The organism is Binatus soli (SeqCode), assembly GCF_050015535.1.
GTDB lineage: Bacteria > Desulfobacterota > Binatia > Binatales > Binataceae > Binatus > Binatus soli.
Genome location: NZ_JBEKBF010000016.1, coordinates 1 through 115,343 on the forward strand (window position 1 = coordinate 1; position 115,343 = coordinate 115,343).

General features: G+C 61.2%; 102 protein-coding genes and 2 tRNA genes (1 of these 104 running past the window's edge). 19 read left to right on the forward strand and 85 right to left on the reverse strand.

Annotated elements, in window-relative coordinates:
* Positions 1 to 146 precede the first annotated feature (146 nt).
* The 5 genes from ABR989_RS13095 to ABR989_RS13115 form a co-directional block, all read right to left on the reverse strand.
* Positions 147 to 1,058, reverse strand: coding sequence for a CPBP family glutamic-type intramembrane protease (locus ABR989_RS13095; RefSeq protein WP_428129262.1), 912 nt, complete (start codon positions 1,056 to 1,058; stop codon positions 147 to 149).
* Positions 1,004 to 1,828: an enoyl-CoA hydratase-related protein gene (locus tag ABR989_RS13100; protein ID WP_428129265.1), complete on the reverse strand. Its 825-nt coding sequence runs from the start codon at positions 1,826 to 1,828 to the stop codon at positions 1,004 to 1,006. The genes ABR989_RS13095 and ABR989_RS13100 overlap by 55 nt, the downstream gene beginning before the upstream one ends.
* Positions 1,829 to 1,904: 76 nt before the next feature.
* On the reverse strand, positions 1,905 to 2,702 hold the full coding sequence (locus tag ABR989_RS13105; RefSeq protein ID WP_428129266.1) for a methyltransferase domain-containing protein: 798 nt from the start codon (positions 2,700 to 2,702) through the stop codon (positions 1,905 to 1,907).
* A gap of 729 nt (positions 2,703 to 3,431) precedes the next feature.
* Positions 3,432 to 3,668 carry an Lcl C-terminal domain-containing protein gene (locus ABR989_RS13110; RefSeq protein WP_428129268.1) on the reverse strand — a complete coding sequence of 79 codons (237 nt, stop codon included), beginning with the start codon at positions 3,666 to 3,668 and terminating at the stop codon, positions 3,432 to 3,434.
* A 16-nt stretch (positions 3,669 to 3,684) separates the two neighbouring features.
* On the reverse strand, positions 3,685 to 4,143 hold the full coding sequence (locus tag ABR989_RS13115) for a hypothetical protein (protein WP_428129270.1): 459 nt from the start codon (positions 4,141 to 4,143) through the stop codon (positions 3,685 to 3,687).
* A 361-nt stretch (positions 4,144 to 4,504) separates the two neighbouring features.
* On the opposite strand from ABR989_RS13115, the gene ABR989_RS13120 reads away from it, so the two are divergent.
* From ABR989_RS13120 to ABR989_RS13135, 4 genes are all read left to right on the forward strand, one after another.
* A complete protein-coding gene (locus ABR989_RS13120; RefSeq protein WP_428129273.1) occupies positions 4,505 to 4,852 on the forward strand; it encodes a carboxymuconolactone decarboxylase family protein in 348 nt (115 codons plus the stop codon).
* Positions 4,853 to 5,008: 156 nt separating this feature from the next.
* Positions 5,009 to 6,202, forward strand: a complete 1,194-nt coding sequence (locus ABR989_RS13125; RefSeq protein WP_428129276.1) for an acyl-CoA dehydrogenase family protein — start codon at positions 5,009 to 5,011, stop codon at positions 6,200 to 6,202.
* Positions 6,199 to 7,005, forward strand: a complete 807-nt coding sequence (locus ABR989_RS13130) for an SDR family NAD(P)-dependent oxidoreductase (protein ID WP_428129279.1) — start codon at positions 6,199 to 6,201, stop codon at positions 7,003 to 7,005. Before ABR989_RS13125 ends, ABR989_RS13130 begins: the two co-directional genes overlap by 4 nt.
* A gap of 29 nt (positions 7,006 to 7,034) precedes the next feature.
* Positions 7,035 to 7,376 (forward strand): hypothetical protein, encoded by a 342-nt coding sequence (locus ABR989_RS13135; protein ID WP_428129281.1) that lies wholly within the window; start codon positions 7,035 to 7,037, stop codon positions 7,374 to 7,376.
* Between the two features lie 84 nt (positions 7,377 to 7,460).
* On the opposite strand, the gene ABR989_RS13140 is transcribed toward ABR989_RS13135, so the two are convergent.
* From ABR989_RS13140 to ABR989_RS13155, 4 genes are all read right to left on the reverse strand, one after another.
* Positions 7,461 to 8,243, reverse strand: coding sequence for a nitroreductase family protein (locus tag ABR989_RS13140; RefSeq protein WP_428129284.1), 783 nt, complete (start codon positions 8,241 to 8,243; stop codon positions 7,461 to 7,463).
* 59 nt (positions 8,244 to 8,302) lie between these two features.
* Entirely contained in the window at positions 8,303 to 9,874 is a 1,572-nt protein-coding gene (locus ABR989_RS13145) for an AMP-binding protein (RefSeq protein ID WP_428129286.1), read from the reverse strand.
* A gap of 41 nt (positions 9,875 to 9,915) precedes the next feature.
* A complete protein-coding gene (locus ABR989_RS13150; RefSeq protein ID WP_428129289.1) occupies positions 9,916 to 11,187 on the reverse strand; it encodes an acyl-CoA dehydrogenase family protein in 1,272 nt (423 codons plus the stop codon).
* A 301-nt stretch (positions 11,188 to 11,488) separates the two neighbouring features.
* Positions 11,489 to 12,394, reverse strand: coding sequence for a class I SAM-dependent methyltransferase (locus ABR989_RS13155; protein WP_428129291.1), 906 nt, complete (start codon positions 12,392 to 12,394; stop codon positions 11,489 to 11,491).
* Positions 12,395 to 12,840: 446 nt separating this feature from the next.
* Between ABR989_RS13155 and ABR989_RS13160 the strand changes: the two genes are divergently transcribed.
* Positions 12,841 to 13,995: a hypothetical protein gene (locus tag ABR989_RS13160; protein WP_428129293.1), complete on the forward strand. Its 1,155-nt coding sequence runs from the start codon at positions 12,841 to 12,843 to the stop codon at positions 13,993 to 13,995.
* Between the two features lie 171 nt (positions 13,996 to 14,166).
* Entirely contained in the window at positions 14,167 to 16,458 is a 2,292-nt protein-coding gene (locus ABR989_RS13165) for a spermine/spermidine synthase domain-containing protein (protein ID WP_428129295.1), read from the forward strand.
* Between the two features lie 96 nt (positions 16,459 to 16,554).
* Here the strand turns inward: ABR989_RS13165 and ABR989_RS13170 are convergent, their stop codons facing one another.
* The 28 genes from ABR989_RS13170 to ABR989_RS13305 form a co-directional block, all read right to left on the reverse strand.
* Positions 16,555 to 17,283 (reverse strand): class I SAM-dependent methyltransferase, encoded by a 729-nt coding sequence (locus ABR989_RS13170; protein WP_428129297.1) that lies wholly within the window; start codon positions 17,281 to 17,283, stop codon positions 16,555 to 16,557.
* Positions 17,284 to 17,620: 337 nt separating this feature from the next.
* Positions 17,621 to 19,201 (reverse strand): hypothetical protein, encoded by a 1,581-nt coding sequence (locus ABR989_RS13175; RefSeq protein ID WP_428129299.1) that lies wholly within the window; start codon positions 19,199 to 19,201, stop codon positions 17,621 to 17,623.
* A 272-nt stretch (positions 19,202 to 19,473) separates the two neighbouring features.
* The gene (locus tag ABR989_RS13180; protein ID WP_428129301.1) at positions 19,474 to 21,279 is read right to left on the reverse strand and encodes a hypothetical protein; all 1,806 of its coding nucleotides are present in this window, start codon (positions 21,277 to 21,279) and stop codon (positions 19,474 to 19,476) included.
* A gap of 14 nt (positions 21,280 to 21,293) precedes the next feature.
* Positions 21,294 to 21,989 carry a class I SAM-dependent methyltransferase gene (locus ABR989_RS13185; protein WP_428129303.1) on the reverse strand — a complete coding sequence of 232 codons (696 nt, stop codon included), beginning with the start codon at positions 21,987 to 21,989 and terminating at the stop codon, positions 21,294 to 21,296.
* Positions 21,990 to 22,060: 71 nt separating this feature from the next.
* Entirely contained in the window at positions 22,061 to 22,756 is a 696-nt protein-coding gene (locus ABR989_RS13190; protein ID WP_428129306.1) for a methyltransferase domain-containing protein, read from the reverse strand.
* The gene (locus ABR989_RS13195; RefSeq protein ID WP_428129309.1) at positions 22,753 to 23,622 is read right to left on the reverse strand and encodes a DUF3473 domain-containing protein; all 870 of its coding nucleotides are present in this window, start codon (positions 23,620 to 23,622) and stop codon (positions 22,753 to 22,755) included. The genes ABR989_RS13190 and ABR989_RS13195 overlap by 4 nt, the downstream gene beginning before the upstream one ends.
* The gene (locus ABR989_RS13200; protein ID WP_428129311.1) at positions 23,622 to 24,443 is read right to left on the reverse strand and encodes a hypothetical protein; all 822 of its coding nucleotides are present in this window, start codon (positions 24,441 to 24,443) and stop codon (positions 23,622 to 23,624) included. The genes ABR989_RS13195 and ABR989_RS13200 overlap by 1 nt, the downstream gene beginning before the upstream one ends.
* A 206-nt stretch (positions 24,444 to 24,649) precedes the next feature.
* Positions 24,650 to 25,690 (reverse strand): thioredoxin domain-containing protein, encoded by a 1,041-nt coding sequence (locus ABR989_RS13205; protein ID WP_428129313.1) that lies wholly within the window; start codon positions 25,688 to 25,690, stop codon positions 24,650 to 24,652.
* Between the two features lie 134 nt (positions 25,691 to 25,824).
* On the reverse strand, positions 25,825 to 26,568 hold the full coding sequence (locus tag ABR989_RS13210; protein WP_428129316.1) for a hypothetical protein: 744 nt from the start codon (positions 26,566 to 26,568) through the stop codon (positions 25,825 to 25,827).
* A 48-nt stretch (positions 26,569 to 26,616) separates the two neighbouring features.
* Entirely contained in the window at positions 26,617 to 27,351 is a 735-nt protein-coding gene (locus tag ABR989_RS13215; RefSeq protein WP_428129318.1) for a hypothetical protein, read from the reverse strand.
* A gap of 770 nt (positions 27,352 to 28,121) precedes the next feature.
* Complete coding sequence (locus tag ABR989_RS13220) at positions 28,122 to 30,227, reverse strand: polysaccharide biosynthesis protein (RefSeq protein WP_428129321.1); 2,106 nt, start codon at positions 30,225 to 30,227, stop codon at positions 28,122 to 28,124.
* Between the two features lie 385 nt (positions 30,228 to 30,612).
* Entirely contained in the window at positions 30,613 to 31,611 is a 999-nt protein-coding gene (locus tag ABR989_RS13225) for a glycosyltransferase family 9 protein (protein WP_428129324.1), read from the reverse strand.
* A 361-nt stretch (positions 31,612 to 31,972) separates the two neighbouring features.
* On the reverse strand, positions 31,973 to 33,094 hold the full coding sequence (locus tag ABR989_RS13230) for a DegT/DnrJ/EryC1/StrS family aminotransferase (protein ID WP_428129327.1): 1,122 nt from the start codon (positions 33,092 to 33,094) through the stop codon (positions 31,973 to 31,975).
* Position 33,095: 1 nt separating this feature from the next.
* Entirely contained in the window at positions 33,096 to 34,169 is a 1,074-nt protein-coding gene (locus tag ABR989_RS13235; protein ID WP_428129330.1) for a glycosyltransferase family 2 protein, read from the reverse strand.
* A gap of 96 nt (positions 34,170 to 34,265) precedes the next feature.
* Positions 34,266 to 35,738 carry a hypothetical protein gene (locus tag ABR989_RS13240; protein WP_428129332.1) on the reverse strand — a complete coding sequence of 491 codons (1,473 nt, stop codon included), beginning with the start codon at positions 35,736 to 35,738 and terminating at the stop codon, positions 34,266 to 34,268.
* A 203-nt stretch (positions 35,739 to 35,941) separates the two neighbouring features.
* On the reverse strand, positions 35,942 to 37,276 hold the full coding sequence (locus tag ABR989_RS13245; RefSeq protein WP_428129333.1) for a hypothetical protein: 1,335 nt from the start codon (positions 37,274 to 37,276) through the stop codon (positions 35,942 to 35,944).
* A gap of 142 nt (positions 37,277 to 37,418) precedes the next feature.
* Positions 37,419 to 38,435: a hypothetical protein gene (locus ABR989_RS13250; protein ID WP_428129336.1), complete on the reverse strand. Its 1,017-nt coding sequence runs from the start codon at positions 38,433 to 38,435 to the stop codon at positions 37,419 to 37,421.
* Positions 38,417 to 39,790, reverse strand: a complete 1,374-nt coding sequence (locus ABR989_RS13255; protein WP_428129337.1) for an oligosaccharide flippase family protein — start codon at positions 39,788 to 39,790, stop codon at positions 38,417 to 38,419. The genes ABR989_RS13250 and ABR989_RS13255 overlap by 19 nt, the downstream gene beginning before the upstream one ends.
* Positions 39,791 to 40,014: 224 nt before the next feature.
* The gene (locus ABR989_RS13260) at positions 40,015 to 40,812 is read right to left on the reverse strand and encodes a GumC domain-containing protein (protein WP_428129340.1); all 798 of its coding nucleotides are present in this window, start codon (positions 40,810 to 40,812) and stop codon (positions 40,015 to 40,017) included.
* Positions 40,813 to 41,012: 200 nt separating this feature from the next.
* Positions 41,013 to 42,170, reverse strand: a complete 1,158-nt coding sequence (locus ABR989_RS13265; RefSeq protein WP_428129341.1) for a pyridoxal phosphate-dependent aminotransferase — start codon at positions 42,168 to 42,170, stop codon at positions 41,013 to 41,015.
* Between the two features lies 1 nt (position 42,171).
* Positions 42,172 to 43,296, reverse strand: a complete 1,125-nt coding sequence (locus ABR989_RS13270) for a DegT/DnrJ/EryC1/StrS family aminotransferase (RefSeq protein ID WP_428129344.1) — start codon at positions 43,294 to 43,296, stop codon at positions 42,172 to 42,174.
* Between the two features lie 129 nt (positions 43,297 to 43,425).
* Positions 43,426 to 44,340, reverse strand: a complete 915-nt coding sequence (locus tag ABR989_RS13275; protein ID WP_428129345.1) for a transketolase family protein — start codon at positions 44,338 to 44,340, stop codon at positions 43,426 to 43,428.
* A 23-nt stretch (positions 44,341 to 44,363) separates the two neighbouring features.
* Complete coding sequence (locus ABR989_RS13280; RefSeq protein ID WP_428129347.1) at positions 44,364 to 45,206, reverse strand: transketolase; 843 nt, start codon at positions 45,204 to 45,206, stop codon at positions 44,364 to 44,366.
* Between the two features lie 32 nt (positions 45,207 to 45,238).
* Positions 45,239 to 45,973 (reverse strand): TylF/MycF/NovP-related O-methyltransferase, encoded by a 735-nt coding sequence (locus ABR989_RS13285; protein ID WP_428129349.1) that lies wholly within the window; start codon positions 45,971 to 45,973, stop codon positions 45,239 to 45,241.
* Positions 45,970 to 46,617 carry a sugar transferase gene (locus ABR989_RS13290; RefSeq protein WP_428129351.1) on the reverse strand — a complete coding sequence of 216 codons (648 nt, stop codon included), beginning with the start codon at positions 46,615 to 46,617 and terminating at the stop codon, positions 45,970 to 45,972. Before ABR989_RS13290 ends, ABR989_RS13285 begins: the two co-directional genes overlap by 4 nt.
* Positions 46,618 to 46,795: 178 nt before the next feature.
* Positions 46,796 to 48,487 carry a capsule assembly Wzi family protein gene (locus tag ABR989_RS13295; RefSeq protein WP_428129353.1) on the reverse strand — a complete coding sequence of 564 codons (1,692 nt, stop codon included), beginning with the start codon at positions 48,485 to 48,487 and terminating at the stop codon, positions 46,796 to 46,798.
* A 29-nt stretch (positions 48,488 to 48,516) separates the two neighbouring features.
* The gene (locus tag ABR989_RS13300) at positions 48,517 to 49,197 is read right to left on the reverse strand and encodes a lytic transglycosylase domain-containing protein (protein ID WP_428129356.1); all 681 of its coding nucleotides are present in this window, start codon (positions 49,195 to 49,197) and stop codon (positions 48,517 to 48,519) included.
* Positions 49,198 to 49,204: 7 nt separating this feature from the next.
* Positions 49,205 to 51,985, reverse strand: coding sequence for an SLBB domain-containing protein (locus ABR989_RS13305; protein WP_428129358.1), 2,781 nt, complete (start codon positions 51,983 to 51,985; stop codon positions 49,205 to 49,207).
* Between the two features lie 663 nt (positions 51,986 to 52,648).
* On the opposite strand from ABR989_RS13305, the gene ABR989_RS13310 reads away from it, so the two are divergent.
* Positions 52,649 to 53,689 (forward strand): hypothetical protein, encoded by a 1,041-nt coding sequence (locus ABR989_RS13310; protein WP_428129360.1) that lies wholly within the window; start codon positions 52,649 to 52,651, stop codon positions 53,687 to 53,689.
* A gap of 112 nt (positions 53,690 to 53,801) precedes the next feature.
* On the opposite strand, the gene ABR989_RS13315 is transcribed toward ABR989_RS13310, so the two are convergent.
* From ABR989_RS13315 to ABR989_RS13340, 6 genes are all read right to left on the reverse strand, one after another.
* Positions 53,802 to 55,508, reverse strand: a complete 1,707-nt coding sequence (locus tag ABR989_RS13315; RefSeq protein ID WP_428129363.1) for a thiamine pyrophosphate-binding protein — start codon at positions 55,506 to 55,508, stop codon at positions 53,802 to 53,804.
* Positions 55,509 to 55,689: 181 nt separating this feature from the next.
* Entirely contained in the window at positions 55,690 to 56,988 is a 1,299-nt protein-coding gene (locus ABR989_RS13320) for a DUF1329 domain-containing protein (protein WP_428129365.1), read from the reverse strand.
* An 84-nt stretch (positions 56,989 to 57,072) separates the two neighbouring features.
* The gene (locus ABR989_RS13325; RefSeq protein ID WP_428129368.1) at positions 57,073 to 57,798 is read right to left on the reverse strand and encodes a zinc ribbon domain-containing protein; all 726 of its coding nucleotides are present in this window, start codon (positions 57,796 to 57,798) and stop codon (positions 57,073 to 57,075) included.
* Positions 57,799 to 57,905: 107 nt separating this feature from the next.
* Positions 57,906 to 57,981 (reverse strand) — tRNA-Ile (locus ABR989_RS13330).
* Positions 57,982 to 58,080: 99 nt separating this feature from the next.
* The gene (dnaG, locus tag ABR989_RS13335; RefSeq protein WP_428129371.1) at positions 58,081 to 59,922 is read right to left on the reverse strand and encodes a DNA primase; all 1,842 of its coding nucleotides are present in this window, start codon (positions 59,920 to 59,922) and stop codon (positions 58,081 to 58,083) included.
* Entirely contained in the window at positions 59,922 to 60,626 is a 705-nt protein-coding gene (locus ABR989_RS13340) for a glycerophosphodiester phosphodiesterase (protein WP_428129374.1), read from the reverse strand. Before ABR989_RS13340 ends, dnaG begins: the two co-directional genes overlap by 1 nt.
* 233 nt (positions 60,627 to 60,859) lie before the next feature.
* Here ABR989_RS13340 and ABR989_RS13345 point away from each other — a divergent pair, with 233 nt between their 5' ends.
* The 5 genes from ABR989_RS13345 (at position 60,860) to ABR989_RS13365 (ending at position 64,187) form a co-directional block, all read left to right on the forward strand.
* Positions 60,860 to 61,801 carry a 50S ribosomal protein L11 methyltransferase gene (locus ABR989_RS13345; protein WP_428129376.1) on the forward strand — a complete coding sequence of 314 codons (942 nt, stop codon included), beginning with the start codon at positions 60,860 to 60,862 and terminating at the stop codon, positions 61,799 to 61,801.
* Positions 61,765 to 62,568: an RsmE family RNA methyltransferase gene (locus ABR989_RS13350; protein WP_428129379.1), complete on the forward strand. Its 804-nt coding sequence runs from the start codon at positions 61,765 to 61,767 to the stop codon at positions 62,566 to 62,568. Before ABR989_RS13345 ends, ABR989_RS13350 begins: the two co-directional genes overlap by 37 nt.
* The gene (gene gshB, locus ABR989_RS13355; RefSeq protein ID WP_428129381.1) at positions 62,552 to 63,532 is read left to right on the forward strand and encodes a glutathione synthase; all 981 of its coding nucleotides are present in this window, start codon (positions 62,552 to 62,554) and stop codon (positions 63,530 to 63,532) included. Before ABR989_RS13350 ends, gshB begins: the two co-directional genes overlap by 17 nt.
* A gap of 75 nt (positions 63,533 to 63,607) precedes the next feature.
* Positions 63,608 to 63,683: transfer RNA gene (locus ABR989_RS13360), tRNA-Phe, on the forward strand.
* Positions 63,684 to 63,872: 189 nt separating this feature from the next.
* Positions 63,873 to 64,187, forward strand: coding sequence for a hypothetical protein (locus ABR989_RS13365; protein WP_428129384.1), 315 nt, complete (start codon positions 63,873 to 63,875; stop codon positions 64,185 to 64,187).
* 79 nt (positions 64,188 to 64,266) lie between these two features.
* Here ABR989_RS13365 and ABR989_RS13370 read toward each other — a convergent pair whose 3' ends face one another.
* From ABR989_RS13370 to ABR989_RS13445, 16 genes are all read right to left on the reverse strand, one after another.
* Entirely contained in the window at positions 64,267 to 64,698 is a 432-nt protein-coding gene (locus ABR989_RS13370) for a hypothetical protein (protein WP_428129386.1), read from the reverse strand.
* A gap of 116 nt (positions 64,699 to 64,814) precedes the next feature.
* Complete coding sequence (locus ABR989_RS13375; RefSeq protein ID WP_428129388.1) at positions 64,815 to 65,597, reverse strand: RMD1 family protein; 783 nt, start codon at positions 65,595 to 65,597, stop codon at positions 64,815 to 64,817.
* A 93-nt stretch (positions 65,598 to 65,690) separates the two neighbouring features.
* Complete coding sequence (locus ABR989_RS13380) at positions 65,691 to 67,127, reverse strand: heavy metal translocating P-type ATPase (RefSeq protein WP_428129535.1); 1,437 nt, start codon at positions 67,125 to 67,127, stop codon at positions 65,691 to 65,693.
* Entirely contained in the window at positions 67,009 to 68,094 is a 1,086-nt protein-coding gene (locus ABR989_RS13385; RefSeq protein WP_428129391.1) for a P-type ATPase actuator domain-containing protein, read from the reverse strand. The genes ABR989_RS13380 and ABR989_RS13385 overlap by 119 nt, the downstream gene beginning before the upstream one ends.
* A 24-nt stretch (positions 68,095 to 68,118) precedes the next feature.
* Positions 68,119 to 68,721: an ATP-dependent Clp endopeptidase proteolytic subunit ClpP gene (gene clpP, locus ABR989_RS13390; protein WP_428129394.1), complete on the reverse strand. Its 603-nt coding sequence runs from the start codon at positions 68,719 to 68,721 to the stop codon at positions 68,119 to 68,121.
* A gap of 76 nt (positions 68,722 to 68,797) precedes the next feature.
* Positions 68,798 to 70,243 (reverse strand): glutamate--tRNA ligase, encoded by a 1,446-nt coding sequence (gene gltX, locus ABR989_RS13395; protein ID WP_428129397.1) that lies wholly within the window; start codon positions 70,241 to 70,243, stop codon positions 68,798 to 68,800.
* 3 nt (positions 70,244 to 70,246) lie between these two features.
* Positions 70,247 to 71,776 (reverse strand): glutamine-hydrolyzing GMP synthase, encoded by a 1,530-nt coding sequence (guaA, locus tag ABR989_RS13400; RefSeq protein WP_428129400.1) that lies wholly within the window; start codon positions 71,774 to 71,776, stop codon positions 70,247 to 70,249.
* Between the two features lie 114 nt (positions 71,777 to 71,890).
* Positions 71,891 to 73,342, reverse strand: a complete 1,452-nt coding sequence (der, locus tag ABR989_RS13405; protein WP_428129403.1) for a ribosome biogenesis GTPase Der — start codon at positions 73,340 to 73,342, stop codon at positions 71,891 to 71,893.
* A complete protein-coding gene (gene era / locus ABR989_RS13410) occupies positions 73,339 to 74,226 on the reverse strand; it encodes a GTPase Era (protein WP_428129537.1) in 888 nt (295 codons plus the stop codon). The genes der and era overlap by 4 nt, the downstream gene beginning before the upstream one ends.
* Entirely contained in the window at positions 74,219 to 74,881 is a 663-nt protein-coding gene (gene rnc, locus ABR989_RS13415; RefSeq protein WP_428129405.1) for a ribonuclease III, read from the reverse strand. The genes era and rnc overlap by 8 nt, the downstream gene beginning before the upstream one ends.
* A gap of 25 nt (positions 74,882 to 74,906) precedes the next feature.
* The gene (gene mtaB / locus ABR989_RS13420) at positions 74,907 to 76,238 is read right to left on the reverse strand and encodes a tRNA (N(6)-L-threonylcarbamoyladenosine(37)-C(2))-methylthiotransferase MtaB (protein WP_428129408.1); all 1,332 of its coding nucleotides are present in this window, start codon (positions 76,236 to 76,238) and stop codon (positions 74,907 to 74,909) included.
* 2 nt (positions 76,239 to 76,240) lie between these two features.
* On the reverse strand, positions 76,241 to 77,347 hold the full coding sequence (gene mnmA, locus ABR989_RS13425) for a tRNA 2-thiouridine(34) synthase MnmA (RefSeq protein WP_428129411.1): 1,107 nt from the start codon (positions 77,345 to 77,347) through the stop codon (positions 76,241 to 76,243).
* Positions 77,344 to 78,507: a cysteine desulfurase family protein gene (locus ABR989_RS13430; RefSeq protein ID WP_428129413.1), complete on the reverse strand. Its 1,164-nt coding sequence runs from the start codon at positions 78,505 to 78,507 to the stop codon at positions 77,344 to 77,346. The genes mnmA and ABR989_RS13430 overlap by 4 nt, the downstream gene beginning before the upstream one ends.
* A gap of 146 nt (positions 78,508 to 78,653) precedes the next feature.
* Positions 78,654 to 80,321, reverse strand: a complete 1,668-nt coding sequence (cimA, locus tag ABR989_RS13435) for a citramalate synthase (protein ID WP_428129415.1) — start codon at positions 80,319 to 80,321, stop codon at positions 78,654 to 78,656.
* A 5-nt stretch (positions 80,322 to 80,326) separates the two neighbouring features.
* Positions 80,327 to 81,568, reverse strand: coding sequence for an aspartate kinase (locus ABR989_RS13440; RefSeq protein WP_428129417.1), 1,242 nt, complete (start codon positions 81,566 to 81,568; stop codon positions 80,327 to 80,329).
* Positions 81,569 to 81,708: 140 nt separating this feature from the next.
* Entirely contained in the window at positions 81,709 to 82,014 is a 306-nt protein-coding gene (locus tag ABR989_RS13445; protein WP_428129418.1) for a hypothetical protein, read from the reverse strand.
* A 357-nt stretch (positions 82,015 to 82,371) separates the two neighbouring features.
* Here ABR989_RS13445 and ABR989_RS13450 point away from each other — a divergent pair, with 357 nt between their 5' ends.
* Positions 82,372 to 82,572 (forward strand): hypothetical protein, encoded by a 201-nt coding sequence (locus ABR989_RS13450; RefSeq protein WP_428129421.1) that lies wholly within the window; start codon positions 82,372 to 82,374, stop codon positions 82,570 to 82,572.
* Between the two features lie 178 nt (positions 82,573 to 82,750).
* Here ABR989_RS13450 and tsaE read toward each other — a convergent pair whose 3' ends face one another.
* Positions 82,751 to 83,263 carry a tRNA (adenosine(37)-N6)-threonylcarbamoyltransferase complex ATPase subunit type 1 TsaE gene (gene tsaE / locus ABR989_RS13455; protein ID WP_428129424.1) on the reverse strand — a complete coding sequence of 171 codons (513 nt, stop codon included), beginning with the start codon at positions 83,261 to 83,263 and terminating at the stop codon, positions 82,751 to 82,753.
* A 29-nt stretch (positions 83,264 to 83,292) separates the two neighbouring features.
* Positions 83,293 to 84,846 (reverse strand): NAD(P)H-hydrate dehydratase, encoded by a 1,554-nt coding sequence (locus tag ABR989_RS13460; protein WP_428129426.1) that lies wholly within the window; start codon positions 84,844 to 84,846, stop codon positions 83,293 to 83,295.
* A 106-nt stretch (positions 84,847 to 84,952) separates the two neighbouring features.
* On the opposite strand from ABR989_RS13460, the gene ABR989_RS13465 reads away from it, so the two are divergent.
* Positions 84,953 to 85,711, forward strand: coding sequence for a pyridoxine 5'-phosphate synthase (locus tag ABR989_RS13465; RefSeq protein WP_428129429.1), 759 nt, complete (start codon positions 84,953 to 84,955; stop codon positions 85,709 to 85,711).
* Positions 85,712 to 85,715: 4 nt separating this feature from the next.
* Here the strand turns inward: ABR989_RS13465 and glmM are convergent, their stop codons facing one another.
* From glmM to glgB, 20 genes are all read right to left on the reverse strand, one after another.
* Positions 85,716 to 87,083, reverse strand: coding sequence for a phosphoglucosamine mutase (glmM, locus tag ABR989_RS13470; RefSeq protein WP_428129432.1), 1,368 nt, complete (start codon positions 87,081 to 87,083; stop codon positions 85,716 to 85,718).
* Positions 87,067 to 88,050, reverse strand: coding sequence for a CdaR family protein (locus ABR989_RS13475; RefSeq protein WP_428129435.1), 984 nt, complete (start codon positions 88,048 to 88,050; stop codon positions 87,067 to 87,069). Before ABR989_RS13475 ends, glmM begins: the two co-directional genes overlap by 17 nt.
* Positions 88,051 to 88,086: 36 nt before the next feature.
* A complete protein-coding gene (gene cdaA / locus ABR989_RS13480) occupies positions 88,087 to 88,839 on the reverse strand; it encodes a diadenylate cyclase CdaA (protein WP_428129437.1) in 753 nt (250 codons plus the stop codon).
* The gene (gene folP / locus ABR989_RS13485; protein WP_428129439.1) at positions 88,832 to 89,710 is read right to left on the reverse strand and encodes a dihydropteroate synthase; all 879 of its coding nucleotides are present in this window, start codon (positions 89,708 to 89,710) and stop codon (positions 88,832 to 88,834) included. Before folP ends, cdaA begins: the two co-directional genes overlap by 8 nt.
* A 140-nt stretch (positions 89,711 to 89,850) precedes the next feature.
* Complete coding sequence (gene ftsH / locus ABR989_RS13490; protein ID WP_428129441.1) at positions 89,851 to 91,785, reverse strand: ATP-dependent zinc metalloprotease FtsH; 1,935 nt, start codon at positions 91,783 to 91,785, stop codon at positions 89,851 to 89,853.
* Positions 91,786 to 91,836: 51 nt separating this feature from the next.
* Positions 91,837 to 93,273, reverse strand: coding sequence for a tRNA lysidine(34) synthetase TilS (tilS, locus tag ABR989_RS13495; RefSeq protein ID WP_428129444.1), 1,437 nt, complete (start codon positions 93,271 to 93,273; stop codon positions 91,837 to 91,839).
* 123 nt (positions 93,274 to 93,396) lie between these two features.
* Entirely contained in the window at positions 93,397 to 93,672 is a 276-nt protein-coding gene (locus tag ABR989_RS13500) for a chaperone modulator CbpM (protein WP_428129446.1), read from the reverse strand.
* Positions 93,673 to 93,724: 52 nt separating this feature from the next.
* Positions 93,725 to 94,858, reverse strand: coding sequence for a DnaJ C-terminal domain-containing protein (locus tag ABR989_RS13505; RefSeq protein ID WP_428129449.1), 1,134 nt, complete (start codon positions 94,856 to 94,858; stop codon positions 93,725 to 93,727).
* Between the two features lie 90 nt (positions 94,859 to 94,948).
* Positions 94,949 to 95,140 (reverse strand): CcmD family protein, encoded by a 192-nt coding sequence (locus ABR989_RS13510; RefSeq protein ID WP_428129452.1) that lies wholly within the window; start codon positions 95,138 to 95,140, stop codon positions 94,949 to 94,951.
* 13 nt (positions 95,141 to 95,153) lie between these two features.
* The gene (locus ABR989_RS13515; protein WP_428129455.1) at positions 95,154 to 95,867 is read right to left on the reverse strand and encodes a cytochrome c biogenesis protein; all 714 of its coding nucleotides are present in this window, start codon (positions 95,865 to 95,867) and stop codon (positions 95,154 to 95,156) included.
* Between the two features lie 24 nt (positions 95,868 to 95,891).
* Entirely contained in the window at positions 95,892 to 96,563 is a 672-nt protein-coding gene (locus ABR989_RS13520; RefSeq protein WP_428129457.1) for a heme exporter protein CcmB, read from the reverse strand.
* A 5-nt stretch (positions 96,564 to 96,568) separates the two neighbouring features.
* Positions 96,569 to 97,270, reverse strand: coding sequence for a heme ABC exporter ATP-binding protein CcmA (ccmA, locus tag ABR989_RS13525; RefSeq protein WP_428129459.1), 702 nt, complete (start codon positions 97,268 to 97,270; stop codon positions 96,569 to 96,571).
* Positions 97,270 to 97,800, reverse strand: a complete 531-nt coding sequence (ccmI, locus tag ABR989_RS13530) for a c-type cytochrome biogenesis protein CcmI (protein ID WP_428129461.1) — start codon at positions 97,798 to 97,800, stop codon at positions 97,270 to 97,272. The genes ccmA and ccmI overlap by 1 nt, the downstream gene beginning before the upstream one ends.
* A gap of 3 nt (positions 97,801 to 97,803) precedes the next feature.
* The gene (locus tag ABR989_RS13535) at positions 97,804 to 98,340 is read right to left on the reverse strand and encodes a cytochrome c-type biogenesis protein (protein ID WP_428129464.1); all 537 of its coding nucleotides are present in this window, start codon (positions 98,338 to 98,340) and stop codon (positions 97,804 to 97,806) included.
* A complete protein-coding gene (locus ABR989_RS13540) occupies positions 98,333 to 100,357 on the reverse strand; it encodes a heme lyase CcmF/NrfE family subunit (protein ID WP_428129467.1) in 2,025 nt (674 codons plus the stop codon). The genes ABR989_RS13535 and ABR989_RS13540 overlap by 8 nt, the downstream gene beginning before the upstream one ends.
* Before the next feature lie 15 nt (positions 100,358 to 100,372).
* Positions 100,373 to 100,822: a cytochrome c maturation protein CcmE gene (locus ABR989_RS13545; protein ID WP_428129468.1), complete on the reverse strand. Its 450-nt coding sequence runs from the start codon at positions 100,820 to 100,822 to the stop codon at positions 100,373 to 100,375.
* A gap of 81 nt (positions 100,823 to 100,903) precedes the next feature.
* Positions 100,904 to 101,722: an acyl-ACP--UDP-N-acetylglucosamine O-acyltransferase gene (lpxA, locus tag ABR989_RS13550; RefSeq protein ID WP_428129470.1), complete on the reverse strand. Its 819-nt coding sequence runs from the start codon at positions 101,720 to 101,722 to the stop codon at positions 100,904 to 100,906.
* The gene (locus ABR989_RS13555; protein ID WP_428129472.1) at positions 101,719 to 101,907 is read right to left on the reverse strand and encodes a DNA gyrase inhibitor YacG; all 189 of its coding nucleotides are present in this window, start codon (positions 101,905 to 101,907) and stop codon (positions 101,719 to 101,721) included. The genes lpxA and ABR989_RS13555 overlap by 4 nt, the downstream gene beginning before the upstream one ends.
* A 220-nt stretch (positions 101,908 to 102,127) precedes the next feature.
* Positions 102,128 to 102,442, reverse strand: coding sequence for a hypothetical protein (locus ABR989_RS13560; RefSeq protein WP_428129474.1), 315 nt, complete (start codon positions 102,440 to 102,442; stop codon positions 102,128 to 102,130).
* A 216-nt stretch (positions 102,443 to 102,658) separates the two neighbouring features.
* On the reverse strand, positions 102,659 to 104,860 hold the full coding sequence (gene glgB, locus ABR989_RS13565) for a 1,4-alpha-glucan branching protein GlgB (protein WP_428129477.1): 2,202 nt from the start codon (positions 104,858 to 104,860) through the stop codon (positions 102,659 to 102,661).
* 64 nt (positions 104,861 to 104,924) lie between these two features.
* Between glgB and ABR989_RS13570 the strand changes: the two genes are divergently transcribed.
* Positions 104,925 to 106,175, forward strand: coding sequence for an alkyl sulfatase dimerization domain-containing protein (locus tag ABR989_RS13570; RefSeq protein ID WP_428129479.1), 1,251 nt, complete (start codon positions 104,925 to 104,927; stop codon positions 106,173 to 106,175).
* Here the strand turns inward: ABR989_RS13570 and uvrB are convergent.
* On the reverse strand, positions 106,172 to 108,439 hold the full coding sequence (gene uvrB / locus ABR989_RS13575) for an excinuclease ABC subunit UvrB (protein ID WP_428129481.1): 2,268 nt from the start codon (positions 108,437 to 108,439) through the stop codon (positions 106,172 to 106,174). The two genes, ABR989_RS13570 and uvrB, sit on opposite strands and share 4 nt — an antisense overlap.
* Before the next feature lie 450 nt (positions 108,440 to 108,889).
* Here uvrB and ABR989_RS13580 point away from each other — a divergent pair, with 450 nt between their 5' ends.
* From ABR989_RS13580 to ABR989_RS13595, 4 genes are all read left to right on the forward strand, one after another.
* Positions 108,890 to 109,606: an OmpA family protein gene (locus ABR989_RS13580; RefSeq protein ID WP_428129483.1), complete on the forward strand. Its 717-nt coding sequence runs from the start codon at positions 108,890 to 108,892 to the stop codon at positions 109,604 to 109,606.
* A 219-nt stretch (positions 109,607 to 109,825) separates the two neighbouring features.
* Positions 109,826 to 110,506, forward strand: coding sequence for an OmpA family protein (locus ABR989_RS13585; RefSeq protein WP_428129486.1), 681 nt, complete (start codon positions 109,826 to 109,828; stop codon positions 110,504 to 110,506).
* Between the two features lie 229 nt (positions 110,507 to 110,735).
* A complete protein-coding gene (locus tag ABR989_RS13590; protein WP_428129488.1) occupies positions 110,736 to 111,413 on the forward strand; it encodes an OmpA family protein in 678 nt (225 codons plus the stop codon).
* Positions 111,414 to 111,541: 128 nt separating this feature from the next.
* Complete coding sequence (locus ABR989_RS13595) at positions 111,542 to 112,117, forward strand: hypothetical protein (protein ID WP_428129491.1); 576 nt, start codon at positions 111,542 to 111,544, stop codon at positions 112,115 to 112,117.
* Positions 112,118 to 112,215: 98 nt separating this feature from the next.
* Here ABR989_RS13595 and ABR989_RS13600 read toward each other — a convergent pair whose 3' ends face one another.
* The 3 genes in view from ABR989_RS13600 to ABR989_RS13610 are tightly spaced (at most 33 nt apart) and all read right to left on the reverse strand, a layout consistent with a single transcriptional unit that may run on beyond the window.
* Positions 112,216 to 113,451, reverse strand: a complete 1,236-nt coding sequence (locus ABR989_RS13600; protein WP_428129493.1) for an acyl-CoA dehydrogenase family protein — start codon at positions 113,449 to 113,451, stop codon at positions 112,216 to 112,218.
* A gap of 20 nt (positions 113,452 to 113,471) precedes the next feature.
* Positions 113,472 to 114,581, reverse strand: a complete 1,110-nt coding sequence (locus ABR989_RS13605; RefSeq protein ID WP_428129495.1) for an acyl-CoA dehydrogenase family protein — start codon at positions 114,579 to 114,581, stop codon at positions 113,472 to 113,474.
* Between the two features lie 33 nt (positions 114,582 to 114,614).
* On the reverse strand, positions 114,615 to 115,343 hold the 3' portion of the coding sequence (locus ABR989_RS13610) for a Gfo/Idh/MocA family protein (RefSeq protein ID WP_428129497.1). The gene runs 378 nt beyond the window's last position; the window shows 729 of its 1,107 coding nt (coding positions 379-1,107); its start codon lies beyond the right edge, outside the window; it ends in the stop codon at positions 114,615 to 114,617.

Sequence of the window (115,343 nt, forward strand, 5' to 3'; positions counted from 1 at the left end):
GCCTTGGGCATGGAACGACTCCTTGGAAATTGCGCGCTTGGATAATCCGGCGCCGGGGCCAAATATAACTTATTGTCCGGCGCTTTCCGAATTCCCGGACAGGGCATCTCCGCCAACGGTATTCCTTCCTTCGTGAGCGCGCGCGTTCATCCCGCGCCGGGATGAGACCGCAACACTCCGATCGCCGCCAACCCGAACAGCGCGACGTCCATCGACGCGTGCGCGATCATCGAGGCTTCCAGTCCGCGACGCAAGTATAGGCGCCCAAACACGACACCCTCCCACGTCTGCGGCATCACCAATCCGCCGATCAGAAGATTCGACGTACTATGGAACAGCGTCCCGCCCAGCGGCAACAGGTGAATTATTCCGAACAGGTAGCCTTGGGCTATCGTCACCATCCAAAGCGCGCGGCGTCCGGGATAGCCGCTCGAGTCGCGCGATATCAGCCGCGCGATCCATCCGAAGATCGCATACAGCACCAGTCGAAACTGGATCTCCTCGCTAACCGCAGCCGCGATTGCGACCAAAGCTCCTACGATCGCGAGACGGCCCGGCGCCACCGTCAACATCGGCGGTTTCGGGATACTGATGCCGGCGCCGCCGCGCACAATAAGAACCAGCGGCACGATCACAATCGCCAGCACGCCCGCGCCTGCCGCCGCGGCCAGTATCGCGTAGCCGATCGAGATCCTCGCCAGGCTGCGAATTGAGAAATGGATTTTGTCGCCCGCGATCTTTGCCGCGATCAGCGGCGCACCGGGCAACCCGAGCTCGCCGTTGATTCGAAGCGCTACCGGTACCAGCGATGCGAGCACGAAAGTGACGCCGAGGAACGGGAGCGCGCGCCCGATTTCCGATCGGTCGACCGACTTAATCGCCAGCGCGAGCGGATACTCGACCACCGCGCCGGCTATCGCCAGCGCGATCAGCAGCGCCGACTCGCGCCGCCACGCCGCGCGAGGCGCCCGCGCGCCGCCGGAGCCATCTGCGGCCGGCTCGATCACTTGATCGTCGGGATAAATTCGGGGATGTCCTTCGACGGCTTCATCTTCCACTTGGGCTTGCGCTTCTCGACAAACGCGCTGACGCCTTCGTACGCGTCCGGCTGCTTGCCGGACCACACGAACGCCCTCGTATCGACAGCCTGTGCCTTCTCCGCCTCGGGCTCCGCGAGCAGTGCGTAGATCAGCCGCTTGGTTATCGCGACCGACACCGGCGCCGTGTTATGCGCGATATCGAGCGCCATCTCGCGCACCTTGGTCATGAACTCCGCGTCGGGCCATACGTGGCTCACGATTCCGAATTCGAGCGCCTCGCGCGCGCTGATAATCCGCCCGCTCATCAGCAGTTCGTTGGCCTTGGCCAGTCCGATCATTCGCGGGACGGTCCACAGGCTGAGCGCCTCCGGAATTATTCCGCGCCGCACGAACACGAATCCGATTCGCGCGCTCTCGGCCGCGACGCGGATGTCCCATTGCATCGGCAGCGTGATTCCCATTCCAACCGCCGGCCCGTTTATCGCCGCGATGATCGGTTTGCGCACGTTCCACGGCCGAATCGCCGGCGCCGGCCGTTCGCGGCGCTCCGCACGCGCGTCGGCGTCGAACGTGTTGCCGCCGCCCGACAGATCCGCGCCCGCGCTGAACGCACGGCCCGCGCCGGTGACGACGATCACCCGGACCTCGTCGTTCTTGTCGTATTCGGCAAACGCGCCGTAAAGCTCCGCGGCCATCGTGCCCGAGAATGCGTTCAGTTTCTCCGGGCGATTGAGCGTGACAGTCGCGACGCCGTCTTTGACGTTTGTCAAAATGTGTCCGCTGGCCATGTGATTGCTCCTTGTGCGGGCGATTCTCGATTCACTCATCGGGGTTTATAGCCCGCCCCGCCGCAATCGCAAAACCCTACACCCGCTTGCGCGCGGCGAAGGTCAGGACGGAGCCGTCGAGCTGCGGTCTGAAGCCCTCGAAACCTGCCTGAGTCAGGTATCCTTCGAGCTGCGGCAGTTCGAAGAGCCGCCCGCCATGCTCCTCGATACGCTCGCGGACGCGCTGGAAGCGCAAGATACCCACGTGCGCAGGCGTAAAGGTCGTCACCGCCAGGAGCGCACCCGGTTTCATCACGCGGGCAATCTCGCGCAGGGCGGCGACCGTGTCTGGAAACAGATGGAGTGCGCCGCCGCACAGTGCGACGTTGAAGAACGCGGCGGGGAAAGGCAATGCGTCCACACTTGCGCGCGCGAATTGGACGTTGGCGAGACCCGCTTGAGTTACGTAGGCCGCGGCTTGCCGCAACATGCTCCACGAAATGTCGACTCCGTACACGGTCCTGGTCGGGGACGCGATCCGGCGTCCCAGCGTCCCCGGTCCGCAGGCAACGTCCAGCACCATCCCGCTCTCGGCCCCCACGATAGCCCCGACCTTGTCCATGAGCTGCCCGAAGGACGGGGCTTTGCTCCCGCCGATGACTTTCAGGATCACCGGATACCAGAGCTTGGTCTCATACAATCGCGAAATCAGGGGCACATTCATCACGCGCAGGACCGGGTTGATTCTGGAATCCAGGTCTCGCGCGGTGAGATCCGGGATACGATCGACGATCGGATAGGTGGTCTGACAGACGCCGCAATCGAATGCTTCGGCGCCGCCCGCGAGCGGACCTTTACAGGAAGGGCAAACGTAGATGTCAGCCGGGATTTCCATTTTGAATCCTGATTCAGACTCGCATTTATGATATAGTGTGAGTAACGGGTGAATCGCAATGAAAGCTACCAAATTAATTGCCGCGGCGATGTTTGCAGCTTTGGCGCTTACGATTGCCGGCTCCGCCGGTGCCGGCGGGGGACATGGCGGAGGCGGGGGACATGGCGGAGGCGGGGGACATGGCGGCGGCCACGCGGGCTCTGGGCACGCCGCGAGCCACGCCGCCCGTCACGCTGGCATGGGGAATCGGGCGGGCTTGAGACAGGGCCGATTCCCTGGCTCCTACCGGTACTTCCCTTATTACCCCTACTACGGGAACGGCTACTACGGGAATGGGATCGTCGAGAATTCCGATGAGGCCGACTGGGGCGAACAATGGACGTCGCTGTCCGAGGATAACGATGGCCCTTACGCGAGATCCACCCGGGAAAACCCGCAAGGGGAGGCGCGCATGTGGGAGTTTCCGGAAAAGTAAGGGAGCACGAGCACCGAAGCCTTGGAAGATAGCGGCGGCGCGATCTGAGCGCCCCTTTGAGTGAGTTTCTCGACCAGCTGCTGCTACTGCCGTATCACGCCGCGAGCTGCTCGAAGTAGAGACAGCAATCGTATGCCGCTTTGTAAATTGGCAGATGTTCCGTCTGCGCCATTTCAAAAAAATCGGCGAGTTTGGGGGCTATGCCCCCAAACCCCTAAATCAAATAATCAATAAACCAATGACCAAATGATCGATCACAAGCCGCTACGCACTGCACGCACGTAGTCGCCGTTGAGCTTAAGGAGGTAGCTCACGCTGCCAGTGCTGAAGGACACGTACCACGCGCTGGGCGAATAGTCGGCGTAGGTAGTGGCCGACCAGTAGTAGTTGGCCTGCGTGGGGTCAAATGTGGGGTCGATGCACGGGGCTCCGTGACCACAGCCGGGCGCGCTGAGATCGACAATCCCCTCCAGTTCCACGATCGACGGCAAGCGCCAATCACAGTGATTAGCAAAGCAGCCCACGATGGGGGTGCTGGGCCCACCGTCGGTCGACGCGCCGTTGTTCAGCATCGCCAGAAACGACGGTGAATGCATTCCCGTCCGGGGCTATGCCGGTGCTCGACCACTGGTACTCGGTGTTCACGTCGTGCACGCCTGCTGTTTGTGTCTTCATCTCCCACATCAGGCCGGTGTTCAGATCACTCACCGTGCCGTCGCCGTTGTTGAGGTAGCGGCACGAGCCTGCCTCCGCCAGCTCCGCGGTGAAGACTTCCTGGTACACCGCCGACTCGTCGGGCCCGCCTGCCAGCATAAGAGCGCTGTTCAGCGCCAGGTAATATTCCAGTTCTCCTTGCTCGGTCAGCTTGGCCGCCTCACACCCGATCGACGGGATTCCCGACGCCTGCGCAGTACCCGCGCACAGCAGCATCGCGCACGCGATCACCGTCAGATTTGTTCTTTTCATAGTGCTCCCTTGCTTTTACCTGCGAACGTTATCCTTACGCATCCCTTACGTAGCACCCGTTGGCACGGGAGGCCAGTATTAACCCGTGGGCACGGGAGGAGAGGAAATGGAGAGACGGACCGGTTACGCAGAGCTCCCCTAGCAGGGAGAGGAAAATAAAACGTAAAGCTCGACAAAAGATTCAGAGAAAAAGATCCGGGGTCCCTCCGCTTCGGTCGGGATGACGGAATCGGAGCGGCGGTCAGGCCTCTCCTGGCCGCGGGCGCGAGCCGAACCTTGAGAACTATTTTATTTCCTGCTCATATGCGCGTTGAGGGTCTCGCATCGGCGATGCCACACGGCACGTGGGAGGTATTTCGAGATGAAAGAGTTACCGGGGCGATATCGGGATTTCAGGCGACAATTTCCGGCAATCAGCGGAGCCTACGACGAGCTCGGACGCATGATCGCCGAGACCGGCCCGCTGGACGAAAAGCATAGCCAGCTTATCAAGCTCGGGATGGCGGTCGCCTCCGGACAGGAGGGCGCGGTCCATTCCCATGCCCGGCGCGCGCTGGAGGCAGGAGCCAAGCCCGCAGAGATCCGGCAGGTCGCGCTGCTCGGCATGACCACGGTCGGGTTTCCGCGGATGATGGCGGGTATGTCGTGGATTGAGGACGTGCTCAAGGTGAGAGGCAGAACCCTGAAGCGCGCAGGCAAGGGCGCGTAGTTGCAGGCTGGATCAATCGGCCCGTTGGCACGGGGGGGCAGGGGTGACCCCTGCACCCAATGTTAAGGCCGCGCTCCGTTGTCGCGCGGGTGCAGGGGTGACCCCTGCACCCGGTATTAAGACCCGTTGGCACGGGAGGTCTAACAGGGAGAGGAAATGAAGCCCCGGGCGGGCGAGGCGATTATGGACTTTGAATTGAGCGAAGAGCAGCGGATGTTCCGGGACAGCTTGCGGAAATTCCTCGACGCGGAGGTCCGCCCGCTCGACGATCGGTGGGGCGACCTGGAGATGACCGCGGAGCGCGCCAAGCCGCTGCTCAAGATGCTGATCCCGTGGGGCTACGTGGACAGCGAAGGAATCATGGCCGGCGGCTCCGAACCGATCATCAGATGCGTCCAGAGCGAGGAACTGTCGGCCACTTTCCCGGGCCTGGCCGGGATGTCGGGGATTACAGCCGGCGCGGCCTCGCTGATCGCCGCCAGTGCGCATCCTGAGCTGGCGCGGCGCCTGGTTGGGCCGCTCTCACAAGGCGACCTGATCGGATGTATCGCGACCACTGAGCCCGAAGCGGGTTCCGATCCGTCGGGGATCCGAAGCCGCGCCGAGCGCATCGGCGACCATTGGGTAATCAACGGCGCGAAGACCTGGATCAGCAACGGGAGCGTCGCCGACATCGCGGTGGTGCTGGCGCAGACCGATCCCGCCAAAGGGCCGGCGGGATTCCGCCATTTCGTGATCGACCGGCGGGAGTCTCCGTTCGACAGCCGCGAGATCCAGACGATCGGGCTGCGCTCCTTTCCCACCTCGGAAATGTTCTTCAACGATGTCGAAGTGCCGGAAACGAACGTGCTCGGCGGATGGAAGAGCGAAACCGTGTCGCCGGAACGCGCGTTCCAGCGCACGCTTGCGCTGTTTTCGCATGCACGCGCGGGCACCGGGATGATGGCGGTCGGGATCGCGCGGCGCGCCTACGAGATCGCGCTTAAATACGTGCAGATACGAAAACAGTTCGGCAAGGAAATCATCCGCCATCAGCTGGTCGCCGCGATGGTTGCCGAGATGGCGACCGAGATCGACGCGGCGCGCCTGCTATGCCATCGCGCCTATCTCGCGCTCGGACGCGGACGCGCGGATGTGGAAGCCTCGATGGCGAAATGGTATGCGACGGAAGCGGCGGTCAAAGTCGCATCGACCGCGATCCAGTGCATGGGCGCGAACGGACTCGCCACCGAAAACCGCGTCGAGCGATGCATGCGCGACGCACGGATGCTGACGATGCCGGACGGAACAACTCAGATTCAAAAGCTGATCATCGGCCGCGCGTTGACCGGGAGATCGGCGATTCGATGAAGGAGCATACCATGGCGGGCGGAATACTCGATCTGAAGGGGCGTATCGGTTTCGTGACGGGCGCGGGACAGGGCGTCGGAAGGCAAATCGCGCTGCACCTGGCCTCCAACGGCGCGGGCGGCGTGGTGGTGAATGACTACTACGAGGAACGCGCGAAGGCGGTCGCAGCGGAAGTGGAAAAGCTCGGATGCAAGGGGCTCGCCGCCAGTTGCGACGTGACCGATTTCGCGGGCGTGATGGGCGCGTTCGAGCAGGCGGTGCGGGCGTTGGGACGGGTCGATATCCTGGTCAACAACGCCGGGAATTACGGGCCCGATCCGCGCAACATTTCCGGCAAGCCGTTCTGGGAGCAGTCGCCCAACGAATGGCAGGCGGCGCTGCAGACCAATTTCTTCGGCGTGCTCAACTGCACCCGCGCGGCGCTGCCGGGGATGATCGAGCGCGGTTATGGACGGATCGTCACCGTGATTTCCGACGCGGGCCGGGTCGGCGAGCCGAATCTCGAAATATATTCCGGCGCCAAGGCCGGGGCGGCAGGATTCATCCGCGCGATCGCCAAGGACGTGGGCCGCTATTCAGTGACCGCGAACTGCGTGGCTCTTGGCACTACGCGCACCCCCACGACCGCGCGTATGCTGGAGGTGGAAGAGTACACGAAAAAGGTGCTGCGCCATTACCCGATTCGGCGCCTGGGCGAGCCGGAAGACGCGGCCAACATGGTCCTGTTCCTCGCCTCCGATGCGTCGAGCTGGATGACGGGGCAGACGATTCCCGTAAACGGAGGCTACTCATTCGCGATCTAGATAAATGGCTGACGCGCGCGATAATCGCGGTGGCAGCGGGGTTGATGCTGTGCCTGGCATTCGCGGCCACGCGCGCATTTCGGGATCGCACGGCCGATCGCGCTGCTCAGAGCGGCGGATTGTCGGGGCCGGAGCGCGCCGTGTGCGAGCGGATACGCATACATCCGCAGTGTCCGCGGGCGCATCTGGCGTACGCGCAACTTCTCGCGCAGCTAGGCCGCGACGGCGAGGCCAAGCGCGAACTGGGCGAGGCGGAAAGGCTCGAGCCGGGACTCCCGTTCGCTCCGCGCGCCACAGTGGACGAACTCGCGCGCAAGCTCGGGATGATCGAACAGCTCCCCAAGCGCAGGCAGACCGAGTTTCATTTCTGAAACCGGGCGCTTGATTCCGACGCGAGCGGCACAAGCCGAATCGTCAGGATGCGCTTAGGCATCGCAAGCGTTTGGAACCCGCGATCACTCGGGCAGATTCAGCTGCTTTGCGAGGCGACGGAGTTCCTCCTTGCGGCCCGGAAGCGGCGCCGGCGCTTGCAGCATCTTGGATTTCTTCAGTTCCTCGACGACTTTAGGATCGCGCGGGAACGGATTTCCGTACTTGCCGAGGAAGTACTGCTCCTCGAACGGAGGCCGCGGCCGCTGGCCGCCGGCTTCGCGAGACTCCAGCGAGTAGCCGATGTTGAGCTGGTAGAGCGGGAACCAATCGGCGGGCGGCTTGGTGATCGCGCCGATGAGGGGCGCGGTGAACGAGGTAAGACACGCGCCGAGTCCTTGTTCGAACGCCATCAGCAGGCCCTGGCATGCCGCGACGCCGCAATCGAAAGCGGCCATGGCCGGATAGTACGGCGATTCGGTCATCGGCTTCAGGATCATCGGATATACGATCTCATCGACGAACTTGATACTCCAGCCGTGGGTCGAACCGACGATATTTGCCTCGACCAACTGCTTGAGACGGGCGCCCTTGACCCGATTCACGACGCCGAGGTCAGCATAGAAGTAGATATGGACGGGGGCGAGTTCAATGACGATGGCCTGCACCGGGTTCTTGAGCTTCTCGAGTTCGGCCTTGGGTATGTCGTCGCGCTTGACGACGATTGCGCGAAGCCAATGCGCATTGACGGCGCATGAAGCGATCAGGCAAGCCTCGAGAATTTTCTGAATCTTGTCCTGTTCGACGGGTCGCTTGGGATCGAAGAAGCGAATCGAACGTCGCGTGCCAATTAATTCCTGAAATTCCATTGTCCCTCCTCGGGTCGCGGAAGTTGTACCGCCATTGCGCCGCCTCGACGGCGGCTGGTTCATGCCGGCGTGCGTGTTCGTTCGACCTTGATGCCCGCCTGCTCGCGATCCCAGGCGCCAGCGACGCCCTTCGCCTTCAGGGCAGCATACTGGATGCGATGAGTGCCGGTCTTAGGAAGCTCGTCGATAAACTCGATGAAGCGCGGCACCGCGTAGTAGGCCATCCGGTCGCGGCAAAACTCGATGAGATCTTCGGGGCGAAGTTTCGCGTCGGGCGCCAGCACGACCGCGATCTTGACTTCATCCTCGCCGAGTTCCGACGGCACCGCGTAGGCCGCCGACTCCAACACTGCGGGATGCTGATTGACGACGGTCTCGATCTCCCAGGCGGAAATGTTCTCGCCACGGCGCCGGATCGACGCCTTCTTGCGTCCGCAGAAATAATAGAAACCGTCCTCGTCGGTCCTGGCGAGATCGCCCGAATGAAACCATCCGTTGCGGTATGCCTCCGCGGTCGCATCGGGAAGCTTGTGATAATGACTGAGCCGGCCCTTGGGATGACGGAAGACGAGTTCGCCGATCTTGCCCGCCGGGAGCGGATTGTCGTTGTCGTCGACCACGCGGAACTCTACCTCGCCGACCGGCTTACCCATCGACCCGACGCGGTCAACGTCGTTCATAAGGAACCCGGGCGAATCGACCATTCCGTAAACTTCGATAATTTTGACGCCGAAACGATCCTCGAATTCCTTCCACACCGATGGCGGACATGCTGCCGAGAGCACCACACGCACTTCGTGCTTGCGATCGTCGGGACGGGGCGGCTGCTTGAGCAGAATCGGAATCATGCCGCCCAGGGTGTTGAACTCGACGGCGTGGTACTTGCGGCATTCGTCCCAGAATCGCGACGCGCTGAAGCGCTCGGCGATCGCGAATTTGGCATCGAGAAGCATCGAGCCGAATCCCGAGATCATCAGCGCGTTGCCGTGAAACAGCGGGAGCACGGTGTAGATGGTCTCGCCGGGACGCAGCTTGATGGCGCCCAGCACCGCAGCGAGCGCAGTACTATCCCCGCCGCTGGCGATGACGCCTTTGGGAGGCCCGGTGGTGCCCGAGGTGTACATCATGTTTGCGCCACCGGCGCTTGAGCCGACATCGACGATGGGTTCCCGATCGGGATGCGCCATCAGGGCATCCAGAGTCGTATCGACGCCCTTGCCCGGCTTGCCGTCGGCCACCACAGTAGCTTTCAGGCTCGGGAGCGAGTCCTTTACCGCCATCACCGAATCGCGCAGCAGCTCTTCGAAGATCACCGCCGCGGAGTCGGAGTCCGCGAGCACGTGATGCAATGTCACGCCGCGTTGCGAGGTGTTGACGGGAACGCTCACCGCGCCGATGAAACCGATCGCGAAGTGTATCCACAAAAATTCGGGGCGATTCCCCATCATGATCGCGACGCGGTCGCCAGGCGCGATGCCGAGAGCGAGCAAGCCGTTGGCGGCGCGATGAATGTTACTCAACACTTGCTCCCACGAAAATTCCTGGTCTTTGAACTTGAGCCAGGTTTCGCGTGGATGCTGCTTCACGCGCAGTCTTATCAGCTGCTCAATCGCTCCCTGTGCACGCGCCATCGGCGACCTCCATCGCGATCAGCTGAATGCGACCGTAGCTGCTATGCGTGCCCGTGGCCATCGGCCTCGGCGAGGATGTGTCGCGCGCCGGCCAGGCTCAGGACCTCGTTGGTGCCGTCCTCGATGAGCGAGGCGCGCGCATCGCGGAACAACTTCTCGACCGGATATTCCTTGCTCAGCCCGTTGCCGCCGAAAATCTGCAAGGCGTCGCTGGCCACCTCGAATGAGGCCTGCGTGCAGAAGGTCTTCGCGGCGATGGCATGTTGGAGCGAAGGCATTCCCGACGAGCTGTTGTAAACGGTAACCGCACGCGAGAGGGCGCGGCAAGCCTCGACCTTGGTGAACATTTCAAACAGGCGCTTCTGCACCAGCTGATGCTCACAGATGGGGCGGCCGCCCTGGATGCGTTCCTTCGAATAGTCCAGTGCGGCCTCATATGCGGCGCGGGCGAGGCCGGTAAATGCGGTGGACATGCCGCCGTTGGCCATGGTCAACGTCGCCATCGTGTGCTGCTCATAGGAATCGGAGTTCACCACCATGTAATGGCGCGGGATGCGCACATTCTCGAAAAAGATCTCGCCCTGGTTGAGCGCGCGCTGCCCCATTTTGTTGAGCGGCTTGCCCTTCGACACTCCCGGCAGGTTCAGTGGAACCACTGCGATGCCGCCGCCGGACATTCCTGCTGCTGCATGAGGCGATTCGGAATCGATCCTCAGATAGAGCGCCGCGTGAGTCGCGATGGTGCCGTTGGAAACCCATGCCGCCTTCTGGCCCTTGATGACGTAGGAGTCGCCGTCGGCGCGCGCGACGACTTCGCCCTTCACCTTCGGATCGTGAAACTCGGGCGTGCCTACCATTAGATGATCGGAGCCATGGTTGGGCTCGGTGATAGCCCAGCATCCTATGATCGCGGCTTCGCGGTCCTCTACGTAGGGCTTGACGAAGGTTTCGTACAGATCGGGATTGCCGCTGGTGGCGGCAATCATGGCCGGGAAACCCGCGACTCCGATAGCTATCGACAGGTCAACCGATCCCCACGCCAGTTCCTCATGCAGGATGTGACTGCCGAGCGGATCGAGTCCCAGCCCACCAATCGCGACCGGGAGTCCCGCCACATGATAGCCAAGGCCGTAGGCCTTCTTCAGAACCTGTCTTAGCGGGGAATCCGGCGCGATGACATCCTTGGGATCGGCCATGCGATCGAGTTCGATCGCGGCCGGACGCATCACCTCTTTGGCGAAGCGATGAGCGTTCGCGCGGATCGACTCGTACTCTTTCGGGACCCCGAGACAGAGTTCACGGTAAGTATCCATCGGCCTATTTTCTCCTCGCTCTGCGGCTCGAGAGAGTCGCCATCGCATAGTTAATCGGCGTTTTGACTTCGATAACTGAGCATCTAACGTGCCACGCGTGCGCGCGCCAGACTTTGCGCAAACGCGTTAGATGCATCATCGGGCAATGCAATCGGCGAGTCCAGACGGGATGGAGCGAAAAGACACACGATGGGCGCTTTCGATACAAACGTGTGCAATGGTGTGTGCGATTTCCTAATGTCCTCGACGCGGCACCGTCAGTCTCAGCGGGCGGGAACTTGCGCCGCTCGCCGACCGAGCCTTACAACAGAGCGGAATAAAACTCCGCGGTGCGACGCACCCGTTCCGCTTCGTCCATGAAATGAGGATTTTTGAGCAGCCGCGGTGGCTTGCGCGACTCATTATGGCGCGGCGTCACCACGGAAAAGCAGTCAGGCAGTGATGGACCAAGGTTCCAGTTGACGAGTTCCTGCGACCTGCAATCGAGACCGGCAGCGTCGCATAATTCTATGAGAATTCTGGCGCTCATCGATTCGGCGCGAAGGCCTAAGTTGTTCACCAGAAGACCCCAATCGATCAGCTTCAATTGCAGCCGCCGGCGCCACCACAAGCTCCGCGACAGGGGCGCCGGCTTGCCAGGATTGGCCCCCATCGGTTCGAGCCCGCCAACCGCCTTGGGCAGCCAAGGCGATTTGCGGCCGCCAATCATCTTGGGCAGCCAAATGGATTTCCGGTACGACTCGAGATTCGAGTGGTGGAGGAAGGCGAACCCGCCGGGCTTTAGCTTCTTGCCAAGTTGCTGCAGATAGGCCGCGATTACGTCGGCTTCGACATGCACCAACGAATCAAAGCTAAAAGCGAAGTCAACGCTCCTATCCTCCACCATCGCCAGCGACTTTCCGTCATTCACATAGCAGCGCACATGCCGGTCCGATGCGAAGCGTTCCTTGCACCTCTCAATGCAGGCCGGCGAGGCGTCAACGGCGATAAGCTGGTCGCAAAATCCCTTCAGAAACTGGGTCCAGCGGCCGAAGCCGGGGGCTATCTCAAGAATCGTAGGCGCGGGCAGAAACTTCCGAATGCGGGGGAAGATCGAAACCCACCACTCCAAGTCAGTTCCGCCCCACTTTACCGACCATATGTCGCCGTCATCCTTCCACCCGTCCGATTTGCCCCACAAAAATAAGTTCTGCTCAACAGTTGGCATGATTGTTTACCGAAGCGATTTGGCGCCCTGAGTGTTTACCATTTCTGCACTCAACAGCACAACTCCTAGATCGCATCCATCTGGCAATGACAAAGGTAACTTACAAGGCCAAATCCTCGAGTCAGTGGCTCGATTTTGTGAATGTACTTGAGACTCGGGACAGTGGGATAAGGTCAACTTGACGAAGGAGACCAACAGGTGTAGAAACCAGCCGGAGCAGGGAGACCATTAGGGAGCGTTGGGGCAAATGTTAGTCTAATACGGTCCTATCGAAGATGAATGCAGCACGTTATCGTCTTGCCTTAGGTGGAGTCTTTATTTTGGCTCTGCTGCTAAGGTTAGTCCCTCTGCGAAACCCAGGGATCGATTGGGCAATAGTTCAGGCGGATTCGTGGCACTATGCGGCCCCGGCGGAGGGTCTGAAAGCGGGATGCGGCTACGCTGCGGTGGAAAACGGCAAATGTCAGGCGCCCGAAACGCGAATGCCTCCTGGATACTCCGTCTTTCTCACCTTGATGCCTACTCTAAGGACCGCGGTTGCTTTCCAGGCGTTGATGGGTGCAACAGTATGCGTAATTACAGCTGTCATACTTGCGCGGTTCTTTGATTACTGGAGTGCGCTGTTGGCTGCAGTCTTGATGGCATTTGACCTGGCCTCTGTTGCGACCGGGGCATCGATTATAGCGGAGCAGCTATTTCAGCTGGTTCTGGCAGCCGTCATTCTGCTAGTAGCGAGAATGATCCTAGTCGCAGGCAAGTCTCGAATCATACCTCTTGCGATCGCCACAAGCGTCCTTTTGGCGCTTGCAATCATGATTCGGCCGACTGGCATATTTGTTCCTTTCGCGGTCGGCGCGACAATCCTCGTACTGCCGATTTCGTGGCGGACCAGATTGAGTTTAATTCTAATTGTCTCATTCTTGCCCGCCGCGGCGGTTATCGGCTGGACCGCTCGCAACGTCTCGTGTTGCCACGTTCGTACGATCGCGACCAGCGGAGCTAATGATCTCTATAGATTCAAGGCCGCTGCCGTCGTTGCATTTGCCGAGCATGAGAGCTTTATTGTCGCACAGCATCAATTGGAGCACGCGTTGCCACCTCATGTCAGTCCCGACAACGATCCCGCTGAAGTCGAGCGTCGCGCTATTCAGATTTTTCGCGAGCGGCCGATTGCGCTTGCGGCCGTGACGGCCGAGGGCGTGGGGGTCCTGCTTTTCGCTCCTGCCGGATCAAGCTTAAGCCGAATGCTCGGGCTGCAATGGCGCGCGCCCAATCCTGGTTTCCCGAAAGATGATATCCAGCCAGTCTTGAGCTCTCTCTCTTCGGACCCGAGCATGTTGGCCGTTGTCGTGTTTCAAATAGCACAATGTATACTCGTAGCTGGGGGTATTATTTTTGCGCTCATCAACGTGCGCGCGATGAGCACAGCGAAGAGGGAATTGGTACTGCTATGCGCCCTGATGGCTATGGTATTACTCGCGCCAAACGCCGGTGGCTCCGCAAAATCTCGCATGCGCACTCACGCAGAGCCGGCGATGGTTGTCCTGGCGGCAATTGGATTGCGTCGTGCTTTTGGAGGCTCTCATTTCGAATACAATTAGGGTCCCGTGTTCGTTGGATTGCACTTTGCGCCTCCGTTGGAATAGGGGTTACCTTTCACAAAGACCGACGTGGAGCGCATGAAGTGACGCCCAATCTCATCGAAGCATTTGGAAACAGCTTAATCGTTTCGCTGCGAAAGGCAGGCTAGAGGATACCCTCGAGGGGTGCGTATGGAAGAATTTGCAGTCACATTGCCAGTTGTTTTGACCGGCTCAATCACGGTCCTGATCGCCATTTTGGTAAACTACCACGCTCTTCGCATTTATCGCCCATCAGCGGACGATAGCAGTCCGCGAGGACGATGGCAGTGTTCTCCCGAAATGCTCGGCGGGTTTTCTTACTGGCAGCTCGCCTTGGTAAGCGTGGCCGGCTTGTTTCTCGAACTTCTGATGATTAGATGGATCTCGTCTGAGATCAGGCTCTTTGCGTTCTTCAAAAACTTTGTTTTGGTTGCCTGCTTTCTTGGCTTCGGCCTTGGGTGCTATCTCTCGCGCCGTCCAATTCATCTTTCGGTGATGCTTCTTTCATTGGTCACCCTGGCCTGCGTGTGCAGCCTCCCATTGCCAAGCCTGCACCACCTCGTAAATGGACTACCAATTCTGGTGGGCGCCGTCTCAGAGGTCAACATTGCTGGTGTGCCATCGCTACCTCTGAATGCACACACTCTGTTGCTCCTCCTAGGTGCACTGTTTTTTGTGATACCCATCTTCGGCTTGATCGCTTTTGTCTTTGTTCCGATTGGGCAACTTGTCGGCTGGTTACTTGAACATGCCACGCACGGTATTACGGCTTACACCGTGAATATCCTCGGCAGCCTTTTCGGAATCGCTCTGTATACGCTGCTTTGCTTCCTCTGGCAACCGCCGGCGGTCTGGTTTCTGGTCGCTGCCCTCATGATAGCTTGCCTGTTTTGGACTCTGCCTCTATGGCGTTGGCTTTCGGTTCTAGCATTCCTCGTATGTATTGGACTTGTGAGTGTGGGCGATCCAAGCGGCGGCGCAACCTATTGGACACCCTACCAGAAGCTGATTGTTCGCCCGATAAGTGATCGCGGGGAGGTCGTCGCCTACGAATTTATCGTCAACGGTGGTTGGCTCCAGCGCATTGTAAACCTCTCTCCTGATTTCGCAGCTTCGCATCCTAGGTTGTTTGGAAACACGCCGTTGAACGAAAATCCCTACAATCTGCCCTATCGCTTTTATCCTAGCCCCGCGTCAGTGCTGGTGCTTGGTTCCGGAGCAGGGAACGATGTAGCGGCCGCATTGCGGAATGGGGCAGCTCGGGTGACGGCGGTGGAAATCGACCCATTGATTTTGAAACTTGGCCGCGACCTTCACTTTGAGCATCCTTACAGCTCACAACGGGTGCACGCCGTCGTCGACGACGCGCGCAGCTACATCGAGAACACTACCGAGCGTTTCGATTTGATAGTCTATTCATTGCTGGACTCTCATACGACGAGTTCGTATTACTCAAGCATTCGAATCGACAACTATGTCTACACGGTCGAGGCGCTGCGGGCAGCCAAGAAGCTGCTGCAGCCAGACGGCCTGCTTATCATCAAATTTGGCGTTAAGACTCCGTGGATCGCGGCCAGGCTATCCGGACTAATTCGAGATGTCTTCGGAGACAGTTTTATCCATTTCGGGGCAGCTGGATCTTCGTACTTGGTTGCCGGCGGCACCTTCTTCATCGCTGGATCGCACCAGCGCCTCGACCGAGCCTTGTCTGACCCGCAACTCGCGGCGTACCTGTCCCAGCACGCCTTTTCTCTGGGCACAGTGCCCACACTAACAACTGACGACTGGCCATACTTTTACCAGCATGAACCGGGACTGCCGGCGTCCGTGATCGTCATTTCCTTTGCGCTCATCCTGATCGCTTGGCGTTTTCTGCGGCGGACAGGCGGCGGCCTTCGCTCCATGCGCTGGCACTTCTTCTTTCTGGGAGCGGGATTCCTTCTGCTGGAAGCACAGATCATCAGCAGGATAGCGTTGTTGTTTGGGACAACCTGGGTCGTCAACTCGATCGTAATCGCGGGTCTAATGGTGCTGATTGTCGCCTCCAACGTTCTTGTCGCTTGGAGAAAACACATACCTATTGTTGTGGGCTACGTCGGCATAATCATATCAATTTCAGCAGCGTATTTTATCCCACTCGAGGAGTTTTTCTTCAGTTCCATATGGATCAAAGCACTATCGGCTACGGCGGTGTTGTGCTTGCCGGTGTTTTTCGCCGGCATCGTGTTCATTAGAAGCTTCGCGCAGGAGCGGTTCAGCAGCGAGGCGCTCGGCTCGAACTTACTGGGGGCCCTCGTTGGAGGTTTGCTGGAGTCGCTTTCGATGTGGACCGGAATCCGATCCCTGCTGATTCTTGCAGTACTTCTCTACCTGGCTTCCTGGATCGCCTTGATGGAACACACGGCAGTTGTTGTGACTTCTGAAAGCACCGAACCGGGATGACCTTATCGCAATGGGGATAAGGACAGAGCAATTAGCCGGGACGGCAGTCAAGCATCACGACGAAGAGCGAGGCGCCAGCGTTGGCGCATGAGCACTCTAGCGGCGGGTTGCCACGATTGAAACGCGCGAACCATCTCGGTAATCGCGCAGGTCGCGCCAGTTGCCGATGCCGGCGCGATGCCAGTCATAGTAGGAAAGGCTCCATCCAAAGCTGGTCAGCATCGTTTCGAGCGCATTCCGACTCGGGGTACCGACCAGCGCGTACAAAGGATCGCCCGGTTGGCCCACCAGAGAATTCGCATCCCGATCAACTCCCTCCTTCGTGAGGCGGACTATGCAATCAGTAGTCGACGGATCGATGGCGGTATCCAGGATGAGGTGCTTCGGATTCAGCCGGGCAATCTTCGACAACAACAGCATATGGTGAGGCGTGTGATAGAAAAAGCCGAAGCAGAAAACAGTATCTATACTGTTAGTTTGTAGCAGTGCGATTTGATCAAAGACATCTCCGGCTATGAACTGGTACCGCTCCGCGCCGATTCCGTATTCCCGCGCCGCGGCTATTGCGGATTCCACCAGGTGCGAGCGGACTTCGATACCAGTGACGTGCCGAGCGCCGGCTTTCAGGGCCGCGAAACTCCAGCGTCCGTCATGTGCGGCGAGGTCGAGAATTGTCTTCTCCCGAATCAGCTGTTCATTGGAACTGATCAGGGCGCGGTATCGCTCGTTCAACCGCTCCGGCGTAGCACCGACCACGCTGGAGGAATAGAAGCGCGGATATTGGTCGAAGAATCCCGGCTTCGGAGCGCTGCTAATCAAGCCCATCTTTTCGGGGGCGTGGCGCAGCCACAAAGCGGCACGGCTCAGTACTGAAGCTCTCAGCCTATCTGGTCGCGTAACCTGCAGATTTCCGGCAGCCATCGGTGGAATTTTATCCGGAATTTCCATTTTTAATCGTGATTCGGACTAGCACCAACACCAGGCGATCTGCAAACGGAAAATTCAAGCCCGGTTTTGGGTGCAAAGGGCTTTCCACAGCGCCGGGAGGAGCGGGTTTACGTCTCGCAGCCACGCAACGCCCAGAAATGCCGTTTTCCCGACCGGTCCCGCAGACGCTTCTCCCCTCCCCCCATCTGGCAGGAGTGGAGCGCGCGTGATCCGCTCACTGATCGGTCGCTGGAGCAGATGGCGCCGGGGGTATCGGTGTGGGCAGAGCAACTTCGCCGGTACGCTCCGGGCGCCCGGTTTTGGCTGACCGCACTTCATCTGGATTAGCCGAAACCTGGCGCTTTATTTCCTCCGGCATGGACTTCATGAACTCGGCTCGCGACCGAGCGCCGTTGCCCAAACGCTCTTCCAGTACATGCAGAAGGAAGTGATACCTACGACTCGACGGTTTAAGCCGCAACATCTCCTCCAGTTCATGCTCCGAGCCTTTGAGATCGTTCAGCCGCCGGTATTCCACATACAGATCCTGATGCCACCGTGTCGCTTGCGGAGCCATTATGGTCCTCGCTTTGTACATAGTCAGCGTGTCTTTCCAATAGCACTCTACTTTCCAAAAGCTTAAGGACCACGCAATCAGCATCAGCGCCGCCACACTCGACCAAAGTACCCGATTGCCGGAGCGGCTCCAGCGGACAAGACAGTCGGCCGCGATCACGCACCATCCAAAGGCAGGCAGGTAGAGATAGCGATCCTGTACCAGATCCCAGACACCTCCCAGGTTCATCATTGGTGCGATCGAGACAAAAAACCAAATTGCACAAAAGAGGTAGAGCTTTCGGCGCGGACTGCGGCGAGCTGCCAGCCAGCTACCGATCGCCAGCAACAGAAGGAGTGCCACCGGAACGTAGAAGCGCGGCGAAGAAAAGCTCTTAACCCAGTCCAGCGGATGGGCCGGCCCCGCCAGCCACGGAACGCCCAGCATTGCGATGTAGTACAACATGACCCCGGGCATCGTGGCGAGCAATTCACCGACTCTTTGCGCATATCCCAGCCCCACGCCAGGGCTCGAGTCGACCACCCCGTAAAGACCCATTACCAAGTAGCGTGCTATCAGATACCCAACGCACGCTACCAGGTATCGGGCGCATTTCATCAGTATTTGCCATATCGTCAAGGAACGGCGCTCACTCTCCAGCTCGCCCCGTTCTCCAAACATGAACAAATACGCGCCCAGCAGAACCGGAAATACAATAGCCCCTTCGAAAGACAAAAGCGCCGCGACGAAGCAGGCCACCGAGCCCAGCCGCATGCGGCGGTCCTTTGGACCCTCTACCGCCAGAGAAAACGCCGCTAATTCAAATCCGGCCGCCAAGGGTTCCGGCAGGGCCGAGATCCATGTGACCACTTCGGCATGAGCGGGAAGTACACCGAACAACAACGCGGCCAGCAGCCCCACCGTCACGTCCCCGCTTAAGACAGCGGCGGCACGGAACGCGAGCAATACCACTACCAAGTGCAGCAGAATCTTGGCTGCGTGCCAGGCAATAGGATTGTAGCCAAAGAGATGAAACCCGAGAGCAAACCAAAGGTTTTGCAGTGGCCGATAATAGGATGCCTGCGGAAGGCTGGCAGGATTCTTAAACCAATAGGTGTCACGAAAAAACGACTTCCAGACGAAAGACCACTGGCCAATCAAAGGGTTTCGCTGGATCACGGTCAAGTCATCGAAAACAAACCCGTTGAAGAGGCTCTGGAGCGAGACTAGCGCAACCAGGCAGACAATCACGGCAAGCATCGCGGCGTTTACTCTGGTATCGACGATCCGGCGTCTTTCCGATGCTGGTGTGGAGTCAAATCCGCGGCTCGGACTCGTTATGTCAAAAGGTCTTCTCAGCATCAGTAACCTGCTTATAGTTCTACTACCGCCAAAATGTCCGCAAAGGTCAAGTGAGCTGCCGCTCCTTACCTAACAGTCGCTCGAGGCTACTCCTTTCAAGGGAAGTTCTTCGATAATGAGGCAGGTAAACCGCGATGAAAGCCCGTCAAAAGGCCCGCGAGCGGCGCGGCTCAATATCCGCAGTCATAGGTGATCCGGCCTCCGGCTACGTTTCCGCCGAGCGTGAAGAGCATGTTGAGCGGTCCATTCGTCACGACACAGGTCTCCGGTGCGCTGGCGCCGGTCATCGCGGCGCAGAGGCAATACGGCGACCGCGGCCATTGTACGCCGAAGTTCATAGTGCAACTGGTCACCGTACCGCTTCCAGGCTGGATTATCCCGCGCCGGGGCGAGGAGCCGCTGGCCAAGGCCGGTGAAGTTCCGCACTTGCTGATATTCGTATTGTTCGGACCATATTGCCCAGGCTCGTAGCTCTTGTAATCGACGCCGCCTACGTCTGCTCCGGCGGACGAAATATAGATGTTGTTTACGTAGTCAATTCCCGGCGGAGCCTCGAGCGTGCCCATAGCCAGCGTGCCATCGACGCTATAATCGAGGAGTTTGTTGTTTCTGTCGTCGATGTATGCACCGGTGCCGGCCGCCAAGCTGGTGCCTGACGCACATTGGGCAAGGCCGTAGTCGGGCCAGTCCGTTGAGGAGCTGATGCCGTTGCCGCCCGTCAGGGTGTCTTCCTCGATCAGCCACGGGGTCATATCACCGCCGGGTCCCATGCCAGAGTTGCACGCCGATACATCGGCAATGGTATTAGGCGTTGCCAGCAATCGCAGTGAGTTAGTTCCCTCGACGTGGCTCTCTCTAAATTCGCCGCCGCCATTCAGCACGACTACAGCCGCGCCGGCGACCGGATTTGCCCCTGTAACCTGAATGTTCTCAATGGTCGTGTTGAGTGCGCATCGCACAGCGCCACTGGAACACATGTCTATGTTGATGGCCGGCAGGAGACCCAATCCACCAAAGTATCCCGCGATGTAGCCATCACGGATGACATTCGAGTTCCCCGCCTGAGCGCCCCAGTGAATGCCGCCGTCGCCCCCGGTCAAGTAGAATCGCTCGATGACGTTATTCGTCACTTCACCACCGCCTTTCAGAATGTCGATCCCATAGGTCAGCCCGCCATGAAACCCGTTGCAGACTCCGGTCGCATTCGCACAAGGATTCGGGCTAGTCACTGCCGAAACGGGAAGGTCGATGATGTCGTGAATGTGATTCATCGACCAGCTGTTGCCGCCGCTGGCGACGGTGACCAGGATATCCGCGCCACTCAACGCGTTGCGTTTGAAACCTAGATTGTCGATCTCGTAGTTGTACGCGCGATTGCCCGGGAACACGATGGCGGGCTGTACGGAGCCGGAGGACGGCTCGTTATCGATCCAACACCCCGTTCCCATGTCGTTCCCGTTCCAGTGCGGCTGCGAAGCGCAGGTTACGTGTGTACCGTCGCCCGCGCCGTTTGCCGGGAGCTGAATGCACCCCGAAGGACTACCCGCCGCCGGACACTGGAGATGGCAAAGAGGCATCAGTATCTTCACCGGTCCGGTCAGCACGATCGGCGCTGCCATCCGGGTCGCGCATGACACGCCGGTCGCATCTACGGTCTGACCAGAATAGGTGACCGCGGCCAGCGCATTGTTGATCTTGGCGTTGGGGGTAGAGCCCGAAAAATTCTCCGCATAGATGACATCGTTGGCGGCAGCCACGACGATCTTATCGGCGCCGTTGCCAGAATCAGGGGTGACGCTAACCGCGCCTGTATAACTCGACAAGCTCGCACCGCGTGACTTGGACATCGGCGCGATGATGCAGACCACGCTCAATCCAACCGCTAGGGTCAGTTTCAGCCGCCTCCTGGCCCTGGTGCTGACGCCTTTGTCGCGGCTCAGTTCGATCTCTCCATAGACACTGGCTTGATGGCGCAAGGCTTGAGTCCGACTCAGCTAAAAGATTTGCAGAGCAGGTTAGCCTTGAGACCAACCAACGGCGGACACCATCGATGAATCAAGAAGTACAACGAGGGGCACCACCTGGAGATGGGGCGTCCGACAGGTGGAATGAGAGCGCCGCCCACACTCCGAACGATATCACAATTTGGAAATAGCGAACGTAGGGATCGCCGCGTCATGGCCTGATATCCGCGCCCGCCATAGCGCCAATCGACGATCAGGAGGAATCCGCCTGGCTTGGTGACTCGCGCCATCTCGCGAGCGATGCTCGCCCAGATGCTCGTTTTAGTCACACGGACAAATATGGTTGATCCGATGACCAGATCGAAAGCGGCATCAGCGTAAGGAATATTGCAGGCATCCGCCACAATTAAAGTGCAAGCCGGGAGCCTTCGCCGCCCCTGCTCGACGACGGAAGGACGAATATCGATTCCGTGCATCATTTGAGCCGGGAAGCCCAGTTCCATCAGATGGAGCAGCCTCGCGCCCTGGCCGCAGGCGACATCAAGGACAGCAGCGTTACTATCTGAGCGCAGGCCGGCGACGGGCCTCAAGGCTTCGCAAACAGAGCGCTGGTTGGCCAAATATTGAAAGAGAAGACCCCGGTTGAGCAGCAGGTCGTCGCGGTCATCGCCTTTCTCGACAGTTCTGCGCGAGTAGAATTCTTGAATTTCGGTGACGTTCATCTGCCCTTTTGGCTCAGGCGCGCCCGCGTAGCTGGGTAGTGTCTCAGTTTGTGATGGTCGCTTGAGGATGCTCAGGATTGTTGCCTGGAATAGGCTGTGACAATGTAGGAGCCACCCGAATGGTACAGTCTCAGAATGTCAAGTTTGCCAAACCCCGCTTTGGCGAGCAGACCTCGCACCTGCTCTTCGTCGTAAGTGTACACTTCGCATCTACCCAGCAGCTTATAGCGGTAATAGCGGAGCGGCGCCCGGAACCAATGATGCGCATTGAACGCGATCACCGCGAATTTCCGGACCAGCGGCCGCAGCGCCGACAGGAACGCTGCGGGATCGGCTACGTAGTCCATCACACCCATCACAATGGCGTAGTCGAACGAATCCAGGCGCTTGGTAGAGGAGTCACGGGGAGGAAACGGGGCGCAGATGAACTCGCACGCTGCCAGTCCCAGCCGGCTGCAGTCCTGCCTCGCCAGAGAGATCATTCCCTCGGCCAAATCGATTCCGACTACCCGGTCCGCACCTCGCCGAGCGGCTTCGAAACAATAGATGCCGGAACCGCACCCGATATCGAGAACGGTCTGACCTCGCAGGTCGGGCCCGAGGCGCTCGAATGTCAGTTGGTAGCGTTCCTGAATGTCGCGCCGGAGCCAATTATCGAGCAGTCGCCAAAAGAGATTTCGCTTTCCCCCATAGAGCGAGTCCCACTTGGCGGCAAAACCCGAGAAGAATTCCCCAGCCTTTGCTTCCTGGGCATGGTCAGGAGTCACACCGGTAACTCGCTCACCGGCTTCTGGTCGAGGTAATCGATAACTCGCGCAAACGAGAACGCGCTGAGAAGAGCACGCAATTTGGCGGCGGCGGTCTTTTGCCCGACGTAAGTTCTGAAGCTCTTTAATATTCCGATTCCGCGGACCTTGCGTACCATGCTCCCGACCTCATACGGATGGAGATAAACGACCGTGGCTACCCCTTTGCGGTTCGACCCCCTGAACAGCGCTTTGGTCACAGCCAGCGGATAGAGCCGAAAATATCCTCCGCCGCCGTACGGAATATTACGACCGAATATCCTAACCGTGGACAATGGCACCTCGATCAGTCCGTTGGGAAAGCGAAAGGGAGTGGTCGGAAAATCGCTGATTCCATATACGTCGTGCAGACCGGTTGGATATACACTCGAGTCGTACAGAAACGACTTTTCGCGCAGCAAGTCGAACGCCCAAAGATTCGACCTGGTAATCGAGAAATCGGGCGCGCGAAACCCGTACACGCGACCGCCGGACGCGTCTTCGAGTCGGCTCTTTGCTTCCTCGAGAAACGCGGCGACTTCGTTTCGCTGGAAGTTATACAGCCGTTTGTGGAACAGGCTATGACATCCGATCTCGTGCCCGGCATCGGCAATTCGCCTGACCAGACGGGGCATATCGCGAGCTATTCGGCCCAGGATAAAGAAGGTGGCCTTCTGCCTGAACTCCTCCAGCAGGTCCAGAATCGATCCGGTATTGGCCTCAATTTCCTCCGTTTCCAGCCGCTCCGAAATATATTCCTCCGGGACGCGCATCGATTCGTGGGACGACTCGATGAATCCCTCGATATCGAAGGTCAACAGGTTTGACGACGAGGTCTGATTCGTCACTACAATTTGACAAGTACGGCACGCCGGACGCTGGAGTTGGGCGCTCCCTGGGATATCTCTTTAGCCCGAATTCCGAGCCCCCTGGGAATCGGCTCGCGTTTGAGTCCGGCAGGCGGCCGGAATTCCCCGGCCTCGATTGACCGCGACGCGACGCTCGTGACCACAATTTTCACTCTGAACTCCCTGAACTCCGCCGGCTTCTCCGGTGCGGCCTGCTTCTGATCCGATACCGCAGGGCTCACGGGCTCCTTCGTAGTTATCGTAGTGTCCAGCTCAAGTGGGATTCCCTGCGGAATTTCGTCAGAGGCCGCAGCAGACGCCTTCCCGGATTTCGCCAAGGCGCTTTTCACAAACGCGGCGTAGTCCTGGGCACCCGGAGCATCGGTCGAATAGCACGCTTCTACAGAGTAAGGAGCGCTGTCGATCTCGCCCATTCCTGTGTATTGATCACAGCCATATCCAGCCAGGGTCAGGTGTTTCCCGGTTTTTTTATATTTGACCATCGGCGGCAGAATCCGTCTCATGATGAGTTCGCCAATGGTAGAAGGAGGCGGGAACGGCAGTTGGTAATACGCTCCTCTTCCTTTAGTCAGCACAAGAACCTTGTCGGCAGAGAGATCGATGAAGAGCTGCATAGTTCCGATCACGATCTTCGCTTGCTGCCCCTCAATCATCTTTGTGTACGGCGTGGACGAGGACTTCACACCGGGGAGGGTGCTGCGCGTGGCATCCTCATGCCCCTGAATAACCACACCGGCGCCAGCCACCCCAGCCCAACCCGCTATTATGATAGAGGCAAAAGCAATTGCACTCAGCTTCATGATTTTCCTTTTGGCGGAACGCTCAACAGAAGACTCGCGGGCACCCGCATAAATCAAACAGGAACAGAATTTCAACCAATCCGGCGGGTCAACAGGCTCAGAGCGGCCAAAGATAGCCCGAACCAGGTTGAATTTTGCTCGAGACCGGCAAGCAGCATTTGATGATCCGCGACATTACCCACGGGCCCCAGCCGCGCAACCAGCCGCTACGAGTTGTTCGCGGCCGTCTTCGTCTGGCGAGGCTCGGGGGATGCCAGCTCCTGCTCAATGAGGTCGCGCAAGGTCTCAGAGTCCGTCGCCCCGCTTATGAAGCGGCCGTTGATGACAAAGCTTGGCGTGCCCGTCAGACCCAGTTTTTTACCCTCGGCCAGCGTCTTTGCGATAGCCGGCGCCTGGGCTCCGGAATCCAAACAATGGCCGAATTTTTCCGGATTGAGTTTAAGGGTCCCGGCAAGCGCCTTGAGGTCGCTTACCTCCAGCGCGGTCTGGTGGTCGAACAGCCCATCATGATATTCCCAATACTTACCCTGGTCACCAGCACATCGCGCGGCCTCAGCCGCTTTCTCCGCATTATGATGCATCGGCAGCGGGAAGTCTGCAAAAGTCAGGGATGCTTTGCCGGCGAACGTTCCTTCGACCAGTTGCTTAAGCTCAGCGGCCACCTTCTTGCAGTAGGGGCACTGATAATCGGCAAACTCAATGATCCTGACCGGAGCATCGGAGGGGCCGGTAGTGGGTGCGTCGATTGAGCCGATTGAGACCGCAGGCGGCTCGAGCGCGATATGAACGTCAGCCTTCTTTCGCAGCTCCTTCACATATGCAAGCCCCGCCTTGGTGCGGCGGAGCTGGCGAATGCGGTCCAGAATCTGCGGGCGCATGGCAGAATATGGCTGATCGCTCTGCAGTCCTTCATAGAAGACCTCCAGTTGGTCCTCGGTCGGATCCTTCACCTGCTTGGCGGCATGATTCTCGAGCAGCTGATCCACAGTGACCTTCTCGCGGCGCGCCTCGCTCTCGAGCACTTCCTGATCGATAAGTTTGTCGAGCGCGGCTTTTTCGGTCAGGTAGTACTTGTACCGGGCCTGGAGCAGGTCCGCGGACTCCTTCTGCTCCAACTCGTCACGTGTCAACGGGTGTCCGGCCACCCGAGCAACGACTGACGACGCGTCGTTCGCGAGGGCCTGACCGCTCCCAAAACTGCCAAGCGCACACACGAGTGCAAGCGATATGAATACACGAAGAATCACGACTGCTGACCCTCTTTATTGTTTTGATTCAGATACCGGGACGAGCCGAGGGCACACCGTTGGCGCCCTCGGCTATTGCAGCACAGAAAAAGAGGAACGCACGAGCGGTCGTGCGTTCCTCCGCAAGCGCACAATCAAGGAACCTCAACCGGACAGCCAGCAGCAGCGCAGACACCGGTCCCGTACGAACCACCGCTATTCTGGGTGACGTAGCACTCGGGCGCCAACACTGTCGTATAATCGCTCGCAGGCTCGCCCGTCGACTCGAACACTTGTTCCGCAACGGCCGTTCCGCCCGTAGCGAACCTGTTCAGATCGTGAGTGATCCAGGAGAAAAGCGAAGAACCCGGAGTGGTGAGAGCGTGGAACGCCACATTTCCAGGGAAGCCGTTCGTTCCGTTGGTCGGATCGCACTGCTTTATCAGGGGGTTAACGAGCACACCGTAAAGAGGGTTGGTGTTGGTCTTGACGATCTTGATGGTGCCCGTACTCAGCGGAACTCCGGTTACGGGGGCCGAGGTCAGTAGCGTGTTTACGTTAAAGTCAAGACGTCCCGCGGGCGTGATCGGGCACGCGCAGCATTCCTCCATTTCCTCCGCTGCGTCGAACACGTAAATGTTCGCGCAGGCATCTACGGGTGAGCCGTACGTGTCGGGATCCACGATCCTCAAAGTATCGACTGGACCGCCTGTTTGCGCGTTGGTGAAATAGTTGACTGCGAACGGATCCGTAGCCGTTGAATTTGCAGCCGCTAAAGAAACCGCACCGAAAACCAAACCTGCGGACGCCAACACTCCCAGCGCCGCTTTAATTGCCCCATTTCTCAACATAGCTGACTCTCCTTTTCCCGCCGATTTAGCGGGTAACATAATCGCCATTCGAACAACCGATCAACATCCCGCTCTGGGTGACGCACAACATGAGCCCTAGCGCTTCTTGTGTTTAGCAGTGGCAGTATAACCGACTTGTGCGGCCGGGCAAATGCACGTACCCTGGAGGCTGCCCAACCTAACGACATCGGCGCACGCCAAGCCCAGCCCGGGGTCCGTGATTTCCCCCGTACCCGGAACATCCGCTTGGAAAATCGTCTCGGTAATTTGCGTAGTCTGGATATGGTCTCCCCAAGCTATCAGTTCAGGAGTGGGGGCCAGCGCGAAGCCTTCGGCCGCCGCGGTTGGATCGCAGCAGACGCTGGTGTTGGAGTCGCAACCTGCATATGCGGGCTGCGTATCCCCGTATGGAGCTGGAGTGCTATTTGGCAAGCTCGATATGATACGGACCGAGCCGTCGTGGATGAGGCCCCCTGTCACCGCGTTCACCGCCACTTGGGTTGAGATGTTGAGGGTCAACAGACCATCAGCGGTTAGCGGGCATCCGCAGCAGGCCTGCAGAGATTGCTCGGTATTGAAGACGTAGATCATTGCGCAAAGTTCGCCCTCTCGCGCGTAGGGGGCCGTGGCCGTTGGAGCTCCCTCGAGGGGAGCGGTGATATTGATGTAGGCCGTGCCGGCACCGGCGTTGGCGTTGCTGAAATAATTCTGCAACTCCGTTCCATACTCTTCGGACTCTGCCGCCGCCATGCCTGACCACGCGAACGTCGCGATGACCACGGCCAGCAGAATCGCCGTGCTTGTGCTCAGAACTCTCTTACCTAAAAGCATTTTGTATTCCTCCCTGATCGTTCTAACGCCAAACAAATCCCAAATCGTCACGCGGGACAACTATGTCATAAGTTAAAGCCCTCCCTCCACAGAATCTCCGTTTGGGATGCCCCTACCGACCTGCGGCGGGCTCCGGCACCTGTCTCCCCCCTCGTCGCGCGAATCCGAGCGTCAGAGGTTAAGAGACAGGCCTCAGTTCCCCGCCAGATTTTTTGCACTTCCAGACCTCAGTTTCCGCACTTGCTTCAAGTCCCGTGTTCTATAGCAAAAAGTCTGCGCGCATGGCAAGCGGAAATTCTCTTTACCAGTGGTCTCTATTCGAGCGAAACCCGGCAAATTTTCAGTACTTCCGAACCGCTGTTTCCGCGCCCGTTTCGAGCCATGTGCTCTATAGCAAAAAGTCTAATCGCAACGCAAGAGGAAATGAGCGTTCACCCATTTTAACGATTTGATGGGACATCTCACGCTGTCCACGTGAAACGACCTTCGTACCAGCTCCGCTTGCACACGCAGCCGTCGATCTTCTGAAGCGGCTGTCGGACAGCGCCGGACGCGCCCTGCAAGCTGGTCCGCGCGATGCGCGCGGACCAGCGTTCAGCCGGGCCGAACCAGCGGATGCAACTGCGCACGACACGCATCTTGACCTGTGGCCGGCGCCGCAGCCACGCATTAGCGCAGCGGGAACTTCCAGATCGCATAATCAACTGTAACTTCGACCGTGAATCCCAGGCAGCCAGCGTGAAACGCGCGCCTTGAGCGCACGGCCGCGTCTACTTGGAAGGCAGAGGTTCCATCAACAGAGCCATACCCGGCTCGGTCCCATTGGCAGGCTCGGCCCCATTGGCAGGCTTGGCCCCATTGGCAGGCTTGGCCCCATTGGCAGGCTTGGCCCCATTGGCAGGCTTGGCCCCATTGGCAGGCTTGGCCCCATTGGCAGGATGGTCTTGAGTTCCGCCGGGCGCAGATGGCGCCGCACCCAAGGAAGCACGGTCCTGGTGCTGGCGGCCAAGTCCGTCGAAGGAGGGAACGATCTCGCGGAGCATCCGAACCGTGCCGTCCGCATCTCCGGCAGCCGCGGCCATCTCGAGCATTTCAACTCGCTGGAGCAGCGATCGCCGATGGGGCTGCTTTTCTTCACGAACCCGCAAGATGCCGGGAATGGCGGATGGTTCGATCTTTTCATCGGCCGCAAACATCTCTTCGCAGAGTTTTTCGCCGGGGCGGAGGCCAACGTACTCGACCGCTATGTCTCTGTCGGGGACCAGTCCCGAAAGTTGGATCAGGTGCCTGGCCATCTCGGCGATCCGTGTCGGTTCGCCCATTTCAAGCAGGTAGATCGCGCCGGGTTTCATCAGCGTCGCTGCATGGAGGACGAGCTGGACCGCCTCCGGGATGAGCATAAGAAAACGCCGCATCCCGGGATCCGTCACCGTGACCGGCCCTCCGGCGCGTATCTGTTCGAGAAATCTGGGTACGACGCTGCCGTTGCTGCCCAGCACATTGCCGAAGCGCACCGCTCCCAGCTTCAGGCCGGTTTCCTCCGCGATGGCTTTGACCACAAGCTCCGCCGTTCGCTTTGAGGCGCCCATGATGCTGGTTGGATTGACCGCTTTGTCGGTCGAGACGAGGACCAGCCGATCAACCGCGGCGCGCGCGGCAACCTCGGCCAGCATGCGGGTTCCACGCACATTGTTCTTGATTGCCTCGCATGGGTTGAGTTCCATCAGCGGCACGTGCTTGTGCGCGGCAGCGTGAAACACCAGCTTCACGTCCCATTTCCGAAACGTCTCCTCCAGTCGAGTTCTGTCACATACATCGCCAACGACCGCCGCAAGTTCGCACTGCGGATTCCGATCCCGGAGCTCCTGTTCAATGCTGTACAGGCCGTTCTCATAGCGCTCATACATGACCAACACTCGCGGTTTGAGCGCCGATATCTGGCGGCACAATTCCGAGCCGATGGAACCCCCGGCCCCCGTGACCAGGACACTCTGGCCTTCGATAACGCCGCGCAGCCCCGCCGGGTCCAGTCCCACGGGCCTGCGGCAAAGCAAGTCCTCCAACGCAACGCTGCGCACGTCGCCCATCCCCACCCGCCCGTCCAGCACGCTCGGCAAGCTCGGGAGAATTTTTATCGGCAGGCCAAACGGCTCGAGCACCCTCATGATGCCGCGGATCGTCTCCGCTCCCATCCTCGGCATCGCAATCAGCACCTCCTGGGGGGCGTGCCTGGAGATGATCGCCGTCATTTCGGCCCGCGTACCGAGCACGCGAATGCCACGAATCATCCGCCCGACCTTCATGCGATCGTCATCAACGAACCCGACCGGGCTGTAACCGTAATCCGGATTGTGCATCATGTCGCGGACGATCAACTCTCCGGCGTCGCCGGCGCCAAAGATGAGCACGCGTCTGCCCGGCTCGCGACTGCCCCGGTCATACAAGATCCGCCGAAGCGCGCGCGCCCCACCAAGGAGCGCAATTACCACGATAGTATCGATGGCGTAGACGGTTCTCGGTATCCAGGGACAATCGATCGCAAGCGTCACGAAGGTCGCGAACAGCAGCGTCCCGACGACTGCTGCGGCCGCCAGATTAATCAGATCCCACAGACCGGTGTAGCGCCAGACTCGATGATGCATTCCGAAGGCGAATGCAACCAAAAACCTCGACGCCAGCAACCACGGTACAGTTTGGAGGTACGCAGTTAGTTGATGCGGCGGGATTTTGCCATCGAAACGAAGAGCGAAAGCCGCATAGTACGAGAGTGCAACCAAGCCGCCTTCGATCAAATGGATCAAAATCCACTGGTAATTCAGCAGCCGGCGCAAAACAAACCCCCTCACAATTGGCCGTTCCGTTTGACCGTCGAACAACTTAACTTCCCCTCGTTGCGAACGCAACTCGCGCCATCGCCCATCTTCATCAACCCTTGCACACTTCGGCTGGAGTACCGAGTTTTCTCTTTTGACGGCACGCCTCCTCCAGCGTTCCCTGCAAAGCTCTGCGCCTTCCTTGTAGGGGAAACAGGTTCGGAACGCCAGCGATCATGGCACCCCAAGTGAAGGCGCCGAGAATCATTTGGTGGCTTCGATGAGCATGGTCGCCGAATCAGCCATATTTTTCGGTACCGCTCCGAAACAAGATCCGCGCCACCGCTCCGGGTTTTAGCACCCGGTGGATTTCAGCCACCGCCGTTGGGCGAGGGACTTGCTTCGTGTAGTGCTCGATAGATTTTCGCACCCATCATTAGTCTCCGCTTTAGCCGGCAACAAGGGCCTTCCCCATCGCCCCGAAGCCGGCGCTTCCAACCTGGAGCAGAAGATCCTCAACTGCGCCCAACACCTCGGCTACGGTAATTGAGGTCATGCAGCGCTTGGCGTACACCGTACATTCCGACAACTGGCAACCCGCGCATGGGACATCGTGAAAGATAACTCTGTGCTGATTGCCGTATGGAAACCAAGTGCCCGCCTGGTTCTTTGCGGTATAGATGCCGACGCAGGGAACGCCAGCGGCGGCGGCCAGATGCATCGGCCCGCTGTCGTGGCCCAGGTAAACGTCTGCGTGCTTCATCACGGCAGCGGTTTCCCTTACGGTAAGGCGCCCACAGAGATTCACGCTGGGCCCGCGCCATCGTATCCGCATTGCTTCGGAGCGCTCGTATTCGCTGGCAGCGCCGACGACGGCAAGCCCGTAGCCGTCGGTCGCAACAGTGAGTTTCTCGATCATCGCCAACCAGTTCTCGGCGCCCCAATCCTGGATTTCGAGCGCCGCGCCGATGGAACAGACGATTAAACCTGCCGTTCCCCTTGCCGGCTTTACTGCTTCCAGCGCCCGCTCGCGCTCCGTCGGTGACAGGCGCAAATCCCAACTGGTCGAATCGTCGAGCCGAGCGTCGCCCAAGCTGCGTACCGATCGGGCGAGCCGCTCAGCCTCGTACTCGTAGCGCCTGCGCTCGGGAACCCAGCGATACGGTGCGGTTCGCTCTTCGAGTGACATGTTCGGCATCGCTCGCACACCGCAAAGTTTGAAGAACGCCAGCTCCGAGAAGTGCTGCTTGGAGTCACGGGGCCCCGTCAAAACGATCAGCAAATCCGGCCTCCAGCTGCGGATCCGCCGGCACAGATCCCACTTTGTGCGCAGTCGGTTTCGAACCTCGCCGTGATCGACCTCGAAATAATCATCGACTAATCCGGTACCATCGAGAATTGCCTTGACCGAGACTGAAACCTTCGTCACCGGCGAGTTGGTCAGCACTCGCCGCTCGGCGTTTGGAAACCGGCGCGCAATCAGATGAAAGCAGGGCAGACAGACAATCGTGTCGCCGACACTTCCAGGGCGGAATATCAGTACGCGCGAAGGATCTTCCGAAACCATGGCCTCGAGTGATTTTATTCTTTCTTGAGGCCGAGTCGGCCTCGTTGATTTATCGTCCTCGTCTCCCTCTCAGGACCGGAGGACCTCACCACCATCTGTCAGATTAACTCTTGGCTTCTACAGGCGATGCCAGCAGCTTCTCTTGAAAAGCTTCAAACCCTTCTCTCGCGACCGGCATGCGATAGTGCTCCAGCCAAGCGAGCCGAATCGTGATAGCAGGGGTTGAAGTCAAAACCGGTTCTCACACCGCCCCGGCCGCCACCATTTCGCCCAAAAATGCCAAGTTCCGCTCGACCGCGGCCTCTGTACTATCAGGATCGACGGGGAATGTCACCACGCGGCGAACCAACTCCTCTGCGGTGGGACAACTTCCTTCCTCATAACGAGCTATTCGAGAAAGCTCGGCTCCTCTCAGCGGATGAACCGGAGAACAGTACCAGTCCCCGAGCGCAATCTTCCTCGCTCTCGCGCGGTGCAGCACTCGCGGCTTGTCTTTCGTAACAACTGGATAGCGCAACAGTACCGTCTCGGGACTGATCGGGACACCATCGATTCCCAGCCGACTGCAACCCGTGGCGTATTGTTCGGTGATCGCCCGGCGCCGCGCAGCTCTAGGCAATTCGCGGCCCGATTTCCTCGCCAGGCGCTCCTGAAGAGACGTCGGCATCCGGCGGCAGTAGTCGTCGCTGAGCCGCCCCTGCATTTCGTCTTCATCAAAGCTTCCAACCATTATTCCGCGCGCGGACAACTGCCGATAAATGTCTCGAGCCCACCAGAAAAGTGTGGGATGCCGAAACAACTGATGCAGACGGTATTGTACTCGAACCCGCGCTACGTCTTTGAATGGAGGCAATTTGAATCCGCCATATACGGTGCGTACTCTCTGCAATAGCGCCGCAGAATTCACCACGCCGACACCGCCAAGTCCAATCACCAGCGGCTTGCCCCATTCAAAGGAATAGAACGCCGCGTCGCCGAACTGTCCAATTTGCCTCTTCTGGTAGGTGGATCCGCAGGCGTGGGCACAGTCTTCGATCACCGTTGCTTCATATCGCCGGGCCAGGCGCAGAACCTCTTCCAGTTGTGCCGGAATCCCAAATGTATGCTGTACGATGACTGCCTTGGTCCGCCTGCTCATTTTCCTTTCGAGGTCGACCAGATCAAACGAGTAGGTATCGCGATCCACATCCACATACACCGGACGGGCGCCAAGGCCAACGATCGGAGCGGGCACCGCCAGACAGGTGAAGGCCTGAAGAACGACTTCATCTCCGGGCTGCACTCCCGCCGCTCGGAGCAAGGCATACAGAGCCACCCGGCCGCGATAGAAGTGGAAAACGTTTGGGGAGCTGAAATCGGTCATCTCACGCTTTCTTCCACCCGGCGGCCCTTCGCCAGAAAGCCGGCATAACCGCCAGCTTGAGGCAGCCCCAGAGCGCACCCAGCCCATACATGCTATGAAAAGCCGCGAACACACGCGGTGCTATGAAGGCGTATCTTCCATCCCCCGCTCTTCGCGCGATGTCAATCGATGCGGCTAGATTTGCGACGACATAGCTTCCTAAGATGGCCAGCAGGAGCCACCGCGCCGCCGGCACAAACACACCCGCCAGCGCGGCGCCCACGACGGCGCTGACAAAAGCAAGCGGTACCAGATGCCGCGGCGAAACTGGAAAGTGGCCGGCGTACGCGAAGCCGAAAACTCCCCAGTACCCATCGCTGAAGGCACTCATAAGAAACGAGGTCCAGTCGGTACGTTGATAATAGAAGCATGTGGCGCCGGGCACCAGCAGCATCTTGCCGCCGCTGCGGCGCAAGCGGTTGTTGAAATCCATGTCCTCGTTGCGCGTTATTCGCTCGTTGAAACCGCCCAGTTCGAGCAGCTTTTCCTTCCGGCAGCAGAAGTACGGCACCACATCTGTAGCCTCGGGCTCGGTCAGATTGACGTATCTGTAACGCGACCCTCCAACCCCGAATCGATGCGACATGCATTCTACGATCACCTTACCCCTCAAGCTGTCGTCGCGGGGGATACTGCGCCGCATCCCGCCCACGTCATCGGCATCATAAAGTTTCAGCGACTCGACACACCGGCGAACGTACTCGGCCGAATATACGGCATGCGCATCGATCCGCATCACTATTTCGCCCCGGCTGGCGGCGATTCCGATATTCAGCGCATACGGCGTCAGCCGACGCGGGTTGTCGATAAGCCGGATGAACGGGTATCTCTGCGTGTACTCGGTGACGATCTCCCGAGTGCCGTCCTCGCTCATTCCGTCAACGACAAGAATTTCCAACTCTTCCTTTGGAAAACCATTAGCCAGGACGCTGTCGAGACACATTGCGATGAACTCCCGCTCGTTGCGGCAGGGAATGAGGATCGACACCCTGACGGCCCGGGCTCCCTGCTCCGCCGTGTCGGCAATCCTGCGCAAGTCACTCCCACCTACCATCTGAACCTGGAAACGCAACGCTCTACTCTTCGCTGGATCGGGTAAATGTGCGAATCTCGGTGCTTTCTCAGCATCCTGCTAGGGACTCAGTCGCCATACGATGAAGTAGCGGTCGCTCGAAACGTAATCGGGAGGACCGAGGGTTATAGTGCCGACAGCGCGACAAGTTGGATGCGTGTGCGGATCGCAATATGTGATACTGCGCAAGTCCGCTGACGGGACCAGCCATGAGCCGCCGAGATAAAACAGCCACCGAATCGGCATACCCAACTTGTCGCAATAGTCCTGGAGAAATCGGAGAGAGTTATCGCTGGTCTCCATCTGCTCCACAAATCGACGATTCGCGGTAAGCAGGTCCGCCGCGAGTATTGGATCGTCGGTGTTGAACGCCAGATAGCCCGGATTGTCGGAGACAAGTATCAGCTGGTTGTCGATTCGGTGCGTCTTCACATAGGCGACAATTCTTTCCAGAGGTTCCGTACGCTCCGCATGCTGCGGGAGCAGCATCAGCGCCACCACTCCGGCTACGCCGACGGCCAGCGTGGCTGTGAACAATGCGGGACGATTATGGTTGAGAAGAATACTGGCCGTGAAAGAAAGCAGGATAACCGGCTCCACGTAGTACCAGTACCAGTATGAGCCGTAGCGCACGAATAGCGTGATGTACACGCAAGTTGCCAGACATCCGAATAGGTAAACATAGGCAATACCTAGCGCGGTATTTAGGCGAACCAGGCGTGGCAGCAGGATCAGTCCGGCGATTAGGGGAATGTATCCCCAAAACAGGTTGTACCCGCCGATGCTGGAGGCAAAGATAGTCGGGAAATAAAAGCCCTTTAGTACCACGTGAGGAAAGGAAGACTTTATCCAGCCGTGTATGGGAACGAACCCGCCAAAGAAGACCGCGTTCGATATCAAATATGGAGCGACAATCAACGCGCAAACTCCCGCCGATCGCAGTGCGGGCAACAATCGACGGTCAATGGCGAGGTACCACAGGTACAGCGCTCCGACCAGGAAGATCGAGTCCAGCCGTGAGAGCAAGACCATCGCGGCGGCGAAGCCGATCAGGCCGGAAAGCGGTTTCCGCGCAATCGCGGTCCTGACCGCGAGGAGGGTCAGCCACGAAAGCGCGCAGTAAAACAGGTGCGCCTCCGAGAAGAGGACTGCGAAAACAGACAGAAAGACCATAGGCAAGAGCGTGAATAGAGGACCAAGTCCCAGCAGATCTTCGACTTTGCGAAAGTTCCACGCTCCCAGGCCTAGCAGCGACGCGGCCAGCGGCACTGGATAGCGCGCGTTCCACAGTAAGGACGGGCTGAACCGAGAGACGACGTAGCTATAAGCGCCTAGGACATATAACCAAAGAGGGTGCACGCCATTGGTAGGAACGACTCCGGAAAAGGTCTGACGGCCGGAAAGCACCAGGTTTCGTGCGACCACAAGATAGAAGTACGAATCGTCTCCAGTGAATGAAGTCGGATGCCAGGACCAACTGAAGACTGCCAGCAAGTAGATGACTAAGAGGGGGATTCTTTTGTACGCGATCAAAGTGTGTGAGATTTTCCCCCCTGCGCTATCTATCGGGTGAAAACTGCCCACGCTGGCCGGAATCGCTGGCTTGTTACTCCACATGCCGAAGCCTGAAGTGACTGATGCGACGCACGGTAAGGCCGTAGATCTGCATCTCAAAAGAGTGAAGGCGCCGTGAAGAAATCACGGTACATGCTGCTACGCAGCACCCTGTACCTGATTCAGGACTCAGACAAGTAGCCCCTGAGTTCTGCGCCGGAAACCAACCACAAGTAGCAGGCAAACAAGACCCAAGCCACGTCAGTCACGGTGCTGCGCAAGGCAAACCCAGTCACGTACAGGGCGATTTCGTAGTACAAGACGGTCAGCGGAATATACCCTGCGTTATGCCTGCACACCTTAACATACGCCAGGCTCGCCAGGGCAGACAAAACCAGAAAAAAAATGGACGACCCGGGCAGCGTCCAATCGAGGGCCATGGGGAACAGCATGCTGAACACATTTGTGAGAGCGCCGCTCCTGTTCGGTGAGAGGTCGATCTGCTCAAAATTTCGCACGACCCTATATCCAATCCATCCTGCCGGTCCGTCGAAGCCGTAACGCCCTAGACCTGGCGTTTGCCACACGTCCCAGTTCTCACCGAACCACGTGGAGAACGCGGCTGGGTAACCCACGAACTGCACTCTGGCGGCGCTCAGGCTGTACTTTACTAGTACCTCTTCACGTTGCGTCGACACAGGAGTCGAACTCGGAGCAAAGGTGCCCATGCGTATCAGCAGCACTATCACATAAAAAAACGTCAACGCTACGAGACCCGAACCCAACGTAGTCAACGCCCGCTTCCAGTTTTGCCATAGCCGCCGCTCGCCAATGTACGCGCGCGTCGCGCAATAGCTCGCAATCCAGTTGATAACGAACCCGACCAAAGAGCTTCTCGTGCCGAGTACAAACATTTCGAGAAGAGCCGGCACTACCCCAGTAAACGCGGCCAGCTTCTCGAGGCGAGAGCCCCTACACGCGAAGATCATGCCTCCCATGTAGCCAGCGAGACAGACAAACACGCTCATAACCAGGAACGCGGCCGGCTCCCGGTAATTCGGATCGCCGTATCTCAACCCCGAGAACTGCGATGCGATGGCGCTCAACGCGCTGATCGACAAAAGCGCCGACAACGACCTGCCCGAACTCGAGACGAGATACACCACCCCAGCCGTGCCCAGTATTGCTGAAGCGAGCAGAAGCGGGACTGCCAGCGGCAGAGGCAGCCCTTGCGACGCTACTCCCTCAGAGGCGGACGGCCGATACGAGGAACTCTCGCCGCTCGAAACGAGAAGACCCCCGAGATGCGCGGTACAACTCATGAAAAGTACCCATAGGATCCCCGGCCAGATGCGAAATTCGGGCGCAATCGAAAGACTCAGCACGCCAACCGCGGCCCACATCAGGCCGAAGAAAGCCCCGGGCGCCAGCCAGCTACCAAGTTGATTGCGTGCCAGGTTACTCTGCAGGATGATTAAGCCGACGACCGCTGCAGAAAGTGGCCAAGTGGTGTCCATCGAAGCGCGCCTACTCCCGATCGCTCACCTTTGGAGATGAAATCGCTTCTGAGTAGCCGTTAAGAGTCTTGGAATCGTAGGAAGCCGCTCAACGTTCGCCATTTTGGAGCCGCGAATGTTCGAGGGTGCTCGGCCGTGCAGCTCAGATCGTGTAACCATACCGGCGCATCAGCTGGCTCGTGATCAAGGTAACGGTCCTACGGTCGCGTTCCCTCATCGCCCTACGCCACTCATCATCGATCCGAAGGTCCACACCGCCTGAATTGAATTTCACCGGGTTGCCACTGATCGCGTGATTGACCCCGAGCTTGACGTAGGTCCCGTCAATCATTGAGAGATCGGGTCTGCCAAGCTCGAGCTCATCCAGCGCACGCCCTATTGCCTCTCTCGGATCTCGCACCAGATCTTCATACCGCAACCGGGCATAGGGAATCTTCCGGCGGCGCCTCAAGTGGGGTATCCCCGAAGCCGACGCATTGCGCCAGGTCCACACCAGCGCGCTTGTCACAGCCCCTTGCCGGGGCAGAATCCGCGTGGTGCCATCCTCGTCGAATGCGAGTGTGCTGCTTGCGCTCGAAGTCAACACCGGTTTGCGATGTTGCGAGGCGTTGTCGCCGCGAAATTGAGGTTTACGGCGTGAATTCGAGAACGCGACTGCCCGGCTGTCCCTAACCAGATGGAGCACCCTCAAGTCGATGCCCGGAATTCGAGCCAGCACCAGCGCTTGCGACACTTCGCGGCTTGAGTCCACCACGACGCTCTTGCCCGCCACCTGGCAGATAGCGCGGTATAATCTGCTCAGGGCGTCCTCATAAGCCCGCGGCAGTTTACTCCCGAGCAGTTCCGCCGGGACCCGGTTCAGAAGCATCAGCATCGGTATATACCGCTCCCGAGCCAACGACCTGTGCATATTCAGCATCGCTCTCGCGTCCAACCGCTCGAACGAGCCGAACGCTTTCTCGACCACAGCGCGCCAGAACTCGCAATGCCGGAAGCGCTCGCCGCATCCGCACGGTTCGTTCTGCTCGAAGCCCTCGTGCCAGATGTTCCTGAGCTCGCCAACATAGACCGAGTCACTCAAACCATCCAGTATCTGCCCGAGCAGAGTACCTCCGCTGCGGCCATCGCCCGCAATATAGATTACTCGGCTGGCTTCCATGATGAGGTCGGTCGGAACAAAAGACTCGCGGCCTTGAGGATTCGCCGATCGGTCAACCCCTCAGATAGCCGTATCCCCAAATCTCTGCTTATTAGCCGATTTAACCACAGGTTCCACAAACACATGCTCGCCACCGTTGCAATTGCGGCGCCTACCGACCCGAGCCGCGGCACCAGCAGGATACATAGTGCCAGATCAACGAGAGTCGCCCATGCGAAAATCTTGGCGGCGGCATCCTCCCGCCCGGTTATTATCGCGATAGTAGTGACCGGCCCGGCCGCCGAATTAACCAGATTCCCGACGACCAGAATCGCCAAGGCACTGTACCCGGCCGAGAATCCTGGTCCAAACGTCGCCAGGATGCGCCCCCCTCCCGCCCACAATACGAGCGCAACCAACAGCGATGGCCAGACCGCCACCGCCACGATTGTCCGGGCCAACAAATCGAATCTAGTCAGATCGCCGCGACTCCACGCTTCCGACAAGATCGGCCCGCCCCTCGCGTTGACCACACCTAGGACCAGGCTCCCCAGCCCTGCGGTCCTGGCCGCGGCTGAATACAGACCAGCCTCCCCGGGTGGTCTGAACAGGCCCAGCGTCAGGAGATCGGCGCGAGACAAGACAACGTAACACCCGGTCACCAATAGGAGCGGCAGAGACGCTCTCAGCCACAGAACGGTCTCGAACCTTGGCTTCGATCCCCGCGCTGCCGCCGGAAGCACGATTTGTGAAACAGCAAACTGCAGGACTAGCGTGACGGAGAGAGAAAAATATCTCGCGATCATCAACAGGGTCGCGCTGAGATGCCCGCGCATACCTTTCAGCGCCAGCGCGAATCCCACGCACAACAAAGGATCGGCCAGAACCGGAAACAGATAGGCAAGAGCGACGCGGTTGAGAGAGTGGCTGATCTCGCTTTCCAGATTCGACAGGGCTGCGGCCGGCACGAGCCAGGTGCCGAGTAACAGCACTATAACATCGAGGCTGCCCGGTCGTATGATCGACAAGACAATAGTCAGCAGCGCCGCCAATGCAATGCTGGCCGCGACAGTGAGCTGCCTGCTGCGCCGTACTATTCCCCGTAATCCAGACCAATCATGTCTCGTCACGTAGCCAGGTACAAACCGCATCACTGCCATAGGCAGCCCAAGTCCACTGACGATTGCCAGGATTTGCCCAAGCGCGATCGCGTAGACGTAGTTGCCATAATCGGCCGCTCCCATCCAGCGCGCGAAAAGCACCTGCGAGCCGTACTGCAGGCCCGTGCCCGCAACCCAGACTAGAGCGACCGCCGCAGAACCCGTTAGCAGGGGCGTCATCACGCCGCTTGCTTCAGGCTCGGGAGCGAGCTCCATCCCCGCGCCAGGCGCTTGGGGCGGCTGTGCGGAATCAGTGCTTTCCTTGCGCGACACTCAGGACTCGGTTGTCAGAGGCGGAATGGACCCGGCCGTTCGCCGATTCCGACGATGAGGATCAGGCGATGGTGCACTTTTCAGAACCCAGGGTAGATACATATTGGCCAGCGGGCTGCGTCTGCGCGCGTTTCGCGGCCGGAGGCCGGAGTCAGCTCGCGCTCGCCTTATCCATAGGTCAATTGCTCCCGAGTCAGTATGATGAGGCAGGAAATGAACAACGTCACCACAAACGCAAGACCGCTGACCAGGAGCACGCTTGGAGAATACGGCCTATCCGACGCCCTCGGAGCATCTATTACCTTAAAGGCGAAATTAGCATCCACCATGGCGAGCTTCTGTTGTTGCAACTGTTCGGCGATGAGCTGAAAAAGCTGCTGCTGGAGCAAAGTGTCGGGAGTAGATCCCGCCTCGTCTCTTAGTGATTTTGCAGTCGCGGTGGTGGTGCCGACCTGTTCCTCTCGAAGCTTTGCTCTCAAGTCATCAACGTAGAAGCCGAGTATCGTCTGCGCCATCGCGCGGTCCCGATCCTGGTAGTAAAGCGTCAGGTTCCCGGTGCTGATCGAATAGTCGCAGGAGAAGCGTGCCTGCAGCGTTCGATATATCTCCCAGGCTGGATCGGGGTGTCGATTCCACGGACGCCAATGCCTCGTACTCAGCAACGCCCGTTCGAGATGGTGGTTTTTGACCATCGCCAAGCTGAATTGGAAGCTCTCGACGGTCGTAATGAGCTCTTCAGCCCGAGAGGTAGGCACAACCTGGTCGAGCAAAGAGGAGACGTTGAGCGGACGCTCGCTGACGGCCAACCGGTTTGGCATCAGTTCGGATACCGGGCGCAGCACGGCTTCCGCCCGATACCACTTGGTCATCACGAACATCGCCAGGAAAGCGCAAGCCAACGTAGCAACCGATGTTCCATACGCCAGCAATTTCCAATTGCGAGCCAGCACAACCAGCGCCGGCAAGCGCGGCGGTTGGAAGTGACCGGCTCGACGCTCCCCCGGTTGAGCCCGTACCTCAGGCGCTACGGATGACGCGTGAGCCATCGCGGAATTTTCGCCTCCCACCATGCAATCTCAACTAAGCAGCCCGCGTCCAAATCCCGACGCGCGCTGGAGCGGGTACTGATCCTCGCCGAGCACGTCATTCTATCCTGACCGGCACCTCAGCGCAGCCCCTCAAGGCGCCGACAGGCCATGTCCAACTCGGCGTCATCCTTCGCGTAACATAGCCGCACCAGGTTTTCGCCGCCACCAGCGTGATAAAAAGCTTCTCCCGGAACCGCTGCCACTCCGCAGTCGCGCAGCAGATGCATGGCCTTTTGCTTGCTCGTCGCACCCGGTAATCGCGAGACATCCGCCAGCACGTAGTAGGCGCCCTGGGGAACGCAGGGCGTTAGCCCGGCTGAAGTCAAGGCGCGGCAAATCCGCTCGCGCTTACCCGTGTACTGGACCGCCAGGTCGTCGTAGTAGGAGCGGGGCAGTTCGTTCAAACCGCGGGCCACGCCGGACTGAAGCGGCGCCGGCGCACATACGTAGATCAGATCGTTCATGTGGCCGATTATCTCGGCCCACCGCCGGTGGGCGACGCTGTATCCGACTCGCCAACCGGTAATGCTGTAGGTCTTCGATACGCCCGAAATGGTGATCGTCCGATCGGCCAACCCCAAGATCGAGGCCGGGCTCAGATGTCGGCGGCCGTCGTACACGAAATATTCGTAAATTTCGTCGGTGAATATGAACAGATCGCGGCGGCACGCTATCTCACCGATCGATTCGATTTCGCCGCGGTCGAATACCTTGCCCGAGGGATTGGCCGGAGTGTTGATCATGATCCCCTTGGTACGCGGAGTGATTGCGCGCTCCAAATCGCGCAACTCAAAGCGCCAGTCCGGGGGATGCATCCTGACGTAACTGGCGGTCGCCCCGACCGCTTCGATCGTGTTGAGGTGGTAACCATAGTAGGGCTCGAACAGTATCACCTCGTCCCCTGGATCCAGCAGGGCGAGACAGGTGCAATAGAAGGCGCCTGTTGAACCCGAGCTTACCGTAATTTCAGTTTCGGGATCTGCACAGATACCGTTAAACTCACGCAGCTTCGCCGCGATGGCCTGCCGCAACTCCGCCAGTCCATCGAACCGGGTGTAACTGTTAATTCCCTCATCAATGGCAATTTGCGCGCCGCGCCGCACGGGAGCAGGCACGCCAGTGTCGCATACGCCCTGGGCGAGATTGATGCCGCCAAGCTTCTCGCACTCAAGCGTCATCACCCGGATTTCCGCCTGCGTAATCCGGTCCGCGCGCTGACTCAACCCGAGCGCCACCTTACCTCCGATCCGGCCCGCGCCTGGAAAAGAACTCTCGGATCTGCTGCGTTGTGTAATCTACCTGTTCGAAGGTGGTTTCAGCGCTCATCGGCAGCGAGATAACCTCGCGGCAAATGGCCTCGGTCTCAGGCAGTCCGGGATTTGTCAACCCGAGCCCACGATGCTCCCACATCGGCTTGGGCCAATGGACCAAGGTCTCGATTCCTTCATTGTGCAGATGCGCTCGGAGCGCGTCGCGCCGCGTCGTCCGAACCACGTAATTCTGGGAAATGTCCTTCTGGCGTTCCTGCCGAAAACAGGGCAGCCGCAGATCACCGACACCTTCGAGACCGCGACCGTAATGTTCCGCGATTCTGTGCCGATGTTCGATCCAAGCTGGCAGATGAGGAAACTTGGCGCTCAATACCGCGGCCTGAACGTTGTCCAGCAGCGCCGTCTGGCCATGGTGGTGATATTCTCCTGTGTCGCGATCTTCGCCATTGAAGCGCAACAGGCTCGCCATGCGCGCGATCCCGGCATCGTTCGTGGTCAGCGCCCCGCCGTCGCCAAAGCCCCCAAGCAACTTGAATGGATAGAAGCTGAAACAGCCCGCGGCGCCGAAACTACCCGCTCCGCGGCCGTCGAAAGTCGCGCCCAGCGATTGCGCGGCGTCTTCGATGACTACCAGGTTGTGTTTGGAGGCGATCTCCGTGACTCGTGCCATGTCACAGATCCGGCCGTTGAGGTGAACGACCATAAGGGCTCGAGTGCGTTCCGTGACTGCCTTCTCGATCAGATCAGGATCTATATTGAAGTCGGAGGCCACATCGACCAGCACGGGCTTGGCTCCGCAATGAACGATAGCGGACACCGTGGCCACAAAAGTATGGGCAACCGTGATGACCTCGTCTCCGGGTCCTATACTCGCACCCATCAGCGCAAACAACAGAGCGTGATAACCACTGCCCAAGCCGACAGCATATTTTACGCCAACGAAAGCGGCGAGCATCTCCTCGAAATTGTGCAGTTGCTGCCGATAAATCAGGTCGCCCTTGCTCAGACAGTCGAAGATTGCGGCGTCAATCTCGCCCTTGTAGTTACGATAGTGAGTCCGCGGATCCACGAACGGCACCTTGTATCCCATTCTTCTCTAACCTCAAGCTCATCAAGCTCTCTACCCGGCTCACCGCATAGCGCCATAGCATCCGGCGCTATCAGTCCGTGAACCGGATAAAAACACGGTGCTTCTTCTTCGCACTCCGCTGAAGTTTCGTTAGGCGGTTACGGTCCGCGTGGAGATCAGCGTCGCGCGCACAGTGTCAACGATCGCTGAAGCCGAAAGACCATAGCAGGCCCTCAGATATTCCTGGCTGCCGACGCGAGATGAAAATTCAGAAGGCAAGCCAATCCGGCGGAACGGCACGCGCAACTCTCCGGACTCGGCCAAAACCTCGGCGACCGCCCCACCTAGACCGCCGATCACGCTGTGCTCTTCCAATGTAAAGATCGCACCAGTCTCGCGCGCCGCCGCCAGAACCGAGTCACGATCCAGTGGCTTGATGGTGTGCATACTAAGCACGCGCGCGTGGAGTCCTAGTCTGGCGATTCGCTCAGCCACCTGAACCGCAGTGTCCAGCATCCCTCCCGTAGATATCATGGCCAGATCGCTTCCCTCGCGTACGACGATGGCCTTGCCGAGTTCGAATTCCGGGCGGCTGGTATGTACTGTCGGCTCACCGGCACGGCCCAACCGCAAGTAGCAGGGGCCCGCTTGCGCCACGATCGCGCCAGTGACCAACTCCGTCTCAATCGGATCGCCGGGTGCAACCACCACCATGCCGGGCATGCTTCGTAGGATCGCCAGATCCTCGGTGGCGTGATGCGTCATGCCCAGCGCGCCATAGGCGAACCCGCCGCCGACCGCCACCACCTTGACGTCTGCGTGGTGGTAGCAAACATCATTGCGGATCTGCTCGAGACACCGCAGCGTCGGGAAGTTCGCGATCGAGTACGTAAATACGACCTTTCCGCACATCGCCATGCCGGCCGCAACCCCGGTCATGTTCTGCTCCGCGACTCCGACGTTGACGAACCTGGTGGGAAAGCGCTGTGCGAACGGTTCGACGACACCGAATCCGATATCGCCAACAACCAGGCAAATGCGCGAGTCTTCTTCGGCTAGCGACATCAACGTGCGGAAGAACGCGCTTCTCACTGTGATTTTTCCAACTCTGCAAGCGCTTGCCTGAATTCCTGCTCGTCCGGCGAGCGATAATGCCAGAGCAATTTGTCCTCCATAAAGCTTACGCCCTTGCCCTTAACGGTATGGGCGATCACGCAAGTTGGTTTTCCCCTCTCGGTCGGAAGTGCCGAAAGAACCGATCGGAGCTGGATGATGTCGTGGCCATCGACCTCGACGGCCGACCATCCAAAGCTGCGCCATTTGGCCGCAAAGGGTTCCAAGTCGAGCACTTCTTTAACCGTTCCGAGACTCTGAATCTTGTTGTAGTCGACGATTGCCACTAGGTTGTCGAGCTTGTGATGCGGCGCGAACATCGCTGCTTCCCACGTTGAGCCCTCATCGCACTCGCCGTCACTTAGCAGCGCGAACACCCGCCATGAACGCTCTTCCCGCCTGCCGACCAGCGCCATACCGCACGCCAGGGAGAGGCCATGCCCAAGCGACCCGGTCGAAACCTCAACGCCTGGAATACCGTGATGAGTCGCGTGGCCGGCGAGCCGCGCCCCGTCATGATAGAAGGACTGAAGCCAGTCGATCGGGAAAAAACCGCGCTCGGCTAGGACCGCGTAGAGACCTGCGCATCCGTGCCCTTTGCTCATGATCAGCCGATCGCGCTCGGACCAGTCTGGCCGGGTGGGATCGACGTTCAACACCTGACCATAGAGCACCGCAAGCAACTCGGCCATCGACAGACACGTTCCAACGTGGGAACTTCCGGCGGCATGAACCATTTCGACAACGTGCAGGCGAATTCGTTTCGCAAGCGCCGCCAGTTCCTCGCGCTTCGCCGCCGATCCGTTGGAGTCTTTCATTGCTTCTCGCTTGTCCGCCGACGCGTCGTGATTTACTCGATTAAGGCGTAACCGATATAGGGGTCCCACTCGAGACGGCGAATCCTCAGGTTTCGGATACCGGCGCTATCTAGCAACGCCCGCGTCTCACCCGGCCATATCGGATTGTCTAGCTCGTCGAAAGCGATGACGGCGCCCTTGGGCATGCGCGGCAGCAAATGTTCAACCGCCAGTTTCGTCGGTTCATAGAGATCGCAATCCAGAAACAGCAGACTCACCATGAGATGCGAATGGTCCTTCAAAAACGCCGGAATGGTGTGAGCGATATCACCCTTGATCAGTTCAACCTTGGGTATATGCCCCAGGAACCTGTCAGCGTCATACTCCTTGATGAGCTGATTAATTTCGCCGTAGCTATCCGCCCGCAGCTCACCTTCCCGGTTGCGATTGAACCGGCTCTGGTCATGCTCGCTGATATGGGGGAACCCTTCGAACGTATCGAAGCCGTAAATCCGCCGCGTAAGGTTCTCAGGTTCCAGCATCGCGCTGAGCTTGGCCCATGACATCAGCCCGAAGCCGCGGAACACGCCGCACTCGATGACCGACCCTTTAACCGGGAGTACGAGCTTGAAAATCTCGTAGAGCGCGAGAAAGCGCTTGAGATGCTGACGGCGCACATACTTCGGGAAATTCTCGAGCTTCGTCTCGACGTCGTCAGCAGACGCGTTGAAGATTCGCTCTATATTCTTACCGACTTGCCGCTCGGTTTCCGTTCGAAACTGCTTCACGGTTGTCTCTTTGGCCGTTCGGTGCGATCGCCCGCCAGCCTCTCGCCCAGGTGGCCGCCGGTCAAGCTTAACAGAGTGGCAGCGATAATCCTGAGGTCGACTCCAAGCGAGTGATGCCGGACGTAGCTCAACCCTAGGCGGATTTTCTCTGGGGCGATCTTTTCCAGATACTCACGATCCGGGTCTGCGCTGCCGCGAAGCAACTCGCCCTCATTTCTAAACCGTATTGAGGCATAGTCGGTCATTCCCGGCCGCACCGACAAAAGCGCTTGTTCCCCCGCATCATACAGCGCGACCGCCCATTCCACTTGCGGCCGTGGTCCAACCAAACTCATTTCGCCCCGGAGCACGTTGATGAGCTGCGGCAATTCGTCGAGCTTGTGCCGCCGCAAGAAACGGCCCGCGCGCGTGATGCGTGGATCGTCTTTAGCGGTGGAGGTACCGCCTAGTCGCTCGGCATGCGCCACCATCGTGCGGAACTTCAGCATCCTGAACGGCTTGCCGAACCGCCCAACCCGCTCGCCTCTATAAAAGATCGGTCGCCCGTCCTCCAGCCAAATTCGCAAGGCGATGGCCAGGAACAGGGGCGAGGTAACCAGCAATCCGATTACGGAAAATAGTATATCGGTGGCTCGCTTAATCATTCGGACGCAACCGCCAGCCGCAATCCAAAGTGGAATTCCATCCACCGAGCGGTCGGTGCCGCGACCTTGCGCTAAGCGGCGCCGGTGAGAATCGGTTCGGCGCCCGCGAAATTGCAGTCAAAGGAAAGATTGGGCGCGAACTTGCTGTCTCGCTGCCTGGCTTCTGGTGGGCATCGGACTAATGCCAGGTGTAGGTGTCATGCGTGGGCTGGAGGCCGATCGATAACGAGAGCATCGTGCGGAAAGATGACGCGTTGCCGTAATTCAGATGGTCAACGTACTCGAAGGAGACTCGCGCGTGGGCCGAGCCCAGCGCCGGAACGGATACTCTGCCGACGAACGGAATCGGCGCCGTGGCCAGGGCTGGAATCGTCTTGCTGATCTCCGCCGGGATTTTGAGCACATCGAAGGCGACACCTGCGCTGCGCTCCTTGACCAGGTTCGGGCCGTAGAGGGAAGCCGGGTAGGGACTGTTGGTGCCGATAGTCGGCGCCCGATCGGTCACGAACAGATCGCTGGTCAGCTTTAAGTCGTTGCGTAACCATCGCCCTACAGCGAGGTCAATCTCGCTCGCGTTGGGGCCCAAGGGATCGCCCATCATATAGGAATTGTTGGTCCAATAGAGCGAGTCGCCGTGACTCGCGTAGTTGGGCTCGAGGATTGTGTACTCGAAGCGCAGGTCGGTGCGGCCGTCGCGCGTGAGGTACGGCAGATAGAATCCACCCTGGTAAGAAACCGCTACGAACGGAAGGAAGCGGCCGATGCCCGGAACCTGGCTGGTGAGATTGTCCACGCCCAGCATTTCCTGGTACACGAGCAAGCCGCGCAATTTGGGAAAGCGGATCCTCAGCCAGATGCCGCCGCGCGAGTGGGTTTGTCCCACACTGGGACTGCCGGTATCGAAGCCGGTCGCGCGGCCGAAAAAGCCCGACAGGCCGTAGAAATCGTTGTACCGGCCGCCGAACATGATGACGTGGTCGAGGCCGAACTCGAAGTTCGGCATCGGCTTGAAGGCGAACACCTGGCCGCTGAGCCATGGATGCGCCCAATAGCGGTCGGCGTCGAGCTGGCCGAAGAAGATGTTGTACCGGAACTGGCCGAGGTACTTCAGAAACCAGGGCAGCAGCGAAGGATGGACGTTCTGCAGCCTCAGCGCCGGGAACGGGGCGGCATTATCGCTCTGTGAAAGCGCGGCGAAGTGGCCCGGACCCCACCACATCTCCTGCTGCCCAAACGAAATCGCCTTGTTGCCGAGACTCAGCACGACCTCGGCGCCCAGCGGGCGAAGCCGATCCATGTTGGAGAGATCGCGCGTCACCGGGCCGGCGCCCGCGCCTTCGCCATAGCCGGTCAGAAAACTGCCGAAGCCCGCCCATCCTGACCACCGGACGACCTCGTTGGTGCCGGGCCCCGTCGGCAGGCCGTCGTTGTTCGGCAGCAGCGGCGTGTCTTCGACGGCCTGAAGGTCGGCCGTGCCGCGGCCGGTATTCCAGTGACGCGACCCGCCGCTGGAGAAAATGCCCTGGCCTTCGACGCGCGACACCGGCTGAGCCATCGTGGGCAGGTCGTCCTCGCGATTGGCGCGCAGCCAGCCGATTTCATCGGCGAGTTGCGCATCGAGCGACGAGACCATCTCGCGCGCCAGTGGATCTTTGCGCTCGGAGTCATCCACATTGCGCTCGGCCTCGCGCGTGAGACGGGCCGCCTCGACGCGGCTGATCGGCCGTACTTCGCTCAGGTAATCGTCGAGGTAACCAAGTCCGTCAAGGGTATCGAGCTGATCGTAGATGGGGCTGTCCAGCGGGATGTACACCACGTAGGTGGACGCTCGCGCGTCCGCGACGATCGCGAGTATCAGGCTCGCGAGCAAAGCGGCAGGGACGAATTTGAGGCGACGAGTCAGCGTTGGACGAATGATGTTGCGGGTGGCGCCGATTGAGCCATGGCACGCTCATGACGGAGCTCGGCCAGGCGCGCGCGTGCATCAGCATCGGCATCGCGCTTTACCAGCACATGCGGCGCGACTTTCCTATGCGTGATCTTTGATACTGATACTTTCGGCCCGTCCCGCGGAGGTGGCATGCCCGCCAGATACAGCCACAAGACCCGCCGGACGTATTCGCGGGTCTCGTCATAGGGCGGCACACCGCCGTAGCGCTCGACGGCGCCTTCGCCGGCGTTGTACGCCGCCAGCAGATCGGCGAGGCTGCCGTCGGGCAGAGCTGCAGCCTGACGCAGACGGATGAAGTCGATGAAGCGGGCCGCGCCCAACGCGCTATCGATCGGATCGTAAGGATCGTCGACACGAAATTTCTGTGCGGTTGCGGGCATCAACTGCATAATCCCAATTGCGCCGCGCGGCGAAACCGCGTCGGCGCGTCCGGCCGATTCGGCCACCGCGATGGCCGCGAGCAAGTCGGGATCGATCCGGAACATCGCGCCCACGGCGACCATCAGCGCACGATCGTCGATCGGGCCGTCGCTTCCAGCGACAGTGGTTTGTAAGGCGCCGCAGTAGGCCGTACCGGCCATCGCCATCAGGCCAAACGCCGCAACCAGAATAATCGCAGTGCGACTCATGCTCGCCTTAAAGATTGGTCGCCAGAATTCCAAGCACCGCGAGCGAGGTCGCGGCGTTGACGATGATCTGCGTGATGTCCTTGGCTTCCTGCATCTCGTCAACGTACCGCAGGGTCTCCGGCACATAGATCGTGTCGCCGCGTTCGACCTCGACGCCCATCAGGCCGCCCGAGATCGCCGGCAGCAACGGAAACAACGCCGCTTTCCCGCTATGGCGTATACTCTGGTCGGTGACGATGTCGCCGCTGGCGCGGATCAGCATGATGTGGTCCGTGTCGGCCCACTGCGTCGGTCCGCCCGAGCGCTGCAGGTAGTCGCTCACCGAGCGGCCCCGTTCGTAGACGATCGCACTTGGATTGAAGACCTGGCCCAGGATCGCCACGGTCGAGGGACGCTTGGGAACTATGACTTTGTCCCCCTGCTGGAGAACGATGTCGTCCTGCGAGGAGGGCAGTCGGTCCAGTGACTGCAAGTGCAGAATCACGCGCCCGGTTGCTTGCTGCGACTGGGTCTCTGTGAGCACCCGCTGCACTACCTCAAGGGTCTGCGCCGTATTGTTATTTGCGGACTGCTGCTTCGGCATCATCGCGAGCCGCGCGGCGTCTGCCTGGAGCCGGCGGCGGCTGTCGTCCAGCTCCTTCTGCTCCAAGTCCTGAACCGATTCGCGGACGAATACCGTGGCCTCAAGATAGGCGTCAGCTCTCAGCCCGCCGCAACGTTCCAGCAAGGAGTTCAGCCGCTCACCTTCGCGAATCACGTAGGGCCCGGGCCGCATTACTTCTCCCTCGACCACCGCGGTCCACGGTTGGTGCCAGTTGGACGCTTCGGCGACGAAAAGGTGATCGCCGGTCTCCAGCGCCGGATCCTCGCCCCCTACGCCATCGAGCGCGCTACCGAGCGCAATGTCCTGGTACAGGAACCGCGCAGTGCCATCGACGACTTTAACGCGCGCGAGTTCGGCCTTGTTCAGGTAGGCGCTCTCCTTGATACCCCCAGCCTCATAAACCAGATCACTTACGCGCATCCCCGAGCTCAGCACGTAGCTGCCGGGCTTGCGGACGGAGCCGGTGATGCTCACATGGGGGAGATCGCCAATGTCGGTCTCTGCATAAACCGTCAGTTCGTCGCGCGGCTCAAGGACGAGGTTGACCTGTCCCGAAGCGGGGCTGCGCAGCGCGGCGCTGAGGTCGACCGGCAGATAGTGAACGCGGCGATCGGGACCCTCGATCCGACGGATGAGCGCATAGCCGAAATAGGTATGATCGGCGACGCCCTCGCCTTCGCCGATCAAATCCGACACCCGCATATAAGGCCGCCACTCGTAGACCCCTGGGCGTCGTGCGTTGCCCTTAAGTGTCACGACGTTGTTGCGCTCCGGCAGCACGGTGTAGACCTTGACCAGATCGCCATCGCGCACCGCGAAACTGCTGAACTGCCGGCTCGACAATGCCACGTCGATGTCAACCCGATGTTCGTGGTTGTTGATGCGCTCAACCTGCAGGCGTTGCGAATAGCCGAAGGCGCCGACTCCACCCGCCATACGGAGCACCGCTGCCAAATCTTCCTGGCCGCGCAGCTCGTAAATGGCGGGGTCTTTCACATCCCCGGTCACCCCTACTACGTTGCCGATTACCGGCACGAAGATTACGTCGCCCTGCTCCAGGCGCACGTCAGCCGACGTTTTGCCATGCAGGAGCATGTCATAGAGATCGATCTCGCGGATCAGCTGATTGCCCCGTCGTAGCTCGACCCTTCGCAGCGTGCCGATCTTGCTGATGCCGCCCGACGCGACCAACGCGTTAGACACGTGCGACAGCGCGCTGACCGTGAAAAGCCCCGGATGCTCAACCTTGCCGATCACGAACACCTGAATGGTGCGGATCGAACCCATCGTCACGTCCACTTGCACACCCGTGATCTGTCCGGCACGGCTCTCGATAAGCTTCTTCGCTTGCTCGAAAGTCAGGCCGGACACTTCCACCGGCCCGATCTCCGGAATCAGCACGCTGCCGTCCCGCTCGACCTTGAGACGCGAGGTGCGGTTGACGCGGCCCCACATCAGCAAATTGAGCTCGTCGCCAGGACCCAATACGTAATCCGCACCAACCGGCACGTCACCGAGCGGTGCGAAGGTTGAGACCGGGCCGCTGAACAAGGCGTAGCCGAACTGGCGCAGATTTGAGGGAGTCGGATTGTGCACCTGTTGCGATGGGGCGGCGAGCGAACGAAAGGAGCCTTCGATCGATGACAGACTCTCGCCGTTCGCACTCGCCGCAGTGCCGACCGGACCTCCCGGAGTCTGACTTGAGCTTGAAGAGTTCGCGCGCGGACTCGCCTCCGGCGGCGCCGTGCTCGCAGAGGATGCACAGTTTTTGAGTTCCGCAATTTGCTCGCCCGATAGTCCCAGGGACGCGGCGGTGGAGTCTATCTGGTCGGCAGTCAAGTGCTTGGCCGCCACTCCCGCGCACAGACGCTGTATCGCCTCCGGCGAAGCGGCGCCATTTCCAATCATCGAGCGTGCCTGCTCAATCTGTGCCGGGGAAAGGGATATAGGTGCGCCCGGAGCGGCCCCGCTGTCGACTGTTCCCGAACTGGCCGTGTCGGGCGGAGCGATTACCGGTTCGTCGCTCGTCGAGGATGACCCCGGGGGCGGCGCTGGTGCTGTCGGCAAAAACTGAGCCTCTACAGGTGTGCTTGCGAACCAGACAAGCGCCGCAACCGTTGCTAACGCGCCGAACAGGCTCGCAGTCCGCTTAGTGACCCGGATCGAATGATTGCCCATCTTCATGATCGTATTTCCCGCATACCGAACCGGACGAGAATGGCGCGCCGAGTCTCGGAGACGGGGCTCGGCAAATAGCGACCTTTCGGCCCATCTCCCCAGCCATCGCAAAGTTCGATCGCGCTCCGCGACCGCCGCTATCTCGGGCCCAACTGGACCGCAAGAACCGTGGGGATTGGCGCACACGCGTCCGCCCAGCCATGCAGCTCAGGCATAGCTTTGGTTACGTTTTACCACTCTGGTCGGTGCAAAACTCATCGCCGAACCAGCGGCACCAAGCTTGAGAACGCGGAATCTCTTGTCAGTCTCCCCCGCGTTCGCTGACAGTTCGGGCGCGAACGTAACATCGAAATCAGGAGATTGCAAGCGAGATGCCATTTGGCCACCGCCAGCGACGGTCGGACACTTTTGGACAAATCCGAACTCGTCCGAACCCGGCAAGAACTCGGCGCCAGACTGCTAAACCAGCCGGCACTTTCCCCTACATCTTGGCATCCGTTTGACAGCAATAAGGGTATTCATGATATTCAACCCGAACGCCGCTTGAAAGCCTAGTTGAGGGATGCTAACGGTTACGCCGTTTTCAGCGAGACAGGGAGAAAAAATTCCACCATGAATGGTGTATGGGCCTTAGCGCCTTTAGGTAAGAGAGTCCTGAGCACAAGCACGATGATTCTGCTGGCCGTGGCCCTCGCGACGTTCGCGTTGTCAGGCAGGGCGGCGGCAGAGTCCGAAGAGTACGGGACTGAGTTGCAGAATTATTTCAGCAACGCCAACACCAAGGGGGGACAGGCCTCCGTCAATATCACGGCTCCCCTCGAGGGAGATGCAACGGGCGCCACCCCCGCCTCGCGAGAGGGCGAAATCTGCGCGATGATCTACGTCTTCAATACCGAGCAATCGATGCAGGCCTGCTGCGGATGCCCGCTGACCGCGGATGGTCTGTTGACCCTCAGCATCAGTGGCAGTTTGGCGGGGAACCCGGTGACAGGGGGCCTCCTCCACGACGGCTCGGTCCGTATCATATCGACCTTGCCAAATGGCACTCCAGCTCCATACGGGGATTCGCAGCCCACATATGCAGCTTGCGACCCCAGCACCGGCGTCTGCTGCGATCCAACCGCGGCGGGCACCAGCTTCATACTGGCCACCAATAGCGAACTAATGGCTTGGGCATCTCACGTTCAGAATACCCAGATCACCGAAGACGTGTTCCAAGCCGATGTTCCGGCTGCGGACGAACTCAATGACGGACTGCCGGAAACGTGCGCCGACATCACACGGCTGGGTAGCGGACAAGGCTCCTGCGCCTGCATCTTCGTAGCGCCGACCGCGACCCCGACCCCGACCGTGACGGCAACCCCAACGGCATCCCCAACGGCAACCGCTACCGCGACTGCAACCGCTACCGCGACGGCGACCGCTACCGCGACGGCGACCGCTACCGCGACGGCAACCCGAACGGCAACACCAACCACTACCGCGACCGCGACTCAAACTACGACTCCAACCCCAACGACAACCGCAACCGCGACGGTAACCGTTACCGCGACGGCAACCCGAACGGGAACCCCAACCGCTACCGCGACCGCGACGGCAACTACGACTGCAACCCCAACGGCAACCGCAACCGCGACGGCAACCCGAACGGCAACCGCAACCGCAACCCTGAGCGCGACTCCTACGGCGACCGCGACGCCGGGCGGATGAGCCGCAGAATCCTCCGGTCGGCAATCCGATGCGCGACCATCCGGAGTAACCACGAGTGATTACTCCGGATGGTCAACCGAGTCGAAAAAACTTCGGACGTCGGCCTCAAGCATCATCCCATCGGACCTTGGTACACCTCGGCGAAGCGAAGGCCGAGTTCCATAGGGATCGCGAGGTTGGCGTCGCGATTGGTCTTCAGGCAAACCACTGCCGGTCCGTCCGATCCCTTCGCGCCCTTCAGCGCCGCTTCGAGGTCTTCCATGCGATCGACGTAAAACGCTTGGCAGCCCAGGCCCTCGGCGACCCGGTCCCATCGCACTGTCCCCATCTCGGTGCCGAACGTCCGACCGTAGAGCATCCGTTCATTCGGCTCCTCCATCGTCCATGAACCTTCGGCGAACACGACGGTCCTGACCTTCAGGCCTTCGCGCGCAGCCGATTGCATCTCCATGAAGTTGAACCCCGCAGCTCCGTCGCCGCTCACGCACACCACCTCGCGCGCCGGGTTGCCAAGCTTCGCTCCAATGGCAGAAGGGATTCCCGTGCCGAGCATGCCTAGTTCAAGAATGTTCAGGTACGACCGCGGCTTGGTCGATGGCAGAAACCAGGCTGCCCACAACGAAGTGTTGCCGCCGTCGGCGACATAGATGCTGTCCGAGCCGAAGACCTTGCCGATTGTTTGCATCGCGAGCGCCGGATGGATTCCGGGTCCGCGCCAGGCGGCGACCGGTGCGAATCGCTCCTCCCACCATTTGCGGGCAACCTCTCGATAGCGCTGCGTGTCCTCCCCGCCCTTGGGCCGGGCTCGCTCCGTCTTGAGCATGCGCAACAAGCCCTCGAGCGCGCTTTTCGCGTCGGAAACGATCCCGAGCGCAAGCGGCCGCGTGACGCCCATGTTGCGCTGATCGATATCCACCTGGATGAGCTTCTTATTGGCGGGATCGCCCCAGTACTTGTCGTAAGGAATGTCAAGGTTGCCCATCCTCGAGCCCACGACCAGGATGACGTCTGACTCGCGGCGCGCGAGGTCCGCACCAGGGCCGTAGCCGTTGAGGAAGTTCGGATGATCGAGCGGCACCGATGACCGCCCGGCTATCGTACCGATGACGGGACAGTTGAGCAGCTCGACGACCGCCAGGATCGCTTCGTTCGCTCCGGCGCGATCGACTCCGGCGCCCGAGATCACAATCGGCCGCTTGGCGCCGGCGAGCATCCGCGCCGCCTCCTCGAGCTGAGCTTCCGAGGGCCGCGGACCGGCCGCTCGGTACTCATCCGGCCTCAGCAGCCGGACCTTTGCGTCGTCACCCATCGCGTACATCACGGGCGCCGGTATCTCGATATGAATCGGTCCCGGCCTCCCGATCCACATTTCGCGAAAGGCAATCCTCATCACTTCCGGGATGCGCTCCCACGACAGAATCGGACCGCTCCATTTGACCACGGGCTTGAAGACTTCGAGCTGATCCTGACCCTGGAACGTTGAGGGTGACGACGGATAAACGATCCCCAGGCGGTGCTGCGCGGTGATAACGACAACGGGTACGCCCTCGTGCCGCGCCGTGATCACGCCGGGGATCAGATTCGCAGACCCGGGACCGGGGTTGCCAAGCACCGCCGCCACCTGGCCGGTCGTCTTGTATAGCCCTTCCGCCATGTGGACGGCAGCGGCCTCGTGGCGAACGGGGACGAATCGCACTTCGTACTGCTCCAACTTGGCGAGCAGCGGGTCGACTTCCGGACAGGGAATTCCAAACACGAACCTGACTCCCTCGCCGACGAGACATCGTAGAAGAAGCTCTGCTCCGGTAATTTCACTCATAAAATCCTCCCGTGGGGCTGGTTAGTCGGTATTGAAGCAATCGAAACGAAAAAAAACGCCTGGGACGGCAACCCTATCCTGTCAATGCGGACACTACGCTGGTAGCCGAAGCCCCGGCAAGCCGCGCCTCAGCATTCGAATCTAGTGGGGAAAACCGCCGCGCCCGCGAAAGATCAGGGCTTCAGCGCATCATTTGCGGATTGAACGCGCCTTCCCCGACACTGCCGTTGTTGATTGCCTGCTTGAATTCAATGTGCGCGGGAACGAGCGAGCGGAAGAACGATCCGCGGTTCTGGGGATGATAAAAGCTGCCCGCGAGATCGAACAGACTTCCGCCCTCTGACGACGGCCGCATTCGCCACAGCGGCATCGCCGTCGCAGTCAGACCGCCCGAGTCGTAAAATTCCGCGGCCAGCCAAACGTACACCTCGCTGTCGATATAGATGATAGTGCGCAGTCCCGCCGACGCTTCATCGGGGAATCGCGGCCGCATCTCGAGAATGTATGCGTGGCGAACTGCGAACGGTTCCTCGCCAAGCGTCAATCCTTCGCCGCCGGTCTTGAATCCCGCCGGCTCTTGATCGGCCGCCAAACAACCCAGCAGTGCCGTGCTGCCGAGCAAGCGATACAGATAGTTCTCGGTCTTGGGCAGCGCATAGGCCCAAAACGGCTGATGGCATCCGCGGCAGCCTTCATTGGGATAGTCCAGATTCACAGCGATACGCCGCACGCGGCGCGACGTTTCACTGAACGAGAAAAACTCGTCGGGATGCTTCGGGTCGAGATAACGCACCCAGATGCCGGCGCCTTCGCTCGGGGTGCCGGTGAGATCGCTCATCCATCGATTGCATCTCGCCTTCCACTCGAAGCCCATCGCATTGCCGCCGATCGTCGGGCGTGGATCGACGTCGGTGCGATGGGCAAAGCGCAGGAACTCGAACTGCTCGCAGCCGTAGTCGGAATCGCTGTTCGGAACTATTTTCAGAGCGTTGGCGGGATCGGCGGCGTAGCCGTTGCTGCGCCATGGCGCAATCGAAAAATCGTCCGGCATGAACGGTCCCATATGCCAGTTGTAGGCGATCTTCACCGCAGCCTTCGGGTCGATTGCGTCGATCAGAGGAAACGGCATGCCAGCGACATAGTTCTTGATGTAATCGTCGTTGTCGAGCGTGACTTGCGCGGCGTATTTTTCGGTCGCGTGCTGAAAGCCCTGGGACCATTCGACGCGGCGATCGGGGATAATTCGCATGCGAAAGCCATGCGCGACGGCAAACTTGGCTGCCGAAGGAACATAGCGCAAGTACTGGTCGATATTGTCCGCGCCGATAATCGTCCCGGGCTTCAATGCCGCAGCAGCTTCGGGACTCGACGATGCGGCCCGCGAATCCGGAACAGCAGGTTGCGCGCGCAACTCGACTCGCTCCGTTGCTAACACTGCCGCGGCAATCGAGAAAAAAGCGATTCGACCGACGAGCCGCATGATGCGCAGAATCTTAGCGTAATGCCTTCTGCTGGTCCGAGACCTGCCGCGCCCAAGGCAGGGCGCCGCGGCTGAGGGGGCCTGCTACGAGCTCGGTTTCTCTGCCGCGTCCTCGTAGTACAAAACGCGCTGGCAGTTCGGGCAGAAATGTATCTGCAGATGCTTCTGGATCTCGTTGTACAACTGTGGCGGCAGCCGCATCCTGCATCCCTGGCAGGTTCCGCCCTTCGCCAGCGCAACCGCGACGCCCGCGCGCCGGCTGAAAATCATCTGGTAGCGCGCGAGCAGATTCGCATCGACATGCTCGGCGACCTTCTCGCGTGACTTGCGATGCTTGCTGATGTTGCTCTTGAGCTCTTCGACTTCCGCCGCGATTTCCTTTTCCGCCGCCGCCAGATCGGTGCGTCCCTTTGTGATCGCTTCGGTGAGATCCTTGATTCGCGCGGTCCGCGCGTCCGCGCCTTCCATCGACGTGAGCATCTCGCTTTCGAGCCGCTGATTGGTCTCCTTCAACGACTCGATCTCGTGGGTCAGCGCCTGCAATTCCTTGTCGTTGCGCACCAGCGTCAATCGCATCCGCTTGTTGCGGATTCTGACTTCGCCCTCGGCCAGTTCACGCTCAGCCTTTTTTCGGGCCGCGGTCAGTTCCTTGTCTTGTTCGGTCAGGCGTTCGAGTTCGGCCCGGTTGCTCTGGGTCTCATCGCGAAGTTGGTCAACTCGCCCGGCAATCGACGTCAGCGATTGCTCCAACTCTTGCAATTGCCGGTCGATGACCTGGAGGTCCATCAGCCGGTTTATCTCTTCACGCAATTCTTCCCTCCGTCAGGTTGTGCGCGTTGCGCAAAGTTTTTGTTCGACATCGTCATACGGTGACAAAAGCCGTCGGGCGGCGCCGCGGAAAACGGAAACGAATGGTATGGGCCCACCAGGATTTGAACCTGGGACCAGCCGGTTATGAGCCGGCAGCTCTGAACCTGGCTGAGCTATGGGCCCTCTGAAATGCATCAGGCTGCCCTGATGGTAGCAAGTTCGGGCAGAAGACTTAAGGGCTGACGGTCGGAACATTCGTTCAACTCATGTACACGCGTCCGGTCACGCGCCGCGGCCCTCGCGTCTGTGTGCGATCACGGCCTGCGCAGCCGCCGCCGCCTCGCCAGGTTCGGACTCGCGCGCCGACACTTCGGCTGCGCTCTGGCGCAGTCGCCCCAGTTCGCGCGCACGGCGGCGCCGATCGAGCGCGACGACGTAGTCGTTGACAAGCGCCCGGCATTTTTCCAGGTCATTGGGATTTTTCTGAGTGTCGTCGCCGATGTCATCGGTCAGCGGACCGACCGCAAACTCGCTGATTCGGCTTTGCTCCTCGGCCGACAGCCGCTCCGCGGTCCATTGTTCGAGGGCGGTATATGCTTCGTCGGTCCGGCACAGGTCGGCGAGCACGCCGCCCAGGCGGACCTCCTCGAAATTCGCCGTCGCGCCCGACTGTGCAATCTCGGCGCGCAGTTCCGGATGCAACAGCGCAATCGCGACAAGTCCGATCTCGGCCTTCGAGCCGGCGTCACCGCCGCCCGGCGTGGCGGGCCGGTTCTCGGCGCCAGCCGCGACCCCCGCGCGCGAAAACCGCGACGGCGTCGGTCGTGATTGCGGACCGCGCGCCTCTTTGCGCAGGACTTCCTCGCCGATCGAGAGCAGGTCGGCGGCCTTACGCGCCAGCAAATCGAACTGAAACGGATCACCGACCAGCTTGAGCATCTCGGCGACGCGCTGCGCCGCCCGCGCCCGCTCGGCGATCGATCCGCGCGCCTCGCCGGCCTGTTCGCTGAGAAAATAATCGACCAGCAACTCGGATTTGTCCGCCAACTCCGCGAATGCGGCCGCGCCGCGCTCGCGAATGAACGTGTCGGGATCGAAACCCGTCGGAATAAAAATCCCCCGGCCCAGCAGCCCCGCCTGCAAAAAAATCTCCAGCGCCCGCATCGAGGCTTTGCGCCCCGCCGCGTCGCCGTCGAAGCACGCGATTACATTTTTCGTGTATCGGCTAAGCGCGCGCAACTGCTCGACCGTCAGCGCCGTGCCGCATCCCGCCACCGCTTCCTTAAACCCGGCCTGCCACAGCGCAATCACGTCGAAGTAACCCTCGACGATAATCGCGCGGTCTTTTCCCGCCGGCGCATTCAACGAAAACGAAATCGCCTGGCGCGCTTCGAACAGTCCGTACAGAGTTCGCGCTTTCGAGTACAGCGGCGATTCGGGCGAGTTGATGTACTTGGGCAAGCGCGCATCGAGCACGCGGCCGCCGAATGCGAGCACCCGCCCCTGCGCGTCGCGAATCGGGAACATAACGCGCGCGCGAAACATGTCGTACGCACCATCGCCGTCTTTCCTGACCAGCCCGACTTTCACGCCCGCGTCGCGCAGTCCACGCCGTTCCAGCGCCTTGGCAAGCGACGCCGGCCGGTTCGGCGCAAATCCGATCATGAACGCGCGCGCCGTCTCGACGCTGATGCCGCGCGATTTCAGGTAGTCGCGCGCGAGCGCTCCGTCGGTCGAGTTCCACAGCACGTGGGCGAAGAATTCGGCGGCGACCTCGCCGGCTTTGAGCATCGCTTCGCGCTCGCCTGCCGCCGGTCCGGATTGATCGTGCTCGGGTAAAGTCACGCCGTACTTGCGCGCGAGCGAACGCACCGCTTCGGGAAACGTCAACCCCTCGACGCGCATTATGAAATTGAAAACGCTGCCGCCCGCGCCGCATCCAAAGCAATGAAAGAATCCGCGCTCGGCATTCACCGAGAACGACGGCGTCTTCTCATTGTGGAACGGACACAGCCCGACGAAGTTGCGCCCCGCCCGCCGGATACGCACGTGCGCGCCGACAATCTCGACGATATCGGCGCGCGAACGGACTTCCTCGATCTTGTCGTCGCCGAAACGTCCCATCAGCCGCCCACCACCGTCCTCAACCGCTCGGGATAGTTCGTCATGATGCCGTCAACCCCGCATTCGATGAGCGCCCGCATTAGCACGTCCGCATCCACCGTCCAAGTGTACACCTTGAGGCCGCGCTCGTGCGCCGCCTTGCACAGATCGGATGTCACCATGTCCCAGCGCGGATTGATTGCATGCGCGCGCATCGCAACCGCGTTCATCATCAGGTCAACCGGCTTCTCGTCGGCAAGCAGACCAACGCGAATGTTGAAATGCAGCTGCTGGATTTTTTTCAGATATTCCCACTCGAAGCTCGACACGATGCTATCGCCCAGTGCATTGCGCGCCTGCATAATCTGCGCGACCTGATGCTCGAGGCCGGCCGCTTTGAGCTCGATATTGAGCCCGCACTTGCCGCTCGTGGCGGCGAACACTTCGTCAAGCGTGGGAATTCGCGCGCCCTTGAACGGGCCGCCCTTGAACTTCGCGCCCGCGTCCAATCGCTTGAGCTCCTCGAGCGTCAGCTCCGCGACTTCGCCCTTGCCATCGGTCGTGCGCTCGACGGTATCATCATGAATCACCACTATCGCGCCGTCGCGGCTGAGCTGAACGTCCAGCTCGCACATGTCCGCGCCCGCGTCGATCGCGGCGCGAAACGCGCACACCGTGTTCTCGGGAAAAGTACCGCTCGCCCCGCGATGGGCAATGTTCAGCACAGCCCGCCTCCACCACGTTGGAACAATTGAAGTCTGATAATGATGCGAGTTTACGCGTTCGTCGAGCGCAGGCGCAAACGCGTCCGCTTCATCTTGTCAACAATCTTCGCGCGAATCGGACCTCATCGTGCCGCCTCGCAGAGAGGCAGAACGGTCGGCATCCAAAAACCGTCCCATGAGCAATCCCCATTGTAACCGTGGTATTCCCGGGCCAAAGTCAAAGGCCGGGGAATATGCAACGCGCAGCCGCATCCAGGCAAAGTTACACCAGGGCGATCTTCCGCACCCACGCGCACCTCGCGGATGAAGCCGCGGGAATCCTCGTGGCGGGCGGCGCCATCGGATGCGCCGTCGCCGGGATGAAGTTGCCGCGGGCGCGCGAGGATAAAACCGTCGCGCTCGAAGCGTACTTCGACCGGATCTCCACGACCGAGCTGTTGCGGCTCAAACTCATGATGGAGCAGGCCGGAATGCTGGCTGACGCCGCGCGCGACAGCACCGGCCACGGCGCTCGCGATGGCAGCGTGAGGAGAATCGTCGATCCGGGATGGTCCACGCTTTGGATGAAACGGTTTGGGCCGTTTCGCGTCGGGCGGCGAATGCTGATCGTACCGCCGTGGAAGCGCGAGAACGAGCGCGGCCGAATGACCATTATCGTCCAACCCGCGCGGGCTTTCGGCACCGGGCATCATCCCACGACGGCAGGCGCTCTGCGCGCGATCGAATCGCTGATAGGCGCGCGCGCGCCGAAGTCGATGCTCGATGCCGGCACGGGCTCGGGAGTATTGGCGATCGCGGCGGCACTGCTCGGCAAGCGCCACGGTTTCGAGCGCGAAATAATCGCAATCGATATCGATCCGACGGCGTTGGAAAACGCGCGTGCCAATGCGCGCCTGAACCGCGTGGAAAAATCGATCCGATTCTCATCGGTGCCGCTCGCTTCGATTCATCGCCACTTCGATCTGATCACGGCGAATATTCTGAGCCACACATTGATCGAACTCGCGCCGCATCTGAAGCGACTCGTCGCGCCCGGGGGACGATTGATCCTTGGCGGTTTTCTCGCCGACGAGGCCGACGAAGTGTTGGGTCACTATCGGTCGCCGCTGCGATGTCTCAGCCGCAAGACGCATCGCGGATGGACGACGGCCGTGATGGCGCGGGCGCCACGCTGATGGGCGTTTCGTTGCCGCCGCGTTTTTCGATCGCGCGCGCGCCGGACGCGGCCCGCCTCGCGCACGTCGAGGGCGCGGAGTTGCATCACATGCGCACGGTCCTGCGGCTGGCCGTCGATGCGCGCGTGTCGTTGCTCGATCCTGCGGGCGTCGAGCATCGGGGCACAATCGAGCGCTACGAACGCGACCGCGCCGTAATTCGCGTCGAATCATCGTCATCGCAGTCGCCTTCGCCCGCCCGAGCTCGAATCATTCTGGCCGCCGCAATCGTCAAAGGCCCGCGAATGGATTTCGTGGTCGAGAAGGCGGCCGAGTTGGGCGCATCGGAGCTATGGCCGATCGTCTGTGCGCGCGGATTGGTCCGTTTGCCGGGAGCGGATCGGCTGGCGCGATGGGGCAGGCTCGCGATCGCCGCCGCAAAGCAGAGCCAGTCCCCGGCCGCGATGGAAGTGCGATCGCCGATCGGCGTTGACGGCATGGTTCGCGCCGTGGCGCCCCGGACGCTCGCCGTAATCTGTGCGAAGGGCGGCGAGCCGCTCGCCGGCGTGATTCGACGCTTGCGTCCGCGTGCGATATTGATAGCGGTTGGACCGGAGGGCGATTTCGACGATGAGGAGCGCGCGAAAGCCGCGAACGCCGGATTCGTCGCGGCCGGACTTGGGCCAAATCGCCTCAGGAGCGAGACAGCGGCGGTGGCCGCGGTCAGCATAGCGGCGGGGTTACTTCACGATGCGCAAGGGTCAAGCGAAGATGCCGAAACGGAATAAAAGGGTGGCGCGCAAGTTCGCGTTCGTCATGGACCCGCTGGAACGGGTTCTGGTCGACAAGGACACGACGTTTGTGTTCATTCTCGAGGCGCAATTCCGCGGCCATGAAATCTATGTCCTCGGGATTCGCGACCTTTACGCGCGCGGCCCGAATGTGATCGCGCGGGCGCGGCAATGCGAGGTGACGCGCGGGAGTCCTCATCACCGGTTCCTCGACGAGGGCGCCGAGTATCCGCTGGAGACTTTCGATGCGATCTTCATGCGCAAGGATCCGCCCGCCGATGCGGCTTATCTCTACGCCACGATGCTGCTTAGCCTGGCCGACAGCCGGCGCACGTTTGTAATCAACCATCCGGCCGGCCTTCGCGAAGCCAACGAAAAGCTCTACTCGCTGAATTTTCCCGACGCGATTCCGCCGACGCTCGTCACCTATGAAATTCCCCGCCTGAAGGCTTTTCTTGACGAACAGGGCGGCGAGATGATCGTGAAGCCGCTGGACGGACACGGCGGCGAAGGCGTGTTCCTCGTCACGACCAGGGATCGCAACCTCGGCGCGATTCTCGAGACGGTGACGCAATACGAGTCGCGTCCAATCATGGCGCAGCGCTATATCCCTGAGGCTCGCAACGGCGACAAGCGGCTGATCGTGCTGGACGGAGAACCTCTAGGATGCACGCTGCGGGTGCCGCGCGAGGACGAGCATCGCGGCAACATCCACGTCGGCGGCACTTGCGTCAAGGCGCCGATCACGGCGCGCGATCGCGATATCTGCCGGATGCTGAAGCCGCGCCTCGAGCGCGACGGGCTGTACTTTGTCGGGCTCGACATCATCGGCGACTACCTGACCGAGGTGAATGTGACGAGTCCGACCGGAGTGCAGGAGATCGACAGGCTCGACGGCGTGAATCTGGAAGGCCGGGTGATTGATTTCGTCGAGTCGCGGGTGGCGGGCCTCAAGCGATGAATGGGCCGTTGCAAGGCGCGGCAATCATCGGTACGAATGATGGTTCGCTTCACGGCGGACGTGACCAAACACGGTGGGCAGGTAGCTCAGTCGGTAGAGCAAAGGACTGAAAATCCTTGTGTCGAGTGTTCGATTCACTCCCTGCCCACCAACCGACTCGTATGCCGTCGGCAGCTTGACCGCATTCGCGTTCTTCATTCTGTAGATTTTGCGAGGCAGCCACGAATTGGGGCTAATCGGGCCGAAGCTTGCTGATCCTTGGCGATTTTCTGGCCGCCTTGAAACTGCCACTATCGATCCGTCGTATTATTCTCGTGAGGCTATCCAGGAGGCACCAGGAATGAAACTTCGAACCATATTCGCCGCCGCAGCACTGACAGCCGTCTTCGCCGCTGCGCCGGCGGTTTCACATGCGCGCAACTACGGTGATTGGGACAACCATCACGTATGGCACGACGCGCGCTGGTGGCACGAACACCACCCCGCATGGGTCTGGCACCATCATCCCGAATGGGTCAAGGTGTACCCCCAGTGGCGCGCCGTCGACGGCGACTGGGACGAGCATCACGTATGGCGCGACCGCGGTTGGTGGTTCGACCACCATCCGGAATGGATCCACAAACATCATCCGGACTGGGTGCGATGGCGTGACTAACGAGAGTTAGTCTGGTGAGATCGTAGCCGACACGGCAACTCCTGGCGGTTTGACGGGGACCGACGCTTTTTTCGCGGCGTCACGAGCCGTGGGAGCGGGCCGGGCCGCGCTGACGCGCGCCGTTTGCATGTTGCAGACTCGACAGCGGGCGATGGCGGCGCATCTGGAAACGCCGCGACGGCAGATCGGAGATTGTGAGAATCTGCAGGCGCGCAAGCAGGCAACGCGGCTCGATGCCAAGCGCAGCGCAAAGATTGTCGAAGCTGAAAATATCCGCGCGTCTGGCGACGGCCGCACCGCCCCCGGCTTCGAACCAGTTTCTGACCTCGATGAAGTCGCCGCGGCGCTCGCCGTCCTTCGCGTTCACGTTTCGCAGGTAGCATCGAATCGCGTCTTCCAGAACGGCCAGCAAAAGTTTCAGTTCACCCTCGATGATCTCATTTCGCCTGACCAGATCGACGTACTGTCCGGGTAGGAGGAGTCCGGCGTCGATTCCCTTTTCGTATGACATGACATGTCCCCGATGATGCATGGGGTCGCACCAGCGCGAGGCTAAAGTTCGCGCGGCCAGGAACCTACCAGACCAGTGTTTCGGCAATATGAATTCGGAGGCCGCGAAAACGCCTACTACGTGAAGTGAATGACGCCCAAGATTATTTCCAGCAAAATCAGCAGCGCGACAACGACTTCGAGCAATACCAGGCGGCGGTCGCGGGCGACGTCCAGGACCAGAACCAGCGAGTCCTGGATGCTTTGCAGCTTGCTGGTCAGCGCAGCGTAACGATCGACGAGATCGAATTCATCGCGCAGGTCGTCGTAGATGAGGTCCATCGCGGGGTCTTCCCATGCAGCGTCGGGCTTGTCGAGCAGATGGAGCACGGCGAGAACTTCGGTGCGCGACGAAATCGCTTCGCCGATGAAGCGATGCAAGGGCGTAATCCGATACGGCACGGTGCCGTGCGACGCCATCCGATCGACCAACTGTGCGGTCCGCGCAAAGAGGCTGTCCACGATTCGCTCGTAGTATTCCATCGCCGCGCTCTGAGCGACCGTCAGCGCGACGATTTCTGCGCGTTGGGAAGTGAGCTTGTCGACCCGCAGCATCCCGCCGGAAATTCCGATCGGCGCGGCAGGATCCTCCAGCACGGAGTAATCCTCGCGAATGATCCGGGTGGTGAGTTTTGGCATGGCGCGGGTGAGGCGTGCGAATATGCGTTCGCGCTGTTCGACCGGAACGTCGTGCGAGACGATGGCGCCGAAGGGAAAGACGTAGAGGCCGCCGTCGGGTTCGATCGGCACGAACATTTCGAGCGGCGATATCCTGGCCTCGGGAAAAGCGGGCGCTATCTGGCGGAGCGAAAAGTTTTCCTCGAAAGCTACCGCGTAGAATTGATGAACCCGGCTCGGCATTCGTATCCTCCCGGCTGGAAGCTGGCTCGATGCCCACCCAATTGCCCATAGTCGCAGCCCGATGGGCCCGATGAAAGCGGTCGTGTGTATGTGCTAGGCGGCGTCGCGCATGGGCGCATCGCAATGCTTGGGTACATCGGCGACACCGCAGTCGGGACCCATCCAGCACACCAGCCTGGTTTCGTGGCCGACGCGTTCAGAGTGCATCGGGCGATTGCAATGCGTCGGCATCGCGGTCTCGAAGCCGCATTTTTCGCATTTTAATTTCGTTGCCATTGCGATCTCCTTCTTTTCAGGGACCTCGCTGCGCGCTTGTGGCGGAGTCGAGGAACTCGGTGGAGCAGCGCCCGGCACTGCTTCGATTTCGGCGCGCACTGCCCGCAATTTTCGCGGGCCGGTTAAATTGAGCAGTAGCGCGTTGCTGACGACGCTGACGCTCGACAGCGCCATCGCAAGTCCGGCAAGGGCGGGATTCAGCATGATTCCAAACCGCGGATACAGAACGCCGGCCGCGATCGGAATTCCGAGCGCGTTGTAGAAAAACGCCCAGAAAAGATTTTGCTTCACCTTGTTCAGCGTCACGCGGCCGAGCACGAGTGCGCGGACGATGTCGTACAAGTCGTCGCGGGTGAGCACGACGTCGCCGGTTTCCTTGGCGGCGTCGGTGCCGGAGCCGATCGCGATTCCGATGTCCGCGGCGGCAATTGCGGGCGCGTCGTTGATTCCGTCGCCGACCATCGCGGTGAACAGGCCGGAGTCCTGGTACCGCTTGACGAGCGCAATCTTGTCCGCCGGCATCAGTTGCGCATGGAACTCGTCGACTCCCAATCGAGCAGCGACGGTCTTTACGACTTCAGCGTTGTCGCCGGAAATCATCACCGTGCGGATGCCCATCCGATGCAGCGCCGCGATCGCGCCGCGTGCCTCGGCCTTGACCGGATCGCGGAAAGCAAGCACCGCCGTCACCTTGCGATCGATCGCGAGAAACAGCGGCGTCGCCGCAGATGCTGCTATGCGAGCCGCCTCGTCGCGGGCGCGAGAATCGACAGCGGCGCCGGCCTGCGTCATCAGCCGGTCGTTGCCAAGCGCGATCTGTTTTCCGTGATGCTCGGCTGTAACGCCCAGGCCCGGTATCTCGCGTGAGTTGTCGGGAGTGAATTGCGGCGCGAGGTTTCGCGTTTGCGCGCTGGAGGTGACGGCTCGCGACAGCGGATGAATCGATCCGGCGGCGGCGATCGCCGCAAAGGACAGCGCACTATTCTCGTCGCCGTCGAGCGCGACGACCGACTCGAGTTCCGGCCGGCCGACCGTCAGCGTGCCGGTTTTGTCGAACAGCATGACCCGGATTCTCGTGATCAGTTCGAGGGCGGATGCCCGCTTGAACAAAATCCCCGCGCGCAGGCCGAGCCCGCTACCGACCATAAGCGCAGTCGGCGTCGCCAATCCCATCGCGCACGGGCATGCGATCACCAACACGGCGGTCATCGCAGTCAACGCCATCACGAGACTCGGGCCGAACCACATCCACACAGAAAAGGTGAGCGCCGCGGTCACGATCACCGCCGGCACAAATCGCGCGCCGACGCGTAATCGCAGCGGCGGTGTTCAGCGTGCCGCCGGAGACCTCATCGCCCGCCGACTTGTCCGCCGGCATCGACTCGCCCGTAAGCATCGACTCGTCGATGGCGCTGGCGCCGGTGACGATCACACCGTCAACCGGAATTCTGGAAGCGGGCCTGACCAGCACGATGTCGCCGACGGCCAACTCGGAAACGGGCACGACGCGCTCCTTGCCGTCGCGCACCACAGTGGCAACGTCGGGGACGAGGGTCAGCAAGGATCGCAACGCAGCCATCGCGCGGCCGCGAGCGCGCGCCTCGAGGAATTTGCCAAAGCGAATAAAAAGGATCAGCTCGGCGGCAGTATCGAAGAATCGCGGACCCGCGAAGAAGATAGCGGGAAACGTGGTAAGTATTGAGTAGAAGTAGGCGGCGCTGATGCCAAGCGCGACCAGCGTATCCATGTTTGCGGTGCGATTGCGTGCGGCGCTCCATGCGCCGCGGTAGAAGGTCAGGCCGGCGGTGAACATCAGTGTCGTGGCGGCGACGAGCGTCGCGATGCGCGCGGCGCTGCTCTCGCGATGCTGCAAATACATGACGACTGCCGTGCCAATCGCAGTGCAGACTACCCACTGCAGGTTGCGGCGCGCATCCTGGCGATCGAGAGCGGATTCGCCCGCGCCAATGCTGTTCGACTCGGCGATCGCGCTATAGCCGGCGGCCGCGACCCTCGCCTCGATTTCACCGGCAGCAAGTTTGTCGCTGACGCGCGCGGTGAGCGTTTCGGCGGCGAAATTTACATGGGCGTCGATGACGCCGGGAACCGGCGCGACGGCGTTTTCGATGATGCTCGCGCAATTCGCGCAATGCATCCCGCGAATTCGGAACCGTTCGATCTTTTGGTCAGCCCGGCCTTCGAGGTTATGTTGCGCGTCCATGGCCAAGCGCAGGCCGGGCCTCGGCTAGAGCGAGGCCTTGAGCGGCCGGCCGGAAATCACTTCGTCGATAAGTCCGTATTCGACTGCCTGCGCCGCGGACATGAAGTTGTCGCGGTCGGTATCCTTCTCGACCTTCTTGGCATTTTGGCCGGTATGATGAGCAAGGATGTTGTTGAGGATTTCGCGAAGACGCAACGCCTCGCGCGCGTGAATCTCGATATCGCTCGCCTGTCCCTCGAACCCGCCGGAGACCTGATGAATCAGTATCCGCGAGTGCGGCAGCGCGTATCTTTTGCCCTTGGCTCCTGCGGCCAGCAGCAGAGATCCCATGCTGGCGGCCTGCCCCACGCATAGCGTCGAGACAGGAGGCTTCACGAATTGCATCGTGTCGTAGATAGCCAGGCCGGCGGTGACCGATCCGCCCGGCGAGTTGATGTACATGTTTATTTCGCGCTCCGGATCCTCGGACTCGAGGAACAGGAGCTGCGCGGTGACCAGGTTGGCAACGTCGTCGGTGACGGTCCCGCCCAGGAACACGATCCGGTCCTTGAGCAATCTCGAAAAGATATCGTAAGAACGCTCGCCGCGGCCGGTCTGCTCGACTACGTAGGGCACAAGTACACTCATGCTACAAAGGTACTATGTGGATGAGCAGCGGGAAAGTGCCGGGCAGCGGATCGCAGTGACCAGGCGCGCTGTTGGTTCAGGCAGGCTGCTCAATTAGGCGGACGGCGGCGTTCAGGCGATCGACGGTGCGGCGTTTACCGAGCACCGCGATCACCTCGTAAATCCCGGGGCTGACGGCGCCGCCGGTGAGCGCGACGCGGACCGGTTGCGCGAGTTGCCCGAGCTTGAGGTTGAATCGCGCGAGGACCGATTCGAAAACCGCCTGCACCGACGCCTCGGAGACCTCGCCCTCGATCGATTCGAGCTCCGCAGCCAGCGCCCGGATTGGTTCCGCGATTTCCGGCTTCAGGAATTTCGCCGCCGCTTTCGAATCGATCTCGATCTCGTCCTTCAGGTAGAACGACGCAAAGTCCACCAGCTCGACGAGCGTCTTGGCGCGCTCGTGCAGGGTTGCGACCGCCTTTTCGAGCCACGCGTCGTCGCCCGGAATCGGCCATCCGCGCCTGGCGATGAATGGCTTGATCTCAGCCGCCAGCCGTGGGATCGGCCGCTCCTTCAGGTAATGGAAATTGAGCCAGAGCAATTTCTCGGCGTTGAATACGCCGGCTGATTTTCCGCAGGCCTCGAAGCCAAAATAACTGATCAGTTCGTCCTTGGAGAAAATTTCCTGGTCGCCGTGGGACCATCCAAGGCGCGCCAGATAGTTCAGCATCGCCTCCGGGAAATAGCCGTTCTCGCGATAGGCGATCACCGAAGTCGCGCCGTGGCGCTTTGACAGTGGAGACCCGTCGGGCCCCAGCACTTGCGGCAAATGTGCGAAGGCTGGCGGCGTAAACCCGAGCGCGTACGCCATCTGCATCTGGCGCGGGGTATTCGAGACGTGGTCGTCGCCGCGAACGATGTGCGTGATGCGCATGTCCACGTCGTCGAGAATGCTCGCGAAGTTGTAAATCGGCGAGCCGTCCGAACGAACAATGATAAAGTCGTCGAGCTCGGTGTTCTGAAAGACCATCCGGCCCTTCACGAGATCATCGACGACCGTCTCGCCAGCCAGCGGCATCGCGAACCGGATCGTATAGTTGCGTCCGGCGGATTTGTCGGGCAGCGCCAGATCCGCTGGAAAGCCGAGCCCGCGGCATTTGCGATCGTAAACGGGCCTGCGACGCTCGCGCTCGGCCTGCTTGCGCCTGGCGTCGAGTTCCTCCGCCGAGCAGTAGCACGGATACGCCTTTCGCTCGCGCAGCAATCTAAGCGCCGCTTCACGATGCCGCTCGACTCGATTGGTCTGAAAGTATGCCTCATCGGGCGGACCTTCGTCCCACTCCATCCCGAGCCACTTCAGGTCCGCGAGGATTTCGTCGAGCGACTGCTTCGTCGATCGTTCGCGATCGGTGTCGTCGATGCGCACGATGAACTGCCCGCCGTTGTGCCGCGCGTAGAGGTAGGCGAACAGCCCCGAGCGGACGTTACCGATATGCAGCGAGCCGGTCGGGCTCGGCGCGAAGCGCGTGCGAACCGTCACCTGTCACTCCCACTCGATCGTCGCGGGCGGCTTTGACGTGATGTCGTAAACGACGCGGTTGACGCCCTTGACCTCGTTGGTGATACGGCTGGACACGCGCGCAAGAAACGCGGGATCCAGGCGCGCCCAATCCGCCGTCATGCCGTCCATCGACTCGACCGCGCGAATCGCAATCACGCTTTCGTAGCTGCGCCCGTCGCCCATCACGCCCACGGTCTTGAGCGGCAGCAGCACGGCGAATGCCTGCCATAATTTGAGTCCGAAGCCCGCCGTCGCCGTTTCTTCCATCACGATCGCGTCCGCGCGCCGTAACAGATCGAGCCGCTCGCGCGTGACCTCGCCGACGATTCGCACTGCAAGCCCGGGGCCGGGAAACGGTTCCCGCTCGACGACCTCCGCCGCCAGCCCCAGCCGCCGGCCCACTTCTCGCACTTCATCCTTGAACAACTCGCGCAACGGTTCGACCAGTTCCAGGCGCATCCGCTCCGGCAATCCGCCGACGTTATGATGGCTCTTGATCATCGCCGACGGTCCCTTGAACGAGACCGATTCGATCACGTCCGGGTAGAGCGTTCCCTGGCCGAGAAATTTCGCGCCCTGAACGACTTCCTCGGATTCAAACACGTCGATGAAAGTATGTCCGATGATGCGCCGCTTTTGCTCGGGGTCGAGCACGCCCGCCAGTCGCGACAGAAAAAGATCGGACGCATCTGTAACCTTGAGACCGATCCCGAGCTGGCGCGCGAACGTATTCTCCATCCGCTCGCGCTCGCCCGCGCGCAGCAGGCCGGTATCGACGAACACGCAATGCAGCCGCGAGCCGATCGCGCGATGTATCAGCGCGGCCGCCACGGAAGAATCGACGCCGCCCGACAGTCCCATCAGGACCTTGTCGCTCGGCCCGACCTGCTTGCGAATCTCCGCGAGTTTCGTCTCGACAAAATTCGCCATCGTCCAATCGCCGCGCTCGCCGCAGATCTTCAGCACGAAGTTGCGGAGCACCTGCGTGCCGCACGGTGTGTGCACGACCTCGGGATGAAACTGGATGCCGCGGATGCGCCCGGCGCGCGTCTTGAACGCCGCATAGGGCGAGTTGTCGCTGTGTGCGATCGCGCATAGCGTGCCCGGAATCGTCTCGACCCGGTCGCCGTGACTCATCCAGACGCGATGCTCCCGCCCGCTGAGCCCTTCGAACAGCACGTCGTCGCCGTCGATCACCAGCGTTGCGGGTCCGTATTCGCGCTGTCGCGAGCCCACGCTGCGCGCCCCCATATGCTGCGCGATCACGTACAGGCCGTAGCAGATCCCAAGCACCGGACAGCCAAGATTGAGCACCTCGTCGGCGATATCCGGCGCATTCTGCTCGTAGAGACTGGCCGGTCCGCCGGAAAGAATTATCCCGCGCGGATTCATCGCGCGGATTTTTTCGGGCGCGAAGTTGAACGGATGGATTTCGCAATACACGTTGGCTTCGCGCACGCGGCGCGCGATCAGCTGCGTGTACTGGCTGCCGAAATCGAGAATCAGGATCACTGAATCCGCTCGACCATTGCTTGAAAGATCACGGGAATTGCCTTGACACTGAAATATACCGGACCCGGCGCGGCGTACGAAACGCCATCGCGCCAATGCTCCACAGCCGCAACCCTACGCGCGCGCGGGCTTGGTGCGCGGCGCGGGCCGGTTGCGAGGCTTGCCGCGCGGCCGTCCCGGCGGACTGCCTTGCACCCACGAGCGGCCGGTGCGCCGAAAATCGAGCCGCAGCGGCGTGCCGACAAGTCCCAGGGACTTTCGAAATCGCGTTTCGATGAAGCGTATGTAATGCGCCGGGATGCCGCGTTCGACGTTGGTGAAGAATCGAAGCCGCGGCGGTGCGCTGCCGACCTGCGTCACGTACATCAGGTTCAATCGCCGCCTATCCACCTGCGGCGGATCCATCGCGGCCGTCGCCTCGGCCAGCGTCCGATTCAGCCGCGAAGTCTGAAAGACCGCACGCCACGAATCTCCGGCCTGGGTCGCAGCCGGGATGATCCCGTCCACGCCGTCGCCGGTGACCGCGGACGTGAACACCATCGTCGCATAGTCGAGGAACGGGTAGCGCTCGTGCGCGTCGCGGACGAATGCCGCCACCTTGCGCCCCTGCTTCGCGGCGACATCCCATTTGTTGCACACGATCACCATCGCGCGGTCGCTGCTGTCCACCAATCGCGCCAGCCGCGCGTCCTGGTCGGTGATTCCCTCGCTCGCGTCGATCACCAGCAGCACAACGTTCGCGCGCCTGATCGTTTCGATCGCCCGGCCCACCGAATGATGCTCCAGCTCGCCTTCGACGCGCGGCGGCCTGCGCATTCCTGCCGTGTCGATCAACAGTACATCGCGGCCCTGTGCGCAAAGCCGTACGTCCACCGGATCGCGCGTCGTGCCGGGGGTGTCGTCCACGATCGCGCGCTCGAAACCCGAGAGCCGGTTGAGGATCGACGACTTCCCCACGTTGGGGCGGCCGATAAGCGCAAGCCTCAAGTCAGGGGATGCGGCCACGGCGCCTTCGCGCTCGGGCAGCCGCGCGACGACTTGATCGAGAAGCTCGTCGATTCCGCGTCCGTGCGCCGCCGAGATGAAAAACAACTCCTCGCCGCCGAGCGCGTAGAATTCAGCCGCCTCGGCCTCCTGTCCCGGCCGATCGATCTTGTTGACGGCCATGATCAGCGGGCATCCCGTTTCGCGTACCAGCGCGAGCGCCTCAGCGTCGGCCTCGCTCAGCCCGCCCTTGCCATCGAGGATGAACACCACGACATCGGCCACCCCCACCGCGGCCAGCGCCTCGCCGACGATGCGTTCGGTCATCCGCTCATGCCCGCCAAGCTCCAGGCCGCCGCTATCGACCGCGACGAATTCGCGGTCGCCGTGGATCGCGCGGGCAAAATTGAGGTCGCGCGTAGTGCCGGGAATCGCGCTGGTAATCGCGCGCCCGCCCCTGGTGATTCGATTGAACAGCGTGGACTTGCCCGCGTTCGCGCGGCCAACCAGCACCACCGCCGGCAGACCTTCGGCCGCAATCCGCCGCACCTCCGCGCCCGGCCCTCCGCGTGCGCTCGTCACAGTCCGAACTCCGCGAGCTTGCGCGGATCGCTCGTCCAATCGCGCTCGACTTTGACGATGATTTCCAAAAACACGCGCGCGCCGAGAATTTCTTCGAGCTCGAGGCGCGCCGCCGTGCCGATCTCCTTGAGCGTGCGCCCGCCCGCGCCGATCAGCATGCCCTTGTGCGACTCGCGATCGACAACCACCGTCGCGCTGATCCTCTTGAGCTTGCGCTCCGCGTCCTCTTCGAACTTCTCGACCCTGACGGCGGTCGAGAACGGAATCTCCTGGCGCATCTTGAGAAAAATTTTCTCGCGGATGATTTCCTCCGCGATCATTCGTTCGCTCTGATCGGTGTACTCATCGGGCGGCATCAGCGCCGGGCTCACCGGGAGCATCCGCTTCACAGTCAGCAACAGCTCGTCAATATTCTCGCCGCTCAGTGCGCTGACCGGGACGATCTCGGCGCCGGGAAATCCGCGGTTGATTTCCTCGATTAGCGGCAGCAGTTGAGCGCGCGGGACGCGATCGACCTTGTTGATCGCAACGATCGTCGGACGGCCCAGCGCGCGGATGTCAACCAGCACGGCGCGATCGCCGGGGTTCAGATGATCGCCTGCCTCTACCACGGCCACAATGACTTCGCCCTCCGCGATCGCGCGCCGCGCCACCTGCACCATTCGCTGATTCAGTTGCTTCTTCGCCTCATGAAGTCCGGGCGTGTCGATCAGTAAAATCTGCGCGTCGGCGTCGCTGCGGATACCGAGAATTCGCCGCCGCGTGGTCTGCGGACGCGGTGTGACGATCGCGACCTTGTGCCCCACCAGCCGGTTCACCAGCGTCGATTTGCCGACGTTGGTGCGGCCGGCGACCGCCACGAATCCGGCGCGATGCTCACCCATGGCGCTCACCGCGCTCCTCTTCTATTCGATCCAGCGCGAGGCGCGCCGCCGCCTGCTCGCTTTGCTTCTTGCTGCCGCCCTCGGCCACGCCGAGATCGCGGCCCGCGATTCTGATTCGGGTCGTAAAGCGCCTGGCATGATCGGGCCCTTCCGTCGCGATCAGTTCGTACACCGGCTGCGCGCGAAATTGCCGGTACGCGATTTCCTGCAATTCGGTTTTGTAATCGCGCTCCGCGGCCGGTCCGCCGATATCGCCGGTGAACAGGCGCTCGACCACCTGCTGCGCAGGCGTGAGTCCGCCGTCGGTATAGATCGCGCCGATCACCGCCTCAAACGCGGCCGCAAGAATCGAGGTCTTCTCGCGCCCGCCGCTTTTTTCTTCGCCTTTCCCCAGCCGGATCATTTCGTTCAATTCAATCGCCTGCGCTTTGAGCGCCAGCGTTCGCGCGTTTACGATCGACGCGCGCTGCTTGGACAGCGGGCCTTCCTTCGCGGTCGGAAACTTGCGCATCAGCAGGTCTGCGATCGCAAGATCAAGCACCGCGTCGCCAAGGAACTCCAGCCGCTCGTAATGGACGTCGCTGCCGACCGCAGCGCTCGGATGCGTCAGCGCGGTCTCCAGCAAATCCGCCCGCACGAACGAATAGCCGAGCACGCGCTCGAGTTTGGTGCGGGGACTTTCAGGAGGCCCGGAGGCAGGCGGTCTCGTCCGCCCACGGCCGAACAATCTTCCCAACCAGTTGCGCGCCTTCAACGGTTGCCGCCTCCACCTCGACTTCTCGATTTGTCAGTTCATCGGGCCCCTGCGTCGATACCCGCAGGTAGTTGCGGCTGTAGCCCTGGAGCTCGCCGCTGGGCCCGCGTTCTTCAAGTAATACCTTAAGTTTTGTTCCGACGAATCGCCGGGCAAATTCTGCCCGCTTGCGCTCGCCCAGTGCGCGCATCAGCCCGGCCCGCCGCTTGATCTCCGCCGGCTTCACCATCCCGGAAAACTTCGCCGCCGTGGTCCCGGCCCGGACCGAATACGGAAACACGTGAAAATACGCGATCGGCATCGACTCGACGAAATTGAAGTACGACTCGAAACGGTCCCCTGTCTCACCGGGAAAGCCCACAATCAGGTCGGTGCCAATCGCCGCATCGGGCCACGCGCGTAAAACGCGCTCGACGCGATCGTGAAAATAGCCGCGCTGATAACGCCGCCGCATCCGCGACAAAGTTTCGTCGTCGCCCGACTGCAGCGGCAGATGCAGATGCGGGCAGAATTTTCCGCTGCTCGAGATTATTTCCACGATACGGTCGCTCAATTCTTCGGGATCGAGCGAGCTTATCCGCACCCGCTCGAGCGGGCATCGCTCGGCGATCATCTCGAGCAAATCCGCGAGATCGACCCGCGGCTCGAGGTCCCTGCCGTAGCCGCCGAGATGAACCCCGGCAAGAACGACTTCCTTGAAGCCGCGTGCATAAAGATCGTCGAGCGCCGCCATCACCCGGCGCGGCTCGACGCTCCGAGAGGCGCCGCGCGAAAACGGCACGATGCAGAACGTGCAGAATTGATCGCATCCCTCCTGCAATTTCAGAAACGCACGCGTATGACCGTCCAGCGTGACCGCGGCCAGTTCAATCGGCCCTTTCGCCTTGCGCAGATTCGTGACCATCACACGCTCGCCCGCTCCCGAAGCCGCTGCGCGTTCGAGGTCGTCGAGCATCCCGAGTCCGATCACGGCATCAACCTCCGGCGCTTTCGCGAGCACGTCGGGGCTCGCTTGCGCCAGGCATCCGGTCATGATCACGCGGGCATTCGGATTGAGCCGCCGCGCGCGCCGTGCGATACGCAGGCTCTCCGCGTCCGCGCGATCGGTGATCGTGCAGGTGTTGACGATATAGACGTCGGCTTGCTCGCTGAACTCGCGGCGTTCCATCCCGCGCGCACTCAGGCGCGACTCGATAATCGCCGAATCGTACTGATTGACCTTGCATCCGAGCGTTGCGATCGCGAAGCGCGTTGCCATAGTCAGTTCGCTTGCTCTTCCGTGATCGCCCGTTCGATAAATCCGCCGCCGAGCACTTCCTCGCCGCGGTAAAAAACGCACGCCTGTCCCGGTGTCACTGCAGGACCGCCCGACGCGAAGCGAATCTCCGCGCAGCGCCCTGAATCGACGCGCATCGTTGCCGGGATCGCGCGATGCCGATGGCGAATCTTCACCTCGATGTTCAGCTCGCGCCCCGACGCAATGGAATCATCGACCAGGCTGACTCGATTCGCGATCAGGCCCGGAGAATTGAGTTCCTCGCGCCGCCCGGCCACGACCTCGCCCGACTCGGCCCGAATCTCGCGGACGTATAGGCGTTCTCCGCTGGCGATACCGAGGCCGCGCCGCTGTCCTACCGTGAATCGATGCACGCCGCAGTGAGCGGCCAGGCGTCTTCCGTCGCTGTCGATAATCGATCCGGGGCGGAGTTGCGCGGGATCGCTCTGCCGCTCGACAAAACTCGCGTAATCGCCGTCGGGAACGAAGCAGATTTCCTGGCTCTCAGGCTTGTCCGCGGTGGCAAGGCCCAAAGCGCGCGCGCGGGCGCGAACTTCGGTCTTGGTCATCGCACCAACCGGAAAAATCGTTCGCGAGAGTTCGTCCTGCCCGAGCGTGAATAGAAAATACGACTGATCCTTCGAGTCGTCGGCGGCGCGCAGCAGATGAAATCTGCCGTCTGCCCCCTGCTCTATTCGGGCGTAATGTCCGGTCGCCACATAGTCGGCCTTGAGCGCGCGGGCGCGGCTCCACAAGCGATCGAATTTGATCTCGCGATTGCACATCACGCACGGATTCGGCGTGCACCCGGCCAGATATTCGGAAACGAAGTTATCGACCACGCGCGCGGCGAAGTCGGCGCGCAAATCAATCACGTAGAACGGAAAATCCATCCGCTCCGCCACCCGGCGCGCATCTTCGAAGTCGTCATGCGAGCAGCAGGCGCCGCGGCGGTTCGCCATTGGCGCAGACGGCTCGGGCGCAAGCCGCATCGCCACGCCGACCACGTCGTAACCCTGCTCGCGCACCATCGCCGCCGCCACCGAGCTGTCCACCCCGCCCGACATCGCAACCAGCACTCGCGGCCTCATCGTGCGCTCGCCTCCGACAGAGGTTCGCTGGCGGCGACACGCCGCCACACCTGGGGGATGAGCGCCGCGACGGCTTCGATCTCCTGTGCGGTGTTGTTCCAGCCGAGGCTGATCCTGAGCGAGCTGCGCGCGTCGGCAACGCTGCGGCCCATCGCGCGCAACACGTGCGACGGCTCGACGGCTCCTGCCGCGCACGCCGAGCCCATCGACACTTCGACGCCCTCGAGATCGAGCGCAATCAGCATGCTCTCGCCAAGCACGCCCGGAAACGTGAGGTTGAGCGTATTCGGAAGCCGGCCAACAATCGGGCCGTTCAAGCGAAGACCGGGAATCGCCTCGCGGATACGCGCGAACAGCGACGCGGCAAGTGAACCGATTCGGACCGACTCTGCCGCCATCGCATTCATCGCGGCCTCGGCCGCCGCGCCGAAGGAGACTGCGCCAAGCAGATTCGGCGTGCCCGCCCGCATGCCGCTTTCATGCGGCCCGCCAAAAACGATCGGCGCCACGCGCGTAAAGTCGCGGACGTACAAAGCGCCAACTCCCGAATGCGCGCCAAGCTTGTGGCCGCTCAGTGTCAGCAGATCGCATCCCAGCGCCGCGATATCGACCGGAATTCGGCCGACTGCCTGCGCCGCGTCTATATGAAACAACGCACCGGCCCCGCCGCACATGGATGCGAGCGGAGCGAGATCCTGAATCGTTCCGACTTCGGAGTTCGCCAGTCCGAGCGTGACGAGCGCGGTCTCGCTATCGAGCGCGGCGAGCACGCGCCCGGGATCGACTCGTCCGTCGGAGTCGGGCGCGACTCGCACTACCTCAAAACCGCGGCGCTCGAGTTCTGCAATCGGAGCGAGGATCGATGAATGCTCGATCTGGGATGAAATAATTTTACGGCGTCGGGAGGCCGCGGTGATCCCTCCGAAGATGGCAAGATTGTTCGACTCGGTGCCGCCGCTGGTAAACACGATCTGCCGCGGCTCGGCGCCGACGATCGACGCGACTTGCGCGCGCGCAACCTCGAGCATCCGGCGCGAACGCTGGCCTGAGCGATGCACCGACGAGGGATTCCCACCCATGTCGGCCGGCAGGCGTGAGACCGCGGCGGCAGCCTCGACACGAACAGGAGCGCCTGCATTATGATCGAGATAAATCGGCATGGACGGTTTCGTTCGCCACCAGTGGGCGATTAGCTTATCTTACGCCGATCGGCGGAAAAAGATGGGGGTTCTCCGCGTGACGCAGACGCATCAAGCGCGAACATAATCGTGGTTGGCGCGGGCGTGGTCGGATGCTCGCTCGCGTCCTATCTTGCACGCGCCGGCGCATTCTCCGCGGCCCTGCCAGAGCGCGGACGCGCGCCGTTGTGCTTGCTCGCCGCCTTCGTGCGCGGCTTCACGTTATCCTTGTGCAGCTTGTATTCGACCGAGTCAACCAGCGCCTGCCAGCTCGCCTCGACGACGTTGCTCGACAATCCGACCGTGCCCCATCGGCGTTTGCCGTCGGTCGATTCGATCAGCACGCGAACGCGCGCCTCGGTACCGGCGCCGTTGTCGAGCACGCGGACTTTGTAATCGACCAACTGCATCGCCTCGAGATTGGGATAGTACGGCAGCAACGCTTGACGCAGCGCCGAATCGAGCGCGTTGACGGGGCCGTTGCCGATGGCGGAGTTGCGCGTGCGCACGCCGTCGGGTCCTTCGATCACGACCACCGCCTCGCTGAAAGGCGCACGGTCCTCATGCCACTTGTCGTCGAAGACGCGGAAACTGACGAAGTTGAAATGTTCTTTGGTCAGGCCGAGCGTGCGCAGCATCAGCAGCTCGAACGAAGCGTCCGCCCCGTCGAAGGTGTAGCCCGCGCCCTCGAGCCGCTTGAGTTCGTCGAGCAATACGCCGATCTTGTCGTTCGCCGTTTCGAGCTCGAGTCCGAATTCTTTGGCCTTGTACACGATATTGGCGCGGCCCGAGAGCTCGGAGAGCAGCACGCGGCGGTCGTTGCCGAGCAGGGCGGGATCGACGTGCTCGTAGGTCGCGGTGTTGCGCTGGATTCCCGAGACGTGCAGCCCGCCCTTGTGCGCGAACGCGCTGCGGCCGACGTACGGCTGGCGCGCAAACGGCGTGATGTTGGCGAGTTCGTACACCAGCCGCGAAACCTCGCGCATCGTCTTGAGCTTGGCCGGGGGCACGCAATGGTAGCCCAGCTTGAGCTGCAGGTTGGCGATTATCGAAACCAGGTTCGCGTTGCCGCATCGCTCGCCGAAGCCGTTGATCGTCCCCTGCACCTGCACCGCGCCCGCCTGCACGCCGGCTAGGGTGTTGGCGACCGCGACGTCCGAGTCGTTATGACAGTGAATTCCGATCGGGCAATTGACCGCCGCGCGAGCCGCCGTTACCGCGGCTTCAATTTCACCGGGCAGGCGTCCGCCGTTGGTGTCGCACAGCGCGATCAGCGTGACGCCCGCGTCGTCAACGGCTTTCAGGCACGCAAGCGCGTACTCGGGATTGTGAAAATAGCCGTCGAAGAAATGTTCGGCGTCGAAAATCGCCTCGTCGAAGTTCTTTCTCAGAAACGCGATCGTGTCGTTGAGAATTTCGAGATTTTCGTTCAGCGGGATTCGCAGCGCCTCGCGCACGTGCATGTCCCAGGTCTTGCCGACCACGGTCGCGACTTGAGTCCCGGTGCGCAGCAGCAGCTGCAGATTGCGATCGGCCGCGGCGCGAACTCCGGAGCGCCGAGTCGAGCCGAAGGCTGCGATCTTGGCGTGGCGAATTTTGATCTTCTTGATCTCTTTGAAGAACGCGGCGTCGCGATCGTTCGAGCCCGGCCATCCGCCCTCGATGTAATCGAAACCGAGATCGTCGAGCCGTTGGGCAATCGTGACCTTGTCCTCAACCGTCAGCGAGACGTCTTCGGACTGGCATCCGTCGCGCAAAGTGGTGTCGTAAACCTGGATATGTTTTGCATCCGCCATCGGACTCAAACTGTCTCCCGCGGCGCGGCGTTCGAGCCGCCGTTGACAAACGCGTCGTGCAGCGCACGCATCGCGAGTTCCCCGTATTTCGAATTGACCACGACCGAGACCTTAATCTCCGAGGTCGAAATCATCTCGATATTAATCCGTTCCGCCGCCAGCACCTGGAACATCGTGGCCGCGACGCCCGCATGCGTGCGCATTCCAACTCCGACCACCGAAACCTTGGCGACCTGATCGTTATGCCGCACGCCCGGCGAGCCGATTTCGGCGGCTGTACGCGTAACGATTTCGAGCGCGCGGCCAAGGTCTTCGCGGCCGATGGTAAACGTCATGTCGGTGCGGCCGTCGGCGCTGGCGTTCTGGATGATCATGTCCACGACGATTCCCGCGTCGGCGATCGGGCTGAAAATCTTCGCGGCCAGACCGGGCCGATCCTCGACGCCGGCTATCGTGATCTTGCTTTGATTCTGGTCGAGCGTTACGCCCGAAACGAGCACGTCCTCCATTGACAAATCCTCTTGTCCGACCCACGTCCCCTCGGCTTCACGGAAGCTGGAGCGGACGACGAGCGGCACATTGTAACGGCGGGCTAGTTCAACCGAACGGGTTTGCAGGACCTTCGCCCCGAGTCCCGCCATCTCGAGCATCTCATCGTACGAGATGCGGCCGAGTTTTTTTGCTTTGGGGCAGATGTTGGGATCGGCGGTATAGACGCCGTCCACGTCGGTGTAGATTTCACAAGCGTCGGCTTTGAGAGCCGCTGCCAACGCCACCGCGGTCAGATCCGACGCGCCGCGGCCAAGCGTCGTGATATCGCCGGCGGGGTTGACGCCCTGGTAGCCGGCCACCACGACGATCTGCCCATCGTCGAGAGCGCGCATCACCCGATCGCATTGCACGGACTTGATTCGCGCGCGGCCGTAATTCGAGTCGGTGGTCAGGTTCATTTGAAAAGCCAGGAAAGAAACCGTCGGATGCCCCATCGACTGGAGCCGGATCGCGAGCAGCGCAGCCGAGACCTGCTCTCCGGTGGCGACCAGCACGTCGGTCTCGCGCGGGCTGGGGCGATCACTCAATTCGGAGGCTAGCTTGAACAACCGATTGGTCTCGCCGGCCATCGCCGAGACCACCACGACCATCCGATTGCCGGCGCCGCGCGCCCTGACCACGCGATCGGCGACCGCCTTGATTCGCTCGATCGATCCGACCGAAGTTCCGCCGTATTTTTGAACGACCAATCCCAACGCGATGACCCTATCCGCCCTGGAAAAAGGGGGAATTTAGTATTATGTGCGGAAAATGGGCCTCAAACCAGCCCCTCGCGGGCAGGTACTGTCCTAATTTCAGGCCGAGTGTCCGGATTTCAGGATGGAAGTGTCCTGATTTAAGAAGCGAACCAACCGTGAATGACCGGCCACAGTTTGATGATTGTCGCCACGCCTATGAATGCCGCAACCGAAGCAACAAACTTCGCAATCGCCTTTGCACCAGTGATTTCACCAGAAATCTTTCTTAATTCCTTAGTTTGATCCTGTCCTTGAGCGGAGAGCGTGGCTACTGCGTTTTTTAATTCCCCGACTGCCATACTCAAATCGAATACGGCAGACGTTAACGGATCGCTACTACCGGTGCGGAGTGAGCGACGCGGCTTAGTTGTGAAGCGGAGGGGAGTTTCCTCTTTAGCCGCCATTAGCAGTTAGCCACTCCCATATATTGGCGGACTCGCGGCCCCAGTATCCGGACACACCGAGAACTATTGCAGTTCTGACATCGTCCGGTTTATCCGCTGAAATTCCTAATCGGTCTGAGACTTCTTCAGCCGTTCCGGTACTGGCGACGAACCAGTGTCCCTTGGAGTGGAATTGTATATGTTTGTCCGGGTAAAGCGCCCGTATCCGTTCGTCGAGAATATTTTCATGCCCAGGGCCAGCTATGACAGCGAAGATCATGGCACTTTCATCCTACCATACGAGGGGAAAAGCAAGCACGTCCATTATCTACGTGGCATATTCGTGCCCTTCCCGCCACGTCCGACGATCAATCTGAATTGCCGTGTCCCCGGAAATCAGCCAGTACCGCGGGCAGCGTGGTGGCGCTCTACGCGCTCTGGTACAACTTCATTCGGATTCACAAGACGCTCAGAGTAACGCCTGCGATGGAGTCGGGCGTTGCCGATTATCTTTTTTCGTTCGAGGATTTAGTTGGAATCGTGGACGAATGGGAAGCGAGCCAAAGAGAAACCGCATGAGCGGATGGTTTAAGCGTGAAGTCGAGATGGCGGGTCGTCAACGTGTCATGGCGAGCATAATTCTGTTCTGGGCTCCGATACTTCTGATGGCCATCTTTGGGCTCGTTTTCTGGTTTATTGATCGAATTTCAAACTGAGACACTACCCTCGCGCAGCAGGGTGGTGCAGCTTCCCGCCCTCAGGCGAAGCGGCGCTTCAACTTGGAAATGATTTGCGCATGGCGGGAGTCCGCCGCGCTGAATTCGATTCGGCGGATGTTCGCGCCGGCGTAGCTGATGCGGACCGCCAGGTATTCCATCTCCGCACCGCCGCGCAGACACTCGAACCATTCGACGGCTGCGACACCTTCGGAAAACAAATATTCGCGAAGACCCAGGTCATCCAGTGTCGCCTCTTCGAGGCGATACAGATCTATATGATAGAGCGGGAAGCGCCCGTGATGCTCCTGGATCATCGTGAAGGTGGGGCTCAGGATGTCCTCTTCGCGCAGGCTTAGTCCGCGCGCGAGTCCTTTGATAAAGCAGGTCTTGCCCGCACCGAGATCGCCAATCAGGCCGAGCAGTTCCCCTCCTTCGAGAAGCGAGGCCAGCCGCCGTCCCCACGATTTGGTCTCGTGCGGCGAGCGGCTCTCGATCACCATCGTGACCACGGTCGCGCCCGATTCCTCCGATTCTGCAGCGGCATTAGCCATCGCGATTACTCAGTCGTAATATAGCGCAACTACCGCGTTAGTGCTTCCAGTGCCGCCGGCAACTCGTCAATGAGGTCGCCGGCGATATAGCCAACGCGCCCCATCCGCGCCGCGACGCGATCCGCCGCGTAGCCGTGGAGAAAAACGCCAAGCGCGAGCGCGTCCATCGGGCGCATCTTCTGCCCCAGCAGCGCGCCGACGATTCCCGACAGCGCGTCACCGATGCCGGGCGTGCCCATCCCGGGATTGCCGGTCGAGTTGATATAGAGGTCGCCGTCGGGAGAGGCGATAACGGAACGCGCGCCCTTTATCAGCACGGACGCTCCGGTTCGTTCCGCCAGATTGCGCGCGGCAGACACGCGATCGTCGTTGATGATCGCCGGGGTCACGCCGAGCAGGCGCGCGGCTTCTCCCGGATGAGGCGTCAGCACGACCGGACCGCGCGCACGCCGGGCGGCTTCGCAACCGATCGCGGCCAGCGCGTTGAGTCCGTCGGCATCGATCAGCATCGGACGCTCGCGCTCGGACGCGTCTGAGATCAGCCATTCGACGAGGCGTCTGGTGTCATCGCTGACTCCCATTCCCGGCCCCACGATCAACGCGTTCATCCCTTCGATTATGATCTTTAACGTGTCGGGCGCGTGAGCGCCGTCAAAGTGGCCGTCGCGATCGGCGATCGGCTCGGTCATCAGTTCGGCCTGCCCCGCCGCGACGATTGGCTGGATCGACTCGGGCACCGCCGCCGTAACGAGGCCCGCGCCCGCTCTCAAGGCGGCGCGTGAAGCAAGCAGTACGGCGCCGGACTTGCCGCGGCCGCCGGCGATTACCAGCGGATGTCCATACATTCCCTTGTGCGAATTCGCCGGCCGCGCGCGAATCAAATGCCGCACGTCGTCGCGCTCGAGGAATCGGCCGCGGGGCGCTATCTCCTCAATCGCGCGCGCGGCGAAACCTATATCGACGATCCGCAACTCGCCGGATTGTCCGGCGCCCGGATATGAAACGTGGCCGAACTTCGCGAACCCGAACGTCACCGTGAGAGACGCGCGGATCGCCGCGCCCATGACAGCACCCGTGTCCGAGTTCACTCCCGACGCGATATCGACGGCGATTACGGGCAATCCGAATGAATTAACAATCTCGATCGCGCGCCGCGGCCCGTCTTTGACCTCCGCGTTCAAGCCGGTGCCGAAAATCGCGTCGATAACGGCGCTCGGGCGTTTGCCAAGCGCGGCTTCGAGGCTGGACTCTCCCGATGCCTCGATCGCCTTGCCACCGGATGCGCGAAACTCCGCGTATGCGCGCGCGGCATCGCCCTTCAAGTCCGCCGCGCGACCGAGCAGAACGGCTCGCGCGCCGAAGCCGTCCCGAATCAGCCGTCTTGCAGCGACGAATCCGTCGCCGCCGTTGTTACCCCGGCCCGCCACGACGAGCACATCGGCGGCCGCTTCGGGGAAGCGCTCGACGAGCGCGTCGGCAACAGCCTCACCCGCCCGCGTCATCAGCAGGTAGGACGAAATTCCGTACTTTTCCTGGCTGATGCGATCGAGTTGGCGGCTTTCGGCGGCGTTGAGCAAAATCATCGTCGGCAATCCTGCGGGAAATATTACACCATGCGCGGGAGGCGGGAATGCGGGCGGCAGTGAAAAACTGGACTGGCGCGCTGGCTCTGGTAGCCTCGGTATTGAAATGATTCGGCTCAGCGTCAACGTCAACAAAATCGCGACGCTCCGAAATGCGCGCGGCGGAAATATTCCCGACGTAGTCGAGGCGGCGCGTACCTGCATCGCCGCGGGATGCCACGGGATAACGGTCCATCCGCGCCCCGACGCCCGGCACATCACGTTTCAGGACGTGTTCGATCTCGCCGCGATGCTGACGGTCGAGTTCAATATCGAAGGATACCCGGGCGCGGAGTTTCTTGACCTCGTGATGCGCGTCAAGCCGACGCAGGTGACACTCGTGCCCGACCCGCCGGGCGTGCTGACGTCGAATGCGGGATGGAACCTGACGAGCGGAGCGGAATGGGTTGGCGACGTGCTCGCAAGGCTCGGCAACGCGGGCATCCGCACGAGTCTTTTCCTTGATACCGACGCCCGGCAGATCAGGCGCGCACGAGAACTCGGGGCGGACCGAATCGAGTTGTTCACCGGGCCTTATGCGAATGCGTTCGGCACGCCGGCCGGTCAAGAGATTCTCGCGGCGCATCGCGAGGCCGCGCGGCTGGCGCGGGAAATCGGACTGGGCGTGAATGCGGGCCACGATCTCGATCTCAAGAATATTCCGGCCTATGCGAAAGCGGTCAAAGGCTTGCAGGAGGTCTCCATCGGCCACGCGCTGATCTCCGACGCGCTCTATATGGGCCTGACGCGCGCGGTAAAGGCGTACCTAAAAGCGCTCGGCTCGAAGCCGCTGACCGCGAAGCGCAAGCGCACGAAGCGCAATTAATCGGTCACGCCGTGCCGGCGTACTTGCGGATCGCGGCGCCGATTTCCTGGGCGAGCGCTTTGATCTGAACGCCGTCCTCGCCTTCGACCATCACGCGCGCGAGCATCTCGGTCCCCGAATATCGCACCAGCAGCCGGCCGCTGCCCGCCAGCCGTCGCTCGGCGTCGGCGATGATTCGTTGAACGTCGGGCATCTCGGCTAGCGGCACGCGATTTCGGACGCGCACGTTTTCCAGAACTTGCGGCACGCGGTGCATCGCGCGCAGTTCGCCGAGCGTCCGGCCACTTTCGGCCATCTGCGCAAGCACCATCAACGCGCTGATCAGTCCGTCGCCGGTGGTCGAGTAATCCATGAAGATCACGTGGCCCGACTGCTCGCCGCCCAGGTTGTACGAGTTGAGTCGCATCTCGCGCGCGACCGCGGGGTCGCCGACCTCGGTGCGGATCAGCCGCACGCCCGCGTCGCGAAGCGCGAGCTCGAGTCCGAAGTTGCTCATCACGGTTGCGACCACGGCGTTGTGGCTCAGCCGGCCTTGGGCGGCGAGCTTGCGGCCGAGCAGCGCCATCATGTCGTCGCCGTCGAAGACTTCGCCGCGCTCGTCGATCAGCATCACGCGATCGCCGTCGCCGTCGAGCGCTATGCCGACGTTGGCGTGCTCGCGCAAAACGGTCTCGCGAATCCCGTCGAGATGCGTCGCGCCGCAATTCAGATTGATGTTGGTGCCGTCGGGCTCGGCCGCGATCGCCAAGACCTCGGCGCCCAGTTCCTCCAGCACCTCGGGACCGACCTTGTAGGCCGCGCCGTTGGCGCAATCGATCGCGACCTTCAGCCCGTCGAATGCGACCGAGCGCGGCAGGCACGACTTCAGAAATACCAGGTAACGGCCGAGCGCGTCGTCGATGCGCGCCGCCTTGCCGATATCGTCCGCGCGCGCGCGATGCATCCCGACCTCGCCTTCGTCGAACACCAGCGCTTCGATTCGGCGCTCGGTCTGGTCGTCGAGTTTGAATCCTTCGCGCGAAAAAAACTTGATCCCGTTGTCCTGGAAGGGATTGTGCGAGGCCGATATGACCACGCCCGCGTCGGCGCGCATGCTGCGCGTCAGAAACGCGATCGCAGGCGTCGGCAGCGGACCCACCAGCCACACGTCCACGCCCATCGAGCAGATTCCGGACTCAATCGCGGTCTCGATCATGTAGCCCGACAGGCGGGTATCCTTGCCGATAAGAATTCTGCGATGACGACCCGTGGAATTGCGGAACACATGCGCGAGCGCGCGGCCGAGCTTCAGCGCGGTCTCGGAGGTAATCGGCTCCTGATTGGCGACTCCGCGGACGCCGTCGGTGCCGAACAGTTTACGATGGGTGCTCATCGGCAGTAGTTGTCAGCTTCTGGTGATACATCCGCAGTCTAACCTTGTCGGGCGACTGGCGCACCAACTGCATTCCGTCGGGCAGTGTCACTTGCAGCGGCAACTCGTGCGAGCCCGGCGCGACGCCCTTGGCGTCAACGTAGGCTAGCCCCTTCGGCGCGAGACCCGCGAGCTTGACCGCGGGCCCGCGAATCGTCAGCGTGGCCTGCCTGGGTTCGATTCGGTACTTGAAATTGCTGTCCTTGACTTCCACCTCGACCGCGCGAAACTCACGGTCGGTAATCGCCTCCGCGACACTGATGCGCGCATCGACGTGACCCGTAGAGAATCCCAACGCCGGATTGGGCGCCGCGATATCAACCGAGCGGCTGGTATCCGAGGTGAGTCCCTTCAAGTCGAAGGGTTCCGTGCTGACCGACGTAAGCGGCGCGACGAACCGGCTCGGCCCCATGATTGTGACGCTCGGCGGCGTAATATCGACCGAGGTAATCGTGTAGCCGGGCTCGACCTTCCCCTGAACCGCCAGCTGGACCGGCACGTCGCGGCTAACGACGCGATCGACATCAAGCGACAATTGATCGGGCGAGATGCTGGTCACGGCGGTATTTCGTTCTACGTTGAACATCGCGGGATAGATCTTGAACTCGGATTGTCCCGCCGCGACGCCGCGCAGATCGATCTTGAGCGTGAGCCGCTCGGGATCCAGCAGCGACAGCAGGTTGCGCGGACCTGTGACTTCGATTTTCACGAACGCCGGCGGATGGTTCACGATCACCATCCCCGGCGGCAGCGAGCTATAGCTGATAGGCACCGTGAGCGGCTCGCGTGAATTCCGCTCGGCCGTGTTGACGAATATCCACAGTCCGGTCGCGAGCACCACCGCGAATATGCGCAGCCCGATGTCGCCGCCGCGGAGCCGCCGCGCGCCGCTAACTGCGAACATATATTTGAAGTCGCCCAGCCTCATCGTGCGTCGTCCCGTCGCTCTTTTGCCTCCGCGCTCCTAACCCGGCAGCTTCCTCAGTGTGGACAGGACCTCGGCTGGTTCCAGTCCACGGCTCAGAACACCGCCGCGGGCAAGAGAAATCGTCCCGTCCTCCTCGGACACGACCAGCACAACCGCGTCGCTGTCCTCGCTCATTCCAATCGCCGCGCGATGACGCGTGCCCAGCGACAGGCTTACGTTGGGGTTTTGCGACAACGGCAGCAGGCACGCCGCCGCGAGTACCCGGTCGCCGTTTATGATCACGGCGCCATCATGCAGCGGAGAGCCGTTCATGAAAATCGTTTCGAGCAATTCGGGCGAGACCTTGCCGTCAACGACTCTACCGTTTTCGACGAACTCACCCAGCCCATCGTCCTGTTCGATCACTATCAGCGCGCCGACTCGACGCGCCGAAAGCCACGCCGCCGCGGTTGCTATTTCCTCCGCAGGCGTGACGGCAGCCGCATTGCGGCCCAGGAAGGATTGCGCACCGACACGGGTCAGCGCGCGCCGAATGTCCGCCTGGAAGATAACCACCAGGATCACAAACAACGAACCAAGGAAGTTGTTCAAGAGCCAGTTGAGCGTGAACAGTCCGAGCACCTGCGACACCACGAACGCGCCGCCCACGATCACCATCCCGACCACCATCTGCATCGTGCGCGTACCGCGGATCAGAAGCGCGATCCGGTAGATCACGTACGCCACGATCAGGATGTCAACGATGTCCTGCCATCGCGGCTGCGGTATCATGGGTATGTAGTTATGCATTGCGCCTGAACCGCCGATCCCGTCCCGCCATCGCCGCGGCCATCCGCACCACGGCGACGGCCGCGCCTGCGTCGTGCACGCGCACGATCGACGCGCCGGCCGCCACTGCCAGCGCGTTCGCAGCCGCCGTGCCGAATTCCAGCTCCCGCTCGCCCGCTCCGGCTATTCGCGCCACAAAGCTCTTGCGCGACGCCCCCACCAATACGGGATAGCCGAGCGCACAGAGGTCGGGCAAGGCGGCCAGCAATTTCAGATTATGCTGGGCCGTCTTGGCGAAGCCCAGTCCCGGGTCAACGATGATTCGCGAGCGCACAACTCCTGCCCCCGCGGCGAATCGCGCGCGCGCCTCCAGGTATTCGACGACCTCGCGCACCACGTCGCGGTAGCGTGCGAACTCGATATGATTGGCGAGACCGCCGCGCATATGCATCAGCACCACCGCGCACTTCGTTCGCGCCGCAAGGGGCGCCATTTCGCAGTCGTGCTCGAGCGCCGTGATATCGTTGATTATCGCCGCGCCCGACTCGAGCGCGACTCGCGCGACCTCCGCCCGCCGCGTGTCGATCGAGATTGGCACGCCGAGCCGCTTGCTTAAGCGCGCGAGCACCGGCCTGACTCGCGCGAGCTCGACCTCGACCGGGACCTCCGACGCGCCCGCGGGACGCGACGATTCACCGCCCACGTCGATCAGGTCGGCGCCGGCCGCTTCCATCGCAAGCGCGTGCTCGACGGCGCGGTCCGCCTCCAGGTATCTACCGCCATCGGAGAAGGAGTCGGGCGTGACGTTGAGCACGCCCATCACCGCGGGGAACTTGATTACGCGACCGTCGTAAAGCTTGAGATATGGGGATTGAGACGCCCGCTTGCGCAAGGCTCGATCACTGGATGACTTGGGTTTAATCCGCGAGCGTCGCATCGCACCGGCCCCACTTCCCCCTCACCTACGCGGCAACCGACTCGCCGTGGCGAATCGAGTCAATTGAAGCGCCGCGACCACGCCGGCGAAGACGACTACACGAGAACGGGTTTCGGCGGGAGTCCGGGCACCGGGCTTTCGTTTTCGTTGTCGGCGCGCTTTTCCTTGCCCGGCTCCGCGCCTGGACGCGGCGGAAAATCATTGCGCACCGCGGCCGGCGACGGCGGCATCTCGCGCCCTTCGCGGAACGCCGTCGCCATCGCCTCAACTTCGCTACCGTCGAGCACTTCCTTCTCGAGCAGCCGCGCGGCGATCGCATGGAGCAGCGGCAGATGATCCGACAGGATCTGGCGCGCCTTCTGATACGAATCATCGATGATACGGCGCACTTCGCGATCGATCTCAAGCGCGGTTTGCTCGGAGTAATCCTTATGATGCGAGATGTCGCGGCCCAAAAAGATCTGTTCCTCGCGCCGCCCGAACGTCATCGGGCCAAGCTCCTTGCTCATGCCCCATTCGCAGACCATTTTGCGCGCGAGCTCGGTCGCTTTTTCGATATCGTTGCCCGCACCGGTTGTCATCTGACCGAACACGAGTTCTTCCGCGGTGCGCCCGCCGAACATCACCGCCAATCGCGTCACCAGGTAGTCGCGGGGATACGTGTAGCGATCGTCCAGCGGCAATTGCTGCGTCACGCCAAGCGCCATCCCGCGCGGGATAATCGTAACCTTGTGGACCGGATCCGCACCGGGCTGAAGCATCGCGACCAGCGCGTGCCCGCCTTCATGATAAGCGATTATCTTGCGCTCCGAGCCCGACATCACCATCGAGCGCCGTTCCGCGCCCATCATCACCTTGTCCTTGGCCAGCTCGAAGTCCGACATCTCGACCTTGTCCTTGTTGCGGCGCGCCGCCAGCAGCGCGGCCTCGTTGACAAGGTTTTCGAGGTCGGCGCCCGCGAAGCCAGGCGTCGAACGCGCGAGCTTGGTCCCATCGACGTCCTCGGACAGCGGCACCTTGCGCGTGTGGACCTTCAGGATGCCCTCGCGCCCCTTCACGTCGGGCAGCGGCACCACCACGCGGCGATCGAAGCGGCCCGGGCGCAGCAACGCCGGGTCAAGCACGTCGGGGCGATTGGTCGCCGCCACCAGGATCACGCCCTCGTTGGCCTCGAACCCGTCCATCTCGACCAGCAACTGATTGAGCGTCTGTTCGCGTTCATCATGACCGCCGCCGAGGCCGGCCCCGCGATGACGTCCCACCGCGTCGATCTCGTCGATGAAAATGATACACGGCGCATGCTTCTTGCCCTGCACGAACAGGTCGCGCACGCGCGACGCGCCAACGCCAACGAACATCTCGACAAAGTCCGATCCCGAGATCGAAAAGAACGGCACGCCTGCTTCGCCGGCGATCGCCCGCGCGAGCAGCGTCTTGCCGGTTCCCGGCGGCCCGACCAGCAGCACGCCCTTGGGGATTCGGCCGCCCAGCCGCGTGAAGCGCTTGGGGTCGCGCAAAAATTGAATTATCTCTTCGAGTTCGTCCTTCGCCTCGTCGATTCCGGCCACGTCGGCGAAGGTAACTTTGTGGGTATTCTCAGTCAGCAGCTTGGCGCGGCTCTTGCCAAACGACATCGCCTTGCCGCCGCCGATTTGCATCTGGCGCATGAAGAACATGAACAGCCCCACCATCAGCAGAACCGGGAACCACTGTATCAGCGCGACCATCCACCACGGATCGCCCTCGGGCGCCTTGGCCGCGATCTTGACGCCCTTTTCGCGCAGCGTCTTGACCAGGTCGGGATCGTCGGGCGCGTAGGTCTTGAAATGCTCCCCGCTGGTCGTATCGCCCTTGATTTGATTTCCTTGAATCGTCGCCTCGACGACCTGGTTCTTCTCAACCTGGTTAAGGAAGTCCGAGAAAATTATTTCGGGTTCTTTGGGCTGTTGCCTGCTGAAGATATTGAACAGCAGAAGGAACATCAGTCCCAGCACCAGCCACAGTGCAATACTGCGAGAAAACTGATTCATGCTATAAGACAAAGTATCACGCGCGTTGACCCGCACGCAACGTGGCATGCGCTAAGCGGCGATTTCGCGCGCCTCAACTCGCAGTACGGTTTCGGTGGCCTTGGTCACGAGCGCACAGTCTGCGCGCGCAAGCCCCGGCAGCCACGCGATTTCGCCGCCGACCGTGACGACCGGGAAGCGCTCGCGCCTGGCCCGTGGCCACTTGCGATCTACAAACACGTCATGGACCTTCCGCGTGCCACGCATCCCCATCGGATGCATCCTGTCGCCCTTCATAAAATTGCGTGCGACCAAGCCCGCGTCCGCGATTTCCGCAGCATCGAACATTGCGACCAACGAAGACGAAAGCAAACTATCCGGCATCGACGCGTCCGCGGCGGCGCCGGCCGCGGCCGGATTCGTCGAAGCCTCGAACTTGAAACCCGCCGCCTCGACGACTGTGATTCCGTGCGCCGCAATCGCAACCGAGAATCCAGCGGCGCCGGTTTTACTCCCGGCCCGCGAATGAACCAGCCGAAAAAAATTGTACTCGCGCTCGGCGCGCCAGCCGCCCGGAAGATCGAGCGAGTCGCTCGGACCGCCTTCGAGTATCAGTTGGCGGACAGCCTCGATATGCGCGCGCGAAATCTTGCGCAAAGATCCCATCCGCTCGGAGAGAAACAGCCGAATCGCAACCGCTTGCACCGCGCGATTCACCCCGCTGAATCCCGACACGTCGAGCGCGCCGCCGCGCCGACGCGCCGCATCCAATTCGCGCGCGGCAATCGCCGCGACGAGGTCGTCGAGCGAGCGCATCTCGGCCGCAACTTCCACCAGCCGCCCGCCAAGCCCCGGCGCGTACTCGCGCTCGAGCATCGGGAGCAGTTCGGCGCGAATCCGGTTGCGCAGAATGTCGCGCGACGAATTCGTCGAATCTTCCACGAACGCAATCGCGCGCGCGTCCAGGTAGCCGCGAATGTCGGCGCGCGAAATCGACAGCATCGGGCGAATCAACCGACCCGGCCCGCGCTCGGCCATCGCCGCCATCCCAGCCGCCCCCGCGCCGCGCATCAGGCGCATCAGCACCGTCTCGGCCTGGTCGTCCCGATGGTGCCCGAGCGCAAGAAAGTCGGCTCCGATACGGTCCGCAACGCGCCCAAGAAAATCGCGGCGGACCTCGCGCGCCCGCTCCTCCAGGTTCGCGCTGGAAATCGCCGCGTCGAGTCCCTCGGCGCGTTCGACGATCAATTCGACACCAAGTCGCGCGCACATAGCGCGCACGAATGCTTCGTCGCGATCGGATTCATCCCCTCGAATCCGATGGTTCAAATGCGCCGCCGCAACCCGGGGTCCCAGCCTCTCGCGAAGCTCAAGCAGCGCGCAGGTAAGCGCAACCGAATCAGCCCCGCCGGAAAGTCCGATCAGTATAGATGCGCCCCGACGCACCCCCGCCCGCGCAAGCGCCGCCTCGATCGCGCCGACTACTGTCTTTTCAGCATCCCGACCCATCACGGACGAGATTAGCAGGGGTGACCCCTGCACCCAATGTTAAGATAAACATGCGGGCTTCGCCCTGCTGAAAGCCACGGCGGGTTTCGCATCAAATAAAGTGATTTCCCCTCGCCCTCGCCTCTACCGCCCCAGTTGATCCAGCAAATGCAGGATCACGCCGATCCCCGGGATATTCACTTCGAGTTCCTCGCCGAGCGTGCGAATCACACGAACCCGGCGCAGCGCTTCGCGATCGTACAGCGCGTCCGGCCGTCCGCGCACTTGCTCCACTCGAACCGGCGCGATCAGATCCTCGCGCTCCCACGACGCCAACTCGCGTTCGCTGATTCCGCCTATCGAGCAGAACACGCTCCTGCTCATCAGGACCACTTTGCCGCGATCGGTGCGTCGATGCATCGAAGTCGAGCCTGTAGATGAAGATCGCCGCGCCACCGTATTCAGCTCCGCATCATTTCGACGCCATCAGTTCCGCCCGCGGATCGGCAATCCCGCGCGCCTTCAGACTATCGGCCAATTGCTGCATGAGCTCGCGCTCCTTGGCGCTCAAGTCGGTCGGCGCGAGCACCTTCAGTTCGTAGAGCAGGTCCCCCGCCGGCTCCTTGCCGTGCGCCGGCAGTCCCCGCCCGCGCAGCCGCATCACCCGTCCCGCCTGGCTTGCGGCCGGAATCTTGAGCGACACGCGCCCGTCAACCGTCGGCACGGTGATTTCGGCGCCGAGCGCCGCTTCGTAGTCCCACACCGGTAAATCGACGCGGAGGTCGCGGCCTGCAAGCGCAAACACCGGGTTCGGTTCGATTCTGACCGTCAGGAAGAGATCGCCATTCTGATCGGGACGCGGTGCGCGGCCGCCCTGCCCCTTCAAGCGCAACTGCGTGCCGTCCGCCACGCCCGCCGGGATTGTGACTTCGAGCGTGCGCCGTGCCTGCACCACGCCACCTCCGCCGCAGGTCGGACATGGCTCGGCGGAGCGAATCACGCGCGCCTTGCCCTGCTTTTCCTCGCGCGCGATCATCCCGCTGCCGCGGCAGGTGGCGCATTCGTCCTCGGCGACGAGATCGAGCCGCCGCTTCGCGCCCTTGACGGCATCGACGAGCGGGATTCTGACTTCGGCGCGAAGATCCGGCGCGCGCGCCGGCTCGGCGCCCGCGCCGCTGGTCTCGAAATCGAAGCCGGAAAATCCGCGCGACGAACCCCGGCGCCTGCCGGCGCTATGTCCAAAACCGGCCGCTGCGCCGCCGCCGAAGAATTGCGAAAAGAAATCGCTGAAATCGCCGCCGCCGAAGTCTGCGCCCGCGCCCGCGCCGGCCGGCGATTGCTGCCGCGCATAGCGGCGCATCATCTCTTCCTGCGATACGCCGTGCTCCCAGTCGGCGCCGAGCTCGTCGTACTTCTTGCGCTTGTCGGCGTCGCCGATGACCTGGTAGGCCTCGTTCAGTTGCTTGAATTTGGCCTCGGCATCCTTGTTGTTGGGATTTACGTCGGGATGGAATTTGCGGGCGAGCTTGCGGTAGGCGCTCTTGATTTCCGCCCCGCTGGCTTTCCGATCGACGCCGAGAGTTTTGTAGTAGTCGCGAAATTCCATCCGGAATACTCAGTCGGCAACATTCGTAACCTCAGTTACTATACCCTACTTGCTATGCTCGATTAGCAAGTTGCGCCGCGCGAACCCGGTTCAAGCCTCGGATTGCGGCTCCGTTGGACCGCCGGCCGCCGACCGCTCCGCCAGCGCCGCCATCCGCGCCTCCAGCGTGCGAAGTTCCGCGTCAAGCGCCGCCTGGCGGCGCCAGATGAACATTACGTACAGGAAAATCACGATGAAGATGATGCTGTACGCGGCGAACAGGTATCCAAAATGTGCTCCCATCAACTCAACTCCATTACTTGGGGTCGGATGCCGCCGCGGTCGCGAACGCGATCCTGCTGGACAGCCTGCCCATCCTGCTTCGCGTCCGCAACTGTGTGAATCGCAGCATCAGGAGCCACGCCCACAACGCGGTAAATGCCGCCAGGCACACCATCAGCGTCCAGATCATCCGCGGATCCTCCAAGCCATGAGTGCCCTGCTTGGTAACCAGCACCGCGGGATGTATCGTGCGCCACATCCGCACCGACACGATAACGATCGGCACGTCCAGCGCGGCGACGATTCCAATCACCGCGCCGAAGCGGGCCACCTGCGGCGTGTCATCGGCGCTGGCGCGCAGCATCAGGTAGCCGCCGTACATCAGCCACAGGATAAAAGTCATCGTCAGCCGCGAGTCCCACGTCCACCACGTGCCCCAAATCGGCTTGGCCCAAATCGAACCCGCGACAATCATCAGCGTGCAGAAGACCATTCCGGTTTCGGCGGCGGCGTAGCCGAGATCGTCCCAGAGCTGATCGCCGAGCCACAGGTAAAATATCCCGGCTATCGCGACCAGCCCGAACGACGCGAACGCGACCCAGGCGAGCGGGACGTGAAAATAAAAGATCAACTGGGCGATTCCCATCTCGGCATCGGGGGGAACGTAGTCGAAGACCATGAACAGTGACGCCAGCATCAGGGCCAGCGTCGAGAATCCGAGCCAGTTGCGAATCGTGGGGTTGTTCATGGGGCCACCGGTCTTTTCCTTTGGTCAGTCCCCGCCTACCACATGCTCGAACAGCAGGTAACCGGCGGAGACGAACAGCACGTCGAACGCGATCATGATCTTCAGCCAGTCGCCCATCGACTCAAACGGCGCGCCGGCGAGCGCGGCTGCACTCGCCTTGACGCCCGCAATCAGCGCCGGCACGAAAATCGGCACGGCCAGAATCGGCAATAGCATATCGCCGCCGCGAGTGCGTCCCGTGATTGCGGAGAGCAGGGTGGCCAGCGCGGAAAATCCGACCGCGCCCAGCGCCAGAATCGGAGCCAGCCGCGCCATCGATGCGTCGAAGTCGAGATTGAAGAACAACACCATCAGGATGACCGCGCCAACCTCGGCCACCGCCATGAAGATCAACGCAGCGCAGAGTTTCGCGGCGTAGAGTGTGGAGGGATCGAGCGGGCTGAGCAGCAGACCGCGAATCGCGCCGTTGTCGCGCTCCGCGAGCAGCGCGCGATTGGCGCCCAGCATCCCCGCGAACACCATCGCCACCCACAGCGCGCCCGCCGCCGCGTCGACGCTGCGCACGCGCGCCGCGCCGAGCGCGAAGACCAGCACCACCAGCACCAGCATCGAGAGCGCAAGCAGCGCCAGCGTGCTCTCGCCGCTGCGGAGCTCGAGGCGCAGGTCCTTGCGCAGGACGGCGGCAAAGCCCGACACGGCTTCTATCTGCCCAGCAGCGAGCGGATTCGCCCGCCGCGCCGGACCTCCTCCTTACGCGCATGCTGCATCAGGCGGCCGCGCGAGATTTCGAAGACCGCCAACTCGACGCCGTCTATTTCGGGGATTCCATGAGTGGTTGCCAGCACGCAGGCGCCGCGTTCGATAGCGCCGCGAATCAGCGCCGCGACGATTTCGGCGCCGTCATGGTCGAGCGACGCAAACGGCTCGTCGAGCAGCAGCAGAGCAGGCTCGGCAAGCATCGCGCGCGCGGCAGAGAGGCGCTGCTCCATCCCGCGCGAGAACGCACGCACCCGGATATCGGCAGCGTCGGCCAGTCCGACCCGGCCGAGCCATTGATGGGCGGACGCACGCGGGTCGGCGAGGGAATACAGTTCACCGTAGAATTCGAGATTCTCCCGCGCGGTCAGATTCGGGTAGAGGAAACTCTGATGCGCCATCAGGCCGATTCGGCGCCGATAGCGGGCCGCGAGTCTGCGCGTGTCCTGCCCGAAGACCAGGGCGTGGCCGGCGCTCGGTGCTTCGAGTCCGGCCAGGATTCGCAGCAGGGTGGATTTCCCGGCGCCGTTGCCGCCAACTATAAACGCGCCCGTACCCGCCAGCAGCCGTAATTGCACTTCGCGCAGGACGGGCGCCAGACCGTAAGCCTTTGCCAGGCTGCGAGTCTCGACAACGGGCGCCGACATCACTCAGTCCAGGCGGCCGCGCCGCCCATTGGCTTGATCGCGATGCCGCATTGCGCGCAGAACTTCGAGTCGGCCGCGGCGCGCGTTCCGCATTTCGAACAGAAGCGAATCTTGCGCGACGGCGCCGGCGAGGATTGCGGCGGCTGTGGCGGTTCGGCGTGCACGACGGGCGTCGGCACGGCGTCGGCGCGGCGCGGCGCTTGCGTCAAAGGTGTTGAGGAAAGTTTCTTCGGGTTTGCGGCTTTGTCGGTCTGGAGGCGGAAATTCTCGACCGCGGCCATCGCGGTCAGCGCCCGCTCCTCGAGCGCCTTGTGCATCGAATCGTAGTCCGCGTCAGACAACTTGCCCATCTCGCGATCGAACTCGAGTTCGCGAAGACCCTGCACCGCCAGCGCGCGTTCATGCTCGTGGCGCTCCACTTGAAGCTCGCCCGGCGACTTGGCGCGCACTCCGGCGAGCCCGATGCCGAGCGGAGCCGCCACGAACAGCGCGACTCCGGCGACAATCAGCGCGGCGGCAAGAATGAACACCGGTTATCTGCGCTCCTTGAGTTCGTTTTCGAGTCTGCGCCTGAGTTCGGGATCGAATGACGACGGCTCCACGGCCGGTTTCGAGCCGGACGGCGCAGACGGCGAATTGGAGCGCCATCGCCCGACCACGAGCACCATCAAGCCGCCGCCGAGTACGAGCGCGATGAAAGGCATCGTCCAGGCGAGCAGATTGAAGCCCTCAGTGGTCGGCGAGGACAGGACTTTCTCGCCGTACTTGTGGCGATAGAAGGCAATTATCTGCGCACGGCTCATCCCTTTGCGGATCATGCCGTCCATCTCGGCGCGGAGCGGCACTGAAAAGCCGCAGGTCGGCATATTGCAGTTGGCGACGGTGAGACCGCATCCGCATTGGCAGGTTAATCCTTCGGAAACCTCCGCATTGGTTGGGGTTTCCTTTGCAAATGTTTCACGTGAAACATTTTTTAGTTCAGGGGAAACTAAAACGAAGAGTGCGACGACGATGAACGCAAACCGCAGCGACGGTGCAAATGCGAATTGCGAACGCACAGATTCAATCACCCCCGGGAGCGGCCACGTCGTTGAGTTCGCGCGCGGCGGTGGACGAGCGGCTCAGCACGGTCGCGATTGCGGCGCGCTCGCGCACGTTGGGCCACATCACAATCACAGTGCCGAGCACCATCAGCAGGCCGCCGGCCCACAGCCAGAAGACCAGGGGCGTCAAAAACACTTCGAAGGTCGCGGTCTGACCGCTGTCGTCGATTCCGGCGAGCACAACATAGAGGTCGCTTAAGGGAGTGGAGCGGATTGCGACTTCGGTCGCGGGCTGCTGCGCCCGTATGAAGAAAAGCTTCGCCGGCGACATCACGGTGATTTCGCGGCCGTCAGCGCTCAGCACCTCGACGCGTGCGGTCGCGCTCGCGAGATGAGGCGTGTCGACCTCCGAGAGACCCAGGAAGCGCAGAGTGTACGAACCGATCGTAAAGCTGTCGCCCGCGTGCACGCTCTTTTTTACTTCGGTGCGGAAGAACGACGAGCCGACGATTCCGATGAACGCGACGACCACGCCGACGTGGATGACGTAGCCGCCGTAGCGGCGGTTGTTCTTGGCAACGAGATTGACGAGCGCTTTGGCGGGCGGCTCGGCCAGCATGTGGCGGCGCGCGTTCATCCCGCGGCGAAACTCGACGAGTACGGTGCCCATCACGAACGCGGCCAAAGAGAGGGCGGTCAGCACGTACCATTGGCGCAAACCGGCAGCGGCGGCGATGATCCCGGTCACGACGCCAATCGCGACGGGCGCGGCGAAACTGCGCACAAGATTGTCAGTGGTCGTGCGCCGCCACGCGATCAGCGGCCCGATGCCCGTCAGGAACACCAGCCCGAGCGCCAGCGGTGCGATGACGCGATTGAAGAACGGCGGTCCGACGGTAATCTTCACGCCACGCACCGCCTCCGACAGCACGGGAAAGACGGTGCCCCAGAAAACGGCGAACGTGATCCCGACCAGTATGAGGTTGTTGAACAAAAACGCGGCCTCGCGCGACAGATACGACTCAAATTCGGCGGGACTGCGCAATTGCTTCGAGCGGTAAATCAAAAGTGCGGTGTAGGCGAGCGTCACCGCTGCCAGGAAGCTGAGGAAGTATGGACCGAGGCCGGATTGCGTGAACGAATGCACCGACGAGATGACGCCGCTGCGCGTGATGAAAGTGCCGAACAGCGTGAGTTCGAATGCGAGTCCAATCAGCGACAGGTTCCAGATCTTCAGCATGTCCTTGCGTTCCTGGATCATCACCGAATGCAGGTACGCGGTCATCACGAGCCACGGCATGAAGGCTGCGTTCTCGACCGGGTCCCAGGCCCAGTAACCGCCCCAGCCGAGAACTTCGTAGGCCCAGCGGGCGCCGAACAGATTGCCGAGAGTCAGAAAGAACCAGGAAAAAATCGCCCATCGGCGCGTCGAGCGAATCCATCCGTCGTCGAGTTTGCCGGTGATGAGCGCGGCGGCGCCGAATGCGAACGGAACAGATGCGCTGACGTAGCCGATGTAGAGAGACGGCGGATGTATCGCCATCCAATAGTTCTGCAACAGTGGATTGAGGTCGGAACCTTCGGCGGGAATCGTCGCGAGCAGATCGAACGGACGGGTGACGAAATTCAGCATCAACAGAAAGAAAATCGCGACGCCGGCCAGCACGGCCAGCGCGTAGGGCGCGGTGTCGGGATTGCGGCGGCGATTCTGAAAGGCGGCTACCGACGTGAAGATCGCCAGCAACCAGGTCCAGAGCATCAGCGAGCCCTGCTGCCCGGCCCATAGCGCGGTGATTTTGTAAGCGGTCGGGAGTGTGGTGCTGGAATATGTGGCGACGTACTCGAGCGAGAAGTCGCTGCGCAGCAGGGCCACCCACAGCACGACGACCGCAATCGTGACCATCGCGCACATCGACCATATCGCGTGACGCGCGCTGACGACGAAGTCGGGCGCATTGCGGCGCGCGCCGTAGATATTCGCGACGATGGAATAGACGGCCAGAATCAGCGCGATCGCGAGCGCGAGGTTACCAAGTTCCGGCATCAGTAGGACCAGCCGCTATTGTGATTGTTTGGGCTTGTATTTGGAAGCGCAACTGGTCATCACCTGCGTCGCGGTGATAACGCCGCCCGCGCCGAGCTTGCCCTCGACGATAACGTCGCGGCCGGGCGCGAACATGTCGGGCTTGGGCTCGCCGGCGGATACGACGCGGAACGAGACCGGCTCGGTCGCTACGACAGGTTTGATAAGCGCGCCGCCAGCATCGACGTCGGGGATCGGCACGATTTCAAATTTCAGGGTCAGCGTGTTCGGGTCCCAGTCGGTCGTGCCGGGCTTGACGCGGCCTGCAACACGCAGCGCCTGCCCGCCAAGCTCGCTTTGGCGCGCGGCCACTTCAGTGACGGTCAGGTAGTATTCCGAGGTGGTGCGCATCGCATTGCCGATAAGGTAGCCAATCGCCAGGATGATCAGTCCCGCGCCGATGAAAAATCGTGGACGTATGTTCATTTTTTCACTTCCCCGTTTCGTTATGATTGTTTCAGGGGGCGGATGCGCAAGCAATCGGCCGTGGCGACGGCAGCGCAGTATTCAGGAGTCGGAATCGGAGTGCCGGTCCAAGGGGCCGAAGGCGACACCTCGTTTTGAGGCGCGGATGAAATCCAGCATCTCGATTACTTCGGGCGCAAGATCGCCGGATTTCTCGAGTCTCTCGATTGCAAGTTTGAGATTCTGGCGCGTGCCGAAGAGCGTTGTGAAGGCGCGCCGGAGCGCATGAATCGACTTCGACGAAATTCCCGCGCGCTTGAGTCCAACGACATTGATCCCGCGCAGGGTATGGGTGCCGTCCATGATGCAGAACGGCGGCACGTCGCGACTGGTACGCGACAGACCGCGCATCATCGCGAGCCGCCCGATGCGAGTGTACTGATGCACGACGCAGTTGCCGGAGACGAGAGCGCGGTCGCCGAGCTCGACCCAGCCGGCGAGCAGCGCGCCGCCGGCGATGATGGTCGAGTTGCCGATTCGGCAATCGTGCGCAACGTGCGCATTCTGCATCATGAAGTTGTCGTCGCCCATGATGGTGACGTCGCCGCGCTCGCTGCCGCTATGGAGCGTGGAATGTTCGCGGAAGATGTTTCGATCGCCGATTTTCACCGAGCGTGCGCCACCCGTGTACGTGAGATCCTGCGGCTCGTCGCCGATAACAGCGCCCGGATGAAGCACGTTGTCGGCGCCGAGTTCCGTGATGCCCATAATCGTGACGTGACCGATTAAACGGGTGCGCGCACCGACACGAATTTTTCCGTCGAGGAGGCACAACGGACCGACCTCGACGCCGGCGGCCAGCTCGACCTCGGGGCCTACCACTGAAGTCGGATGAGTCCGCGGCGGCGCGTCACGCGTCAATTGAGGAGCCTGCGCTTTTTCAGATCGTCATGATGCTCGTTGTCGGCGGCCTGCGAGCCCTCCACCTTGTAATCGCCCGAAGCCCACGTGCCGAGGTCGATCATCTGGCATCGCTCGGAGCAGAACGGGCGAAAGCGATTTCGGGGCGACAGGTCGGCGGGCTTTTTGCAGATGGGACACATCATCGTGAGCTACCGAGGCGTTTAAGAAAATTGTCAGATGAGCGCGCGATGCGCAACGAGGCGCGGCAAGTGCCCGCCGCGAAACGCTCAGCCAGCCTCGCCCGCAACGAAGGGCGAGGGACCGGTCAGCAGCGGGCAATGGTAGGGCGTCCTCGCCTGGGCGTTCAGATTCAGGCGAGCACCCTCACCGCAACCCTTGTGCCTATGCTGCCCTCAGCTATGCTCAGAGCGCGCCCTGGCGCTGAATGAAGACGCTGCCTTTGGGTCCGATGTGCACGCAATTAATATCGGTGCGAGTGAACTCCGGCGTACAGAGTGGCTGATCCACGGCCGGACATTTATAAAGGTTCGCATCGAGCTGCTGGCACTTTTCGAGCGCGAAATTTGCCATCATCGGATGTTCCGGCGGCACATCCGCGTTCTGCGACGAGCATCCGCCGAGCGCGAGCATCCCCAGCGACGCGGCCAAGGCCGCTGCCGGAATGATTCGCAGTCCCCGTTCGCGAATTTTCGATACGACAACTTTTCCTGTCCGCATAGAGTTCTCCTCTCAGCCAGATTGAGGCGGTGGTCCGCCTGTTTCGACCCAAGCAAGCCTCGTGGGAGGCGATGACGCGCTGACGGATTCTTAATACACGATGGGCGGGCCACCCAAAAGAGGCGATTCGGGCCGGAAAGCGACGGCCGTGCGACGGGTGCTCGCGCTGGAAGCCCGCGTGGGACCCTTATGGACCGGCTGAATGGATCGGCTGCACTACGGAACGGAGAACCAGATCACCGCAAGCGGCGGCATCTGGATCGTGATCGAATGCGAAAATCCGCGCCACGGAATCGCGGCGGCCTCGACGCCACCCATGTTGCCAACATTGGATCCGCCATACGCAGCCGAGTCGGTGTTGAGAATCTCGCGATAGAATCCGGGGCCGGGCACGCCGACGCGATAGCGGCTGCGCAGCAGCGGCGAGAAATTGCATACGCATACGATGCGGCGGCCGGTACTCGGCGCCACCCGCATGAAGGCAATCATGTTGCGGTTGGCGTCGTCCGCGTCGAGCCATCGAAAGCCTGCCGGATCGGTATCGGCCTCCCACAGCGCGGGCTCGTCGCGGTAGATGCGATTGAGGTCGCCCACCAGGACCTGCAGTTCGCGATGGTCGGGATAGTCAAGCAGGTTCCAGTCGAGGCTCGAGTCGTGGTCCCATTCGCGCCACTGGCCGATTTCCTGGCCCATGAAGATGAGCTTCTTGCCCGAGCGGGCCCACATGTAGCCGAACAGCGCGCGCTGATTGGCGAATTGGCGCCAGCGGTCGCCGGGCATCTTGGCAAGCATCGCGCGCTTGCCGTGCACGACCTCATCATGAGAGAGCGGCAGCACGAAATTTTCGCTCCACGCGTAGAGCAGGCCGAAGGTGAGATCGCGATGATGATAGCGGCGGTAAATGGGGTCGAGCGTGAAGTACTCGAGCGTGTCGTGCATCCAGCCCATGTCCCACTTGAAGCCGAAGCCGAGTCCGCCCATGAAGACCGGGCGGCTGACGCCCGGCCAGGCGGTGGATTCCTCGGCGATCATCAGGATGCCGGGGTTGAGGCGGTACACGTCCTGGTTGAGCTTCTTGATGAATGAGATCGCGGCGAGGTTCTCGCGTCCGCCGAATTCGTTGGGAATCCATTCACCCTCGCGGCGGGCGTAGTCGAGGTAGATCATCGAGGCGACCGCGTCAACGCGCAGGCCGTCGGCGTGGAACTCGCCCAGCCAGTAGAGCGCGCTGGCAGTCAGGAAGTTGCGCACCTCGGCGCGGCCGTAGTTGAAAATGTAAGTGCCCCATTCGGGATGATCGCCCTGGCGCGGATCGGCGTGCTCGAACAGCGCGGTGCCGTCGAAGCGGCCGAGGCTGAATTCGTCCTTGGGAAAATGCGCAGGCACCCAGTCGAGGATCACGCCGATGCCGCGCCGATGCAGTTCGTCGATGAGGTAGCGCAAGTCGTCGGGGCTGCCGTAGCGCGAGGTCGGCGCGAAGTAACCGCTGACCTGGTAGCCCCACGAGCCGGTGAACGGATGCTCCATCACGGGCAGCAGCTCGACGTGGGTGAATCCCATGCGGGTCACGTAGTCGCCGAGCATCGGCGCCATCTCGCGATAGGTGAGCGGGCGATTGTCCTCCTCGAGCACGCGCCGCCAGGAGCCGAGATGGACCTCGTAGATCGAGATGGGGCTTTTGATCCATTCGCGCCCCGCCCGCTCCGCAAGCCAGTCTGCGTCGTGGAATTCGTAGGTCGATTGGTAAACAACCGAGGCCGTCGCGGGGGGCGCCTCCATCCGCTGCGCGAAGGGATCGCTTTTCATCAGCAGGCCGCCGTCACGCGTGCGAATTTCGTACTTGTAATTGAATCCTGCGCCTACGCCGGGAATGAACAGCTCCCACACGCCCGAGCTGCCGAGCGTACGCATCATGTGGAGCCGCCCGTCCCAGCGGTTGAAATCGCCGACCACGCTGACGCCGCCCGCATTGGGCGCCCACACCGCGAACGACACGCCGCGGACGCCTGCGACCTCGCGGACGTGCGCGCCGAGCTTGTCATAGGCACGATCGTCCTTCTGCTCGCCCCACAGATAAAGATCGAGGTCTCCGAGCGTCGGCATGAAAGAGTACGGATCGTGGATCGTGATCGATTCGCCGTCGGGGTAGTGAATCTCGAACTGATACGGGAAAATCGAGGTGCGGCCCTCGACGACGGCCTCGAACAGTCCGGTTGCGCCGCGCATCCGCATCGGCCGCGGCGCGTCGCCGGGAATGAGCAGGTCGACCCGCGAGGCCCCGGGGCGAAACACGCGGACCACGAGGCGCTTGCCCTCCAGATGCGCGCCGAGAATCGAATGGGGATCGTGATGGCGCAGCGCGAGCAGGCGGTCCAGCTCCCCGCGCAACGCGCTCGACTCGATGACTTCAGCCTTCATTTCCAAGTGCGAAGTCTAAACGATAGATTCGTCGTAAGCGACCCGCACCCGCAGGAGACCGACCATGAGTTCCACGCCCAGCCTCAAGCAATCGAACGGCATGCCGGGCTTCGACCCGCTGATGGGACAGCTCGAAGTGCTCGAGCCGGGAATCGCGATGTTCCACGGCTTCGCCAACGTCGCGTTCGCATACGGGCGCGGTGAGATGATCGTCGTCGATACCAGCTCGCGGCTGATGGGCGCGATGGCGGTGCGCGCGATTCGCGAGGTCAGCGAGGAGCCGTTCGCCTTTCTCATATACACGCATGGCCACGGCGATCACGCGTTCGGCGCCCAGGCGTTCATTACCGACGCGATCAAGCGCGGGCATGCGCGGCCGAAAATCTGGGCGCAAGAGGACGTCGCCGCCCGCTTCAAACGCTACGCGCTTACCCGCGGATGGCAGCGGCATATCAATCGACTCCAGTTCGGCGGCGCGTTCGCCACGGAGGGACTCTTCGAGCGCAACTCGTTCAGCTACCCCGACCTGGTTTATCGGGATGAACAATTTCTCGACCTGGTGGGCGAGCCGGTCGAGCTGCATCACGCGATGGGCGAGACGGATGACGCGACCTGGGTCTGGATGCCGACGCGGCGGCTGGCGATGGTCGGCGATTTGATCGTCTCGTCGATGCCGAACACGGGCAATCCCAACAAGGTGCAGCGCTACACGCTTGAATGGGCGGAGACGCTCGAGGCGATCGCGAAATGCACCCCGCGTTACATTCTGCCGGGCCACGGACCCGCGTACCGCGGCGAGCAACTATGCAACGAAGTGCTGCGCGAGACGGCGCGGGCAATCCGATTCATCCATGATGAAGTCGTGCGGCGGCTCAACGCAGGCGAGTGGCCGGTGGACATAGTTGAGGCTGACATTTCAATCCCGCCCGATCTCGCGGCGAAGCCGTACCTGCAACCGATTTACGGATGCGTCGCGTTCGTGGTGCGCGACGTTATCCGGCGTTACGCCGGATGGTGGTCAGGCGAGCCGTCGCAAATGTTTCCGGCGACGCGGATGGAACGCGGCGGCGACATCGTCGCGATCTGCGGCCGCGACGCGATCGTCGCAAAGGCGCGCGCACTCAAGGATGCGGGCCAACTCAGGCGCGCGCTGGCGATCGCCGAGATCGCGCTGAATGCGAATCCGGCCGACAATGAAGCGATCAGGTTGAACGCGGAGATACTGGAGGCGATGGCGGCCGGCGAGCGATCGTTTATCGCGCGTAATTTTTTCGCTGGCGCCGCTCGCCAACTCCGCGAGCGCGCGCAGCATTAGTCGGGGCGGTCGGGGATCAGCTTCAGCTTGCCTTGTTTGACCGGACGATTAAGACGCATGGCGGGCGCGGCGGCGCCCGTCGCCGCGCCCGCGCCGCGCCGCCCTCGAGTCTTCACCGGGACGCCCTTTTCGCTGACGTCCTTTATCTTGTGGCCCTCGTGCCTGCCCCGCGCTGCTTCGCTCGCGTGTTGATGGGCAGAGCCGGGCGGGGCGGACGGCGGCTGGGGACGGCGCGGCTGATCCATCCCGAAGGCGTGCCGCTCGAGCTTCTTTATCTGATCACGCAGATCGGCGGCCCGCTCGTAGTCGAGATTTTCCGCCGCGTCCATCATTTGCCGCCGAAGCGCGGTGATCCGATCGGGCAACTCATGCGCCGGGATGAACTCTTCTTCGGCCGCTTTGTCGTCGCCTATTTCGGGCACCACCGCCCACTCGGGCGAGTACATCTCGACCAGCGACGCGTCGATCGCCTTGGTAATCGAGGTGGGCGTGATGCCGTGCTGCTCGTTGTAGGCGAGCTGCTTGGCGCGCCTGCGATAGGTCTCGCCGATCGCCTGTTCCATCGATTTGGTGACGACGTCGGCGTACATGAGCACGCGCCCGTTGATGTGGCGAGAGGCGCGACCGGTGGTCTGAATCAGCGACCGCGCCGAACGCAGGAAGCCTTCCTTGTCGGCGTCGAGAATCGCGACCAGCGACACTTCGGGAAGATCGAGACCTTCGCGCAGCAGGTTGATTCCGACCAGCACATCGAACTCGCCCTTGCGCAGGCTGCGGATGATCTCGACGCGCTCGATGGTCTCGATGTCCGAGTGCAGATAGCGCACGCGGATGCCGAGGTCGTGGTAGTAGTCGGTCAAATCCTCGGCCATCTTCTTGGTCAGGCAGGTCACCAGCACCCGCTCGTTGACCGCGACGCGTTTGTGGATTTCCTCGAGCAGGTCATCGACTTGCGTACCGGCCTTGCGCACCTCGATTTCGGGATCGATGAGTCCGGTCGGGCGAATCAGCTGCTCGACGACGAGCCCGGATGATTTCTGCAGCTCGTAATCACCGGGCGTCGCCGAAACATAGACCGCCTGCACGATGTGTGATTCCCACTCCTCGAAATTCAGCGGGCGATTGTCGAGCGCGGAAGGCAGCCGGAAGCCGAAATCGACCAGCACTTGTTTGCGCGAGCGATCGCCGCGATACATCCCGCCGATCTGCGGAACCGTTACGTGACTCTCGTCGATGAAGAACAGTGAATTGTTCGGGAAGTAGTCGAGCAGCGTCGGCGGCGCCTGTCCGGGCAGGCGTCCCGTCAAATGGCGCGAATAGTTCTCGATTCCCGGGCAGAAGCCCATCTCGGCCAGCAACTCGAGGTCATACATCGTGCGTTGCTCGAGCCGCTGGGCTTCGAGCAGCCGATTCTCCGTGCGGTAGAACTCGAGGCGCTCCTTCAGTTCGGCGCGGATATCCCGCACCGCGATTTCCATCCGGTCCGAAGTCGTCACGTAATGCGACGCCGGGTATATCGCGACGCTCTGCAGCTTGCGAATCACCTTGCCACGCAGCGCATCGATTTCGTACAACGCCTCGACCTGGTCGCCGAAGAATTCGACCCGTACCGCACGCTGCTCTTCGTAGGCGGGAAAAATCTCGACCGTGTCGCCGCGCACCCGAAACATCCCGCGATGAAAATCGTAATCGTTGCGCTGATACATGATGTCGACCAGCTTGCGCAGCACCTTGTCGCGGTCGATGGTCTGCCCCTCTTCGAGGAACACCAGCATCTCGAAGTACACCTCGGGCTCGCCCAGGCCGTAGATGCACGAGACCGACGCCACGATCAGCACGTCGTTGCGCTCGAGCAGCGCCTTGGTGGCGGAGTGGCGCAGCTTGTCGATCTCGTCGTTGATGCTCGCGTCTTTCTCGATAAACGTGTCGGTCGAGGGAACGTACGCTTCGGGCTGATAATAGTCGTAGTAGGAGACGAAGTAGCGCACCGCGTTTTCAGGGAACAGGCTCTTGAACTCGTTGTAGAGCTGCGCGGCGAGCGTCTTGTTCGGGGCCATCACGAGCGTGGGCCGGTTCACGCGCGCGATCACGTTGGCCATCGTGAACGTCTTGCCCGAGCCGGTGACGCCGAGCAGAACCTGATGCGGGACGCGGTCGCCCAGATTGCGGACGATAGATTCGATAGCGGCCGGCTGGTCGCCCTCGGGCTTGTAACCCGAGACCAGCTTGAAACTTCCCTCTTTGCCGCGCGCCAGTGAGAGCATGATGAGCGAAACAGTCTAGCAGGGTTTCCGCTTCGCGCGGAATTCGCCTTCAAGTCAGACGGGTTTCAGGCAACAGACCAATGCGCAGAAGCATGGCCACCATAAGGGCGACACAAACCAGTATTAATTCGACTCAAACGACCGCTCCGAACAGCGTCTTTGCGGGCATTCAGAGCGTTACGCGTTATATGAGCCGAGCTTGACCGGGAAATCGCGGCAATTTCACCACCACTTATCCACAGAAAGCCCGGGCTGCACCGAGAGAACGCTCGCCAGCCCGGGCAAAAAATCTCGCCTTTTCACCCCCCGGAGATGTTGCATTCTTGTTACAAATATAACTATATTTTCCCGTCAATTGGGTGGGATAGTTCCCGTTTGGCACGATTGACGCTCAGGGGCAAGTGAGGGGGTTCGCTTCGCGCATAGACGCACTTGGGTGAGGAGGAGTTCATGAGACTGAAATCAAGGTTTTTAAATGCGGTCGCCGGTGTCGCGGGTGCGGCGCTAATCGCCTCCAGTTTGGGCGGTTGCGCAAATTTGCAGAAGCCACGCTCGTGGGGAACCTGCGCGGTCGTCGGAGGACTGCTTGGCGCAGGGGTAGGTGCAGCCTCAGGAATCGTCATCGCTGACAATGTCGCGGGACGTCACCAGAGCGACAAAGACGCCAGGGCTTATGCCGGTGTGGGTGGAGCAGTCATAGGCGCGGGACTCGGCGCGTTGGCAGGCCACTACATCTGCGATCCGCTAATTCCGCCGCCACCTCCTCCACCGCCGCCGCCTCCACCCCCGCCGCCTCCTCCGCCACCGCCACCACCGCCTCCGGTCAAGGAGAAGCTGGTGCTACGCGGTGTGCATTTCGACTTCAACAAGTCGAAAATTCGCCCGGGTGATGCCGCCGTTCTGGATGAAGCCGCATCAACGCTTAAGGCCAATCCGAACGTCACGATCAACGTCAACGGCTACTGCGACGCGATCGGCAGCGAGGAATACAACTTGAAGCTGTCCGACCGCCGTTCAGACGCCGTGGTGGATTACCTCGTGAAAGCCGGAATCCCGTCGAGTCAGTTGATTCCGCACGGGTACGGCAAGACCGACTTCGTAGCCACCAACGACACTGCTGAGGGCCGCGCTCAGAACCGCCGCGTCGAACTGGCGCCCAATCAATAAGCCGGGCCGAGACTGAAACGTCCGCAATCGGCCGCAGTCCCATCGGGGGCTGCGGCCGCTTCTTTTATGTAACCAATATGTAACCAATGTAACGAATCCTCATCATTACGAATCTCAGGAGTGCGAAAGATTCGACTCTTCAATAGACCTCGGTTCCCAAAAATGGCAGGATTTGCGGTGTTTAATTCCAGAATTACTTGAAACCAGGCAGGGGTGCCCATGATCAGATGGAAAAATTGGATTGGCGCGGCAGCGTCTGTCGCTCTTTTGACGGTCTCGTCGTGCGCGTCGTGGACGCCCGAACAGAGAGAGTACACCGCAGTCGGAGCGACCGGCGGCGCGCTCGTCGGCGGAGGGCTGGGGTGCGGAATTGCGGCGGGAACGAGTGGTTCCTTAGAGAGTTATAAGATCGGATGCATCACGGGGGTTGTGATGGGCGCTCTGATCGGCGGCGTGAACGGCTACTTGCTGTCGCCGAAGCCGGTGCCTCCTCCACCACCGCCGCCACCTCCACCACCGCCGCCGCCTCCTCCGCCACCGCCACCACCGCCTCCGGTCAAGGAGAAGCTGGTGATCCGCGGTGCGCATTTCGACTTCAACAAGTCGAAGATCCGCCCGGGTGATGCCGCCGTTCTGGATGAAGCCGCATCAACGCTTAAGGCCAATCGGAACGTGACGATCAACGTCAACGGATACTGCGATGCGATCGGGGGCGAGGAATACAACTTGAAGCTGTCCGACCGCCGTTCAGACGCCGTGGTGGATTACCTCGTGAAAGCCGGAATCCCGTCGAGCCAGTTAATTCCGCACGGGTACGGCAAGACCGACTTCGTCGCCACCAACGACACGGCTAAGGGCCGCGCTCAGAACCGTCGCGTCGAACTGGTGCCCAATCAATAAGCGGGGCCGAGATTGAAATGTCCGCAATCGGCCGCAGTCCCATCGGGGGTTGCGGCCGCTTCTTTATGTAACCAATATATAACCAGTATGTAACCAATGTAACGAATCCTCATCATTACGAGTCTCGGAGCGCGAAAGATTCGCCTCTTCAATAGACTTCGTTTCCCAAAAATGGCAGGATTTGCGGTGTTTAATTCTGGAATTACTTGGAACCCAGGGAGGGATGCTCATGTTTAGATGGAAAAGTTGGATTACCGTAGCGGCGTCTGTCGCTCTTTTGACGGTCTCGTCGTGCGCGTCGTGGACGCCTGAGCAGAAAGAGTACACCGCGTACGGAGCGGCCGGCGGGGCGCTCGTCGGCGGAGGGATAGGGTGTGGAGTTGCTGCCGGGGTAAGTGGTTCCGCAAAGGGTTATGAGATCGGATGCCCCACGGGCGTTGTGGGGGGCGCTCTGATCGGCGGCACGATCGGCTACCTGCTGGCGCCGAAACGGGTGCCACCGCCTCCTCCGCCACCGCCTCCACCGCCGCCTCCTCCTCCGCCACCGCCACCACCGCCGCCGATCAGGCAGAAGCTGGTGTTACGCGGTGTGCATTTCGACTTCAACAAGTCGAAGATTCGCCCGGGTGATGCCGCCGTTCTGGATGAAGCCGCATCAACACTTAAGGCCAATCCGAACGTCACGATCAACGTCAACGGCTACTGCGACGCGATCGGCAGCGAGGAATACAACTTGAAGTTGTCTGATCGACGTTCAGACGCCGTGGTGGATTACCTCGTGAAAGCCGGAATCCCGTCGAGTCAGTTGATTCCGCACGGGTACGGCAAGACCGACTTCGTAGCCACCAACGACACTGCTGAGGGCCGCGCTCAGAACCGCCGCGTCGAACTGGTGCCCAATCAATAAGTCGGGCCGAGACTGAAACGTCCGCAATCGGCCGCAGTCCCATCGGGGGCTGCGGCCATTTTTTTTCTCTCCCGCGCCCGTTGTTCATGCTGACGCTGGTGCGTATTTTTGCTATAGAAAACATCGCTATGATGTTTATTCGAACAGTCGAGATGAGAGCCGCCGTCGCCGCGCTCGCAATCACGGCGCTATTCGCGGCGACGCCGGCGCGCGCCCAATCGCAAGCGGCTGCACAGGCATCACCCGCCTCGGCATCGCGAAGCGCAGCCGTTCCGCAGGCATCCGCTTCACCGGCGGCGAAGAAGACGCTGCGGCAAGAGGTCACGGCGCTGGTTGCGAAATATACGCCCGATCGGCTCAAGCGCGATCTCGAATTCAAGAAGGCCGCGGCGCTGTTCCCGGATTTTTGCCGTCATTGGGAGCAGGATTTGCGCGAGCGCGAGACGAACAATCTGTCGAAATTGAGATTCGATTTGAAAAATGGTTTCGAGACCGCGACCTATACCGCTTATAGCAAGGTCGCCGGCTGCGAATCGCATCAATCCAAAGACGGTTACTCGATCGGAAAGCTCACCTACGAAGAATTCATCTATTACCTGGCCGGCAAGTCCCGGGATGAAGCCAAGCACGCGTCGCCAAGGGCCATCAGCGATACTCACACCACGGAAATTTTCCGCTGGGATAACGGCAAGTGGTTCTACTAGGCCGGTGAAAAAGTGAAAAGTGAAAAGTGAAAAAATAGACCCGGAAAAAGCGCCGCCGGAATGTTCCAGCGGCGCTCGTAGTTTCAAGACGCGCGATTCTAGTTCAATTCCTTGCTGCTGTAGTTCAGGATTCGACGCGCGATAATTATCATGTTGATCTGCTGCGTACCTTCGAAGATGTCGTTGATCTTCGCATCGCGCATCCATTTCTCGACCAGGATTTTGCGCGAGTAGCCCAGCGGCCCCAGCAACTCTACCGCCTTCTGCGTGATCAACGTGACCGCCAGGCCTGCCTTCGCCTTTGCCATCGAGGCCTCGAGGCTGTTGCGCTTGCCGGTATCGAGCATCCAGGCGGCCCGCCATGTGAGCAAGCGCGCCGCCTGCAGCTGCACTTCCATCTCCATGAAGTCGCGTTCGACGGCGGTCAGTCGCCGCGGCGATATTCCGTAGCGGATTGCCACGTTCTGTTGCTTGAGAAAGTCGCGCACGAAGTCCAGCGCCGCGCGTCCCACTCCGAGTGCCATGGCCGCAACGATCGGCCGCGTCGCATCGAAGGTCGCCATCACGTCCTTGAAGCCGCCTTCTTTGCGGACTTCAGCGCTGCCCAAAATTTGGTCGAGCGGAATCCGGCAGTTGTCCAAAACGATCATGGCGGTGTCGGACGCGCGAATGCCGAGTTTGTTCTCGACCCTGGTCACCGACATGCCGGGCGTGTTGTGCTCGACGATGAACGGCTTGATGCCGGCGCGTCCCGCGCTCCTGTCGACTGTGGCCCACACCACCACAAAGCCATCGGATTTCTCGGCCGCCATCTGGCCGGCGGTGACGAAGATTTTCGTGCCGTCGAGGACCCAATTGTCGCCGTCGCGGGTTGCCGTGGTCGCGACCGCCGACGAATCGGAACCGAAGCCGGGCTCCGTAATCGCCATCGCGCCCCACTTGGGCTTGCCTTCCTTGAAGCGCTTAAGAAACCGCTCCTTCTGGTCGGGCGTTCCCGCCGCCATCACCGCCGCGCCACCGAGTCCCGGATTGGGGGTCGAAAGGTAAAGCCCGGCGTCGCCCCAGCACAGTTCCTCGGTGCTGAGGACGGTGAGCAGATTGGCGCGCCGAGGGGCCGCGGGTTTCGATGCGTCAGGCTTTTTGCTTTTGTCGTGGCCGATCTGAATGTCGGCGGCGGCAGCCGATGCCGCCCACATCGACTCGTAAAATTGGGTTGGTTTTTGATGCTCGTGCTCGTCGCAATCGCGCGAGATCGGACGCATCATCTGCTCCGAGACCATGTGGTACATCTTGAGCTGGTTCAATACTTGTGGTTCGAGTTCAAAATCGATCATGATTTTTTCTCCGTAGCGCCCTAGACCGTTGCGATCCCATCGATTGCGGAAAAACCGCGCGCATTGCGCAGCCACATCTCGACCGGGTGCTCGCGGATGTAACCGTGGCCGCCGAGCACCTGGACGCCGTTGTCGGTCAATTTGAGCGCACTCTGCGCGACATAATTCTTGGCCAGGTAGCTTTCCCTCAAGCCGTCGCCGCCCTTGTCCAATTTGAAGGCCGCTTCCCACACCAGCAGGCGCGCCGCGTCGATTTCAATTGCCATGTCGGCCAGGATAAACGCGATCGCCTGTTTGGTCGCGATCGGCACGCCGAACGCCTTGCGCTCCTTGGCGTAGTCGCGGGCGTATTCGAACGCGGCATTCATCACCCCGACGCCCAGCGCGGCAAACGCGACCCGCGACTGGCTCATCAGCCGCGAAAAGTCGATGCCCTTGTCGCCGCCCACGCGCGCATCGGCGCCGACGCGGCAATCTTTGAGCGTCAGTTCGTAAGTCGCGAGCGCTTTGAGGCCCATGTTTTTTTCGCGTTCCGAGACCGTCACGCCGGCGGCGGCGCGCGGAACGATGAAGCCGTCCACGCCTGCAAAACCCTTGGCGGCGTCAGTTGCCGCATAGACCAGCATCGAATCGGATTCGGCCGCGAGCGGCACGTAACACTTGGCGCCGTTCAGGACGAATCCGCCGCCGTCGCGCCGGGCCGAGACTTGCAGCGCCGAGAGATCGAAATCGAAGCGAGGCTCCATCACGGCCGCGGTCGCGGCGGCGAAGTCCGCACCGGAGAATCGCTTCAAATATTTGGCGCGCTGATCGTCGGTGCCCATATCGACGATCGGGTACGCGAACAGCCGCGGCGCGAGCACGTGGATTGCGATCGAAAGATCGCCGAAGCCGAGTTCTTCCGCGACGATCGCGCCGGTCACCGCCGAGCGGGCATCGCCCCCGCCGCCGAATTTCTCCGGGATAGCGCCGCTGACAAATCCGAATTGCCACGCCTTGGCCACCAGCGGGGCGGGAATAGCGCCGCTTTCGTCGGCGGGTCGCGCGGCGGGACGAATCTCGTCGCGCGCGAAGGCGCCGACGCTGTCGCGGATCATCTGCTGTTCTTCGCTGAGTTCAAAGTCGATCATAAATTGGACCCCATCCTCGATTAAAGTAACGCTTTAAGTTTTGACAGGCACCGCAGCCCGCAAGCGCGCCGACTGATATGCCGCTTCCACCATCCGCTGCGCTGCCACCCCGGCCGCAAATTCGGGGTCCGGCTCGCACGCTCCCTTGAGCGCGGCCACAAAGGTCGCATCTTCGGCGGCGTACGGAATCGCCAACCAGTCCTTGATTAGCGCCAGGTAGGGCCGCTCGCGCAGAATCTTTTCGGTGAATCGGGCCATCACTTCGGTCTCGCTGACGGTCTCCTCTTTGGCGCCGGACCCGCGCTGAAAAATGATCGGCCCGAGCGTGTCGGCGTCGGAAGCAGCAAACAGATTCTCGGCGAAAACTTCAAGCCTTCGATTGCTCGGGCGTCCGATCATCCGATGCCATACCGAAGTGAGTTGGGCGTGAAAGCCGCCCGCAAATTCCATCGCGGTCGCGCCGAAGTCTTCAACTCCATCCATCCCGTTCACGTTGCGGGTGCGGCAGTAGAGGCTCGTGACCGGCCCGAACATCCACGTCAGCAGATCGAAGTCATGAACGCTGTGCTCGATGAGCGTGCCGCCGGCGGTCAGCGACGCATCGTTGCGCCACGCGCTCGCATGCGCGCCGCGCGTCGGAAAATCCTGATCGTCGCGCATCGTGATGCTGAGCAGTATCCCCGCGTCCGGCTCCTTGAACATCGCTTTGATCACGTTGTAAACGGGCGAAAATCGCAGCACGAGGCCCACCTGGCTTGTCAC

Bases quoted from the DNA above. Each gene is read 5' to 3' on its own strand.
- ABR989_RS13100 (WP_428129265.1), bottom strand. From the start codon at position 1,828: ATGGCCAGCGGACACATTTTGACAAACGTCAAAGACGGCGTCGCGACT.
- ABR989_RS13105 (WP_428129266.1), bottom strand. From the start codon at position 2,702: ATGGAAATCCCGGCTGACATCTACGTTTGCCCTTCCTGTAAAGGTCCG.
- ABR989_RS13115 (WP_428129270.1), bottom strand. From the start codon at position 4,143: ATGAAAAGAACAAATCTGACGGTGATCGCGTGCGCGATGCTGCTGTGC.
- ABR989_RS13120 (WP_428129273.1), top strand. From the start codon at position 4,505: ATGAAAGAGTTACCGGGGCGATATCGGGATTTCAGGCGACAATTTCCG.
- ABR989_RS13125 (WP_428129276.1), top strand. From the start codon at position 5,009: ATGAAGCCCCGGGCGGGCGAGGCGATTATGGACTTTGAATTGAGCGAA.
- ABR989_RS13130 (WP_428129279.1), top strand. From the start codon at position 6,199: ATGAAGGAGCATACCATGGCGGGCGGAATACTCGATCTGAAGGGGCGT.
- ABR989_RS13140 (WP_428129284.1), bottom strand. From the start codon at position 8,243: ATGGAATTTCAGGAATTAATTGGCACGCGACGTTCGATTCGCTTCTTC.
- ABR989_RS13145 (WP_428129286.1), bottom strand. From the start codon at position 9,874: ATGGCGCGTGCACAGGGAGCGATTGAGCAGCTGATAAGACTGCGCGTG.
- ABR989_RS13150 (WP_428129289.1), bottom strand. From the start codon at position 11,187: ATGGATACTTACCGTGAACTCTGTCTCGGGGTCCCGAAAGAGTACGAG.
- ABR989_RS13155 (WP_428129291.1), bottom strand. From the start codon at position 12,394: ATGCCAACTGTTGAGCAGAACTTATTTTTGTGGGGCAAATCGGACGGG.
- ABR989_RS13165 (WP_428129295.1), top strand. From the start codon at position 14,167: ATGGAAGAATTTGCAGTCACATTGCCAGTTGTTTTGACCGGCTCAATC.
- ABR989_RS13170 (WP_428129297.1), bottom strand. From the start codon at position 17,283: ATGGGCTTGATTAGCAGCGCTCCGAAGCCGGGATTCTTCGACCAATAT.
- ABR989_RS13175 (WP_428129299.1), bottom strand. From the start codon at position 19,201: ATGCTTGCCGTGATTGTCTGCCTGGTTGCGCTAGTCTCGCTCCAGAGC.
- ABR989_RS13185 (WP_428129303.1), bottom strand. From the start codon at position 21,989: ATGAACGTCACCGAAATTCAAGAATTCTACTCGCGCAGAACTGTCGAG.
- ABR989_RS13200 (WP_428129311.1), bottom strand. From the start codon at position 24,443: ATGAAGCTGAGTGCAATTGCTTTTGCCTCTATCATAATAGCGGGTTGG.
- ABR989_RS13210 (WP_428129316.1), bottom strand. From the start codon at position 26,568: ATGGCGATTATGTTACCCGCTAAATCGGCGGGAAAAGGAGAGTCAGCT.
- ABR989_RS13215 (WP_428129318.1), bottom strand. From the start codon at position 27,351: ATGCTTTTAGGTAAGAGAGTTCTGAGCACAAGCACGGCGATTCTGCTG.
- ABR989_RS13230 (WP_428129327.1), bottom strand. From the start codon at position 33,094: ATGACCGATTTCAGCTCCCCAAACGTTTTCCACTTCTATCGCGGCCGG.
- ABR989_RS13245 (WP_428129333.1), bottom strand. From the start codon at position 37,276: ATGGACACCACTTGGCCACTTTCTGCAGCGGTCGTCGGCTTAATCATC.
- ABR989_RS13250 (WP_428129336.1), bottom strand. From the start codon at position 38,435: ATGGAAGCCAGCCGAGTAATCTATATTGCGGGCGATGGCCGCAGCGGA.
- ABR989_RS13255 (WP_428129337.1), bottom strand. From the start codon at position 39,790: ATGGAGCTCGCTCCCGAGCCTGAAGCAAGCGGCGTGATGACGCCCCTG.
- ABR989_RS13270 (WP_428129344.1), bottom strand. From the start codon at position 43,296: ATGGGATACAAGGTGCCGTTCGTGGATCCGCGGACTCACTATCGTAAC.
- ABR989_RS13275 (WP_428129345.1), bottom strand. From the start codon at position 44,340: ATGTCGCTAGCCGAAGAAGACTCGCGCATTTGCCTGGTTGTTGGCGAT.
- ABR989_RS13280 (WP_428129347.1), bottom strand. From the start codon at position 45,206: ATGAAAGACTCCAACGGATCGGCGGCGAAGCGCGAGGAACTGGCGGCG.
- ABR989_RS13290 (WP_428129351.1), bottom strand. From the start codon at position 46,617: ATGATTAAGCGAGCCACCGATATACTATTTTCCGTAATCGGATTGCTG.
- ABR989_RS13300 (WP_428129356.1), bottom strand. From the start codon at position 49,197: ATGAGTCGCACTGCGATTATTCTGGTTGCGGCGTTTGGCCTGATGGCG.
- ABR989_RS13305 (WP_428129358.1), bottom strand. From the start codon at position 51,985: ATGAAGATGGGCAATCATTCGATCCGGGTCACTAAGCGGACTGCGAGC.
- ABR989_RS13310 (WP_428129360.1), top strand. From the start codon at position 52,649: ATGATTCTGCTGGCCGTGGCCCTCGCGACGTTCGCGTTGTCAGGCAGG.
- ABR989_RS13315 (WP_428129363.1), bottom strand. From the start codon at position 55,508: ATGAGTGAAATTACCGGAGCAGAGCTTCTTCTACGATGTCTCGTCGGC.
- ABR989_RS13320 (WP_428129365.1), bottom strand. From the start codon at position 56,988: ATGCGGCTCGTCGGTCGAATCGCTTTTTTCTCGATTGCCGCGGCAGTG.
- dnaG (WP_428129371.1), bottom strand. From the start codon at position 59,922: ATGGGACGTTTCGGCGACGACAAGATCGAGGAAGTCCGTTCGCGCGCC.
- ABR989_RS13345 (WP_428129376.1), top strand. From the start codon at position 60,860: ATGCAACGCGCAGCCGCATCCAGGCAAAGTTACACCAGGGCGATCTTC.
- ABR989_RS13350 (WP_428129379.1), top strand. From the start codon at position 61,765: ATGGACGACGGCCGTGATGGCGCGGGCGCCACGCTGATGGGCGTTTCG.
- gshB (WP_428129381.1), top strand. From the start codon at position 62,552: ATGCCGAAACGGAATAAAAGGGTGGCGCGCAAGTTCGCGTTCGTCATG.
- ABR989_RS13365 (WP_428129384.1), top strand. From the start codon at position 63,873: ATGAAACTTCGAACCATATTCGCCGCCGCAGCACTGACAGCCGTCTTC.
- ABR989_RS13370 (WP_428129386.1), bottom strand. From the start codon at position 64,698: ATGTCATACGAAAAGGGAATCGACGCCGGACTCCTCCTACCCGGACAG.
- ABR989_RS13375 (WP_428129388.1), bottom strand. From the start codon at position 65,597: ATGCCGAGCCGGGTTCATCAATTCTACGCGGTAGCTTTCGAGGAAAAC.
- ABR989_RS13385 (WP_428129391.1), bottom strand. From the start codon at position 68,094: ATGGACGCGCAACATAACCTCGAAGGCCGGGCTGACCAAAAGATCGAA.
- clpP (WP_428129394.1), bottom strand. From the start codon at position 68,721: ATGAGTGTACTTGTGCCCTACGTAGTCGAGCAGACCGGCCGCGGCGAG.
- era (WP_428129537.1), bottom strand. From the start codon at position 74,226: ATGGGTGAGCATCGCGCCGGATTCGTGGCGGTCGCCGGCCGCACCAAC.
- mtaB (WP_428129408.1), bottom strand. From the start codon at position 76,238: ATGGCAACGCGCTTCGCGATCGCAACGCTCGGATGCAAGGTCAATCAG.
- mnmA (WP_428129411.1), bottom strand. From the start codon at position 77,347: ATGAGGCCGCGAGTGCTGGTTGCGATGTCGGGCGGGGTGGACAGCTCG.
- ABR989_RS13430 (WP_428129413.1), bottom strand. From the start codon at position 78,507: ATGCCGATTTATCTCGATCATAATGCAGGCGCTCCTGTTCGTGTCGAG.
- cimA (WP_428129415.1), bottom strand. From the start codon at position 80,321: ATGGCGGATGCAAAACATATCCAGGTTTACGACACCACTTTGCGCGAC.
- ABR989_RS13445 (WP_428129418.1), bottom strand. From the start codon at position 82,014: ATGGCGGCTAAAGAGGAAACTCCCCTCCGCTTCACAACTAAGCCGCGT.
- tsaE (WP_428129424.1), bottom strand. From the start codon at position 83,263: ATGGCTAATGCCGCTGCAGAATCGGAGGAATCGGGCGCGACCGTGGTC.
- ABR989_RS13460 (WP_428129426.1), bottom strand. From the start codon at position 84,846: ATGATTTTGCTCAACGCCGCCGAAAGCCGCCAACTCGATCGCATCAGC.
- ABR989_RS13465 (WP_428129429.1), top strand. From the start codon at position 84,953: ATGATTCGGCTCAGCGTCAACGTCAACAAAATCGCGACGCTCCGAAAT.
- glmM (WP_428129432.1), bottom strand. From the start codon at position 87,083: ATGAGCACCCATCGTAAACTGTTCGGCACCGACGGCGTCCGCGGAGTC.
- ABR989_RS13475 (WP_428129435.1), bottom strand. From the start codon at position 88,050: ATGAGGCTGGGCGACTTCAAATATATGTTCGCAGTTAGCGGCGCGCGG.
- cdaA (WP_428129437.1), bottom strand. From the start codon at position 88,839: ATGCATAACTACATACCCATGATACCGCAGCCGCGATGGCAGGACATC.
- ftsH (WP_428129441.1), bottom strand. From the start codon at position 91,785: ATGAATCAGTTTTCTCGCAGTATTGCACTGTGGCTGGTGCTGGGACTG.
- tilS (WP_428129444.1), bottom strand. From the start codon at position 93,273: ATGGGTCGGGATGCTGAAAAGACAGTAGTCGGCGCGATCGAGGCGGCG.
- ABR989_RS13500 (WP_428129446.1), bottom strand. From the start codon at position 93,672: ATGCATCGACGCACCGATCGCGGCAAAGTGGTCCTGATGAGCAGGAGC.
- ABR989_RS13505 (WP_428129449.1), bottom strand. From the start codon at position 94,858: ATGGAATTTCGCGACTACTACAAAACTCTCGGCGTCGATCGGAAAGCC.
- ABR989_RS13510 (WP_428129452.1), bottom strand. From the start codon at position 95,140: ATGGGAGCACATTTTGGATACCTGTTCGCCGCGTACAGCATCATCTTC.
- ABR989_RS13515 (WP_428129455.1), bottom strand. From the start codon at position 95,867: ATGAACAACCCCACGATTCGCAACTGGCTCGGATTCTCGACGCTGGCC.
- ccmA (WP_428129459.1), bottom strand. From the start codon at position 97,270: ATGTCGGCGCCCGTTGTCGAGACTCGCAGCCTGGCAAAGGCTTACGGT.
- ABR989_RS13540 (WP_428129467.1), bottom strand. From the start codon at position 100,357: ATGCCGGAACTTGGTAACCTCGCGCTCGCGATCGCGCTGATTCTGGCC.
- ABR989_RS13545 (WP_428129468.1), bottom strand. From the start codon at position 100,822: ATGAACATACGTCCACGATTTTTCATCGGCGCGGGACTGATCATCCTG.
- ABR989_RS13555 (WP_428129472.1), bottom strand. From the start codon at position 101,907: ATGATGTGTCCCATCTGCAAAAAGCCCGCCGACCTGTCGCCCCGAAAT.
- ABR989_RS13560 (WP_428129474.1), bottom strand. From the start codon at position 102,442: ATGCGGACAGGAAAAGTTGTCGTATCGAAAATTCGCGAACGGGGACTG.
- glgB (WP_428129477.1), bottom strand. From the start codon at position 104,860: ATGAAGGCTGAAGTCATCGAGTCGAGCGCGTTGCGCGGGGAGCTGGAC.
- ABR989_RS13570 (WP_428129479.1), top strand. From the start codon at position 104,925: ATGAGTTCCACGCCCAGCCTCAAGCAATCGAACGGCATGCCGGGCTTC.
- uvrB (WP_428129481.1), bottom strand. From the start codon at position 108,439: ATGCTCTCACTGGCGCGCGGCAAAGAGGGAAGTTTCAAGCTGGTCTCG.
- ABR989_RS13580 (WP_428129483.1), top strand. From the start codon at position 108,890: ATGAGACTGAAATCAAGGTTTTTAAATGCGGTCGCCGGTGTCGCGGGT.
- ABR989_RS13585 (WP_428129486.1), top strand. From the start codon at position 109,826: ATGATCAGATGGAAAAATTGGATTGGCGCGGCAGCGTCTGTCGCTCTT.
- ABR989_RS13590 (WP_428129488.1), top strand. From the start codon at position 110,736: ATGTTTAGATGGAAAAGTTGGATTACCGTAGCGGCGTCTGTCGCTCTT.
- ABR989_RS13595 (WP_428129491.1), top strand. From the start codon at position 111,542: ATGATGTTTATTCGAACAGTCGAGATGAGAGCCGCCGTCGCCGCGCTC.
- ABR989_RS13600 (WP_428129493.1), bottom strand. From the start codon at position 113,451: ATGATCGATTTTGAACTCGAACCACAAGTATTGAACCAGCTCAAGATG.
- ABR989_RS13605 (WP_428129495.1), bottom strand. From the start codon at position 114,581: ATGATCGACTTTGAACTCAGCGAAGAACAGCAGATGATCCGCGACAGC.